Annotated in this window: 108 protein-coding genes, 1 tRNA gene, 2 pseudogenes and 1 riboswitch (2 of these 112 cut by a window edge); of the genes and pseudogenes, 52 read left to right on the forward strand and 59 right to left on the reverse strand. The window is 69.6% G+C overall.

Annotated elements, in window-relative coordinates; all coding sequences use genetic code 11:
- Together Pth03_RS10105 and Pth03_RS10110 are read right to left on the reverse strand one after the other, a co-directional pair.
- On the reverse strand, window positions 1-76 hold the beginning of the coding sequence (locus Pth03_RS10105; RefSeq protein WP_203943898.1) for an ABC transporter permease. The gene continues 659 nt to the left of window position 1, outside the view; only the first 76 of its 735 coding nucleotides appear in the window; its start codon is at window positions 74-76; the stop codon falls past the left edge of the window.
- Window positions 73-801: an ABC transporter ATP-binding protein gene (locus tag Pth03_RS10110; protein WP_203943899.1), complete on the reverse strand. Its 729-nt coding sequence runs from the start codon at window positions 799-801 to the stop codon at window positions 73-75. Before Pth03_RS10110 ends, Pth03_RS10105 begins: the two co-directional genes overlap by 4 nt.
- 79 nt (window positions 802-880) lie before the next feature.
- Between Pth03_RS10110 and Pth03_RS10115 the strand changes: the two genes are divergently transcribed.
- The 7 genes from Pth03_RS10115 to Pth03_RS10145 all read left to right on the forward strand — a co-directional run bounded on the left by Pth03_RS10115 (window position 881) and on the right by Pth03_RS10145 (window position 10384).
- Window positions 881-1333 carry a hypothetical protein gene (locus Pth03_RS10115; RefSeq protein WP_203943900.1) on the forward strand — a complete coding sequence of 151 codons (453 nt, stop codon included), beginning with the start codon at window positions 881-883 and terminating at the stop codon, window positions 1331-1333.
- Between the two features lie 673 nt (window positions 1334-2006).
- Window positions 2007-3872 carry a molecular chaperone DnaK gene (gene dnaK, locus Pth03_RS10120; protein WP_203943901.1) on the forward strand — a complete coding sequence of 622 codons (1866 nt, stop codon included), beginning with the start codon at window positions 2007-2009 and terminating at the stop codon, window positions 3870-3872.
- Window positions 3869-4528 carry a nucleotide exchange factor GrpE gene (gene grpE / locus Pth03_RS10125; RefSeq protein WP_203943902.1) on the forward strand — a complete coding sequence of 220 codons (660 nt, stop codon included), beginning with the start codon at window positions 3869-3871 and terminating at the stop codon, window positions 4526-4528. Before dnaK ends, grpE begins: the two co-directional genes overlap by 4 nt.
- Before the next feature lie 79 nt (window positions 4529-4607).
- Window positions 4608-5786: a molecular chaperone DnaJ gene (gene dnaJ / locus Pth03_RS10130; protein WP_203943903.1), complete on the forward strand. Its 1179-nt coding sequence runs from the start codon at window positions 4608-4610 to the stop codon at window positions 5784-5786.
- A gap of 4 nt (window positions 5787-5790) precedes the next feature.
- Window positions 5791-6138 (forward strand): heat shock protein transcriptional repressor HspR, encoded by a 348-nt coding sequence (locus Pth03_RS10135; protein WP_203943904.1) that lies wholly within the window; start codon window positions 5791-5793, stop codon window positions 6136-6138.
- A gap of 27 nt (window positions 6139-6165) precedes the next feature.
- A complete protein-coding gene (gene clpB, locus Pth03_RS10140) occupies window positions 6166-8751 on the forward strand; it encodes an ATP-dependent chaperone ClpB (protein ID WP_203943905.1) in 2586 nt (861 codons plus the stop codon).
- 97 nt (window positions 8752-8848) lie between these two features.
- A complete protein-coding gene (locus Pth03_RS10145; protein ID WP_203943906.1) occupies window positions 8849-10384 on the forward strand; it encodes a hypothetical protein in 1536 nt (511 codons plus the stop codon).
- 132 nt (window positions 10385-10516) lie between these two features.
- Here the strand turns inward: Pth03_RS10145 and Pth03_RS10150 are convergent, their stop codons facing one another.
- Entirely contained in the window at window positions 10517-11053 is a 537-nt protein-coding gene (locus tag Pth03_RS10150) for a YfgM family protein (protein ID WP_203943907.1), read from the reverse strand.
- A 162-nt stretch (window positions 11054-11215) separates the two neighbouring features.
- On the opposite strand from Pth03_RS10150, the gene Pth03_RS10155 reads away from it, so the two are divergent.
- The gene (locus Pth03_RS10155) at window positions 11216-11656 is read left to right on the forward strand and encodes a hypothetical protein (protein WP_203943908.1); all 441 of its coding nucleotides are present in this window, start codon (window positions 11216-11218) and stop codon (window positions 11654-11656) included.
- Here Pth03_RS10155 and Pth03_RS10160 read toward each other — a convergent pair.
- Together Pth03_RS10160 and Pth03_RS10165 are read right to left on the reverse strand one after the other, a co-directional pair.
- On the reverse strand, window positions 11620-12180 hold the full coding sequence (locus tag Pth03_RS10160) for a TetR/AcrR family transcriptional regulator (RefSeq protein WP_203943909.1): 561 nt from the start codon (window positions 12178-12180) through the stop codon (window positions 11620-11622). The two genes, Pth03_RS10155 and Pth03_RS10160, sit on opposite strands and share 37 nt — an antisense overlap.
- A gap of 225 nt (window positions 12181-12405) precedes the next feature.
- Window positions 12406-13491: a CapA family protein gene (locus Pth03_RS10165; RefSeq protein ID WP_239118896.1), complete on the reverse strand. Its 1086-nt coding sequence runs from the start codon at window positions 13489-13491 to the stop codon at window positions 12406-12408.
- A gap of 115 nt (window positions 13492-13606) precedes the next feature.
- Here Pth03_RS10165 and Pth03_RS10170 point away from each other — a divergent pair, with 115 nt between their 5' ends.
- Together Pth03_RS10170 and Pth03_RS10175 are read left to right on the forward strand one after the other, a co-directional pair.
- Window positions 13607-14101, forward strand: coding sequence for a Fur family transcriptional regulator (locus Pth03_RS10170; RefSeq protein WP_373318521.1), 495 nt, complete (start codon window positions 13607-13609; stop codon window positions 14099-14101).
- Window positions 14098-15546, forward strand: a complete 1449-nt coding sequence (locus Pth03_RS10175; protein ID WP_203943910.1) for a catalase — start codon at window positions 14098-14100, stop codon at window positions 15544-15546. The genes Pth03_RS10170 and Pth03_RS10175 overlap by 4 nt, the downstream gene beginning before the upstream one ends.
- 76 nt (window positions 15547-15622) lie before the next feature.
- On the opposite strand, the gene Pth03_RS10180 is transcribed toward Pth03_RS10175, so the two are convergent.
- On the reverse strand, window positions 15623-15829 hold the full coding sequence (locus Pth03_RS10180) for a DUF397 domain-containing protein (RefSeq protein ID WP_203943911.1): 207 nt from the start codon (window positions 15827-15829) through the stop codon (window positions 15623-15625).
- Between the two features lie 63 nt (window positions 15830-15892).
- Entirely contained in the window at window positions 15893-16750 is an 858-nt protein-coding gene (locus Pth03_RS10185; protein ID WP_203943912.1) for a helix-turn-helix domain-containing protein, read from the reverse strand.
- Between the two features lie 466 nt (window positions 16751-17216).
- Between Pth03_RS10185 and Pth03_RS10190 the strand changes: the two genes are divergently transcribed.
- The 4 genes from Pth03_RS10190 to Pth03_RS10205 all read left to right on the forward strand — a co-directional run bounded on the left by Pth03_RS10190 (window position 17217) and on the right by Pth03_RS10205 (window position 21478).
- Window positions 17217-17423: a hypothetical protein gene (locus Pth03_RS10190; protein ID WP_203943913.1), complete on the forward strand. Its 207-nt coding sequence runs from the start codon at window positions 17217-17219 to the stop codon at window positions 17421-17423.
- A 231-nt stretch (window positions 17424-17654) separates the two neighbouring features.
- Entirely contained in the window at window positions 17655-19823 is a 2169-nt protein-coding gene (locus Pth03_RS10195) for a molybdopterin oxidoreductase family protein (RefSeq protein ID WP_203943914.1), read from the forward strand.
- Window positions 19824-19954: 131 nt separating this feature from the next.
- Window positions 19955-20506, forward strand: coding sequence for an HD domain-containing protein (locus Pth03_RS10200; RefSeq protein ID WP_203944014.1), 552 nt, complete (start codon window positions 19955-19957; stop codon window positions 20504-20506).
- A 60-nt stretch (window positions 20507-20566) separates the two neighbouring features.
- Window positions 20567-21478, forward strand: a complete 912-nt coding sequence (locus Pth03_RS10205) for a Rieske (2Fe-2S) protein (protein ID WP_203943915.1) — start codon at window positions 20567-20569, stop codon at window positions 21476-21478.
- Between the two features lie 40 nt (window positions 21479-21518).
- On the opposite strand, the gene Pth03_RS10210 is transcribed toward Pth03_RS10205, so the two are convergent.
- The 4 genes from Pth03_RS10210 to Pth03_RS10225 form a co-directional block, all read right to left on the reverse strand.
- Window positions 21519-21752, reverse strand: coding sequence for a DUF8836 family protein (locus Pth03_RS10210; RefSeq protein WP_203943916.1), 234 nt, complete (start codon window positions 21750-21752; stop codon window positions 21519-21521).
- A gap of 18 nt (window positions 21753-21770) precedes the next feature.
- Complete coding sequence (locus Pth03_RS10215; RefSeq protein ID WP_203943917.1) at window positions 21771-22517, reverse strand: sulfite exporter TauE/SafE family protein; 747 nt, start codon at window positions 22515-22517, stop codon at window positions 21771-21773.
- 71 nt (window positions 22518-22588) lie between these two features.
- On the reverse strand, window positions 22589-23527 hold the full coding sequence (locus Pth03_RS10220) for an SPFH domain-containing protein (protein WP_203943918.1): 939 nt from the start codon (window positions 23525-23527) through the stop codon (window positions 22589-22591).
- Window positions 23528-23602: 75 nt separating this feature from the next.
- On the reverse strand, window positions 23603-24391 hold the full coding sequence (locus Pth03_RS10225) for an ABC transporter ATP-binding protein (protein WP_203943919.1): 789 nt from the start codon (window positions 24389-24391) through the stop codon (window positions 23603-23605).
- 63 nt (window positions 24392-24454) lie between these two features.
- Here Pth03_RS10225 and Pth03_RS10230 point away from each other — a divergent pair, with 63 nt between their 5' ends.
- Window positions 24455-25180, forward strand: a complete 726-nt coding sequence (locus tag Pth03_RS10230; protein WP_239118897.1) for an Rv1486c family protein — start codon at window positions 24455-24457, stop codon at window positions 25178-25180.
- A gap of 12 nt (window positions 25181-25192) precedes the next feature.
- Here Pth03_RS10230 and Pth03_RS10235 read toward each other — a convergent pair whose 3' ends face one another.
- Both Pth03_RS10235 and Pth03_RS10240 read right to left on the reverse strand, forming a co-directional pair.
- A complete protein-coding gene (locus Pth03_RS10235) occupies window positions 25193-25816 on the reverse strand; it encodes a response regulator (RefSeq protein ID WP_275413069.1) in 624 nt (207 codons plus the stop codon).
- Window positions 25813-26961, reverse strand: coding sequence for a GAF domain-containing sensor histidine kinase (locus Pth03_RS10240; RefSeq protein ID WP_239118898.1), 1149 nt, complete (start codon window positions 26959-26961; stop codon window positions 25813-25815). The genes Pth03_RS10235 and Pth03_RS10240 overlap by 4 nt, the downstream gene beginning before the upstream one ends.
- 124 nt (window positions 26962-27085) lie before the next feature.
- On the opposite strand from Pth03_RS10240, the gene Pth03_RS10245 reads away from it, so the two are divergent.
- On the forward strand, window positions 27086-27769 hold the full coding sequence (locus Pth03_RS10245) for an SDR family NAD(P)-dependent oxidoreductase (protein WP_203943920.1): 684 nt from the start codon (window positions 27086-27088) through the stop codon (window positions 27767-27769).
- Window positions 27766-28812, forward strand: coding sequence for an S-adenosylmethionine:tRNA ribosyltransferase-isomerase (locus tag Pth03_RS10250; protein ID WP_203943921.1), 1047 nt, complete (start codon window positions 27766-27768; stop codon window positions 28810-28812). Before Pth03_RS10245 ends, Pth03_RS10250 begins: the two co-directional genes overlap by 4 nt.
- A 6-nt stretch (window positions 28813-28818) precedes the next feature.
- On the opposite strand, the gene Pth03_RS10255 is transcribed toward Pth03_RS10250, so the two are convergent.
- Window positions 28819-29721, reverse strand: coding sequence for a lysophospholipid acyltransferase family protein (locus Pth03_RS10255; RefSeq protein ID WP_203943922.1), 903 nt, complete (start codon window positions 29719-29721; stop codon window positions 28819-28821).
- Window positions 29718-30434, reverse strand: a complete 717-nt coding sequence (locus Pth03_RS10260; RefSeq protein WP_239118899.1) for a GNAT family N-acetyltransferase — start codon at window positions 30432-30434, stop codon at window positions 29718-29720. Before Pth03_RS10260 ends, Pth03_RS10255 begins: the two co-directional genes overlap by 4 nt.
- Window positions 30435-30577: 143 nt before the next feature.
- Between Pth03_RS10260 and serB the strand changes: the two genes are divergently transcribed.
- The gene (gene serB, locus Pth03_RS10265; protein WP_203943924.1) at window positions 30578-31801 is read left to right on the forward strand and encodes a phosphoserine phosphatase SerB; all 1224 of its coding nucleotides are present in this window, start codon (window positions 30578-30580) and stop codon (window positions 31799-31801) included.
- 12 nt (window positions 31802-31813) lie between these two features.
- Here serB and Pth03_RS10270 read toward each other — a convergent pair whose 3' ends face one another.
- From Pth03_RS10270 to Pth03_RS10290, 5 genes are all read right to left on the reverse strand, one after another.
- Window positions 31814-33952: an FUSC family protein gene (locus tag Pth03_RS10270; RefSeq protein WP_203943925.1), complete on the reverse strand. Its 2139-nt coding sequence runs from the start codon at window positions 33950-33952 to the stop codon at window positions 31814-31816.
- An 88-nt stretch (window positions 33953-34040) separates the two neighbouring features.
- Entirely contained in the window at window positions 34041-34496 is a 456-nt protein-coding gene (locus tag Pth03_RS10275; protein ID WP_239118900.1) for a SixA phosphatase family protein, read from the reverse strand.
- Between the two features lie 210 nt (window positions 34497-34706).
- Entirely contained in the window at window positions 34707-36971 is a 2265-nt protein-coding gene (locus tag Pth03_RS10280; RefSeq protein ID WP_373318522.1) for a sodium-translocating pyrophosphatase, read from the reverse strand.
- 663 nt (window positions 36972-37634) lie between these two features.
- Window positions 37635-38066, reverse strand: a complete 432-nt coding sequence (locus Pth03_RS10285; protein WP_203943927.1) for an ATP-binding protein — start codon at window positions 38064-38066, stop codon at window positions 37635-37637.
- A 15-nt stretch (window positions 38067-38081) separates the two neighbouring features.
- Window positions 38082-38432: an STAS domain-containing protein gene (locus Pth03_RS10290; protein WP_203943928.1), complete on the reverse strand. Its 351-nt coding sequence runs from the start codon at window positions 38430-38432 to the stop codon at window positions 38082-38084.
- Between the two features lie 330 nt (window positions 38433-38762).
- Here Pth03_RS10290 and Pth03_RS10295 point away from each other — a divergent pair, with 330 nt between their 5' ends.
- Complete coding sequence (locus tag Pth03_RS10295; protein ID WP_239118901.1) at window positions 38763-40979, forward strand: DEAD/DEAH box helicase; 2217 nt, start codon at window positions 38763-38765, stop codon at window positions 40977-40979.
- Between the two features lie 15 nt (window positions 40980-40994).
- Here Pth03_RS10295 and Pth03_RS10300 read toward each other — a convergent pair whose 3' ends face one another.
- From Pth03_RS10300 to Pth03_RS10340, 9 genes are all read right to left on the reverse strand, one after another.
- A complete protein-coding gene (locus Pth03_RS10300; RefSeq protein ID WP_203943930.1) occupies window positions 40995-42347 on the reverse strand; it encodes a hypothetical protein in 1353 nt (450 codons plus the stop codon).
- Between the two features lie 180 nt (window positions 42348-42527).
- Window positions 42528-42917: an Rv3654c family TadE-like protein gene (locus Pth03_RS10305; RefSeq protein WP_239118902.1), complete on the reverse strand. Its 390-nt coding sequence runs from the start codon at window positions 42915-42917 to the stop codon at window positions 42528-42530.
- A gap of 59 nt (window positions 42918-42976) precedes the next feature.
- Entirely contained in the window at window positions 42977-43348 is a 372-nt protein-coding gene (locus tag Pth03_RS10310) for a TadE family type IV pilus minor pilin (protein WP_203943932.1), read from the reverse strand.
- Between the two features lie 245 nt (window positions 43349-43593).
- Window positions 43594-43926, reverse strand: a complete 333-nt coding sequence (locus Pth03_RS42355; RefSeq protein ID WP_203943933.1) for a DUF4244 domain-containing protein — start codon at window positions 43924-43926, stop codon at window positions 43594-43596.
- A gap of 262 nt (window positions 43927-44188) precedes the next feature.
- A complete protein-coding gene (locus Pth03_RS10320) occupies window positions 44189-44917 on the reverse strand; it encodes a type II secretion system F family protein (protein WP_239118903.1) in 729 nt (242 codons plus the stop codon).
- On the reverse strand, window positions 44914-45645 hold the full coding sequence (locus tag Pth03_RS10325) for a type II secretion system F family protein (RefSeq protein WP_203943934.1): 732 nt from the start codon (window positions 45643-45645) through the stop codon (window positions 44914-44916). Before Pth03_RS10325 ends, Pth03_RS10320 begins: the two co-directional genes overlap by 4 nt.
- Window positions 45633-46823, reverse strand: a complete 1191-nt coding sequence (locus Pth03_RS10330) for a TadA family conjugal transfer-associated ATPase (RefSeq protein ID WP_239118904.1) — start codon at window positions 46821-46823, stop codon at window positions 45633-45635. The genes Pth03_RS10325 and Pth03_RS10330 overlap by 13 nt, the downstream gene beginning before the upstream one ends.
- Before the next feature lie 16 nt (window positions 46824-46839).
- The gene (ssd, locus tag Pth03_RS10335) at window positions 46840-47874 is read right to left on the reverse strand and encodes a septum site-determining protein Ssd (protein WP_203943935.1); all 1035 of its coding nucleotides are present in this window, start codon (window positions 47872-47874) and stop codon (window positions 46840-46842) included.
- Between the two features lie 888 nt (window positions 47875-48762).
- Window positions 48763-49539, reverse strand: a complete 777-nt coding sequence (locus tag Pth03_RS10340; RefSeq protein ID WP_203943936.1) for a Fic family protein — start codon at window positions 49537-49539, stop codon at window positions 48763-48765.
- Between the two features lie 293 nt (window positions 49540-49832).
- Here Pth03_RS10340 and acs point away from each other — a divergent pair, with 293 nt between their 5' ends.
- The 4 genes from acs to Pth03_RS10360 all read left to right on the forward strand — a co-directional run bounded on the left by acs (window position 49833) and on the right by Pth03_RS10360 (window position 54087).
- Window positions 49833-51809, forward strand: a complete 1977-nt coding sequence (gene acs, locus Pth03_RS10345; protein WP_203943937.1) for an acetate--CoA ligase — start codon at window positions 49833-49835, stop codon at window positions 51807-51809.
- A gap of 234 nt (window positions 51810-52043) precedes the next feature.
- Entirely contained in the window at window positions 52044-52487 is a 444-nt protein-coding gene (locus Pth03_RS10350) for a phage holin family protein (RefSeq protein ID WP_203943938.1), read from the forward strand.
- On the forward strand, window positions 52477-53397 hold the full coding sequence (locus tag Pth03_RS10355) for an alpha/beta fold hydrolase (RefSeq protein ID WP_203943939.1): 921 nt from the start codon (window positions 52477-52479) through the stop codon (window positions 53395-53397). The genes Pth03_RS10350 and Pth03_RS10355 overlap by 11 nt, the downstream gene beginning before the upstream one ends.
- A 198-nt stretch (window positions 53398-53595) precedes the next feature.
- Entirely contained in the window at window positions 53596-54087 is a 492-nt protein-coding gene (locus Pth03_RS10360; RefSeq protein ID WP_203943940.1) for a DUF309 domain-containing protein, read from the forward strand.
- A 166-nt stretch (window positions 54088-54253) separates the two neighbouring features.
- Here Pth03_RS10360 and Pth03_RS10365 read toward each other — a convergent pair whose 3' ends face one another.
- A complete protein-coding gene (locus Pth03_RS10365) occupies window positions 54254-55432 on the reverse strand; it encodes a MarP family serine protease (RefSeq protein WP_203943941.1) in 1179 nt (392 codons plus the stop codon).
- 71 nt (window positions 55433-55503) lie between these two features.
- Between Pth03_RS10365 and Pth03_RS10370 the strand changes: the two genes are divergently transcribed.
- The gene (locus tag Pth03_RS10370) at window positions 55504-56118 is read left to right on the forward strand and encodes a HEAT repeat domain-containing protein (RefSeq protein WP_203943942.1); all 615 of its coding nucleotides are present in this window, start codon (window positions 55504-55506) and stop codon (window positions 56116-56118) included.
- Here Pth03_RS10370 and Pth03_RS10375 read toward each other — a convergent pair.
- Together Pth03_RS10375 and nth are read right to left on the reverse strand one after the other, a co-directional pair.
- On the reverse strand, window positions 56065-56712 hold the full coding sequence (locus Pth03_RS10375) for an NUDIX hydrolase (protein WP_239118922.1): 648 nt from the start codon (window positions 56710-56712) through the stop codon (window positions 56065-56067). The genes Pth03_RS10370 and Pth03_RS10375 overlap by 54 nt on opposite strands.
- A 106-nt stretch (window positions 56713-56818) precedes the next feature.
- A complete protein-coding gene (nth, locus tag Pth03_RS10380; protein WP_203943943.1) occupies window positions 56819-57538 on the reverse strand; it encodes an endonuclease III in 720 nt (239 codons plus the stop codon).
- Between the two features lie 85 nt (window positions 57539-57623).
- Between nth and Pth03_RS10385 the strand changes: the two genes are divergently transcribed.
- Window positions 57624-58304, forward strand: coding sequence for a Crp/Fnr family transcriptional regulator (locus tag Pth03_RS10385; protein ID WP_203943944.1), 681 nt, complete (start codon window positions 57624-57626; stop codon window positions 58302-58304).
- Here Pth03_RS10385 and Pth03_RS10390 read toward each other — a convergent pair.
- From Pth03_RS10390 to Pth03_RS10410, 5 genes are all read right to left on the reverse strand, one after another.
- A complete protein-coding gene (locus Pth03_RS10390) occupies window positions 58301-59092 on the reverse strand; it encodes an MBL fold metallo-hydrolase (protein WP_239118905.1) in 792 nt (263 codons plus the stop codon). The two genes, Pth03_RS10385 and Pth03_RS10390, sit on opposite strands and share 4 nt — an antisense overlap.
- Window positions 59089-59925 carry an NUDIX hydrolase gene (locus Pth03_RS10395; RefSeq protein ID WP_203943945.1) on the reverse strand — a complete coding sequence of 279 codons (837 nt, stop codon included), beginning with the start codon at window positions 59923-59925 and terminating at the stop codon, window positions 59089-59091. The genes Pth03_RS10390 and Pth03_RS10395 overlap by 4 nt, the downstream gene beginning before the upstream one ends.
- Window positions 59926-60439: 514 nt before the next feature.
- Entirely contained in the window at window positions 60440-60904 is a 465-nt protein-coding gene (locus Pth03_RS10400) for a RidA family protein (protein ID WP_203943946.1), read from the reverse strand.
- Window positions 60904-61056 (reverse strand): Sp36 family protein, encoded by a 153-nt coding sequence (gene sp36, locus Pth03_RS10405; RefSeq protein ID WP_203881737.1) that lies wholly within the window; start codon window positions 61054-61056, stop codon window positions 60904-60906. Before sp36 ends, Pth03_RS10400 begins: the two co-directional genes overlap by 1 nt.
- Window positions 61057-61076: 20 nt before the next feature.
- Window positions 61077-61994: a slipin family protein gene (locus Pth03_RS10410; RefSeq protein ID WP_203943947.1), complete on the reverse strand. Its 918-nt coding sequence runs from the start codon at window positions 61992-61994 to the stop codon at window positions 61077-61079.
- Between the two features lie 228 nt (window positions 61995-62222).
- Between Pth03_RS10410 and bagA the strand changes: the two genes are divergently transcribed.
- Both bagA and bagB read left to right on the forward strand, forming a co-directional pair.
- The gene (gene bagA, locus Pth03_RS10415) at window positions 62223-63251 is read left to right on the forward strand and encodes an ATPase BagA (protein WP_239118906.1); all 1029 of its coding nucleotides are present in this window, start codon (window positions 62223-62225) and stop codon (window positions 63249-63251) included.
- A 40-nt stretch (window positions 63252-63291) separates the two neighbouring features.
- Entirely contained in the window at window positions 63292-64452 is a 1161-nt protein-coding gene (gene bagB, locus Pth03_RS10420; RefSeq protein WP_239118907.1) for an ATPase BagB, read from the forward strand.
- 299 nt (window positions 64453-64751) lie between these two features.
- On the opposite strand, the gene Pth03_RS10425 is transcribed toward bagB, so the two are convergent.
- The gene (locus Pth03_RS10425; protein WP_036326687.1) at window positions 64752-65048 is read right to left on the reverse strand and encodes a WhiB family transcriptional regulator; all 297 of its coding nucleotides are present in this window, start codon (window positions 65046-65048) and stop codon (window positions 64752-64754) included.
- Window positions 65049-65306: 258 nt separating this feature from the next.
- Here Pth03_RS10425 and Pth03_RS10430 point away from each other — a divergent pair, with 258 nt between their 5' ends.
- Window positions 65307-67535: a transglycosylase domain-containing protein gene (locus Pth03_RS10430; RefSeq protein ID WP_203943948.1), complete on the forward strand. Its 2229-nt coding sequence runs from the start codon at window positions 65307-65309 to the stop codon at window positions 67533-67535.
- Between the two features lie 116 nt (window positions 67536-67651).
- On the opposite strand, the gene Pth03_RS10435 is transcribed toward Pth03_RS10430, so the two are convergent.
- The gene (locus Pth03_RS10435; RefSeq protein WP_203943949.1) at window positions 67652-68107 is read right to left on the reverse strand and encodes a GatB/YqeY domain-containing protein; all 456 of its coding nucleotides are present in this window, start codon (window positions 68105-68107) and stop codon (window positions 67652-67654) included.
- 80 nt (window positions 68108-68187) lie between these two features.
- On the opposite strand from Pth03_RS10435, the gene Pth03_RS10440 reads away from it, so the two are divergent.
- The 3 genes from Pth03_RS10440 (at window position 68188) to Pth03_RS10450 (ending at window position 71023) form a co-directional block, all read left to right on the forward strand.
- Window positions 68188-69093, forward strand: a complete 906-nt coding sequence (locus Pth03_RS10440) for a metallophosphoesterase (protein WP_203943950.1) — start codon at window positions 68188-68190, stop codon at window positions 69091-69093.
- A 62-nt stretch (window positions 69094-69155) separates the two neighbouring features.
- Window positions 69156-69229, forward strand: a tRNA-Pro gene (locus Pth03_RS10445).
- Window positions 69230-69484: 255 nt separating this feature from the next.
- Entirely contained in the window at window positions 69485-71023 is a 1539-nt protein-coding gene (locus Pth03_RS10450) for an alkaline phosphatase D family protein (RefSeq protein WP_203943951.1), read from the forward strand.
- Between the two features lie 197 nt (window positions 71024-71220).
- On the opposite strand, the pseudogene Pth03_RS42455 reads toward Pth03_RS10450, so the two are convergent.
- Together Pth03_RS42455 and Pth03_RS10455 are read right to left on the reverse strand one after the other, a co-directional pair.
- Window positions 71221-71292, reverse strand: a pseudogene (locus Pth03_RS42455) (hypothetical protein); the annotation flags it as partial.
- Between the two features lie 216 nt (window positions 71293-71508).
- The gene (locus tag Pth03_RS10455) at window positions 71509-72138 is read right to left on the reverse strand and encodes a hypothetical protein (protein ID WP_203943952.1); all 630 of its coding nucleotides are present in this window, start codon (window positions 72136-72138) and stop codon (window positions 71509-71511) included.
- A 190-nt stretch (window positions 72139-72328) separates the two neighbouring features.
- On the opposite strand from Pth03_RS10455, the gene Pth03_RS10460 reads away from it, so the two are divergent.
- From Pth03_RS10460 to Pth03_RS10470, 3 genes and pseudogenes are all read left to right on the forward strand, one after another.
- A complete protein-coding gene (locus Pth03_RS10460) occupies window positions 72329-72625 on the forward strand; it encodes a hypothetical protein (RefSeq protein WP_203943953.1) in 297 nt (98 codons plus the stop codon).
- Window positions 72626-72691: 66 nt separating this feature from the next.
- Window positions 72692-72820: pseudogene (locus tag Pth03_RS42460) on the forward strand (GntR family transcriptional regulator); the annotation flags it as partial.
- Window positions 72821-73493: 673 nt separating this feature from the next.
- Window positions 73494-75149: a phytoene desaturase family protein gene (locus tag Pth03_RS10470; RefSeq protein WP_203943955.1), complete on the forward strand. Its 1656-nt coding sequence runs from the start codon at window positions 73494-73496 to the stop codon at window positions 75147-75149.
- 165 nt (window positions 75150-75314) lie between these two features.
- Here Pth03_RS10470 and Pth03_RS10475 read toward each other — a convergent pair whose 3' ends face one another.
- The 4 genes from Pth03_RS10475 to Pth03_RS10485 all read right to left on the reverse strand — a co-directional run bounded on the left by Pth03_RS10475 (window position 75315) and on the right by Pth03_RS10485 (window position 76460).
- Complete coding sequence (locus Pth03_RS10475; protein ID WP_203943956.1) at window positions 75315-75656, reverse strand: hypothetical protein; 342 nt, start codon at window positions 75654-75656, stop codon at window positions 75315-75317.
- 61 nt (window positions 75657-75717) lie between these two features.
- Window positions 75718-75819 (reverse strand): DUF6221 family protein, encoded by a 102-nt coding sequence (locus Pth03_RS42465; protein WP_373318520.1) that lies wholly within the window; start codon window positions 75817-75819, stop codon window positions 75718-75720.
- Window positions 75816-76091 carry a hypothetical protein gene (locus tag Pth03_RS10480; protein WP_203943957.1) on the reverse strand — a complete coding sequence of 92 codons (276 nt, stop codon included), beginning with the start codon at window positions 76089-76091 and terminating at the stop codon, window positions 75816-75818. The genes Pth03_RS42465 and Pth03_RS10480 overlap by 4 nt, the downstream gene beginning before the upstream one ends.
- Window positions 76092-76220: 129 nt before the next feature.
- Complete coding sequence (locus Pth03_RS10485; protein WP_203943958.1) at window positions 76221-76460, reverse strand: hypothetical protein; 240 nt, start codon at window positions 76458-76460, stop codon at window positions 76221-76223.
- 156 nt (window positions 76461-76616) lie between these two features.
- Between Pth03_RS10485 and Pth03_RS10490 the strand changes: the two genes are divergently transcribed.
- From Pth03_RS10490 to Pth03_RS10500, 3 genes are all read left to right on the forward strand, one after another.
- Window positions 76617-78656 carry a hypothetical protein gene (locus Pth03_RS10490; protein ID WP_203943959.1) on the forward strand — a complete coding sequence of 680 codons (2040 nt, stop codon included), beginning with the start codon at window positions 76617-76619 and terminating at the stop codon, window positions 78654-78656.
- Between the two features lie 90 nt (window positions 78657-78746).
- A complete protein-coding gene (locus Pth03_RS10495) occupies window positions 78747-79076 on the forward strand; it encodes a PadR family transcriptional regulator (RefSeq protein ID WP_203943960.1) in 330 nt (109 codons plus the stop codon).
- Between the two features lie 48 nt (window positions 79077-79124).
- The gene (locus Pth03_RS10500) at window positions 79125-80381 is read left to right on the forward strand and encodes a hypothetical protein (protein WP_203943961.1); all 1257 of its coding nucleotides are present in this window, start codon (window positions 79125-79127) and stop codon (window positions 80379-80381) included.
- A 54-nt stretch (window positions 80382-80435) separates the two neighbouring features.
- Here the strand turns inward: Pth03_RS10500 and Pth03_RS10505 are convergent, their stop codons facing one another.
- Together Pth03_RS10505 and Pth03_RS10510 are read right to left on the reverse strand one after the other, a co-directional pair.
- Complete coding sequence (locus tag Pth03_RS10505) at window positions 80436-81482, reverse strand: DUF4331 family protein (protein WP_203943962.1); 1047 nt, start codon at window positions 81480-81482, stop codon at window positions 80436-80438.
- A gap of 90 nt (window positions 81483-81572) precedes the next feature.
- Entirely contained in the window at window positions 81573-82529 is a 957-nt protein-coding gene (locus tag Pth03_RS10510; protein ID WP_203943963.1) for an alpha/beta hydrolase, read from the reverse strand.
- 209 nt (window positions 82530-82738) lie between these two features.
- Here Pth03_RS10510 and Pth03_RS10515 point away from each other — a divergent pair, with 209 nt between their 5' ends.
- The 6 genes from Pth03_RS10515 (at window position 82739) to Pth03_RS10540 (ending at window position 94966) form a co-directional block, all read left to right on the forward strand.
- Window positions 82739-85441 carry an ATP-binding protein gene (locus Pth03_RS10515; protein ID WP_203943964.1) on the forward strand — a complete coding sequence of 901 codons (2703 nt, stop codon included), beginning with the start codon at window positions 82739-82741 and terminating at the stop codon, window positions 85439-85441.
- 475 nt (window positions 85442-85916) lie between these two features.
- A complete protein-coding gene (locus Pth03_RS10520; RefSeq protein WP_203943965.1) occupies window positions 85917-87908 on the forward strand; it encodes a hypothetical protein in 1992 nt (663 codons plus the stop codon).
- Window positions 87909-88180: 272 nt separating this feature from the next.
- The gene (locus Pth03_RS10525; RefSeq protein ID WP_203943966.1) at window positions 88181-90034 is read left to right on the forward strand and encodes a hypothetical protein; all 1854 of its coding nucleotides are present in this window, start codon (window positions 88181-88183) and stop codon (window positions 90032-90034) included.
- 368 nt (window positions 90035-90402) lie between these two features.
- Window positions 90403-91131 carry a DsbA family protein gene (locus Pth03_RS10530; protein ID WP_203943967.1) on the forward strand — a complete coding sequence of 243 codons (729 nt, stop codon included), beginning with the start codon at window positions 90403-90405 and terminating at the stop codon, window positions 91129-91131.
- 57 nt (window positions 91132-91188) lie between these two features.
- Window positions 91189-91431: riboswitch (cobalamin riboswitch) on the forward strand.
- Between the two features lie 134 nt (window positions 91432-91565).
- Window positions 91566-93944, forward strand: coding sequence for a ribonucleoside-diphosphate reductase subunit alpha (locus Pth03_RS10535; RefSeq protein WP_239118908.1), 2379 nt, complete (start codon window positions 91566-91568; stop codon window positions 93942-93944).
- A gap of 26 nt (window positions 93945-93970) precedes the next feature.
- Complete coding sequence (locus tag Pth03_RS10540; RefSeq protein ID WP_203943968.1) at window positions 93971-94966, forward strand: ribonucleotide-diphosphate reductase subunit beta; 996 nt, start codon at window positions 93971-93973, stop codon at window positions 94964-94966.
- Window positions 94967-95013: 47 nt separating this feature from the next.
- Here Pth03_RS10540 and Pth03_RS10545 read toward each other — a convergent pair whose 3' ends face one another.
- Genes Pth03_RS10545 through Pth03_RS10560 form a run of 4 tightly spaced genes read right to left on the reverse strand, consistent with a single transcriptional unit; the run spans window position 95014 to window position 98357 of the window.
- A complete protein-coding gene (locus Pth03_RS10545; protein ID WP_203943969.1) occupies window positions 95014-95373 on the reverse strand; it encodes an FmdB family zinc ribbon protein in 360 nt (119 codons plus the stop codon).
- Window positions 95374-95382: 9 nt separating this feature from the next.
- A complete protein-coding gene (locus tag Pth03_RS10550; protein ID WP_203943970.1) occupies window positions 95383-96669 on the reverse strand; it encodes a hydroxyacid-oxoacid transhydrogenase in 1287 nt (428 codons plus the stop codon).
- A gap of 10 nt (window positions 96670-96679) precedes the next feature.
- Window positions 96680-97480, reverse strand: coding sequence for an N-acyl homoserine lactonase family protein (locus Pth03_RS10555; protein WP_203943971.1), 801 nt, complete (start codon window positions 97478-97480; stop codon window positions 96680-96682).
- A 49-nt stretch (window positions 97481-97529) separates the two neighbouring features.
- A complete protein-coding gene (locus Pth03_RS10560) occupies window positions 97530-98357 on the reverse strand; it encodes an alpha/beta fold hydrolase (RefSeq protein WP_203943972.1) in 828 nt (275 codons plus the stop codon).
- A 63-nt stretch (window positions 98358-98420) separates the two neighbouring features.
- Here Pth03_RS10560 and Pth03_RS10565 point away from each other — a divergent pair, with 63 nt between their 5' ends.
- Window positions 98421-98858: a MarR family winged helix-turn-helix transcriptional regulator gene (locus tag Pth03_RS10565; protein ID WP_203943973.1), complete on the forward strand. Its 438-nt coding sequence runs from the start codon at window positions 98421-98423 to the stop codon at window positions 98856-98858.
- A 2-nt stretch (window positions 98859-98860) separates the two neighbouring features.
- Here Pth03_RS10565 and Pth03_RS10570 read toward each other — a convergent pair whose 3' ends face one another.
- The gene (locus Pth03_RS10570; protein WP_203943974.1) at window positions 98861-99529 is read right to left on the reverse strand and encodes a DedA family protein; all 669 of its coding nucleotides are present in this window, start codon (window positions 99527-99529) and stop codon (window positions 98861-98863) included.
- Between the two features lie 135 nt (window positions 99530-99664).
- Here Pth03_RS10570 and Pth03_RS10575 point away from each other — a divergent pair, with 135 nt between their 5' ends.
- On the forward strand, window positions 99665-100900 hold the full coding sequence (locus Pth03_RS10575; protein ID WP_203943975.1) for a sensor histidine kinase: 1236 nt from the start codon (window positions 99665-99667) through the stop codon (window positions 100898-100900).
- A complete protein-coding gene (locus Pth03_RS10580; protein ID WP_203943976.1) occupies window positions 100897-101553 on the forward strand; it encodes a response regulator in 657 nt (218 codons plus the stop codon). Before Pth03_RS10575 ends, Pth03_RS10580 begins: the two co-directional genes overlap by 4 nt.
- A 10-nt stretch (window positions 101554-101563) precedes the next feature.
- Here the strand turns inward: Pth03_RS10580 and Pth03_RS10585 are convergent, their stop codons facing one another.
- Complete coding sequence (locus tag Pth03_RS10585) at window positions 101564-102454, reverse strand: sugar phosphate isomerase/epimerase family protein (RefSeq protein ID WP_239118909.1); 891 nt, start codon at window positions 102452-102454, stop codon at window positions 101564-101566.
- Between the two features lie 51 nt (window positions 102455-102505).
- Window positions 102506-103681 (reverse strand): PP2C family protein-serine/threonine phosphatase, encoded by a 1176-nt coding sequence (locus Pth03_RS41355; RefSeq protein WP_239118910.1) that lies wholly within the window; start codon window positions 103679-103681, stop codon window positions 102506-102508.
- A 449-nt stretch (window positions 103682-104130) separates the two neighbouring features.
- Between Pth03_RS41355 and Pth03_RS41360 the strand changes: the two genes are divergently transcribed.
- A complete protein-coding gene (locus Pth03_RS41360) occupies window positions 104131-104751 on the forward strand; it encodes a cyclodeaminase/cyclohydrolase family protein (protein WP_239118911.1) in 621 nt (206 codons plus the stop codon).
- The gene (locus Pth03_RS41365) at window positions 104748-105590 is read left to right on the forward strand and encodes a bifunctional 5,10-methylenetetrahydrofolate dehydrogenase/5,10-methenyltetrahydrofolate cyclohydrolase (RefSeq protein WP_239118912.1); all 843 of its coding nucleotides are present in this window, start codon (window positions 104748-104750) and stop codon (window positions 105588-105590) included. The genes Pth03_RS41360 and Pth03_RS41365 overlap by 4 nt, the downstream gene beginning before the upstream one ends.
- Window positions 105591-105606: 16 nt before the next feature.
- Here Pth03_RS41365 and Pth03_RS10595 read toward each other — a convergent pair whose 3' ends face one another.
- Both Pth03_RS10595 and Pth03_RS10600 read right to left on the reverse strand, forming a co-directional pair.
- A complete protein-coding gene (locus Pth03_RS10595; protein ID WP_203943977.1) occupies window positions 105607-106068 on the reverse strand; it encodes a PPOX class F420-dependent oxidoreductase in 462 nt (153 codons plus the stop codon).
- 34 nt (window positions 106069-106102) lie between these two features.
- Complete coding sequence (locus Pth03_RS10600) at window positions 106103-107014, reverse strand: alpha/beta fold hydrolase (RefSeq protein WP_203943978.1); 912 nt, start codon at window positions 107012-107014, stop codon at window positions 106103-106105.
- Between the two features lie 60 nt (window positions 107015-107074).
- Between Pth03_RS10600 and Pth03_RS10605 the strand changes: the two genes are divergently transcribed.
- From Pth03_RS10605 to Pth03_RS10615, 3 genes are all read left to right on the forward strand, one after another.
- Window positions 107075-107641: a helix-turn-helix domain-containing protein gene (locus tag Pth03_RS10605; protein WP_203943979.1), complete on the forward strand. Its 567-nt coding sequence runs from the start codon at window positions 107075-107077 to the stop codon at window positions 107639-107641.
- Between the two features lie 206 nt (window positions 107642-107847).
- The gene (locus tag Pth03_RS10610; protein ID WP_203943980.1) at window positions 107848-108042 is read left to right on the forward strand and encodes a DUF5999 family protein; all 195 of its coding nucleotides are present in this window, start codon (window positions 107848-107850) and stop codon (window positions 108040-108042) included.
- 164 nt (window positions 108043-108206) lie between these two features.
- Window positions 108207-108587, forward strand: coding sequence for an ATP-binding protein (locus Pth03_RS10615; RefSeq protein WP_373318523.1), 381 nt, complete (start codon window positions 108207-108209; stop codon window positions 108585-108587).
- On the opposite strand, the gene Pth03_RS10620 is transcribed toward Pth03_RS10615, so the two are convergent.
- Window positions 108544-110928, reverse strand: a complete 2385-nt coding sequence (locus Pth03_RS10620) for an ATP-binding protein (protein WP_203943982.1) — start codon at window positions 110926-110928, stop codon at window positions 108544-108546. The two genes, Pth03_RS10615 and Pth03_RS10620, sit on opposite strands and share 44 nt — an antisense overlap.
- Window positions 110929-111040: 112 nt before the next feature.
- On the opposite strand from Pth03_RS10620, the gene Pth03_RS10625 reads away from it, so the two are divergent.
- Window positions 111041-113437, forward strand: coding sequence for an ATP-binding protein (locus Pth03_RS10625; RefSeq protein WP_203943983.1), 2397 nt, complete (start codon window positions 111041-111043; stop codon window positions 113435-113437).
- A gap of 515 nt (window positions 113438-113952) precedes the next feature.
- Here the strand turns inward: Pth03_RS10625 and Pth03_RS10630 are convergent.
- Window positions 113953-114180 carry a hypothetical protein gene (locus Pth03_RS10630; RefSeq protein ID WP_203943984.1) on the reverse strand — a complete coding sequence of 76 codons (228 nt, stop codon included), beginning with the start codon at window positions 114178-114180 and terminating at the stop codon, window positions 113953-113955.
- Window positions 114181-114263: 83 nt separating this feature from the next.
- On the reverse strand, window positions 114264-114334 hold the final stretch of the coding sequence (locus Pth03_RS10635; RefSeq protein ID WP_203943985.1) for a nuclear transport factor 2 family protein. It continues 313 nt past the right edge of the window; the window shows 71 of its 384 coding nt (coding positions 314-384); the start codon falls outside the window, past its right edge — the gene reads right to left on this strand; the stop codon is at window positions 114264-114266.

Below are 114334 nucleotides of genomic sequence, written 5' to 3' on the forward strand. Positions count from 1 at the left end.
GCGCCACCGTGCGGTGGTCATGGCGCAACTGGGTCAGGATCCGCCGCGCCGTCGCCAGCGTGATCGCGAAGTTCATGCCGCCGCCCTCTCCTCGATGAGGCGCAGGAACGCTTCTTCCAGATCCGTCGTCCGGGTGTGCCCGCGCAGTCCTTCCGGGGAGTCGTCGGCGAGGATCTCCCCGTCACGCATCACGATCAGCCGCTCGCACCGCGCGGCCTCGTCCATCACGTGGCTGGAGACGACCAGCGTCACCCCGCGCGCGGCCAGGCTCTGGAAGAGCTGCCACAACTCCTGGCGCAGCACCGGGTCGAGACCCACGGTCGGCTCGTCGAGCACCACCAGTTCGGGGCTTCCGAGCAGCGCGACGGCGAGACTGGCCCGGTTGAGCTGGCCGCCGGACAAGGTTCCGCCCAGCTGGCCGGCCGCGTCCGACAGGCCCACCTCTTCCATGACCCGGTCCACGTCCGACTTCGGCGCGTTCAGCACGGCTGCGAAATAGCGCAGGTTCTCCCGCACGGAGAGGTCGCGGTAGACGGCCGGATTCTGGGTGGAGTAGCCGATTCTGCGGCGCAGGGCGGGGCTGCCGGCCGGCTCGCCGAGCACGGTGACCTGCCCTCCGGACACGATCTGCACGCCGACGATCGCGCGCATGAGGGTTGTCTTGCCGCAACCGCTGGGCCCCAGCAGGCCGGTCACCTGGCCTCTCGGCACCTCGAACGTGAGCCCGTGCAGCACCTCGGCGCCGCCGCGCGTCACCCGCAGCGCCTGTACGGCTATCGCGGGGCTCGATGAATTCATCATGCGTTGAAATTAGAGTCCATGCCGCCGGCCGTCAACCGGGGGGTTGAACTCAGGCGCCCCGCGATCCGTCAATAGGGGCATGGGAAAGCTCTGGCTCGTGGCACTCCTGCTCATGGTGGTGGCCTGTGGCGAGACCACACCGGGCCCATCTGGCTCGTCGGCCCAGCCGAGCCGGCCTGTCAGTGGGCATCCGAGCTCCGGCGGCTCAGCCGAGCCCGGCGCGACGCCGTCCCAGGCGACGCCCGTGGGCAACACGATCGATCCGCACAAGACGAAGTGGCTCAGCGCCGAGCCGACGGACGGCGGAAAGGCCCTTCTGCTCACCTGGTGGTCGGGCGTCGAGCCGTGCACCGCGCTCGACCGCGTCGACGTGTCCGAGAGCGCCGACCAGGTCACCGTCACCATTTGGGAAGGCAAGGACCGCCGTCATCCCGATGCGGTGTGCATCGCCATCGCGATCAAGAAGCAGACGAAGGTGAATCTGTCCACCCCCCTCGGCAACCGCAAAGTGATCGACGGCGCCAAGCACTGATTTCCCTGCCCCGCGTGATTACAGCCTCCGCATGATCACAGCCTCGCGCGTGATCATGACCCCTCCGCGTGATCATGCAGAAGTTCGGGCGCACCTCCGTTGACGTGCTCCTTCATGGTTCGTGATCATGCAGAAGTTCGGACAACCACTCACCGACCTGCGACATCACTGTTCGTGATCATGCACAAGGGCCGAACCGTACGTCCTTGCAACGTGACCCGCTCCTCCAAGAGCCCTGGCGAGACGGCACACGAGCACGGGCCATAGAAGTCCTTCAGGAACGATCAGTAGTGCGCAACGGATCCCGATACGCCCCATTGCATGATCACGATTGGTGTTCTCGCAGCTCAACCCGTGCGCGCCCGAACTTCTGCATGATCACGAATCGTGGACCCCCAGGTCATCGGGCATGCAGCCGAGGTTCTGCATGATCACAAACATGGTTGGTGCACGTCGGCGCCATGAACACGAACTTCTGCATGATCACCCACAAGGCACGCGTGATCGCCCACAACCCTCGGAACCACCCACCGGGGAGATGATCATGGCGAAAGGGGAATGATTGCGGCACCCTGAGGGTTGAGCCCCATAGACTCAAGACGTTTGACAAAGCCCTCAAGGCTCTCCCACTATTGAGTCCGACCAACTCAACTTTGACTACAAGGACGTACTCATGGCACGTGCGGTAGGTATCGACCTGGGGACGACCAACTCCGTCGTCTCGATCCTCGAGGGCGGTGAGCCCGCGGTCATCGCCAATGCGCAGGGTTCGCGGACCACGCCGTCCGTGGTCGCCTTCGCCAAGAACGGCGAGGTCCTCGTTGGCGAGGTCGCCAAGCGTCAGGCGGTGACCAACGTCGACCGGACCATCCGTTCGGTCAAGCGCGAGATGGGCACCGATTGGACCGTCGAGATCGACGGCAAGAAGTTCACCCCGCAGCAGATCAGCGCGTTCGTCCTGCAGAAGCTCAAGCAGGACGCCGAAGCCTACCTCGGCGAGAAGATCACCGACGCGGTGATCACCGTTCCCGCCTACTTCAACGACTCCCAGCGCCAGGCGACCAAGGAAGCCGGCCAGATCGCCGGACTCAACGTCCTGCGCATCATCAACGAGCCCACCTCCGCCGCCCTTGCCTACGGTCTGGACAAGGAGAAGGACCAGACGATCCTGGTCTTCGACCTCGGCGGCGGCACCTTCGACGTGTCCCTGCTGGACGTCGGCCAGGAGGACGGCCACGGCTTCGTCGAGGTCAAGGCGACCAGCGGTGACAACCACCTCGGCGGCGACGACTGGGACCAGCGGATCGTCGACGAGCTGGCGACCCGGTTCAAGAACGCCCACGGCGTCGACCTGGCCAAGGACAAGATGGCCCTGCAGCGGCTGCGCGAGGCCGCGGAGAAGGCCAAGATCGAGCTGTCCAGCCAGACCGAGACCACGGTCAACCTTCCCTACATCACCGCCTCGGCCGAGGGCCCCCTCCACCTCGAGGAGAAGCTGACCCGGTCCGAATTCCAGCGGATCACCTCCGACCTGCTCGAGCGCTGCAAGGGCCCCTTCCACCAGGTCATCAAGGACGCCGGGATCAAGGTCTCCGACATCGTCCACGTGGTGCTCGTCGGCGGTTCGACCCGCATGCCGGCCGTGTCCGAGCTGGTCAAGGAGCTGACCGGTGGCAAGGAGCCCAACAAGGGCGTCAACCCTGACGAGGTCGTGGCGATCGGCGCCGCCCTCCAGGCCGGCGTGCTCAAGGGCGAGGTCAAGGACGTCCTGCTGCTCGACGTCACGCCGCTGAGCCTCGGCATCGAGACCAAGAACGGCGTCTTCACGAAGATCATCGAGCGGAACACCACAATCCCGACCAAGCGGTCGGAGGTCTTCACCACCGCCGAGGACAACCAGCCGTCGGTGCAGATCCAGGTCTACCAGGGCGAGCGCGAGATCGCGGCTTACAACAAGAAGCTGGCGACCTTCGAGCTCACCGGCATCGCCCCGGCTCCGCGCAACGTCCCGCAGATCGAGGTCACCTTCGACATCAACGCCGACGGCATCGTCAAGGTGAGCGCCAAGGACCTCGGCACCGGGAAGGAGCAGTCGATGACGATCACCGGCGGCTCCGCGCTCCAGAAGGACGACATCGAGCGCATGATGCGCGAGGCGGAGACCTACGCGGAAGAGGACAAGCAGCGCCGCGAGGAGGCCGAGGTCCGCAACAACGGCGACGCGCTGGCCTACCAGACGGAGAAGTTCCTCCGCGAGAACGGCGACAAGGTCCCGGCCGACGTCAAGACCGAGGTCGAGGACTCGCTCGCGGAGCTGAAGAAGGCGCTGGAGGGCACCGACACGCCTGCCATCCGCGACGCGTCGGAGAAGCTCGCGACCGTCAGCCAGAAGATGGGCTCGGCCATCTACGCCCAGTCCCAGGACGGCGCGGCGGCCGGCACGGCCACCGCCGGATCCGAGCAGGCCAAGTCCGATGACGACGTCGTCGAGGCGGAGATCATCGACGACGAGCCGAAGCAGGAGGGCGGCAACAAGTGACCCCGCGCGAGAACGGTTCCGAGGAGGAGCCGGTGATCCGCGACAAACGGAAGATCGACCCAGAGACCGGGACGGTCCGCCGGCCCGCCGGTGAGGCGGCCGACGAGGCCGCTCCCGGCGGCGAGGAGACGCCGCAGGCACCGGCCGACAGTTCCACGGCCGGTCTGCTCGCGGAGCGGACGGCCGACCTGCAGCGGCTCCAGGCCGAATACAGCAACTACCGCAAGCGGGTCGAGCGAGACCGGATCGCCGTCAAGGAGCACGCGGTCGCAAGCGTGCTGAGCGAGTTCCTGCCCGTGCTGGACGACATCGGCCGGGCCCGTGACCACGGTGAGCTCACCGGCGGGTTCGCCAAGGTCGGCGAGTCCCTGGAGGCCGCCGTCGGCAAGCTGGGGCTGACGACGTTCGGCGCGAAGGGCGACCCGTTCGACCCGACCGTGCACGAGGCGCTCTTGCACAGCTACTCGGCCGACGTGACCGAGCCCACCTGTATCGAGATCCTCCAGCCCGGTTACCGGATCGGCGAGCGCATTCTGCGCCCGGCGCGTGTCGCCGTCGCGGAGCCCGCGGAGGACGACGAGCCTGTGGTGGTCGCCGATCTCGGCGACTCCGCCGCCGAAGACCGCAGCAGGTCTGACGAATCCGGCGACAACTGAACATTCGGAAGCCTCTCCCGATCATGCAGGATCGGGAGAGGCGACCAGATCTTCCCCTTTCGTACGAAGGAAGCGATAGATGAGCACCAAGGACTACTTGGAGAAGGACTACTACGCCGTCCTTGGTGTGCCCAAGAGCGCGACCGGCGAGGACATCAAGAAGGCCTACCGGAAGCTCGCCAGGAAGTACCACCCGGACGCCAACCAGGGAGACGTGAAGACCGAGGAGAAGTTCAAGGAGGTCTCCGAGGCCTACGACGTCCTGTCCGACACCAAGCGCCGCAAGGAGTACGACGAGGCCCGCACCCTGTTCGGGTCGGGCGTCGGCGGGTTCCCCGGCGCGGGCGGCCAGCGTGGAGGCTTCAACTTCGACCTCGGAGACCTGTTCGGCGGCGCCGGCCAGCAGCAACATGGCGCCGGAGAACGGCTGGGCGACCTGTTCGGCGGCCTGTTCAACCGGGGCGGCGGCAGCGCGACGCGCACGACGCAGCGCCCCCGGCGGGGTCAGGACATCGAGTCGGAGGTCACCCTCTCATTCGGCGAAGCGGTCGACGGCACGACCGTGTCTCTCAGGCTCACCAGTTCATCCGCCTGCACCGCGTGCGGCGGCACCGGCGCGAAGGCCGGCACGACGCCCCGTGTGTGCCCCACCTGCGACGGCACCGGGGCGGCCAGCCGCAACCTGGGCAACTTCGCCTTCTCCGAGCCGTGCCGCGACTGCCGCGGCCGCGGGCTCCTGGTCGACGACCCCTGCCCGGTCTGCGAGGGAAGCGGGCGCGGCAAGAGCACCCGCACCATCCAGGCCCGCATCCCCGCGGGCGTGGGCGATTCCCAGCGCATCCGGCTCAAGGGCAAGGGAGCGCCCGGCGAGAACGGCGGCCCGGCCGGCGACCTCTACGTTCAGGTCCATGTGAAGCCGCACCCGGTCTTCGGGCGCAACGCGGAGAACCTGACGGTGTCCGTGCCGGTCACCTTCCCCGAGGCCGCGCTCGGAGCCGAGATCCAGGTGCCCACGTTGCACGGGATGCCGGTCAAGCTGCGCATCCCGGAAGGCACGCCGAACGGCCGTACGTTCCGCGTCCGTGGCCGTGGGGCCGCCCGCAAGGACGGCACCAAGGGTGACCTCCTCGTCACCGTCCAGGTGACGGTGCCGCAGACCCTCGACGACAAGGCTCGCGCGGCGCTGGAGGAGTTCAGGGACGCGACGGAGGGCACCGACCTCCGTGACGAGCTGATCAAGCAGGCCAGAAGCGAGTGAGCCGATGGATGCCAACTTCTTCAATCTGTCCGACGACACTCCTGTCTACGTGATCTCGGTAGCCGCCCAGCTGTCGGGGCTGCACCCGCAGACCCTGCGGCAGTACGACCGGCTGGGGCTCGTCAGCCCCGGCCGTACGGCGGGGCGCGGGCGGCTCTACTCCACGAGGGACATCGTGCTGTTGCGCGAGGTCCAACGGCTGTCCCAGGAAGATGGCATCAACCTGGCGGGCATCAAGCGCATCCTCGAGCTGGAAACCGAGGCGATGCGCCTGCGCGACGAGGTGGCCCGGCTCCGGGGAGAGCTGACCTTGATGCGGGCTCTGGTCCGCTACGAACTGCCACCTGCCTGATCTTCGAAGCGAGGGCATCAAACACATATGGACTACAAGCTCACTCAGAAGAGCCAGGAGGCCCTGTCCGGGGCGGTCCGCCGGGCATCGGCCGAGGGGAACCCCGAGGTCGCGCCCGTCCACCTTTTCACCACGCTGCTGAACCAGACGGGCGGCACCGCCGTCCCGCTGCTCGAGGCCGTCGGCGCCGACTGGAAGCGCCTGCGCACCCGGGCGGAAGAGCTGCTCGGCAGCCTCCCCAAGGCCCAGGGTTCGACCGTGAGCGCGCCGTCGACGTCACGGCAGCTGCACACCGTGCTGAACACCGCCGCGGCCCGGGCCAAGCGCCTCGAGGACGAGTACGTCTCGACCGAGCATCTGCTCGTCGGGCTGGCGGCCGACGGCGGCCAGGTCGCCGACCTGCTCAAGGCGGAGGGCGCCACCCCCACCGCGCTGCTCGACGTCTTCGAGAAGGTCCGCGGACACGGCCGAGTGACCAGCGAAACCCCTGAAGACACCTACCAGGCGCTGGAGAAGTACGGCGTCGACCTCACCGAGCGGGCCAAGGCCGGCAAACTCGACCCCGTCATCGGCCGCGACACCGAAATCCGGCGAGTGGTCCAGGTGCTGTCGCGCAGGACCAAGAACAACCCCGTGCTGATCGGCGAGCCCGGCGTCGGCAAGACCGCCGTGGTCGAGGGCCTGGCGCAGCGGATCATCGCCGGCGACGTGCCGGAGAGCCTCAAGAACAAGCGCCTGGTCGCGCTCGACCTCGGCGCGATGGTCGCGGGCGCGAAGTATCGCGGCGAGTTCGAAGAGCGCCTCAAGGCCGTACTCAACGAGATCAAGGAGAGCAACGGCCAGATCGTCACCTTCATCGACGAACTGCACACCATGGTCGGCGCAGGTGCGGCCGAGGGCGCCATGGACGCTGGCAACATGCTCAAGCCCATGCTGGCGCGCGGCGAGCTGCGCATGATCGGTGCGACCACCCTCGACGAGTACCGCGAGCGCATCGAGAAGGACCCCGCCCTGGAGCGCCGTTTCCAGCAGGTCTACGTGGGCGAGCCGACGGTCGAGGACACCATCGCGATCCTGCGCGGGCTGAAGGGCCGCTACGAGGCCCACCACCAGGTGCAGATCTCCGACAGCGCCCTGGTCGCCGCGGCGACGTTGTCCGATCGCTACATCACGGCACGCTTCCTCCCCGACAAGGCCATCGACCTGGTGGACGAGTCGATGTCCCGGCTTCGCATGGAGATCGACTCCAGGCCGGTCGAGATCGACGAGCTCCAGCGCAGCGTCGACCGGCTCAAGATGGAGGAGCTGGCCCTCGCCAAGGAGACCGACGAGGCGAGCATCCTGCGCCTGGACAAGCTCCGGGAGGAGCTGGCCAACCGCCAGGAGGACCTCAACGCCCTGGTCGGGCGCTGGGAACGGGAGAAGGCCGGGCTCAACAAGGTCGGCGAGCTGAAGAAGCAGCTCGACGAGGCGCGCAGCGCCGCCGAGCGGGCCCAGCGTGACGGCGACTTCGAAGCCGCCTCCCGCCTGATGTACGGCGACGTGCCCCGGCTGGAGAAGGACCTCGCCGAGGCCACCCGCGTCGCGGAGGAGGCCGAGGCGGAGCCGATGGTCAAGGAAGAGGTCGGCCCCGACGACATCGCCGAGGTCATCTCCTCGTGGACCGGCATCCCCGCGGGACGGCTGCTCGAAGGCGAGACGGCCAAGCTGTTGCGCATGGAAGACGATCTGGGCAAACGCCTCATCGGGCAGCGCCAGGCCGTTCAGGCCGTCTCCGACGCCGTACGGCGGGCCCGCGCGGGCATCGCCGACCCCGACCGGCCCACCGGGTCCTTCCTGTTCCTGGGGCCGACCGGTGTCGGCAAGACCGAGCTCGCCAAGGCCCTCGCGGAGTTCCTCTTCGACGACGAGCGGGCCATGACCCGCATCGACATGAGCGAGTACGGCGAGAAGCACAGCGTGGCCCGTCTGGTCGGCGCGCCTCCCGGCTACGTCGGCTACGAGGAGGGCGGCCAGCTCACCGAGGCCGTGCGCCGCCGGCCGTACACGGTCGTGCTGCTCGACGAGGTGGAGAAGGCCCACCCGGAGGTCTTCGACATCCTGCTCCAGGTGCTCGACGACGGGCGGCTCACCGACGGCCAGGGCCGTACGGTGGACTTCCGCAACACGATCCTGATCCTGACCTCCAACATCGGTTCGCAGTTCCTGGTCGATCCCAACCTCGAGAACGGCGCCAAGCGGGAGGCCGTGCTGGCCGCGGTCCGCGGCGCGTTCAAGCCGGAGTTCCTCAACCGGCTCGACGACGTGATCGTGTTCGACGCGCTCGGCACCGAGGAGCTGTCGCAGATCGTCGATCTGCAGGTGTCGCGGCTCGCGCGGCGGCTGGCCGACCGCCGGCTGAAGCTGACCGTGACCCCTGCCGCTCGCGATTGGCTGGCTTTGACCGGCTACGACCCGTTGTACGGTGCCCGGCCGCTGCGCCGGCTGGTCCAGTCGGCCATCGGGGACCGCCTGGCGAAGGAGCTGCTGTCCGGTGAAATCCGCGACGGCGACGAGGTAATGGTCGAGCTGGACGAAGCAGGGGACACGCTCAGCATTCAGCCTGCTCGGTAAGGTCTTTCCCACCATTGAGGCAAGCCGTCCCCGCACTTTTCCCTCGCTGCTACGTTCGGCGTTCGTCGGATTACCGTAAGCAATCAGGGGGACGTCGATGTCCAGGACATCGCGAAGTATGCGGGGGCGGTGCGTCGTTCTGGCGGCGGTGACCGCCGGGGTGAGCTGGCTCGCGACCGGCCAGGCGACGGCCGAGGGCGGCGTGGCCGCGGACGCCTGCCGGCCGCAGACGACGGGCTCGGCGGCGAGCCTGAACTACCTCACGCCGCCAAGTGGCGTGCTCAGCATCGCCGACACCGCCGGGGCGGCCGCGGGCCGCGGGCTCACCACCCTGCCCGGACGGTCCGCGGCCGGGTCCCCGGGCCGGACCCTTCCCGTGGAGAAGGGCCCCAAGCCCGGCCAGGACGCCAAGCAGACCCGGAACGTCAAGGAGACCCGGGAGGCCCGGAACGCACAGGCGCCCAAGGCCGTCGGCGCCCAAGGGACGACGACCACGCAGAACACGACAACCACGCAGAACGTCAAGGGGGCGCACGGCCCGAAGGCGGCGCAGGACGCCAAGACGGCCCAGGGAACCCAGCCCGCCCAGGGAACCCAGCCCGCCCAGGGAACCCAGGCCGCGCAGGGAACCGTGACGGCCCCGGCGACCCAGGGGGCCGGCAGCGCGAAGCCCGTGCAGGACGCCACGACCACCAAGAACGCCCAGGACGTCAAGGCCGCCTCCGGCGTGAAGAGCGGTCAGGTGGCCAAGGGCGCCCACGCGGACGGCACGATGGTCCCGCAGGCCGCGGCTGACAAGCCCGCCCACCGCGATCACCCGAAGACGCTTCCCGGTGCCGTCTCCAATGCACCGGAGATTCTTCCGGGGGTTCCGGGCGGGAAGGCGAACCCGGCCGGGGCCGCCACGAAGGCCCTGCCTGCGCAGGCCCCTGACGCGGCTCCCGCGATGAACGCCGCTCAGGACATGGCACAGGAGGTGGCCAAGCAGACCACCACCGGCGCCTCCTCCGCGGCCAAGGCCGCCGGCCCTGCGGCGAGGATGTCGATGGTCCCTCTCATGTCCATCGCACCCTCGCGGCCGAAGATGGCGAGCCAGGCGTGTGCGCCGTCGGCCCCGGTGTCCGCTGCCGAGCACCGCCCGAAGGCCGGCGACCACCGGGCGGGCCATGACGGCGCCGACAGCCACAGGGACGCCGGGACGCGCTCGGGCGCCGCGTTCCTCCCCGCCCATCCGCATGGCCGTCCCGAGCACAAGGTGCCGTCTACGGTCGTCCAGCCGGCGGACAAGAGGCACGGTGCACGTGACGACGCGCAGGGACGCCAGGACTCCGCCAAGTCGCACGACGGATCCGGGGCGACCGGCAGGTCCGCGGCCGACGCGGCGCGCAGGCATGACGAGGCTCGCCGGCACGGTCCCAGCAAGCACGGCGAGGCCCAGAGCCCGTCCGAGCAGCGCATCCAGGGGGCGAACTCGCGGACCGGCGTGCTTCACCCCAAGGCGCCCGCCCATCCGCAGGGCTCCTCCCCCGCTTTCCCGGGCGACATCACCGCTCCCGCGCTCGCCAGGACCGCGAACGCGCGTACGGTCGCGACGCTCGCGAGGAACGCGGCGGGAAGCCCGATCCTGCCCTGACCGCAGGGGACGACGCACGTCCCGGCCGGCGATCCGGCCGGGACGAAAGGGGCCGTGGATTACGGCCCCTTTTTCGTTGCCCGCACCCGATCGTCCGTCAGCCCACGGCCGGGGGTGACACGCGATCTGGTGTCAGCGGCTGACGTCGAGCAGCGCGTCGAGGTCGTCCTCGGGCAGACCGAGGTCGACGCGGATGCGATATCGCGTGCGCAGCAGGACTTCTCTCATCGTGCTGCCGTCGGCGCAGGCGAGCACCCCGTCGGTGGCCCATTCGTGGGCGCCGTCCAGATCGCCGTAGGCCACCAGCGTCTCGGCGACGGTGAGCGCCGTGGCCGGGTTCCACGGCCCCGTCTTGATGGCCGCGATGACCTCACGGGCCTCGTCGGCCCGTTCAAGCTCGAAAAGCGTGTCGGCGATGCCCGATCGCGGGTCGATGAGCACCTCGCCGCCGTCGTCGACGGCGCTGCGGAAACGCTCCAGCGCGACGTCCGGCCGGCCCGCCTGACGCCATTCCTCCGCCGCCAGTACGAGGATCGCCGCCCTCGACACCTCACCGGACTCGTAGCCCTGAGCCAGCGCATCGAGCTGGGCGGCGAGGGCACCGTGGTCATCGAGCAGCAGGGCCTGTTCGAGCAGTCGGTCCAGCTGCTCATGCGTCACATGTGCCACAGTGCCGAGGCTACCGACCATTGCCCGACTTTGCAGGGACAACCGCAGGCATTCACGAAGCAACGATTAGTACACGTTCGACCACGAATCGTGTCTCAGTACGGTTGACCGGGCATATTGCCCGCGCTGTGCTAAACGGAGCGGGCGGGGGAGCGACTGGTCATGTCCAAGCGGGTGATTGTGACACTTGCCTCCGCAGCCGTGCTGTCCGCCGTCGTTCCGGGCCTGGCGGGTTATATGGCCTCTCAGTACGAGGCCCTCGCGCAGACCCGCAAGGAACTGGCGCGGCTTCAGACCCAGCTCCGCATGGCCGAGTTGAACGTCGAACCGGCCGCCGCCGTGCCGTGCGGGCCGAACTCGGCCACGCAGAGCACCCGGGAGCTCCAGATGCCGCGGAACACTCACTCACGGCCGTGGCAGAACTCGGGATACATGCAGGATCTGTCGCCCACGATATGGAGCTCGCTCGCCGTCCCGGACATCGATCCCTGGTCGCGTGAGCTGGGACATCACCCTCACCACGGGGCACGGCACGTCGACATCCCCGGGGGCTGGCCGGCGTTCGATCACCCGGCGCCGGGGCGGAGCTGGCGCGAAAGATAACCGTGCACCAGCCCCCGCGCCTCCGCGAGGATCTCCGGAGTGCCGCTGGGGTCGTGCCGGAACGCGAGCTTCAGCACGGCATCCCCCGCCTCCATGGCGACGAGGATGGCACGGTCCACCTCCTCGCTGTCGACCAGGCCGAACTCCTCGAACAACAACGCGCGCAGGCGGCCCATGATCACGGTTCCGCTGTCGGCCACGGCGTCGACCGCGTCGAGGTCGAGGATGTCGCCGAAGTGGAGCGAGCGGAATCCGGGGACGGTGCGATGAAGCTCGACGTACTCGTCGATGATCGCGTCAACCGCCGCCCACCATCCGTCGAAGTCGTCGGTGATGAAGCGGCGGCCGACCCTCGCCACGAACAGCTCGACGTTCCTTCTGGTGAGCGCCTGGCTCAGGGCCCGCTTGTCGGGGAAGAACTGGTAGACCGAACCGATCGCCACCCCGGCCCGCTCGGCGACGCGGGTGGTCGAAAGCGCCTCGTATCCGCCTTCGTCCAGCAACTCCGCGCACGCGTCGAGCATGCGCTCGACCCTGCGGGCGCTCCTGCGCTGCGACGGCCTGCGACGCAGCGGTTCGTCAGGGCGAGGCGAGTGCGACGACGCCCGCCCACCTGAAAAACGTTCCACATCGTGTACGTGCTGGCTGGACACACGACCATCTTGCACGCTGGACGGCGCCCCGGTCAGGCCTTACTCAGCAGTCGTAGGGAAATGCCCGGCAACTCCCCTCCGTCGCATTCCGCACGATCAGGTTCCTTGTCCGGGCGTGGCGTCCAAGCCCGTGCAGCCGCGGAGGTTCTTGTAGCCCGCGAGCGCCTGTTGTCTGGCCGTACCGGTGTCGGGGATGGGGATGCCGCCGTTGATCCGGGCCGGGGTCCACGCGTCCTTGAGGACCTTCCTGCCGTTGATCGTGAGCGTCAGCACGCCCGTCCTGCCGGTTTCCGGCCCCCAGTTGTAGAAGGCGAAGTTGCCCAGGCCGTACTGCACGTAGGCCTGGCCCGCGTATCCGCCGCCGAGCAGCACGTGCGCGTGGCTGCCGACGATGACGTCGGCCCCTGCCTCGGCGAGGTCCGCGGCGAGGCCGCGCTGAACGGCAGTGGGGCAGGTGGCGAGCTCGGTACCCCAGTGGAGGAACACGATCACCGTGTCGGAGTTCTTACGGGCCTGCTGTACGGCTTGGAGCAGGCGGGGCTCGTTCTTGGCCGAGGCGAGGCCGGGTTTGTCGCCCTTCGCCGTCCAGGCGGTGACGAACTCGTCGTCGAGCACCTGGGTGGCGCCGATGATCGACACACGGTTGCCCTTGACCGTGGCCCGATAGGGCCGGTAGGCGGACGCCTCGTCCTTGCCGATGCCGATCACGGGGAACCTGGACTGCTTGATCGAGGCGAGGGTGTCACGCAGGCCGCTTTCCATGTAGTCCATGCCGTGGTTGTTGGCCATGGTGACAACGTCGACGCCGGCGGCCTTGAGCGCCGTGAACGCCGTGGGCGGCGCGCGGAAGGTGAACTGCTTGCCCGGAGCGGGGGTGCCGCCGGTGGTGATGGCCGTCTCCAGGTTGAGCGCCGTCAGGTCGGACCTGCGCAACACGTTCGCGATGGGGCCGAGCGCCGTACTCGGGTTGCTGTCGAGGCGGGTACGCAGCACTCCCTCGAAGTGCACGTCGCCCGCGAAGGAGATCGTGTACGCACGGCGCGCGGGCTTGGAAGGCTTCGGTTTCGCCGCGGGCGCGGTCGCCTTCGTACCCGCAGGTGTAGGGGCGTCTTCACCTTCGGCGGCCGTGCAGGCGGCCACGAACAGGAGGAGGAGAGCGGGGAGGAGGGCTCGGCTTCGCACGTTCCAGAGCATGCCATCTATTGCCGACATAGACGCGATGCAAAGGATTCGTCACGAAAGACTGGGAGAGTTCCTTTACTTGAATCATTCAGGTCTAGTGGCTAGCGTGGTGAGTGTGGGAGACGCCATCCGACTTCGCCAGGCGGGCTTGCGGGTAACCGCTGCCCGGCTGGCCATCCTTCAGACCGTGAGGAACGGTGACCATCTCGACGTGGAATCCATCCACCGCGGGGTGTGCGATCGCGTCGGACAGGTATCCCTGCAAGCCGTCTATGACTCGCTGAACGCGCTCCAGCGCGGCGGGCTGCTCCGCCGCATCGAGCCGGCCGGCAGTCCGACCCGGTACGAGACACGCGTGGGAGACAACCACCACCACCTCGTCTGCCGCGAGTGCGGCAAGGTCACAGACGTCGACTGCGCGGTCGGGCACGCCCCCTGCCTGGAACCCGTCTTCAACGCCGGGTTCCTCGTGGATGAGGCAGACGTCATCTATTGGGGCCTGTGTCCCGACTGCCACGCCGGCGCCGCTGAAGAAGCCGACACGCATACGCGCGTCACGCCCCCCGAGTCCGCATCCCTTGATGAGGAATCCCGGAGGACAACCCCATGACCGACAGGCCGACAACCACCACCGACGCTGGCATTGCCGCGCCCAGCGACGAGTTCTCGCTGTCCGTCGGCCCCAACGGGCCCCTGCTGATGCAGGACCACTACGTCATCCAGAAGATGGCCCAGTTCAACCGGGAACGGGTTCCCGAGCGTGTCGTCCACGCCAAGGGCGGCGGCGCGTACGGCGTGTTGCAGATCACCGAGGACGTCAGCCAGTTCACCAAGGCCGGCCTCTTCCAGAAGGGCAGGGAGACCGAGCTCTTCCTGCGCTTCTCCACGGTGGCGGGCGAACTGGGCAGCGCGGACACGGCGCGCGACCCCCGCGGTTTCGCGATCAAGTTCTACACCGAAGAGGGCAACTACGACCTCGTCGGCAACAACACGCCGGTCTTCTTCATTCGTGACCCCTCGAAGTTCTCCGACTTCATCCACAGCCAGAAGCGGCGCGCGGACAACCACCTGCGTGACAACAACATGCAGTGGGACTTCTGGACGCTGTCGCCGGAGTCGGCGCATCAGGTGACCTTCCTGATGAGCGACCGCGGCACGCCGAAGAGCTGGCGCCACATGCACGGCTTCGGCTCCCACACGTTCCTCTGGTACAACGCGGCCGGCGAGAAGTTCTGGGTGAAGTACCACTTCAAGACCGACCAGGGCATCGAGAACTACACCGCCGCGGAGGCCGAGGCGATCGTCTCGCGGGACGCCGACCACCACATCCGCGACCTGTACAACGCGATCAAGAACGGCGACCACCCGTCCTGGACGGTGAACGTCCAGATCATGCCGTTCGAGGCGGCGGCCGACTACCGCTTCAACCCGTTCGACCTGACCAAGGTGTGGCCACACGGCGACTACCCCGAGATCACGATCGGCAGGTTCGTCCTCAACCGCAACCCGGAGAACTACTTCGCCGAGGTCGAGCAGGCCGCCTTCGAGCCTGCCAACCTGGTGCCCGGCATCGGCGCGTCCCCGGACAAGATGCTCCAGGGCCGCCTGTTCTCCTACCCGGACACCCACCGCTACCGCATCGGGCCCAACTATCTGCAGCTGCCGGTCAACCAGCCGAAGGTGCCCGTCCACAGCTACAACAAGGACGGCGCGATGCGCTACAGCAATTCGAGCGACCCGGTGTACGCGCCGAACAGCGCCGGCGGCCCGGTGGCCGATCCGTCGATCTTCGCGGGCGAGAGCTACCACATCGCCGGCGAAATCATCCGCAGCGCCTACACCAAGCACGCGGAGGACGACGACTTCGTGCAGCCGCGCGCCCTCTGGGAGAACGTGCTGTCCGACACCGACCGGACGCACCTCGTCAGCAACATCGTGGGCCACGCGTCGGCCCCCGAGGTCACCGGCGACATGAAGAAGCGCGTGGTCGACTACTGGACCAGCGTGCACAAGGACCTCGGCCAGGGCGTCGCCCAGGGCCTCGGTCTCGCCTGACCCCCGTTTCCCTGAAAAAGTGTGCGGCTTGCGCCCGTTCTCCTGGGGCACAAGCCGCACGCGCGTTCTCGCGAAATCAGATGTCGAACTCGCCGTCTTTCACGCCGCCGATGAACGCGTCCCATTCGACCGGGGTGAAAACAAGGACGGGACCTTCCTGATTCTTGCTGTCACGGACGCCTACCTGGCCGCCGGGCAGGACGGCTATCTCGACGCACGCACAGTTGTTGGCGCTGCGGGTGCTCTTCCACCAGCCGACACCGGGCAGATCAGTTGAGTTCATGAATTCGGTCTCTCCCCTCGGAGGCGACCCCCGACGGGGATTTTCCGAGGCGGTTCAATATGGCTATCGCCAGCGACTTAGATGTTTTTCCACGCACTTGCGGGAGACCTCGACGTCGAGCGCCTTGGTCTCCAGATAATCGAACGCGACCTCGTAGCGGTACACGATGGTCTCGTCCTCCACCAGGCGTCCGCCGAGCAGTGCCTCCAGATAGACCACATCGTGGAAATCCGGAACCCTGAGATGGCTGAACGCACCGGTGTTGATCGGGTGCTCCGCGTCCAGGGGGAGAACCCTCAACTGCACGTTGGGGAGCATCGAGACTTCCACCAGACGTTCGAGCTGCTCGCGCATCACCTCGTCGTCACCGAAGCGGCGAAGCAGCACCGACTCTTCCAGCACCGCCGAGACCGTGAACGGGCTCCGCGTCGCGAAGACGGCCTCCTGCCGGGCCATACGAACCTCGATCCGGCTCCGGACGCCACCCGGCGCTTCGAGAGTGCTCCGCTGCCCGCTCTCCATCATGGCTCGGACGTACGCCTCGGTCTGGAACAGGCCCGGCACCACCTGGGGTTCCCAGTTGCGGGCACTCACAGCCTCCGCCTCCAGCCCCAGGAAGGTGATGTATTCCTTGGGCAAGGAGTCGCGATACTCCTCCCACCAGCCCTTTCGGGTGGCGTCCCGATGCAGGGCAAGCAGCTCGTGGCGCTGGCTGGAATCTACCACGTAGATCGACAGCAGGGCCTCGATGTCGCCTTCGCGCGGCGAGGTTCGCGCCGTCTCGATCCTGCTGACCTTCGCCGCCGACCACCCCAGGCGCGTCGCCACCTGATCACCGGTCAGGTCGGCACGCTCTCTCAGCCGGCGGAGCTCCTGGCCGAGTCTTCGCCGGCGAACCGTGGGACTGCCGTGGTCGGGCACCCAGGCCGACCTCCTTGGTCACGCCGCGCGGGCACGCGTCTCCTTCGAGGCTACTTCGCGATCATAATGCAAATTGCACCGAGAGATGCACCGCACGTCGAGAAGATCCTTGCAAGTTTCTTTTCGCCAAGTATTGCAGGGTTATCTCTCGTGGGTCACGATCGATACTGGAGAGATTCCCGGAATTTCGGGGAGGCGCCGATGATCACGCGGCGAAACGTCCGGCCGATCTCTTCGCGAATGACATCCGTTTCCGGCGGCGGCTCGACCGTACTCGGATATGGCGACACGGGGGAGGCGTCCGACCACAGAGAATCACCGTCCGCCTAGCGACTGCGCGAAGTCGCCCGCATCATGAATGGCCCGGACGCGGGCCCAGTAAAAGCCGGGCCGAAAGGCTGCCACCTGCCGACCCGGCGAGCAAAAACGAGAACTCCACCTCGAAGCCACCCGAAAAGGAGTCTCCATGCACAACCACGGTATCAAGTGGTTATTAGTAATCAAGACCCACATGAACATGGCGGATCGAGCTCTCTGCGCCGACCAGGACCGGTGGGCCTACCAGTTGCGATGGACGGTGAGCCGCACCGGCTTCGGCGCCCGCCATTACCGCGACCCCCGATTCGACCTCGTCCGCGAACTCGAGGAAGTCGGCCGCGCCTTCACCGCGTGAGGCCGGCCTTCACCGCGTGAGGCCGCACCGCACCCCGATCCAGCGCCGTGTCCCCGCGGACCACACCGGGAACCGGAGGAAGAGGCGCCGGACGGCAATGAGCGCGCCCGGACGCACCGCGGGGGCGTCGGGGCGCGGGGAAGCCCTAGAACTTCGTTCGGTTCTGGGGCTTCCCTCACGCCGGAGGCACCGCAAGGATGGGTCCATCTCCCGGACCCAGGAGGCCGTGACATGAAGACCGCCTACCGGACCTGCCCGCTGTGCGAGGCCGTCTGCGGCCTCACGATCACCCTGGACGACGACGGGCACGTGACCGAGGTCCGCGGCGACGGCGACGATCCCTTCAGCAAGGGGTTCATCTGCCCCAAGGGCGCCTCCCTCGGCAGGCTCGACGAGGACCCCGACCGACTCCGGGCTCCCCTCGTCCGCACCGGCGACCGGTGGCGGGAGGTCTCCTGGCAGGAGGCCTTCGCGGCCGTCGAACAGGGGCTCTCGCGGGTCCCCGGGCCCGGCCGGGCCGTCTATCTCGGCAACCCCAACGCGCACACCATGGCCGGAGCCCTGTACGGCCCGGCGCTCGCCCGCGCGCTCGGCAGCAGAAACGTCTTCTCCGCCAGCACGGCCGACCAGATGCCCAAACACGTGTCGAGCGGGCTGATGTTCGGCGATCCGATGACGATCGCGGTGCCCGACCTCGACCGCACCGACTACCTGCTCATGCTGGGGGCCAACCCGCTGGAGTCGAACGGGTCCCTGTGCACCGCCCCCGACTTCCCCGGCAGGCTCAAGGCGCTGCGCGCCCGCGGAGGCAGGCTCGTCGTGGTCGACCCCCGGCAAACGCGTACGGCCAAGCTGGCCGACGAGCACCTGTTCATCCGGCCAGGGACCGACGCCTACCTGCTCGCGGGCATCGCCCACACGCTCTTCGCCGACGGCCTCGTCACGGTGACCGCTCCCGTGGCCGGGCTGGACGAGGTCGAGCGCGCGGTAGCCGACCTGTCGCCGCTCGCCTCCGCCGAGGTCTGCGGCGTGCCCGCCGACGTGATCGTACGGCTGGCACACGAGCTGGCCGCGGCTCCCACGGCCGCCGTCTACGCCCGCATCGGCACGTGCACGGCGGAGTTCGGCACGCTCGCCCAGTGGCTCGTCGACGTGATCAACACGATCACCGGCAACCTCGACCGCCCCGGTGGAGTGATGTTCCCCCGCCCCGCGACCGAGGGCCCGGCGCGGCGGAAGCCGTACAGGACCGGGCGGTGGCACAGCAGGGTGCGCGGGCTGCCGGAGGCGAACGGCGAGCTGCCCGTGGCGACGCTGGCCGACGAGATCGAGACACCGGGCGAGGGCCAGGTGAGAGCCTTGATCACGGTCGCGGGCAATCCGGTGCTCTCCGCACCGAACGGCCCGCGGCTCGGCCGGGCGCTGCGCGGGCTGGAGTTCATGGTCAGCGTCGATCCCTACCTGAACGAGACCACCCGCCACGCCGACGTGATCCTGCCTCCACCGCGGGTGCTGGAGTCGGGGCACTACGACTTCGCGCTGCTGAATTTCGCCGTGCGGAACTACGCGCGCTACTCTCCGCCCGCACTGCCGCTGGACGGGCGGCCGTCGGAGGCGGAGATCCTCGCCCGCCTGGCCGTGATCGCCTCCGGTCAGGGCGCGGACGCCGATCCCGCTCTGATCGACGAGCTGATCCTCGATGGGATGCTGCGCGCGGCCGTCGCCGACGAGGGAAGTCCTCTCCACGGGCGCGACCCGGCCGAGCTGCGCGCGAGCCTGGAGGGCACGAGCGGCGCGGAGGTCCGGCTGGACGCGATGGTGCGGCTCGGCCCCTACGGCGAGTGGAACGGCGGCGTCCTGTCGCTACCCGAGCTCCTCAGGCATCCGAACGGGCTCGACCTGGGCCCGCTGGAGCCGCGCCTGCCCGGTGTCCTGGCCACCGCCTCGGGGCTGGTGGAGCTCGCGCCGCCCACGATCCTCGACGACCTCGTACGGCTGCGCGCCGGCCTGGGTCGCAGGGCGCCGGAGTTCGTGCTGATCGGCAGGCGGCACCTGCGCTCGAACAACAGCTGGCTGCACAACGTCGGCCCGCTGGTCGGCGGCACCAACCGCTGCACGCTGCAGATCAACCCGGCCGACGCCGCCCGGCTCGGCCTCGGTGACACGGCGGTGGTGCGATCGGCCGCGGGCGAACTCGCCGTACCCGTCGAGCCGACGGACTCGATCATGCCGGGCGTGGTGAGCCTGCCGCACGGCTGGGGTCACGACGGCGGTTTCCAGACCGTCGCGGGCCAGAACGCCGGGGTCAGCGTCAACACGCTCACCGACGAGACCGTGGTGGACCCGCTTTCGGGCAACGCCGTGTTCAACGGAGTGCCTGTGGCCATCACCGCAGGATGACCCGAGTTGTGAGGTCGGGCCAGGGGCGGGCAATCCCCGGAGAAGCGGGCGAGCGGTGATCACAGGGCGTTAGGCTTCCGACCGTGACAATCGCTCTCCATGAACGGCTGCAAGCTCAGATCACCTTCGCCATGGAGATCGACAAGCTCAAGCGCATCATCCGCCGGAACACTCTGATCGACGGATCCCGCCGTGAGAACGACGCCGAGCACTCCTGGCACCTCGCCATGATGGCGATGACCATGGCCGAGCACGCTCCGGAGGGGACCGATCTCGACAAGGTCGTCGCGATGCTGCTCGTGCACGACATCGTGGAGATCGATGCCGGCGACACCTACATCTACAACCGGGTGGCCGTGGAGGAGCAGGCGGCGCGCGAGCAGGCGGCCGCCGATCGGATCTTCGGAATGCTCCCCCCTGACCAGGCCAAACAGCTCAGGGCACTCTGGGACGAGTTCGAGGAGCGGGTGACGCCCGAGGCGCGCTTCGCCAAGGCGCTCGACCGGCTCGCGCCCATCGTGGCCAACCACCACAACGAGGGCGGGTCGTGGGCGCTGAACAAGGTGACCGGGCGGCAGGTGATGGAGAAGGTCCGGATCATCGAGGAGGGCTCGCCCGCCCTGGGGGAATACGCGGCCCGGCTGGTGGCGACCTCGGTGGCACGCGGCCACATCGAACCCTGAGCCTGCCCATGTTCACGCCCGTGACGGGCGGGTACGGGGTCGGTGTTAAGGGGGAGAAAGATGGAGAAGACGACCAGGCCACGACGGACGGGTCTGCTGCCTCGAATTGTCCCATCGCCGAACCTCCTCGAGGGGCTGGAGCGCACCACGACCCTCGACCGGCCCATCGCCGCGCTGGCCAAGGCGGTGCGCCGCAGGTTGGGGCCCAGCAGGCTGCGTGATGTGCTTCACGGCGTGCCTCTCGGCCATCCCCTGCATCCGGCGCTGGCGATGGTGAGCGCGGGATGCTGGATCGCGACAGCCGTACTCGACCTGACCCGGGCGGATCCGCGGGCGTCGCGCACCCTGGTCGCGGCCGGCCTCGGCACGGCGCTTCCCACGGCCACCGCGGGGCTCGCCGACTGGTCGGCGTTGCACCGGGAGCAGCAGCGGGTCGGCTTCGTGCACGCGATCATGAACCTCACGGCGACCGGTTGCTACGGCGGCTCGCTGCTCATGCGCCTGCGCGGGCGCGAACGGGCCGGGCGCGCCCTCGCCTTCGCCGGGCTGGGCGCGGTGTCCGCCGGGGCCTACCTGGGCGGCCACATGGCGTACCGCCAGGCCGCGGGGGCCAACCACGCCGAGTCGGTCAGCCACCTCGTCCCACTCGGCTGGCACGATCTGTGCGCGCTCAAGGACCTGCCCAACGGGCGCCCGGTGCGGCGGCGGCTCGGCTACATCGAACTGTTCGTTCTGCGCCTCGGCGACGGCGTGAGCGTCCTGGCGGACGGCTGCTCCCACCTGGCCGGGCCGCTTCATCAGGGCCGGGTCACCATCGAGAACGGCGAGCCCTGCATCGTGTGCCCCTGGCACAACAGCGTCTTCCGCATCGGAGACGGCTCGGTCGTGCACGGCCCGGCGACCTCGCGTCAGCCCGCCTTCCGGACCCGTTTACGGCACGACGGCGTCGTCCAGGTCAGGCCCGCCGACTGAACCCCACCGGCTGGACCCTGCCGACTGAGCCCGGGGGGCGTCAGACCTCGTCCGGTTTGGGACCGTCCGCCGGATGCTCCACCAAGGCGAGGATTCTCGCGGACATGAACCGCGCGGTGCGGACAGGCGTGCCCGTCCTGGTCACCTCGCTCACCTCGACGATGCCCCGGCCCGTGCTGATCTCGACGCGACGACCCGCCCGCGTCGCCGCTACCTCGTAGGTGCGCGGGGTGCCCCCCGCATCGATGACGATCTCCACCCGGTCGCCCTTCATAAGGGCATAGATACCCTTTTATGCCAGTAGTTTCACTATGGCGGCGACCCCAACGCAGACGATGAACACCCGCAGAACGACGGGCGGCAGTCTGCGCCCCACGCGGGCCCCGAAGAAGCCTCCGGCCGCAGAACCCACCGCCACCATCACCACGACCAGCCAGTCGACGTGCGCCACCGCGATGAACAACACGGCGGCGGTCGAGTTGACCGCGAGGGAGAGCACGTTCTTGGCGGCGTTGATGCGTTGCAGGTGGTCGTCGAGGAAGATCCCGAGCAGGCCGATCAGCACGATCCCCTGCGCGGCGCCGAAATAGCCCCCGTAGACGCCCGCCGCGAGCACCCCGACCCACAACCACAACCCCCCGCTGGGGTGGCCCCGCCGCCCGGTCAGCCACCCGCCGAGCTTCGGCTGGAGGAGCACCAGGACGCAGGCGATCACGATCAGCACGGTCACGATCACCTGGAACGCCTGCTCGGGAAGCCACAGGAGCAGCAGGCCGCCGGTCACCGAGCCGAGCACGGAGGCGCTGCCCAGCCGCAGCAGCCGATGGCGCTGGCCTTGCAGCTCGGCCCTGTAGCCCAGCGCACCGGTGACGCCTCCGGGCACCAGCCCGATGTTGTTGGAGACGTTGGCCACCACGGGCGGAATGCCCACGGCCAGAAGCGTCGGAAAGGTGATCAACGACCCCGATCCCACCACCGCGTTGATCGCACCGGCTGCTATACCGGCCCCGAAAACGGCGGCGGCGTCCAACGGCGTCAAAAGCGCTACTCCCTCGTACGGCTAACGCCAGATGGTAGGCGGCGGGCCGTACGAGATCGCGAGCGCCCCCCTCAGCCGGTGGAACCGTTCTGGTCGGTGCGCGCCTGGTCCTTGGAAGGAGAGAAGAGCCCGCCGAGGTTCTCCAGGACCTTGTTCATCTCAGAGGGGACGATCCACAGCTTGTTGGCGTCGCCCTTGGCGATCTCGGGGAGGGTCTGGAGGTACTGGTAGGCGAGTAACCGCTGGTCGGGTTTGCCCTCGTGAATGGCCTTGAAGACCATCGCGATCGCATCGGCCTGGCCCTTGGCCCGCATCGCCTGCGCCTCGGCGTCCGCCTGGGCCCGCAGCACGACCGCCTCCGCGTCGCCTTTGGCCTTGAGCACCGCGGCCTCGCGCTGGCCCTGGGCGGTGAGGATGGCGGACTGCTTCTGGCCCTCGGCGGCGAGGATGGCGGCACGCTTGTCGCGGTCGGCCCGCATCTGCTTCTCCATCGAGTCCTGGATGGAGGCGGGCGGGTCGATGGCCTTGAGCTCCACCCGGTTGACCCGGATGCCCCACTTGCCGGTGGCCTCGTCGAGCACGCCCCGCAGCTCGTTGTTGATCTCCTCGCGGGAGGTCAGCGTGCGCTCCAGGTCCATTCCGCCGACGACGTTGCGCAGGGTCGTCACGGTGAGCTGCTCGACGGCGACGATGAAGCTCGCGATCTCGTACGTGGCCGCCTTGGGGTCGGTCACCTGGAAGTAGATGACCGTGTCGATCGACACGACCAGGTTGTCGGAGGTGATTACCGGCTGCGGCGGGAACGTGACGACCTGTTCCCGCAGGTCGACCTCCACCTTGATCCGGTCGATGAAGGGGATCACGGCCGTGAGGCCCGCCTGGAGGGTGCGGTGGTAACGGCCGAAACGCTCGACGATGCACGCGGTCGCCTGGGGAACGATCCTGATCGCCCGGGCCAGCACGACTCCGATGAAGACCACGAGGACGACGGCGAGGATGAGCTGGCCCATTCGGCACTCCAGTCTGTGAATCCCTGACTGGAGAATATGCGGTTTCCGCTTTACGTGCGCTTTAAGCGCGCATTGTCAGTACGGCCGGGCGTACCAGCGTCCGTCCATGCTCCGGTCGAGCGCCAGGGGAACCCCGAAGGTGCGCGACAGGTTGTCGGCGGTCATGACGGACTCGATGGGGCCCTGGGCGACCGCGGACCCGTGGCGCAGCAGCATCGCGTGGGTGAATCCGGCGGGGATCTCCTCGACGTGGTGGGTGACCAGCACCATCGAGGGGGCCTTGGAATCACGTGCCAGCCCGCCGAGCCGGCGTACCAGGTCTTCCCTGCCGGCCACGTCGAGCCCCGCGGCAGGCTCGTCGAGAAGCAGTAACTCGGGGTCGGGCATCAGGGCCCTGGCGATCTGCACACGCTTGCGCTCGCCCTCCGACAGGGTCGAGAAGCGCCGGCGGATCAGGTGGGCGCAGCCGAGCTGGTCGATGAGCTCGACCGCGCGGGTGACGTCGTGGGAGTCGTACTCCTCGGTCCACCGGCCGAGGATCGCGTAGGAGGCGGTGAGCACGAGGTCGATGACCTTCTCGTCCGGCGGCACCCGCTCGGCGAGCGCCGCGCTGGCCAGGCCGATCCGGGTGCGCAGTTCGAAGACGTCCACCTGGCCGAGACGCTCGCCGAGGACGTCCACCGAGCCCTCGGTCGGATAGAGCAGGGCGCCCGCCACCTGCAGGAGGGTGGTCTTCCCCGCACCGTTGGGACCGATGATCACCCAGCGTTCGTCTTCGCGCACGCTCCAGTCGATCCCGCGCAGCAGGGCGGCGCCGTCCCTCCGTACGGACACGTCCTGAAACCGAAGCACCTGACCGCCCATGTGGACCCCCTCCCGCGAATGCTCCACCAACTATGACAGGCCCGAACACTTATCGTGGATCGGGTGCGCATCGATTCACCGATCTCCGCCACCCTGGTTTCGTGGGGCAACGCCTGGCTGACCGGCCACGTGGGCCTGGACGAGGCCGTGGACCGCGTCGAGCGGGCGGCGGGCCCCCAGGTGGTGGCAACGGGTGCGGATGAGGTCACTCTCCGCGCCTTTCTCATGGACAAGCGGATCGAGGGTCTCCGCTCCCTCCGACTGGCCCTGCCCGTACCCGGCGACCCTCTGGGGCTGACCGGTCCGCCCGTCTTCAACGGCGCGGCCGTAGACGCCGGCGAGGCGGCGATCGCCGTGCTCGCGGACGCGTGCGTCGGCCTCGTGCCGGCCGACGACCGCAGAGGGTCTTCCTATTCGGGCGTGCGCTGGAGCGCGTACGAGGCGTCGGCAGCCGTTCCCGGCCTTCCTTCGCTGGCCGAGGCCGAGCAGGAGCTGGCCGGCGCGATGCGGTCGGCCACCGAGGCGCTGCTCGGCGTGAGCGGTCCCGCGCAGGGCTTCCCCGCGCTCGATGCCCCGGGCGACACCCTCGCGCCCGGCTACCCCGGACGGGCCCACCGCGTCGGCGCCCTCGCCGCCCGGCTCGCCGCCGCCCTGCGCGTGGCCGACGAGCGCGGCCTGACGTCCGGGCAGCTCGCGGCGCGCAGCGAGGCCCTGCGCGAGCTGGACCGGGCCGTGCGGCGGGCCCGTGTGGCCGCCCATCACGCCATCGTCGAGCCCAGCCGGCCATAGACCTGACGGACGTCAGTCCAGACCGTTCCTGACGGCGAACAGGGCGGCCTGCGTGCGGTCCTGAACGCCGAGCTTCATCAGCACGTTGGACACGTGGGTCTTCACGGTCTTCTCGGCCACGAGCAGCTCACGGGCGATCTCCTTGTTGGACTTGCCCGCGGCGATCAGGCGCAGCACCTCCAGCTCGCGCTCGGTCAGGGCCGTCGCGGCCGGGGGTCCCGCCGGCGGGGCCCCCGTGGTGATCATGGCCTCCGCCGCCTCGGGGGCCAGCAGGACCTGCCCGCCGTGGACCGCGCGGATCGCCTGCACCAGAGCCACGGGGTCGACGTCCTTGTAGAGGAAGCCCGCCGCCCCGGCCCGCATCGCCGGGGCCACGTCGACGGGGTCGCTCACCGACGTCAGGACGATCACTCGTACGGCGAGGCCGCCGAGGCGCCCGAGCGCCCCGAGGCCGTCGAGCACAGGCATCTTGAGGTCGAGCAGCAGCACGTCGGGACACAGCGACTCGGCCATGGCGACCGCCTCGGCGCCGTCGCCCGCCTCTCCCACCACGGTGAGGTCGTCCTGCACGTCCAGGAACGTACGCAGGCCCTGCCGTACGACGGGGTGGTCGTCGGCGATCAGCACGCGGATCACAGCGGCACCTCGAGACGGATCGTCGTGCCCCGGCCGGGCTTCGAGACCACCGTGAGCGAGCCTCCGGCGGTCTCCGCCCTGTCGGTCATGGAGGGCAGGCCCAGACCGTGCACGCCCGCCTCGTCGAAGCCGCAGCCGTCGTCGGCCACCTCGAGCACCAGCCTCCGCGGGTCGTGCCGGAGGGTCACCGCGATCACGGTGGGCTCGGCGTGCCTCAGGGCGTTGTGGATCGCCTCCTGCGCGACCCGCAGCACGGCGACCTCGGTCGAGGGCGGCAGGTCGCCGGGCGGTGGACCGTCGAAGGCGAACGTGACGGAGGCGGGATGCAGGCGGTCGAGCGTGTCGGCGTGCTTGCGCAGGGTCTCGACCAGGCCGTGCCGGTCCAGATCGGCCGGGCGCAGCTCCACGATCACCGCGCGCAGCTCGGCGAGGGCCTCCCCCGCCAGCCGTTCGACGCGTTCGATCTCGGCGGCCGCGCGTTCCGGATCCGACCGCATCAGGGAGGCGGCGGCCCCGGCCGTCAGGCGTAGCGAGAACAGTTTCTGGCTGACCGCGTCGTGGAGCTCGCGGGCCACCCGGGTGCGCTCCTCGACGACCGTCAGCTCGCGGCTCCGCTCGTAGAGCCGGGCGTTGGTGATCGCGATGGCGGCGTGGGCCGCGAACATCGTCAGCAGTTCCTGGTCGGCCTCGGTGAAACCGCCCGGCGTCCTCTTGTTGGACAGGAAGACGATCCCGAGCACCTGGTCGCCGTCGCGGATGGGCACGCCCAGGAAGTCCTTGAGCACCGGGTGGGCCCGCGGCCACCACTCGAACCGGGAGTCCCTGCGGATGTCGGGAAGCCGCACCGGCGCGCCCTCGCGGAGCATCGCGCCGAGCATGCCGTGCTGTCTCGGGGTCGGCCCGATCGCCTCCCACTGCGCGTCGCTGATGCCCTCGGCGACGAACTCGGCGAACGCGCCCTGATCGTCGGGCACGCCCAGGGCGGCGTAACGGGCGTCGAGCAGGCAGGCCGCCGACCGCACGATGACCTGGAGCACCTCGCGGACCGACAGGTGGCGGGTGACGGCCAGCACGGCCGAGCTGACCGCGTGGAGCACCGCGTCCCGGCCGGCAACGTCGTCGATCTCGCTGGTTCCCTCCGGCACGCCTCACACCCTAAGCGCTGGGCCCCGCACGCGCCCTCGGTCGCCGGTCCTAGGGCGAACTGCCCAGGGCGCCGCCCGACCGCAGCCCGATGTGCGGGCCGTGCGCCGTTTCTAGCGTGAGGGCATGAAACAGGCACTCATCACCGGAGCTTCGCGGGGACTCGGGCTGGCCCTGGCCAAGGCCCTCGCCGCCGACGGATGGTCCCTGCTCCTCACCGCAAGGCACGAGGAGGACCTGATGTCGGCCGCCTTCGACCTCGGCGCCGAAGCGGTTGTGGGCGACGTCGCCGACCCCGCCCACGTGGCCAGGCTCGCCCAGGCCGCCCCCGAGCTCGATCTGCTCGTCAACAACGCCGGAGGGCTGGGGCCGGCCCCGCTGCCCGCGCTCGCGCACTACCCGCTGGACGGGCTGCGCGAGTTGTTCGAGACCAACACGATCGCCCCGCTCGCGCTGACCCAGGCGACCCTGCCCGCCCTGCGCAGACGCCGGGGCGCCGTGCTCAACATCTCCTCCGACGCCGCCGTCGAGGCGTACGAGGGCTGGGGAGGGTACGGCGCGGCCAAGGCGGCACTCGACCAGATCTCCCACGTGCTGGCCGCCGAGGAGCCCGAGGTCGCCGTCTGGTGGGTCGACCCCGGCGAGATGAACACCTGCATGCTCGCCGACGCGGTCGGCCCTCAGGAGGCCGCCTCGGCCCCGTCTCCCGACGTCGTGGCCTCAGCGCTCGCCCGCCTCGTCACGCTCCGGCCCGGCAGCGGCCGGTTCACCCGGGACGCGCTCGACGCGGCGACGGGAGCCCTCCGATGAGCACCGAGCTCGCGCACGGCCTGTCCGGCTTCACACTGCCACCCGACGTGTCCAACTTCGTGCTGCCGCACGATCTTGAGGCGCAGGAGCCCCCGGAGGCGCGCGGCCTCGCCCGCGACGAGGTGCGGCTGCTGGTCTCCCACCGCGACACCGGCGAGATCACCCACCACCGATTCACGGAACTGCCGTCCCTCCTGTCCCCCGGCGACCTGCTCGTGGTCAACAACTCGGCCACGATGGCCGCCGCCGTACGGCTGGACCGGCTGGCGGTGCACTTCTCGGGGCGCCTGCCGTCCGGGGAATGGCTGGTCGAGTTGCGGCGCCAGACGGGCGACGGCACGAAGCCGTACACCGGGGGCGCAGCCGGCGAGTGGCTGCCGCTGCCGGGCGGGGCCACGCTCCGGCTGTCCGGACAGCACACGCCCCGGTTGTGGCGGGCCGTCCTCGACCGCGACGTGCCGGCCTACCTGCGCGAGCACGGCGTCCCGATCCGCTACTCCTACGTCGGGCGGGACTGGCCGCTGACGGCCTACCAGACCGTCTTCGGCGTGCGGGACGGCAGCGCCGAGATGCCCAGCGCGGGCCGCCCGTTCACGACCGGCCTGGTCACCGAGCTCGTCTCCCTCGGCGTCACGATCGCGCCCGTCACCCTCCACACGGGCGTGGCCTCCCCTGAAAAGGACGAGCCGCCCTACCCCGAGTGGTTCTCGGTCTCCCGGAGCACGGCGGACCTGGTGCGTCTGACCCGTGAGGCCGGAGGGCGCGTCGTCGCCGTCGGCACGACCGTCGTGCGGGCCCTGGAGACGGCCGCCCTGGGCGGGGACGTCCGCGAGGCCGAAGGCTGGACCTCTCACATCGTCACCCCGGCGGGGGGTGTTCGAGTCGTCGACGGGCTGGTCACCGGGCTGCACGAGCCGCGCTCCAGCCACCTGATGATGTTGTCCGCGATCGCGGGCGAGCCGCTGCTGTCACGCTCCTACGAGGCCGCCCTGGGCGAGCGGTACCTGTGGCACGAGTTCGGAGACACGCACCTGATCATCTGATCCGCCTCAGGCGGCGACCGCCTCCCTGTGCGTCTCGACGACGCCCGCGCGCACCTGCGCCTCGGCGATCCTCGCGAGGGTCTTGCGGGCGTGGCGCGGGTCTCCGCCGCGGGGCACCTGCACCCCGGGGAAGAAGGTGACCTCGGCGACCAGGTCCTTGATGGCGATGACCCGCATGATGGACGCGATCAGCGCGTCGTCGCCGACGTAGCACGGCCCGGTCGACGGCACCTCGCCCTGCCGGAACCGCAGCGCCATCGGCCGGACGGGCACGCCCGCGTCGATGGCCGCCTGGAACACCGCGGGGCGGAACGTCCCCATCTCACGCCCGCACCACGTGGTGCCCTCGGGGAAGGCGACCACGGTGTCCCCGTCGCGCAGGGCGGCGGCGACGGCGTCGATCGCCTCCGGGAGGGCCGACAGGCGGTTCCTGTCGATGAACAGCACGTTCCCGCCCGCCGCCAGGGTGCGGATCACCGGCCACCGGCTGATCTCGATCTTCGACAGCAGCCTGCAGGGCGTGATGGCGGCCATCAGCAGAGGGTCGAGCCAGGAGATGTGGTTGCCGACGAGCAGCGCGCCGCCCTCCCCCTCGGGCACGGCACGCGCCTCCAGCGACCCGCCCACGAACGCGAAGCCCCTGCGGGCCTCGATCCTGATCCCCAGTGCCCTGACCAGCATCCTCGACCAGAGCATGGTGAACCTCGTGCGCTGTGCCGTACCGGCCAGACGGGCCGCGAGGGCCATCGGGACGCCCACGACGACGACGGCCAGCGCGCCCAGGATCCGCGCCGCCCGCCGCAACGGGCCGGCCACCTCGAGAGGCTCGTCCAGGCAATCCTCCGGCGCGCACGGGGAGACCGGGAACCACGGCGAGGTGGTTACGGGGAGGTGGACGATGGTGCTCACAACATGTCTCCCAGGAAGTGCCGCAAGTAGCGGGTGTCGAGGTTGGCCATCGACAGCAGGACGAAGAAGTCCGCGCTGCGGAAATCGGGGTCGTGGGCCGGGGCCCCGCAGATCCAGGAGCCGAGGCGCAGGTAGCCGCGCAGCAGTGCGGGGAGCACGAACCGTTCGGGCAGCGGGGCTCCGGTGTCCTTCCACGGGTTGTGCGGGGTGACGCGATACTCCTCGGGCCCGAAGTCCACCCGGCCGAGCACTCCGCCGGCGACGGCGCCGCCGTCGTCGAGCGAGACCGAGCAGCAGCCGGCCAGCCAGCCGTACCCGCCGCTCACCATGTAGTTGGCGATGCCGGCCCACATGAGGCCCATGACCGCGCCCGCCCGGTGGTCCGGATGCACGCAGGTGCGCCCCACCTCGACGAGGTTGTCCCGGACGCCCGCCAGAGCGCCGAGATCGAACTCGGAGTCGGAGTACAGCCGGTCCGTACGGCCCGGCGGGAGGAGACGGTAGGTGCCCACGACCGTGTCACCCTCGCGGACGAGCAGGTGATCGCAGTACGCGTCGAACCGGTCCACGTCCAGGCCCGACACCGGTGAGTCGAGATGCGCGCCCATCTCCTGGGCGAACACCTCGTACCGCAGTCGCTGGGCGGCTCTGACGTCGGCGGCGCTCTCGGCGAACCCGACGGTGTAACGACCAGTGTCAAGGGAGATCGTCATGGGGGGCGTCCCTTCCTCAAATGTCTCCGCCACCATGACGACATGACGAAATGACCGTGATCCCTCACACCGGCGGCAGTCAGGCGTCCGCATGGTGAACCTCGTGCACGAGCCACGGCCTCCGCCCAGTAACCTCAAACAACGTGAACCAGCGCACGCTCCTGATCACGCTGACCGGTCCGGATCGCCCAGGCGTCACCTCACGGTTGTTCACCGTCCTGGCCGGGTTCCCCGTGACCGTCGCGGACGTGGAGCAGGTCGTCATCCGTGGGCGCCTGACACTCGGCGTCCTGGTCGCCTACGCCGGGGGCCCGCCCACCGGCACCGGCGGCACGATCGGCGGCCTGTGGACGGCCGTCGAGCAGATCGCGTCCGATCTCGACATGGACCTGGAGATCGCGACCGGCACGGCGTCCCAGGAGAAGCGGCGGCGCGGCCGGCTGCACGTCACCGTGCTCGGCGCCCCCCTCCTGCCCGCCGCGATGGCCGGCATCGCGGGCCGGGTCGCGGCCAGCGGCGCCAACATCGACCGCATCGAGCGGTTGTCGAGCTACCCGGTCACGTGCATCGAGATGGCGGTCTCCGGGGCCGACCCGCGGGCCATGCGCGCGGACCTGGCGGCCGAGGCGGCCCTGCAGAAGGTCGACGTGGCCGTGCAGCGCAGCGGTCTGCACCGCAGGGCCAAGCGGCTGGTCGTCATGGACGTCGACTCCACGCTGATCCAGGGCGAGGTCATCGAGCTACTCGCCCGGCACGCCGGTTGCCTCGACGAGGTCGCCCGGGTCACCGAGCAGGCCATGCAGGGCGAGCTCGACTTCGCCGAGTCGCTGACGAGGCGGGTGGCCCTCCTGGAGGGGCTGCCGGACGAGGTCTTCACGAAGGTCGTCAAGGAGGTCGTGCTCACCCCGGGCGCGCGCACGCTCGTACGCACGCTCAAGCGGCTCGACTACCGCTTCGCCATCGTCAGCGGCGGCTTCACCCAGATCACCGATGCCCTGGTCGCCGACCTCGGCATCGACTACTCGGCCGCCAACACCCTGGAGGTGGTGGACGGCAGGCTCACCGGCCGCGTGGTCGGCGAGATCGTCGACCGGCCCGGCAAGGCCCGCGCGCTGGAGCGCTTCGCGGCCGAGTCGGGCATCCCGCTCAGCCAGACGGTGGCGGTCGGCGACGGAGCCAACGACCTCGACATGCTCGCGACCGCCGGGCTCGGCATCGCGTTCAACGCCAAACCCGTCGTACGGCAGGCCGCCGACACCGCGCTCAACGTGCCCTACCTCGACTCGATCCTCTACCTCCTCGGGATCTCCCGCGATGAGGTGGAGGCCGCCGACGCCGAGGACGGCGTCGTCTCCCGCTGGGACTGAGCCCGTCCAGGCTCAGGCCATCACGGCCTCGGGTTCGGGGGTCGCGAACGCGGAGGCGGCGGCGTCGCACAGTTCGAGTGTGTCCGGGCCCAGGGACCGAAGGGCCTGGTCCAGCGCCGTCGTGCGCAGCAGGGCCCGGCGGACCTCCGTACGCGTGTCGCTCGGGTCGGCGTCCAGCTCGGCCAGGCGGCGCTCGGCGAGGCATCCCACCGATGCGGACACCACGGCCAGCTCGCGGTCCACGTCTCCCCTGGGCGCGAACGGCTCCCCCGTCTGTACGGCTTCCGCGGCGTATGTCAGCCGCTTCGCGACCGCGTCGAGCACGTCAGGCACGTGGCCGGTGCCGGCGGGCGCTCGGGCGGCGGGCTCGTGGACGCCGGAATCTGGGACGCCGGGCTCGGGGAGCGCGGGCACGGCCTCCCCCCGCGAGACCGCAGTGAGGGACATGAGGTCGTCACGCACCCGCTGAGCCGCCTCCACGGCCTTCTGGGCGGCGCCGGGCGCGGTGCCACCCGGCTCATGGGCGATGTAGGTCAGCGCCTGGGCCACCGCGTCCGCGGCCAGCTCGGCCTTGGTGATCTTCAGCTCGGCCTTGTCCGCGGGCGTCTTCCCCCGGGTCATCCCGGCCAGCGCGCGGGCCGCCTCGGCATGGGTGGACAACATGTGGGCGACCCGGTCGGCGAGCCGTACGGTCTCCCCGCGGGGCCACAGCAGGCGTGTGCAGGCGATGGCGATGAGCCCGCCGACGATGGTCAGCACGATACGCGACTCCACGACGGCGGTGCCTCCGGGCAGCTGGAAGTCGATCAGCAGCAGGACGCACATGGTCATGAACGTCGACCAGTAGGCCTGATGGACCGACGCCATCCCGAAGGCGAGCGCCGCGGACACCCCGATGAGCAGCACCAGCCACGCCTGGCCGGGCGCGAAGTGCAGGATGCCCGCCGTGACGAGCCCGCCGGCCGTGCTCCCGCCGATCCTCGCCCACATCCGGGCCCGGGTCTCGCCGTAGGTCGGCTGCAACGTCACCAGGACGGCGATGACCAGCCAGTGGGGGTGTGGCGGGTGGAAGACCTCGATGATCGTGGAGGCGAAGGCCGTACCGAGCAGGACGCGCAGCGCGTGCCTGACCCGGGGGTTGTCGAAGGCGAGCGACGAGCGGAAGCCTGGAGGCACCACCGGCCGCACGGGCAGGGCCGGCAGCTCATAACGGGTCGAATGCAACCGGTGGGCGGCCTGCCGGTTGTCCGTGAGAGCACGCCTGATCCGCTCGGCGCAGTGCCCGATCTGCCGCAGGAGCACCAGAACCAGTAGCTCCCGCTCCCCGTGGGGGCGGTCGGCCCGCAACTCGTTCACTCGTGCCTCGAAGGCAGGGAGTGGATCGGGCACAGGCTCTTCGCCGATGAACGAGCGCAAGGCCAGCGCGACCGAGGCGGCCAGCTCGCGGAGCCCGGCCCGCTCCCCGGCGGCCGGGGCCCGTTCACGGAGCGCGTCCGCCAGGCCGTGCAAGGCCACCACCTCGTAGAACACCCGCCGGAGCGTGGAGACCACCTGCTCGCCCGCCCGCGACCGGCGTTGCCACCGGTGGCGGGAGCACATCACCTGGGCGTTGTCCAGCGCGTCGCCCGCCTTGTTCCTGAGGGCCTCCCAGTCGCCGGGGTCGTGCCCGGGATCGGCTCCGGCCTCCACCAGGTCGGCCAGCGCCTCGGCCGCCCGCGACAACGTCACCGCCAGCGGCCGGGTCCGCCGCCACGGCCAGGGCAGGGTGAGGAGCACGGCGGCCAGCAACCCGCCGAGCACCTGGAGACCCGTGTGCTGGGGAGGATCGAGGGGCAGCGGATTGGCCGCGGTGAGCAGCAGGGTGAGCGCGGGCGTGATGCCGATGGGCCGCACCAGCACGCCGAGCCCGCCGAGCGCCGAGGCCGCGGGCACGATCAGCCAGCTCTCACCCGAGACGAAGATGCCGAGCGCGGTCCCCACCGCCAGGGACGCCACGACGCCGAGCATGAACGGCCTGCTCACCCCGGCGGGATCGAGGATGGCCCGGCTGGCCACCAGCCACGCACCGAGCCCGACCGCCGCACCGCCGGACGGGTGTCCCGTGACGACGCCGACGGACAGGGGGATCACCAGCGCGACGGCCCCGGTCAACGCGAATCCAAGCGCGAGGCGCAGATCCGCGGGCCTCAGCGCCCGGACGATGTTCGCGAGCGGTATAGGCAGGTCGGCCCCCGGCGGATCAGGGATGGTGCATGCGAACCAGGCGCCCCGTACCCGGCGCCACGTCTTCCCAGGTCGCCGCCAGCTCGATCACCGCGAACGAGCCCGGGGAGAAACGATCGTCATCCGTACCTGTGAGGCTCACGACGAGCTCGTGGGCACCCGGGTTGTGCCCCACGAGCACGAGCGTCCCGACCTCCGCCTCGGTACGGCGAAGCAGTGCGAGCAACTCGTCGGGGTAGGCCTCGTAGATGTCCCGCTCGAATTCGATGGGCGCGTCGAGGCCGAGCAGCTCGGCCGTACGGCGGGTGCGGACCGAGGGCGAGGAGACGACGAGTTCGGGGCCGAGGGGCCTGATGAGGTCGCCGGCCTCTCGGGCGTTGCGCTCCCCCCGCGCGGTGAGCGGGCGTTCCCGATCGGCCAGGCCGGCGATGTGCTCGGCCTTGGCATGCCTCAGCACGATCAACGTCTTCACGTGGTCACCTTCGACAGCGGGCCCGGGTGCGTCATCCGGCCGCCCACATCGCCAGGCCGACGATCACCGCGAACATCGCCAGCATGGCCAGCAGGACCATCGCCAGCCCTCGGCCTCCAGAGGGTTCGTCCATAAGAGCCCAGTGTATGGAGAGAGGGCCCCCCATGGTCGTGGGGGACCCTCTCGTCACAGATCCGGACGCCGGACGACTCAGCTTCCGACGGGCTGCGGAGCCTGCTTCTCGTGGTCGTTGTCGTCCGCGGCGGGAGCGACGACCGTCCTCCGCTTCGACACGACGACCGCGCCCACGACGACCGCGACGGCGACCACGGTCGCGCCGATGCGGACGGCCGCATTGTCGGCGTAGGTGACGACTGCCGGAGCGATCAGCAGCGCGACCAGGTTCATCACCTTGATCAGCGGGTTGATCGCCGGGCCGGCGGTGTCCTTGAACGGGTCGCCCACCGTGTCACCGATGATCGTCGCCTCGTGGGAGGCGGAACCCTTGCCTCCGTGGTGACCGTCCTCGACCAGCTTCTTGGCGTTGTCCCAGGCGCCGCCGGAGTTGGCCAGGAACACCGCCATCAGCGTGCCGGCCGCGATCGCGCCCGCGAGGTAGGCGCCGAGCGGCGCGTACCCGAAGGCGAAACCGACGGCGATCGGGGTGAGCACGGCGAGCAGGCCGGGCGTGGCCAGCTCACGCAGCGAGTCACGGGTGCAGATGTCGACCACGCGGCCGTATTCGGGCAGCTCCGTGCCTTCCATGATCCCCGGCTTGGTGCGGAACTGCTCGCGGACCTCGAAGACAACCCGCTCGGCCGCCCGTCCGACGGCGCTGATTGCCAGGCCGGAGAACAGGAAGACCACCGCCGCGCCGATGATCAGACCGACGAGGACGTTGGGCGAGTCGATCGACAGGTTGAAGTTCGCAAACGAGCCCAGCGCGTCCTTGACGCCCTGGCCGGCCGTCGCCAACTGCCCCTCGACCGCCGTGCGGAACGAGCCGAACAGCGCGGTCGCGGCCAATACGGCCGTCGCGATCGCGATGCCCTTGGTGATGGCCTTGGTGGTGTTGCCGACCGCGTCGAGGGAGGTGAGCACCCGGGCGCCCTCGCCCTCCACGTCGCCGGACATCTCGGCGATGCCCTGCGCGTTGTCGGAGACCGGCCCGAAGGTGTCCATGGACACGATGACGCCGACGGTGGTCAACAGGCCGGTGCCCGCCAGGGCGACGGCGAACAGGGCCACGGTCACGTTGCCGAAGCCGAGCAGGAACGCCCCGTAGACCGCGCCGCCGATCAGCAGCGCCGAGTAGACCGCGGACTCCAGGCCGACGGAGATGCCGGACAGGATCACGGTGGCCGCGCCGGTGCGCGAGCTCTCGCCGATCTCCCGCACGGGACGGCGGTTGGTCTCGGTGAAGTAGCCCGTGAGGATCTGGATCGCGCTGGCCAGCACGAGGCCGATCAGCACCGCCCCGATGGCGATCAGGCGCGGGTCGGAGCTGAGCCCGGCGATCGCGGGGCTGACCCCGCTCAGCTCGGAGAAGCTCGACGGCAGGTACAGGAACGCCGCGACAGCCACGAGGACGGCCGAGATCGCCGCCGAGATGAAGAAGCCGCGGTTGATCGCCGCCATCCCCGACCGGTCGCCGCTGCGGGGCGCGGTCGTGAAGATGCCGATGATGGCGGTGATGACGCCGATCATCGGGACGATCAGCGGGAAGACCAGGCCCTCGGTGCCGAAGGCGGCCTTGCCGAGGATCAGGCTCGCCACGAGCATGACGGCGTACGACTCGAACAGGTCGGCCGCCATGCCGGCGCAGTCGCCGACGTTGTCGCCCACGTTGTCGGCGATGGTGGCCGCGTTGCGCGGGTCGTCCTCGGGGATGCCCTGCTCGACCTTGCCGACGAGGTCGGCGCCGACGTCGGCCGCCTTGGTGAAGATGCCGCCGCCGACACGCATGAACATAGCGAGCAGCGCGGCGCCGAAGCCAAAGCCCTCGAGCACGCTCGGGGCGTCGCTCTTGTAGACGATCACCACGATCGCGGCTCCGAGGAGGCCGAGACCGACGGTGAACATGCCGGCCACGCCGCCGGTGCGAAACGCGATCCGCATCGCGACCTTCTCACCGGACTCGCGGGCCGCCGCCGCCACGCGCACGTTTCCGCGTACGGCCAGCCACATGCCGATGAATCCGGTCAGCGCGGAGAAAACCGCGCCGATCACGAAGAAGACCGAGCGGCCGACGGCCACCCCGGTCGAATCAGCGGGCAACAGGAACAGCAGGAAAGGAATGATGACGACGAACACAGCCAGGGTGCGGAACTGCCGCGTGAGATATGCGGCTGCGCCCTGTTGTACGGCTCGCGCGATGTTCTGCATGCGCTCGGTGCCCTGACCTGCGGCGAGCACCTCCCGCACCAGGCCGCCCGCAACTGCGAGGGCCAAAAGGGCCACCGCCGCGACAACGATCACAAGTGTGAGATGAGAACCGCTTAGAGCCACCGATGTGCCTTCGTCAGCGGCTAGATAGGCAGACAAATCCGTCCTCCTCGGCCAGACGGGGTTTGGATCCTGCCCGGATGGCGCTGCTGACGGTGTTACTGCCTGGGCCTGCGGCGCACTTCCGGGTGGTTGGCAGTGCCGCTTCCGGTTGCATCCGCAATACCTTGGCCGGTGCCGGGGAGTCTACGCAGCGATGCGACGGATATGAAGGCCCATGCGCACGGTAATTAGGGCTGCGTCCAGTAATGGAACAAGCTTTGCCCCGCTATGTGGTCGTTTTGACCAGCTAAGTAAGGATGTGCGAGAGGAGGGTCGCTGTTGTTACACCACACCCTAAACCAGGATTTCAGTCGACCTCAATAGTCCGCCCCTAATCGCATGCAGCACCATTCACGGGACCGGACACAGAGGGGGTGCTTCGCGAGCCGCCGGGCAGAGGGAATCATGATCATATAGGCCGGGGATTCGGCCCGGCCGATATGCGTCACAGCCCGCCTATTCAGTGGCCGGCGGATTTCGGCGACACGCGTGGCCGCGACGCGAAAGCAGGCAGGGTGGATCACCGTGCATGGCCGGAGCCGACACAGGCAGGCCGATGCCGCCCCTGGGGGTGGGGCATCCGCCTGCCGGTCAGATCGCGGCGATCCCGTTGCCCGCTGCGGGCCAGCTCATGCGGATCCTCATGCCCTTAGGGCCGGGCTGCACTTCGACGTCGTCGGCGAGCCCCGCGATGACCGCCACGCCGAGCTCCGCCATCTCATCGGGGACAGACATGTCATCCATGTCCACGATGTACGGCTTCGGCTCCTCGCTTGGGGCGGAGTCGGTGACGGTGACCTCGAAGCGGCCCGCGTCGTCGCGTAACTCGATGCGGACCGGCTCACCCGGACAGTGAAGGCGGTGCGCCTCCACTGCCCGCGAGCACGCCTCTCCGACGGCGAGGCGAACCTCGTCGAGGATCGCCTCAGCCACCCCGGTGCGCCGGGCGATGGCCGTCGCGACCAGCCGCGCCGTACGCACATGGGCCGGCAACGCGCTGAACGTCAATTCGACGGTGGCCATGTTGCTCCTCGGCCGTCACTTGTCTCGGCCGTGGGCTTCCTTGGCCTCGTCGACCGAGGCGTAGATGCCGAAGACCTTCGTCAGACCGGTGATCCGGAAGATCTTCAGAATGCGCTCCTGCGTGCAGACGAGTTCCAGCGACCCGTCGTGCGCCCGGACCCGCTTGAGCCCGCCGACCAGCACACCAAGGCCGGTCGAGTCGAGGAAGTCCACCTTCTCCATGTTGACGAGCAGGTGGAAGTTGCCCTTGTTGACCAGGTCGATCAGCAGCTCACGCAGCCTGGGCGCGGTGTAGACATCGATCTCACCCTCGACATCGACGATGGTGAGACTGTCTTCGGAATGGTGGTCCAACTTCAGATCCACAGATCCTCCAGCGCCGTACTTGCGTAGGTCTCGATGCGGGTCGTGCATCCTGGTGGCCCCAGGACCATGACCCTAACGCGCGGCATTCAACCACGCTCCGACTCCGTGTCTATACGAAATCACGACTCCGGGCGACTCTCCCCGCAGATGGCAAACTGGAAACCAGTGACTGCGTTTACCTCATCACCGGAGCGAGCGGGCGCCCTCCTCGGCCGCCTGCTCGCCGTATCCGCACGCCAGCGGCGTGTCACCCATGTGGAGCATGTTCCAGCACGTCAGGCAGGTCAAGTCCGCTGGCCCGATTGGGCGGAGCCGCTACTCGTTACGCGCTTGGAGAACAACGGGATCTCCGGCCTGTGGCAGCACCAGTACGAGGCCGCGGAGCACGTCCACCGTGGCCGAAACGTGATCATCGCCACGGGGACCGCCTCGGGGAAATCCCTGGCCTACCTGCTTCCGGCGGTGACGGAGATCTTCTCCGGCGGCACCGTGCTCTATCTCACGCCGACCAAGGCGCTGGCCGCCGACCAGCTCAGGGCCGTACGAGGCCTGCGGCTCGCGCAGGTGCGGCCTGCCACGTTCGACGGCGACACTCCTGCGGATGAGCGGCAGTGGGTCCGCCAGCACGCCAACTACGTGCTGACGAACCCGGACATGCTGCATCGGTCGATCCTGCCGCGGCACGGGTCCTGGTCGTCGTTCTGGCGCCGGTTGCGGCTCGTCGTGGTCGACGAGTGCCACGGGTACCGGGGGGTCTTCGGCTCACACGTGGCGCAGATCCTCCGCCGGCTACGCCGGGTGGCCGCCAAATACGGCTCCCGTCCCGTCTTCCTCCTCGCATCGGCCACCGCCAGCGAGCCCGGATTGGCGGGAATGCGCCTGACGGGCCTTGAGATGGCCGAGGTGACCACGGACGCCTCTCCTCGGGGTTCGACCACCTTCGCCCTATGGGAACCGCCTCTGACCGATCTGCGGGGCGAGGGAGGCGCACCCGTCCGGCGTACGGCGACGGCCGAGACGGCCGACCTCCTGTCGGACCTCGTGGTCGAGAACGTCCGCACTCTGGCGTTCGTGCGCTCCAGACGCGCCGCGGAGACGGTCGCCCTGGCCGCCAGGCGCAACCTCGAGGAGATCGAGTCCGGCGCCTGGCCCGAAGCCGGCTCGGGCGATGGCGAGGCCCTCGATCGCCCGCCTGAAGAAGGCGAAGATCGGCTGGCCGATCGCGTGGCGGCCTACCGGGCCGGTTACCTGGCCGACGACCGGCGCGTGCTGGAGAAGGCGCTGCGCGCGGGGCAGATCACCGGACTGGCGACGACCAACGCCCTGGAGCTCGGCGTGGACGTCTCCGGGCTCGACGCCGTCCTCATCGCCGGGTGGCCGGGCACGCGCGCCTCCCTTTGGCAGCAGGCGGGGCGGGCGGGCCGCGCGGGCCAGGACGCCCTGGCCGTGCTGATCGCGCGTGACGACCCTCTGGACACCTACCTGGTCCACCATCCCGAGGCCTTGTTCGGCCGGCCGGTGGAGGCCATCGTCCTCGACCCGGACAATCCGTACGTGCTCGCGCCGCATCTGTGCGCGGCGGCCTCCGAGATCCCGATCACGGAGGCCGATCTCGAGATCTTCGGGCCGTCCGCCCGGGAGGCGCTGAACGATCTGGTCGCCCGAGGGCTGCTGCGCAAGCGGACGACCGGGTGGTTTTGGACCAGCCGAAATCGGGCCGCCGACCTCGCCGACATCCGCGGCTCGGGCGGGAGCCCGATCCAGGTGGTCGAAGCGAGCACCGGACGCCTTCTCGGCACGGTCGACGAGGCGTCGGCCCACACGACCGTGCACACCGGTGCGGTGTACCTCCACCAGGGTGAGACGTTCGTGGTCGACGCGCTCGAACTCGACGCCGGGGTCGCGCTCGTTTCTGCGGCGGAGCCCGAATATTCGACCTTCGCCCGGGACGTGACGGACATCCGGGTCATGGAGTCGCTGCGTTCCCAGGCGTTCGGCCCCGGCGAGCTGCACTTCGGCTCGGTGGAGGTCACCCGGCAGGTCGTCTCCTACCTCAAACGCCGTCACCATACCGGCGAGATGCTCGGGGAGGACCCCCTCGACCTGCCTCCGCGGACCCTTCGCACCCGCGCCGTCTGGTGGACGCTCCCCCACGAGGCCCTCGCCTCGGTGCTCTCGAACACCGACGGCAAGCCGATCGACCTCGGGGGCGCGGCCCACGCGGCCGAGCACGCCTCGATCGGCCTTCTCCCCCTGTTCGCCACGTGCGACCGATGGGACATCGGCGGCGTGTCGACCGAGCTCCATCCGGACACCGGCCTGCTCACCGTCTTCGTGTACGACGGCCACGACGGCGGCGCCGGGTTCGCCGAGCGCGGTTACGCGAAGGCGGCCGACTGGCTCACCGCCACCCGTGAGGCGATCGCCTCCTGCGAGTGCGAGCGCGGCTGCCCGTCCTGCATCCAGTCGCCCAAATGCGGAAACGGCAACGAGCCCCTCGACAAGGCCGGAGCCCTCCGTCTGCTCGGCGTGCTCCTCGGCTCCTGAGCGCGCCCGGACCGGCTACCGGCGACGGCGGCCGGTGTAGGGATCGTCGTCGTCGGGCGTGCCCGCCGCACCTGTCTGCGCGGACGTCCGGGAACGCTCCGGATCGGGGTCCGGCGAGCCGGCGAGCACGATGGAGGGGCGCCTGGCGATCGTGCTGGCCGTGCCCCTGACGGTCCTTCCCGGAGCAGAGGAGGGTGTGCCCGGGGTAGACCCGGGCGCCGTGGTGGCTTCGAGCTCGGCGGGGCGGCGCGGGCTCGCCGGCGGCAGGGCCGCGACGGCCGCTTTCGCCGTCCCTCCGGATCCGCCGGCCGCCGTCAGAGCCGCGACCGGCGTCAACGCGACGCCGCCATGAGCCTCCCGCCGCTTCATCCAGCCACGTATGCGGGAGCCCAGCAGCACGAGGAGCCCGGCCAGCGCCAGCGCTATGCCGTAGGCGGGCCCGCCGAGGAACGAACCCGACGATTCCTCACCGAGATCGTCCCCAGCCGTCCACTCGGCCGAGCCAGGCGGTGCGACCTCCGGCACGGCCGCGTCGTCATCCGAGATGTCGGGCAACGTCAGTGTGGTCTTCGAACCGTCCGTCGTCAGTCGCGGCAGCGCCTGGGGTGTGGCGCCGCTTCCGGCGGTGGTCGTCGGATCCGCGTGCCGCTCCGAGGGGGACGGACTCGCCGACGTCGCCGAGTGAGTCGGCTGGGGTGCGGCCGGGACGCTCACATAAGCGGCCGCCGAGTCGCCCGAGGTCAACGTGCCGCCAAGCCCGTCCGACCGTACGGCCCGCACGGAGAAGCCGACGCGCTGTGCCGTGGCCTGGGACGGCACCGCGAGACTCGCCTGGCAGGTCGAGCCTGAGCATGCCGTGGCGACCGGGAAGGATCCCGACGCCGCCGGGCTGGAGACCTCGTAGGAGCGCAGGTCGGGTTCGGTGCCCTTGGGCCAGGTGACCACCACGTCCGCACCTTTGAGCCCGGCCTCCACACCCGTGGGGGCGGCGGGAGGCCGACTGAGCGTGAAGGTCGACGTCGTGTAGGTCTTCTTGGTGATCTGTCCGCGCAGCGAAACGGTGAACACCCCGTTGGGGGCCGCACCCGGGTCGAACGACCCGCTGATCGGCTGCTTGAGCAGCCCGCCCTGGGCGATCCTGCGGAGGGACACGGACGGACCTTCGACATAGAGGCCCATGCTCAGCTGCAAGAGCTGGATCTTGGCAGAGACAGTCACCGGCCCGGATGTCGAGATGACCGCGCCGGGCTTCGGCGAGACGATCGTGCCTCCGTCGGCGCTCGCCGACGTGGCGCCGGCCACCAGCACGGACATGGTCGCGAGCGGCACGATCACCGCCGCCGAGGCCAGGCTGCGAAGCGTGATCACGGTCACCCTTCCCGTCGAGAGCCGACCAGAGCGCCCGATCCCGAGGAATCTCGGCGATGATCGGGAGCACCCGGAACCTTATTCCATCGCCCGCTCTTGGACGGAGTGTCCAAGAAGTCGTGATTCTTTCGCGACATAGTCACCCCACGTGTTTCCGGGTTGACTCGGGTCCGGGGTTGTTCATTCGTCCGCGCCGATCGGCCCCGCCCTCGCGACGGCCCGGGCCGTGCGACTGCCGGAAAACGGCAGGGTGAAACGCAGCGAGACCGCGACTTCGGTGATGCCGTCGACGACCGAGCACCGATCGACGCGCGAGCCGTTGGCGGTCGTCACCGCGTGGGCCCGTGCGCACGCTCCCTCGGACGTGGTGAGCGCGTGCGCCGCCGCCGCGAGCGCGGCCAGGTCGGCCGCGGTCTCAGCGCGGAGCCGCGCGGCACGCGCCACCCCGACATCCACGGCGACCACCGCGGCGAGCCAGACGAGCGCCATCATCGCGATCGTCCACACCGTGGCCGAGCCGCTCTGCCCCCGACGACCCGTACGGCAGGCCCGCCCCGGCAGGCCCCCCACGCCGGGACGCCCGATCCGCCTTGGGCTGCTACCGACTGGGCTTGCACGGCCGTCGCCGTTCATGGCAGCACCCCCGGCTCCGTGGAGGAGACGGCGGATGCGCTCACCTTGATCGGCGGCAACATACGGGCCCATCCCGGCTGGACGAGAACCGAGACGTCGACACGGGTGAACTCGGCCCCGGCGACGACCCCGATCTCCGCACCCGCGGGAGCCGACCGGGCGACCGCCACCCGGACGGCGCCGCCGGCCTCGCCCCGCGCCGCGGCCCGGGCACCCGCCCGAGCCGCGTCGACGCACTGGAGATGGATGCCGGCGATCGCCACGGCCCACAACGAGGCCGCCAGAACGAGCACCAGAGCGGGGAGCACCACGGCCGCCTCGGCCGTCACCGATCCGCGGTCCCGGGCCGGCGCAGTGGTGCGCCGCATGAATGAGACCACCGCGCCCGTCACGGACCATGGCCCAATCAGACGCGCACAGTTTCGCGGCACGTCCCGATCTCCTCTCCGTCATGCGGGGCCCGGCGCTCATACGCCCTCCGCCCCCTGGCCGTCTCGGCGAAGGCCCACCGGAGGGCGGCTGAAGGCGCTACCACGCCCCGTGGAAAGCCCCCGACCCCTGGGATCCGAGAGCCTGTGGAAAACCTGTGGATGCCGTGTGGACGGCGGATGGCTCATCCGGCCAGCTTGAGCGCCTTCTGGATCAGGGCGGTGAGCATGGACCGCACCTCGTTGCTCGTGACGATCTTGAAGAGCAGCGCGGCGAATCCGCAGGCGGCGATCGTGCCGACGGCATATTCCGCGGTGGACATGCCGGCCTCGCCCCGCGTGCGCGCGATGACCGTCCACCGCACGACCGCCCTCCGCACTCGGCTGCGCGCCGCGGAGACCGCCTTCGGAAGCCGGCCGAATGAGGGGAATCGCCGGACGGCTCGACGCCCGCCTGATGCCGTGGTCTTCGCCGCCGGCTCTCCGAAGCGGGCGGACTCCGCTCTCCACGTGACCATCGGTCCTCCTGACTCGCCGGGACGGACCCTCCGCCGCGGCCCGACGTCAGGTTGCTCGGTCCGCACGCACCCCCTCCGCCGCCCGGCATCGTCTGTGGACGGGCCCCTCTAGGAGCAGAACCTGTGGATTATCGATAACCCCAGGCAGGAAGGCCTTTTCTCGGGTTTCTCATGGCGCTTGTCCACAGCTGTGGACGGGGATGTCCACAATTCCACCGGCCGCCCGCGGCCTTTCGCTCCCGGGCGAACCGCAGGTGCCATATCAGGGCATGAGGATCTGGGCCGCGAGGCCGGCGATCACCGGGACCACGCCGAGAAGGACGAAGGCGGGCAGGAAACACAGGCCCAGGGGCGCCACGACGTGCACGCCGACCCTGCGGGCGGCGGCCGACGCTTGCGCCCGCGCGGCATGACGCGCGTCGTCGGCCAGCCGGGTCAGAACGTCGGCGACCGGGGCGCCGTTCTGCGCGGCTCTGATCATGGTTCGTGCAAGGGAAGCCAGCGGCGGCTCCCCTGCGAGGACGTCCCATACCTGTTCGGGATCGGCTCCGAGCCGCGTCTGCGCGCCGGCCCAGGCCAGCCGCTCTCCCAGGGGGCCTGCGACGGCCTCAGCGGTCACATCGATCGCCCCGCTCAACGGCTGCCCGGCACGCAGGCAGGCCGCCATGAGATCGACGGCGAAGGGCAGGTCGGCGGTGATGCGCTCGCGCCGGCGGCGGGCGTCGGCGGGTTCCCGGCGGCCGGCCGTCACGAACACGCCGCCTGCGACCACCGCCCCCACCACCACGCCGGGCACACCGCCCACGAACAGGGCGGCGAGCACCCCCGCGGGCGCGGCGACCACGAGCCCGGGCGGGAGCGCGGTGGCGCCGCCGTCGTCCGAAGGGTCACGAGCCGATCCTGAAATGGCGCGGAGCCGGTCGGCCGGTCGCACGGTGACGGGCCACGCCCACACCGCCAGCGCTGCGAGCGCGGCCACGAGCGCGATCACGACGCTCGACCTCGGGCAGGCACACCCTCCGCCCGGGCGGCGAGCGCACGTGTCCACCACACTCCGGCCGCGTCCAGCACAAGTCCTGTGACCAGGCAGGCGAATCCCGCCGGGCCTCCCAGCAGGAAGCCCACCGGGTCCATGCCCAGGCCGGCCGCCATGAGCACCCCCAGCACGGGCAGGCCCGCCAGCATGCGCGCCGTCGCCCTCGGCCCGGCGAGCTGTGCCCCCACGTCCTGCCGGTGGGTCTCCTCCTCACGCAGCGACGCCTCCACCCGCTGCACGAGCGCCACCAGGTCTCCGCCCACGGTCACGCTCACCCGCCAGCATGCGGCGAGCCGTACGAGTCCGTCGCCTCCCCAGGGCGGGGCGGCGCGCAGAAGCGCGGCGGGAACGTCACCGCCGTCCCTGGCGGCTGCCGCCACGGGAAGCAGCGCACCGTCGTCTGACCGGTCCGCGAAGCGCACCGCCATGGCCGCCCGCGCGAGGGCTTCGCCGGGCTGCCTCCCGGCGGCGAGTTCGGCGACGAGACCGTGACAGAGCTCGACGGAGGCGGCACGCCACGCCCTCGCCTTCGCCGCGGGGCGGGGACGCATCGCCGGAACCCGCCAGGTCGGGCGGCGCGGCCGGGACGCGCCGGCCAGCACGGTCAGCCTCGCGGTGGGAGCGTCGGGGCCGGCCAGCACCCAGACGGCGAGGCCTGCCGCGATCATCGCTACCGCGACCACGACGCCTCCGGGCAACTCCGTCTCAATGCCGCGAAGGCCGGGCCCGGGAGGCCGTTCCCGTCCCGGGTGAAGGTCAGGGCGGGGACGGCCGCGATCAGACCCGACGCCTCCCGCTCCAGCATGCAGATCTCCGCGACACGGCGGGGGCCGCCCGGCTCCCTGACGAGGTGGACGACCACGTCGAGCGCGGCGGCGATCTGGCTGTGGACGGCCTCGCGGGACAACCCGGCCGCGCAGGCGAGGGCCTCGAGCCGGGCGGGCACGTCGGCGGCGTTGTTGGCGTGCAAGGTGCCGCAGCCGCCCTCGTGACCGGTGTTCAACGCGGCCAGAAGATCGACCACCTCTGCTCCTCGCACCTCACCCACGACGAGCCTGTCGGGGCGCATGCGCAGGGCCTGCCGTACGAGATCGCGAAGACCCACGCCGCCCGCCCCTTCGAGATTCGGCGGCCGGGCCTCCAGCCTCACCACGTGGGGATGGTCGGGACGCAGCTCGGCGGAGTCTTCGACGAGGAGCAGGCGCTCCCCGGGCCCGGCGAGCGAGAGCATGGCCGACAACAGGGTGGTCTTGCCCGTGCCCGTCCCACCGGTCACCAGGAAGGCGAGCCGCGCGGCCATGAGGGTGCGGAGGACGGCAGCCCCAGGCCCCGCGACGAGATCCTCGATGGCGAAGACGCGGCGGGACGGCAGCCGGAGCGACAGGCAGGTGCCGTCGGGCGCGATGGGAGGCAGCACGGCGTGCAGCCGCACCCCGCCCGCCAGGCGCGCGTCCACGTACGGGCAGGCGTCGTCGAGGCGGCGCCCGGCCGCCGCCGCGAGGCGCTGCGCGAGCCGCCGGACCTCGTCGTCGCCGGCGAAGGTGACCGGCGTGCGGCGCAGCCCCTGCCCGTCGTCGATCCACACCTCGCGCGGTCCGTTGACCAGCACGTCGGTGACTCCCGGTTCGGACAGCAACGTTTCAAGAGGGCCGGCTCCGATGAGCTCGGCCTTGAGGACGCGGGCGATGGCGAGCACCTCGGCGTCTCCGAGCACCGCACGCTCGGCTCGAAGTGCCGCGGCCACCCCTGCCGCGGTGGGCGGGGCTCCGGCCCGCGAGAGTCGTACGCGCACGGCCTCGGCCAGCTCCGCGGAGACGGCCGGTCCGGCGCCGGTCATGTCGTCTGCGCGACGGGCGCTCATACGGCGTCCGCCCAGGTCATGACGCCAGCTTCGACAGCAGATCGGAGCAGAACCGCCCGAGCGGAGCCCTGCCGAGCGGAGGCGGATCGCCCCGGTCGAGCGTCTCGGCGAGACCCCGGACCTCGGGCAGCACGCCGGCGCAGGGCACATCGACGGTCGCGGCGACGACCTCCGGCGAAAGGCTCCCCGAGCGCAGCACCGCCCTGAGGTCACCGGTGTGGCGCCGCAACAGCGCCAGCGACTGGGCCGCCGCCAGCGTCCCCCTGACATCGGCCTGGACCACGACAAGCGTCGCGGTCGCCCGGGAGAGCGCCTCGGACTCGCTGTCGCCGACCGATCGCGGGAGGTCCACGACCACGGGATCACAGCCGCGCCGGGCCGCGTCGAGGACGGCGCGCATGGCCTCCCGGGGAATGCCGGTCGGCTCCCCCCGATGCCATGACAGGACGGTGAGGTCCCCGAACGTCGGAAGCGCGTCCTGGAGGGCGGAATAGCTGACCCTGCCCTCCCTGCCGGCGATGTCGGGCCAGCGGGCTCCCATGGCCTCCTCCTGGCCCAGCACGACGTCGATGCCCCCGCCCAGCGGATCGGCGTCGATCAGAAGCGTGCGCGCGCCTTCGCGGGCGGCCGTGAGCGCCAGGGACGCCGCCAGCACGGTGGCGCCCACGCCTCCCCTGCCGCCGGTGACGCACACGACGGTGCCCGACCTCGTCACAGGGTCGGCGAGCTCCCCGAGTTCTTCCACAAGCAGGCGCTCCGCCTCCGGCAGCTCGAGCACGGTCCGGGCCCCCAAGGACACGCACCGTCGCCACATGTCCGGGTCGTTCACGGCGCGGGTGACGAGCAGCACGTTCTGCCGGGGCGGCGGACCGGTCGCGGCGAGGTCGTCGGCGATCTCCCCGCCGACGATCACGAGCGGGGCGCGGGTCCAGTACGGCCGGGCGTGGGACGCCGTGCCCACAACGTCGATCTCCGTCCCCGCCGCCGCGGCGACGCGCAGGAGGTCGTCGAGAAGGTCCTGATCGTCGGTGATGGCCAAGGGCCGGTGCATCGGGCTCTCCCTGTCGGTCGTCGTCGGGAGAGACCACCTTGCGCGCCGGGGGAGTGCGAGCCGGTCACCGAACCGGGCTCTGTGGACAACGCAAGACCTGTGGAAAAGCGGCGGAGTCGGAACCGAACCGCGCGGAAATGAGGGCGACCCCCGCTTGGGGGGGAAAGCGGGGGTCGCCGACCGGTCCGGCTCTGGGGGGGTAGAGCCGGTCCCGTATTAGAAGAAAGTCTTAAACGCGAGGCCATCGCGCGGCAAGGTGCTCATGCTCGGCCTCCTCGTAATAGCCACACCGTATGCTGCCCGATCGATGCGAGGTTCGTCGAGCATCCTCTCTAATCTGAGTCAGTTTTTTTCACTGAGTCAGTCTTGCGCGTGGACATCAGCAGCCGCTTCGGGTATAGAAACCCGTCACGCTGCGTGAAATCCGTACCGGAACGGCAGAGCGACCCCTGACGCAGAGATCCCTCTTACCGTCATGAGACCACACGAATAGCTGTTTCCGGAAGACCGTGATCGACGGTAAAGGTCTTGGCACTGGGGTTTCCAAGCGAAGGAATCGGACGTAGAAAGGGCTTACGGGCCCATGGGCCCGGGTACGGCCACCGGGCACCCACGCGCGACCAGCCGCGGGAGGCGTGCCGAGACGGGCTAGACCCGATCCGGCAAATTCGAGGTGCACGCTTGGTAACCCGGCGTGACGTACAGGCGACGGCGTTCCATACCAGGGACGCCGTCCGCTTTGTCCGAGTAAATCCTGGTTTATCCGGTCTATTTTCCGCCGGGCCGGCGTTTTCCACAGCCGGTCTCCACGCCGGAGCAAGTCCGGCCTGTTTTCCATGCCGATCAGGTATGGCCGCATCTGAAGGCCTGTGCCGTACGGAACGGCCGTCAGCGCGATAGTGCCTCGCAGACGGCCGTGGTCTCACGGGCTCCCAGCACGACGGCGGATGCGCAGTGCCGCACCCACGCCGCCACCCCTTCTGCCGTACCGCCGAGATAGGCCCGCAGGTTCTCCGCGTACGCGTCGCCGAGATCGGCGTGGCCCACCTCCACCGCCACGAGCGACTTCGGGTCGAGCCCGTGCTCCACCAGGGTGAGCCGCTCCGCCGCCCGAGCCACCACACCGTCGACGACCCCGAACGGACGCAGGACGACGAGCTCCGCGTGCACGATCGCCGCGAGCACCACGGCCGGGGCCGTGGTCGTTCCTGAGACGAGACCCGCCAGCGCGGTCATCCGTACGGAGGCCTCCTCGGCACCGGGAGCCGGACCGAGCCCGAGCGGGTCGGCGGAGGTCGGCGTCGTCCTGGGCCTGCCGGGATCGGCCGAGACGCCCGTCGCGGCCAGGGTATGCAGCCGCGCGAGCACCTGCGGAGGCGCGGACCGCCAGATCTTGCCGAGCCTGCCGAGCTCGGCGGAGGCCCGCAACGCCCCCTGGACGACGGGGTCGGTCACGTCTCCGCGGCGAAGCGGCTCGAGCTCGGCCTCGGCGCCTTCGATCGCGGCGGAGGCGCGGGCGCCGCGCAGGGCGGACTCGGCCGACACCTCGGGGCTGCGGCGGCGCAACACGCGGTGACCGTAGAGGCGGTCGACCGCCTCACGCGCCTCCTGTACGGCCTGCGGAACGCCGGGCAGATCGGCGACGGCGGCCAATGGGTCCTTCACAGGGACCGACCTTACCGGCGGGTAGGCGTCGTTCGGCGAGCCGGTGAAGCCGCTGAGCGCAGGTGGGTACGGCTACTCCCTGGAAGTCCTCACATCGCATTAGATTTCGTGATGAAGCGAGCCGAACGCCGACAAGTGGGTGATCATGCTAATTGGTCCGCAGGCGCCCACGCCCGGGCCGGATTACTTGTACTTTGCGCCGGTGGCCTGGTGAAGTGGGACACGACACACCCGTAGCTTGGCCGAGGCGGCCGAAACGAAAGTGATTCCACAAAGCTGTGAAGGAGTACGGAGTGGCCCCCGAGATCCCCGGCCATGAGACCCAGGAGACGCTGTCCAACCTGCTGAGCGAGACGCGGCGGTTCGCCCCGCCCGCGGACCTGGCGGCAGCGGCGAACGTCACGGCGAGCGCCTATGAGGAAGCCACCCAGGACCGGCTCGCGTTCTGGGAACGCGCGGCCGACCGGCTGTCGTGGAACCAGCGCTGGGAGACCACTCTGGAGTGGAACGCCCCCTTCGCCAAGTGGTTCATCGACGGCAAGCTGAACGTGGCCTACAACTGCGTCGACCGCCATGTGGAAGCCGGCCGGGGCGACAAGGTCGCCTACTACTGGGAAGGTGAGCCCGACGGCGACAGCCGTACGATCACCTACGCCGACCTGCAGGCAGAGGTCTCCAAGGCGGCGAACGCGCTCGAGGAGCTGGGCGTGCGCAAGGGCGACCGGGTCGCCATCTACATGCCGATGATCCCCGAGCTCCCGATCTCGCTGCTCGCGTGCGCGCGCATCGGCGCGATCCACTCGGTGGTGTTCGGCGGGTTCTCCGCCGCCGCGCTGAAGAGCCGGATCGACGACGCCGACGCCAAGCTCGTCATCACCGCCGACGGCGGCTACCGGCGCGGGGCGCCGAGCGCGCTCAAGCCGACGGTCGACGAGGCGGTGGCCGAGTGCCCGGGCGTCGAGCACGTGCTCGTCGTACGGCGCACCGGCCAGGACGTCGCCGCGACCGACAAGGACGTGTGGTGGCACGACATCGTCGAGCGGCAGTCGCCCCAGCACGAGGCCGTGCCGCACGACGCCGAGGACCCGCTGTTCATCCTGTACACCAGCGGCACCACCGGTAAGCCCAAGGGCATCCTGCACACCACCGGCGGCTACCTCACCCAGGCGGCCTGGACGCACCACGCGGTCTTCGACCTCAAGCCGGAGACCGACATCTACTGGTGCACCGCCGACATCGGCTGGGTGACCGGGCACTCCTACATCGTGTACGGCCCGCTCGCCAACGGCGCGACCAGCGTGCTCTACGAGGGCACGCCCGACACGCCCCACCGCGGCCGGTTCTGGGAGATCGTGCAGAAGTACAGCGTGACGATCCTCTACACCGCCCCCACGGCGATCAGGACGTTCATGAAGTGGGGCGATGACATCCCCGCCAAGTACGACATGTCGTCCCTGCGGGTGCTCGGTTCGGTCGGCGAGCCCATCAACCCCGAGGCGTACGTCTGGTACCGCGAGCACATCGGCGGCGACCGCTGCCCGGTGGTCGACACGTGGTGGCAGACCGAGACGGGCGCCATCATGATCAGCCCGCTGCCCGGCGTGAGCGACGCCAAGCCCGGTGCGGCCATGCGGCCGCTCCCCGGAATCGTGGCCGACGTGGTCGACGACCAGGGCGTGTCCGTGCCCGACGGCGGCGGCGGCTTCCTCGTCGTCCGCGAGCCGTGGCCCTCGATGCTCCGGACGATCTGGGGCGACGACCAGCGCTACATCGACACCTACTGGTCGCGCTTCGACGGGATGTACTTCCCCGGCGACGGCGCCAAGCGCGACTCCGACGGCGACCTGTGGCTGCTCGGCCGCGTCGACGACGTGATGCTGGTCTCCGGCCACAACATCTCGACCACCGAGGTCGAGAGCGCGCTGGTCAGCCACCCGAAGGTCGCCGAGGCGGCCGTGGTGGGCGCGACCGACCCCGTGACCGGACAGGCCATCGTGGCGTTCGTCATCCTGCGCGGCACCGCGGAGGAGAGCGACGGGATCGCCGCCGAGCTGCGCGCCCACGTGGCGAAGGAGCTCGGGCCGATCGCCAAGCCGCGCCAGATCATGGTCGTGCCCGAGTTGCCCAAGACCCGGTCCGGCAAGATCATGCGCCGCCTGCTGCGTGACGTGGCGGAGAACCGGTCGCTCGGCGACGTCACCACGCTGACCGACAGCGCGGTCATGAACCTGATCGCCGACAAGCTCCCGACGGCCAAGAGCGAAGACTGAGCCGGATCCACTGAGGGGCGCGGGTGTACGACACCCGCGCCCTTTTCATCTGTTTTCGGAGATTTTCGGTAGCCTTAATGCAGGTATGCCGGAACATCCGATCGAGGCGTACCAGGCGGGGCCGTCCCCCCGGTGCGGCCCCGGGTTCGCGAGGATCAGCGACAACCTGCTTCACGTGCGCGTACGGACGCGAACACGCCATGATGTCTCGTAGTCGCAGATAGGAGATCGCTGATGCCCGAGGACGAATCGCTCGGCGCGCTGGTCGCTCAGGCCAGCCACCACATCTCGACCCTCGTACGCTCGGAGATCGAGCTGGCCAAGGCCGAGCTCAAGTTCGACGCGAAGCGGGTCGGTACCGCCGCCGGGCTGTTCGGCGCAGCCGCGTTCATCGCGCATCTGTGCTTGATCCTCGCCTCGTTCACCCTGGCCTACGGGTTGATCGCCCTGGGAATCTGGACCTGGGCCGCGTTCCTCATCGTCACTGGCGTTTACCTGATCATCGCCGCGTTGCTCACGTTCATCGGATATCGCCGGCTGAAGGGGTTGTCCGGTATGAAGCGCACAACCCGATCGCTGAAGGGCCTCAAGGAGGGTACGGCTCTCTCCGCCGAGCAGACGGCCCCCACCGCAGGGCAGGTGGGCGCGCACCGGGAGTCCGTCAGCGATGCCACGTGACGAGTCGCTGGTCCGGGTCGAGGGCCCCTGGACACACCGCGAGGTGCACGCGGGCGGCAACCGCTTCCACGTCGTGGAGGCCGGCGAGGGCCCGCTGATCTTGCTGCTGCACGGATTCCCCCAGTTCTGGTGGACGTGGCGGCATCAGCTCGTGTCGCTGCCGGCGGCCGGATATCGAGCCGTCGCCGTCGACCTGAAGGGATACGGCGCGAGCGACAAACCCCCGCGGGGCTACGACCTCCCCACGCTCGCCGTCGACGCCGCCGGCCTTGTCCGCGCGCTGGGCGAAACGGGCGCCGTCGTCGTGGGCCACGACTGGGGCGGCCTGATCGGCTGGACGATGAGCGTGCTCGACCCCAAGGTGGTGCGCCGGCTGGTGCCCGTGTCGAGCCCTCATCCGCTGCGGATGCGCACGGCGCTCCTGACGGACTTGTTCGGCCAGATGAAGGCCAGTGCGCACACCCTGGGGTTCCAGCTACCCCTTGTGCCTGAGCGCCGCCTGACGACTGATGGAGCCGCTCTGGTCGGGCGCATGCTCAACGAGTGGTCGGGCCCGGAGTGGCCCGCCGACGACGTCGCCCGGACCTATCAGGATGCGTTTCTCATTCCGGCCGTGGCGCACTCCGCGCTGGAGTATCACCGCTGGTTCGGCCGCTCCCAGTTGAGGCCCGACGGACAGCGGTACGCCCGCCAGATGCGCAAGCAGATCGAGGCGCCCACGTTGCAGTTGCACGGCGCCCTCGACACCTGCGTCCTCCCGCACACCGCCCAGGGGTCGAGCCGTTTCGTCGCCGCGCCGTACCGGTGGAGACAGATCGAAGGGGCCGGGCATTTCCCGCACGAGGAGCAGCCCGCCCAGTTCGACGCCGAGCTGATCGGCTGGCTCACCGATCCCGAACCCGACCGCTGACCCCACCCCGGGGGCGTGATCATGCAGAACTTCGCGGATGTGGCCGGTGACCAGCGCCCACCCCTGGCCGTGATCATGCAGAAGTTCGGTCATTCGGCCCTGACCAGGAAAAACGCGGATCGTGATCATGCAGAACTTCGTGTACGACCATCGTGAGCAGGCACAACATCGTTCGTGATCATGCAATGTGGAGGGACTATGCGTGACCGTGACGAAGCGGGCAGACCCCGCAGTTCCCGCCCTCGCGACGAGTACGGCAGACCGTTGCCCCGCGGCGAGGAAGGGGTGCCACGCATCCCGGACGACTACGCCCCGGATGCAGAGGAGGCCCTGGAAGAGGCCCGCCGCCTCCTCGCCGCCGAGCGCCCCTTCCACGCCCACGAGGTGCTGGAGGCGCGCTGGAAGACCGGCCCGGCCGACGAGCGCGAACTCTGGCAGGGACTCGCCCAGGTTTGTGTTGGTTTGACCCATATCCAGCGAGGTAATCCCGCCGGCGCCGTCGCCCTCCTCACGCGAGGGGCCGCCCGTTTCAGCACGTACGGCTCTCGCCGGCCGTACGGATTGGACCTCCGGGCACTGGCCCGGGCCACCGATCAGATCGTCGTCGAGATCGATTCAGGGGCGGCCGAGGCCCATGAGGCGATCTCCCGTATCGAGAAGCGCCTGCGCGACGTGCATGATCACGATTGACATTTTGCCTGGTGGGGGATTGCCGTCCCGAACATCTGCATGATCACGGGCTGCGTCTTGCCTGGTCAGGGCCCGAATGACCGAACTTCTGCATGATCACGATTCATGTTTTGCCTGGCCAGGGACAGACCAGCCGAACTTCTGCATGATCACGCCAGGGGGGGCGTCAGTCGCATTCCTGGGTGCTGACCCGGGTCGTGGCGGTGCTGCCGTCTTCGGCGTCGGGCTTCACCTCTGAGGCCGTGAGGGCGTATCCCGTCTCGGGTTCGTCCGTGGCGGCCGCAAAGATCACACCATAGACACGGCCATCGGTGCTGAGCAGGGGCCCGCCCGAGTTGCCCGGCTGGACCGTCCCCCGAATCGCGTAGACCTCCCGGTCGACCTTCCTCAGGTTGTAGATGTCGTACGACTCGGCCCGCTGCTTGACGCGGACCCGGGCGGCACGCGGGGTGAACCCGTGGCCCTTGGGATACCCGGCGATGATCGCGTTGTCGCGGCTCGCGGCGTCGTAGTCGAAGCGCAGCGGCGACACCTGGAGGTCGGGCACGTCGAGCACGGCGATGTCGCGTTCGGGGTTGTAGAGCACCACACGGGCGGTGTGGTTCACGCCTGTCGAGTCGGTGACGTGGATGTCCCGGGTGACCCCGGCAACCACATGCGCGTTCGTCATGATCTTGTGCGGGGCGTAGACGAACCCGGTGCCCTCGATGTGCTTACGGCAGGTCGGCGCGGTCCCCTGCACCTTGACGATGGCCTTGCGCGCCCGGGTAAGGCCGGCGCTCCCGCGAAGCACCCCCTCGTCCGGCGGCGGCACGTTCTGGCCACTGATCGACGTGAGCACCTGGGGCCATTCGGAGCCCACGAAGTCGTTCAACGGCCGCCATGCCCGGACACCGCTGGGAATCGCCTCATCGACGGTCTGCCAGACCACTGATCCGTTGATCTGCTCCTTGACCATGGTGATGCTCATCTGAACGAGCAGCGACCCGATCAGCCACGCGAAGAGCAGCACCGACAACCCGCTGGCCACCGAGCCGCCGAAGGCGTCGACCACTCGCGCAGGCTCCCAGGTCACGTGGCTGCGTACGACCGCCCCGATGGTGGAGAAGGCGAACTGGCCCACCACCGCCGCCAGGAACAGGATGACGATGGCGAGGAGCGCCCTCTCGATGTCCCCGCTCACGATCGCCCCGGCGATCGGCGGCGCGACGACCAGCCCGAGGACTGCACCGCCCGCGAACCCGACGAAGCTGAAAGCCCCGATGATGAAGCCCTGCCGATATCCGGATACGGCAAAGGCCACCACGAGGCCGATCAGTATGAGGTCCAGGAGATCACCGCGCACAGTTTCAACGGTAGCCACCCTCGCTCACAATCGTGCAGGCGTCCCGGAGGTCTGCTCGATATCGTGACGTCATGGGGGCATCGGAACCGCCATCCGACGGCGGAAACGGCGAGTCCGGCGAACGAGCAGACGGCCATGTGCCCGGCAGCATCGGCGATCTCATCCGGATGGCGCTCGCCGACCACGACCCGGACGGCACCGCGAGGTGGCAGGCCATCTCCGCGCTCCAGGAACGTGGAGACCTTGAAACGTTCACCGAGGCCAGGCGCCTGTGCGCGAGCTCTTCCGCCGACCGGCGCGTGCTGGGGGCCGACATCCTCGGCGAACTCGGCCGCGACCGGCCCTTCGCCGACAGAAGCCTCCCCGTCCTTCGCCATCTCGCCGTCACCGACGGAGATCCGCGCGTGCTCTACTCGGTTCTGATCGCCTTCGGCCACCTCCGTGACGGCCGCGCCCTGCCGTCCGTGATCGATCTGTCCACGCGTGACGATCCGATGATCCGGTACGGCGCGGCCTACGCCTTGCCCAATGTCATGGGTGACCCGCCCGACTCCGCCGGGATGGCCGCGCTCCGCCGTCTGGCCGCAGACCCCGACGGTGACGTCGCCGACTGGGCCTGTCTGGGTCTGACGCTAGCCGCGGGCGGCAAGATCGACGACTTCGGGCGGCACGTCTTCGACCCGTGACCGGTCCCACGGCTGCTCGAACCCCGCCGCCGCGAGCACGCCGTCCAGCACGCCCGCGGTGAATCCCCACACCAGCAGGCCGCGCACGCGGAACGCCGGATGCGGCATGCCGCCCACCGGGAAGCGCAGCATGAGCCGATTGGCAGGATCGACGAGTTCGGCCACCGGCACCCGTTCCACGGACTCCACCTCGTCGGGTGAGGCGGCGTGCACGGCACACGGGGTGTGCCACCAGCCCAGCACCGGCGTGACCCGGTTGTTGCTGCGCCACACGTACAGCTCAGGCATGGTCCCGACCACCTCGACCCCGGTGGGATCGAGGCCGGTCTCCTCCTCGGCCTCACGCAGGGCCGCCCCGATCGGGCCGTCGTCGCCCGGGTCCACGCCGCCGCCGGGGAAGGCGGGCTGACCGGCGTGCACGCGCCCGTTCGAACTGCGCTGGATGAGCAGGACGTCAGGCCCCTCCGGGCCCTCGCCGAACAGGAGCAGCACCGCCGCGGGCCGGCCGCCTCCGTTCGCGGGCGGCCGCAGGCCCGCCGGCACCCTGGTTCGTACGGCTCCCGCCGCAAGATCGGTCAACCAGCCCGGAACCACGAGCACCTCCGACGAACGCCGCCCGGGGGCACCCGGACCTGAGCGGACCAGCCTGCCGTACAACCACGGGAGCCCGCTGTGCCTTCCCACCCATGCGAATTCGGGATCAGGAAAACGGGCCGGTCTTGACCAATCGGGCGGCTTCCACTGCGTCGATGGGGCCCGTGCCGTACGAGGGGCAGAGCGCGGCGAGCGGGCACGCGCCGCAGGCGGGCTTGCGCGCGTGGCAGATGCGGCGGCCGTGCCAGATCAGGCGGTGGGACAACATCGTCCATTCCGACTTGGGGATGAACTCCCCGACCTCGCGCTCGATCTTCACGGGATCGGTCTCGGTGGTCCAGCCGAACCGGCGGGTCAGCCGCTGGAAGTGGGTGTCCACGGTGATCCCCGGGACGCCGAAGGCGTTGCCGAGCACGACGTTCGCGGTCTTGCGCCCGACCCCGGGCAGCTTGACGAGCTCGGCCAGTTTGCCGGGCACCTCGCCGTCGTACCGCTCGCAGAGCATCTGGGCCATTCCCATGATGCTGTTGGCCTTAGCCCGGAAAAACCCGGTCGACTTGATGATCCCCTCAAGCTCCGCTCGATCGGCGGCAGCGAAGTCCGCGGCTGTCCGATACTTCGCAAAAAGTATCGGAGTAACCATATTTACCCTTTTGTCCGTACACTGCGCCGAGAGGATCGTGGCGACCAGCAGTTCAAGGGGGTTGCCGAAGTCGAGCTCGCAGTGGGCGTCAGGATAGGTTTCGGCCAGGATTCGATTGATCCGCCGGGCACGACGGACCAGCGCGAGCCGCGACTCGACAGCCGACTGGACTTTGCGGGGCACCCCGTAAGCCTATGCGGAAGGCGTGGGTCACAATGGCTAAGCACGGAGCCGACGACCGAGCGCGAACCACAGTAAAGGAGGCACCGTGAGCACCGAAGAAGTACTGAGCAAGGCTCCCCTGTTCTCCGCGCTCGACCCTGAGAGCGCCGCGGCGCTGCGGACCAGCGTCACCGAAGTGGAGCTGCCGAAGGGACGCACTCTCTTCAGCGAGAACGAGACGGGAGACCGGCTCTACGTGGTGCTCGAGGGCAAGATCAAGTTAGCGCGCACCGCGCCCGACGGCCGGGAAAACCTTCTGAGCGTGCTCGGCCCGGGTGAGATGTTCGGTGAGCTCTCCCTCTTCGATCCCCGCCCTCGTACGGCTTCCGCGATCGCGCTGACGGACGTCAGGCTCGCCGGCCTCGGCCACGACGACCTGCGCCCCTGGCTGACCGGCCGCCCCGAGGTGGCCCTTCACCTGCTGCGCGCACTCGCACAGCGGCTTCGCCGTACGAACGACGTGCTGGCCGACCTGGTGTTCACCGACGTACCCGGCCGCGTCGCCAAGCAGCTGCTGGACCTGGCCGACCGATTCGGGAAGAAGACCGACGACGGCATCCGCGTGCATCACGACCTCACCCAGGAGGAACTGGCCCAGCTGGTCGGCGCCTCGCGGGAGACGGTCAACAAGGCGCTGGCCGACTTCGCTCAGCGCGGCTGGCTGCGCATCGAGGCCAAGGCCGTTGTGATCATGGACAGGGAACGCCTCTACAACCGGTCGCGCTAGAGCGACTTGAGGTAGTTGAGCTGGGCCGCGACCGACATCTCCGCGGCGGGCCACAGGGACCTGTCCACGTCGGCGTACACCATCTCGACGATCTCGCGGGCGTCTCTGGCTCCTTGCCGGATGGCCTCGCGGATCTGGTCGAGCCGCTGCCGCCGGTGGGCGATGTAGGCGTCGAGCACGCCGGCCGGGTCCCGCAGCACCGGGCCGTGCCCAGGCAGCAACGCCTCCGCCTCCAGGAGCTCCGCACTCTGCCGTAACTTGTCGAGACTGCGCAGGTAGTCGGCAAGGTCTCCGTCGGGCGCGATGACGGTGGTGCCGCGGCCGAGGATCGTGTCACCCGTGAGCATCGCCCGGTCCTCGGGAAGCCACAGGCACAGGGAGTCGAACGAGTGCCCCGGCGTCCCCACGATTCTGACCTCGAGGTCGCCGGCGGTGACCACGTCGCCGTCACCGAGCCCCTCGTCGCCGAGACGGTGCCGCGGATCAAGTGCCCGGACCGGAGCGCCCACCATCTCGGCGAACCGTGCGGCGCCGCCGCTGTGGTCCTCGTGTCCGTGCGTGAGCAGGATCGCCGCGACTCCGCGGTCTCCGAGATGATCCACCACCCGCTTGAGGTGGGTCTCATCGTCCGGACCGGGATCGACCACCAGCACCGCGTCCGATCGGCCGAGCACCCAGGTGTTCGTCCCGTCCAGGGTCATCGGCGACGGATTGGGGGCGAGAATGCTGGTCGCGCTCTCCGTGCCCGACCCGTCGGGGCTGCCGGCGGGGATACGCAGCCCGCTCACGCGCCGGCTCCGGGAACGCGGTAGTCGATGTCCGGCACGACCAGGACGATATGTCCGTCCACTTCGGCGGCGGACGGCATGAACGTCGTGATCTTCCGGTCTGTCGCGAACACGCGATCGATCCTCTCGAACACCGCCATCTCGGTCAATGTATGAAATGTCGGAGGCATGAGGTTGATCTCCCCGGCTTCGGCCTGCGCGAGCGCGTCGGCCGGCGTCGTCCACACCACCGTGTCCGCCTCGCCTCCGACGTCGCGGGTCCGCTGGCCCTCGGGGAGCGCCGCGATGAAGAACCGGGTGTCGAACCGCCGGGTCTCGATCTCCGGCGTGATCCAGTGGGCCCAGGCCTTCAGCAGGTCCGACCGCAGGACCAGCCCCCGGCGGTCGAGGAAGTCGGCGAAGGACAACGTGCGGGCGATCAGCGCCAGCCGGTCCGCCTCCCAGCCCTCGCCGGTGGTGTCCGCCACGACTGTTTCCGGATCGGGGCCCGCGAGCAGCACGCCCGACTCCTCGAAGGTCTCCCGTACGGCAGCGCAGACCAGAGCACGGGCCATCGGCTTGTCGACGTGGAACCGTTCGGCCCATTCGGCTGGCGTGGGGCCGGCCCATGCGATGGCGTGGTCGGCGTCCCGAGGGTCGACCGAACCCCCGGGAAAGACATAGGCGCCGGCGGCGAACGCCATCGTCGCCTTGCGTTTCAGCAGGTAGACCTCGAGAGGGTCGTCCCGGAGCAGGACCACGGTGGCGGCGTCACGCGCCGGTACGGGAGTGATGCGGCCTGCCAGGATGTCCCTCGCCCGCTGCCCGAGTTCACCCGGCAATGGAATGCCCATCTCCGCCCCTCCCACCAGAACATCCCTCGGTTACCACCCCCAAATGGTATTCACCCCCACCGCTTGGTGGTGATCACGCACAGTCCACGGGGGTCACAGGCCACGCTGGTGATCATGCACGCACCATGCGCGTGATCATGCAGAAGTTCGGCGAAAGCCGCGCCTGCCTGGCCGTACGCAGCGCGTGATCATGCAGAAGTTCGTACGCAACATGCGTGACCTGCGGCGACGAGTTTCGTGATCATGCACTTCGCCAATCACGGGCGCCACCTGCACAAACAAAATTGGTGATCATGCACCGGCGCCACCAGTGCATGATCACCAATGGAGAACCCCCAGCTCAAGACGCCCGACTCCGAATTACTGCATGATCACGAGTTTCGTCGTCGCAGCTCAGCGGCCATAACGTCGAAGTTCTGCATGATCACGCGCAGGGGGGCGCAGGTCGCCGATGCCCATCGCGAACTTCTGCATGATCACGCCCACAGGAAAAGGCATGATCACGCCGACGTGGTCAGGGGTGGAGTTGGGCGATCAGCTCGACTTCTACGGGGGCGTCCAAGGGGAGGACGGCCACGCCTACGGCGCTCCTGGCGTGCTTGCCCGCATCGCCGAAGACCTCTCCCAGCAGCTCGCTCACCCCGTTGACGACCTGGGGCTGACCCGTGAAACCGGGAGCGCTGGCGACGAACCCGACGACCTTGACGATCCTGGCGACCCTCGACAGGTCCCCGGCCACCGACTTCACGGCTGCGATCGCGTTGAGCCCGCACACGCGTGCCAGCTCCTTGGCCTCCTCGGGGGAGACCTCGGCCCCCACCTTGCCTGTGACGGCGAGTTTGCCCTCCACCATCGGCAGCTGGCCCGAGGTGTACACGTGGTCGCCCGTCACGACGGCGGGCACGTAAGCAGCCAAAGGAGCGACGACCTCGGGCAACACGAGCCCGAGGTCGGCGATCCGCTCTTCCGGGGTGGCCATCACTTCGGCCGCTTCATGTAGGCGACGAGCTGCTCGGGGTTGGGGCCCGGGACGATCGAGACGAGCTCCCAGCCGTCTTCACCCCAGTTGTCCAGAATCTGCTTGGTCGCATGCGTCAGCAGCGGCACCGTGACGTATTCCCACTTGGTCATGCGCACAGGCTATCGATGCCTCAGGCGTCGCCGCCGCCGCCCGCGCGATTCGTCCGGGGCGCCTCGATCGTGCGTGCGCCGTCGTCCACATCGGGCAGCTCGGCGGGGGTCTCGGCAGCCGGCAGGTCGTCGGGCGCGCCCTCGACCGGCTCGGTCTCCCGCTTCGCGTCCGGGGCCGGAGCCATCCGGTCGAAGAAGCGCAGCAACTCGACCGGCAGGGGCATGACCAGCGTGCTGTTCTTCTCCGCCGCGACCTCCACCACGGTCTGCAGCATGCGCAGCTGCAGCGCCGCCGGATCGGCGGACATCTGGGCCGCGGCTGCGGCGAGCCGCTTGGACGCCTGGAACTCGCCGTCGGCGGTGATGATGCGGGCACGGCGCTCCCGCTCGGCCTCGGCCTGGCGGGACATCGAGCGCTTCATGCCTTCGGGCAGGGCCACGTCCTTGATCTCGACCCGCTCGATCCTGATCCCCCAGGGGCCTTCGGTCGGCTCGTCGATGACCGACTTGAGCTTGGCGTTCAGCGCGTCCCTGTCGGACAGGAGCTGGTCGAGCTCGGACTGGCCGATGACCGACCGCAGCGAGGTCTGGGCGACCTGGGAGACGGCGAACAGGTAGTTCTGGACGTTGACCACGGCCTTGATGGGGTCGACGACCCGGAAGTACACCACCGCGTCGACGCGGACGGAGACGTTGTCACGGGTGATGCCCTCCTGCGCGGGCACGCCCATCGTGACGATCTGCATGTTGACCTTCTGCATCCGATCGATGATCGGCACGATCAGATGCAGGCCCGGGCCGCGTACCTCCGGTTGGATGCGGCCCAGCCGGAACGTGATCCCCGTCTCAAACTGCTGGACGACGCGGACACCTCGGGCGACCGCGATGACCACGAACAGGCCAATGATCAAAAACAATCCGAACAGCACCGACGCCATGGTCGGCACCTCCCTTTCGGCGCGGTCGGGGGGTGAGCGCCGAGGAGCCAAGTCTTATCAAACAGATCGCTAAGGCGTTCCGCTGGGTTCCCTAGGAAGACGACCGAGATGAATCGGCATGTGACCGTTGGGTAGCCTTCGATTTGTGGGCGATTGCAGGCCGGCCGACCGGCACATTTGCGGCGGGGCCTTCGCACCGATCCCGCGGACACAGCCGGAGGGGGCGACGTGAGCGGGCCGACCGGCGGCAAGAACGCGGCGCGTGACACCGACTGGGAGGGTGTGCGCCTGCATGTCGTGACCGGGAAGGGCGGCACCGGCAAGACCACGGTGGCCGCCGCCCTCGCCCTCGCCCTCGCCGCGGGCAACCGCAAAGTCCTGCTCGTCGAGGTCGAGGGCCGGCAGGGCATCGCCCAGGTCTTCGAACTGCCGCCCCTGCCCTACGAGGAGCGCAAGATCGCCGTGGCGCCCGGCGGCGGGGACGTGTACGCCCTTGCGATGGATCCCGAAGAGGCCATGCTCGACTACCTCGAGATGTTCTACGGCATCAAGCGCATGGGCAAGGCGCTCACCCGCATGGGCGTGATCGACTTCGCGACCACCATCGCCCCCGGTCTGCGCGACGTCCTGGTGACGGGCAAGACCAGTGAAGCCGTACGGCGGCGCGACAAGTCGGGCAAGAGGGTGTACGACGCGATCGTCATGGACGCGCCGCCGACCGGCAGGATCGCCCGCTTCCTCAACGTGACCCAGGAGGTGGCCGGCCTGGCCAGGGTGGGACCGGTGAAGAACCACGCCGACATGGTCCGCGGGGTCGTCGCCTCCCCAGAGACCGCGGTGCACTTCGTGACGCTTCTGGAGGAGATGCCCGTCCAGGAGACTCTGGACGGCATCGCCGAGCTTCGTACGGCCAAGCTCCCCGTGGGCGGCGTCTTCATCAACATGGTCCGTCCCACGGGCCTGCCCGAGGCGGTGCTCGAGGCGGCGTCCGCCAACCGGTTCGACAACTCCGAGCTCGCGCTCGGGCTCAAGGCCGCCGGGCTCGCGGACGGCAAGGCCGACGCCTCCCTGATCGCCGACGCCCTCGCGCAGGAGATCTCCGAGCATGCCTGCCGTACGGAACTGGAACGGCGGGAGCGGGAGACGCTGGAAGGCGCGGGGGTGCCGCTCTACGATCTGCCGTTGCTCGCGGGCGGCGCCGATCTCGCCGGCCTCTACGAGCTCGCGGAGGCCATCCACACCCGGGGCGTGGCATGACGGCCGCGTGCTCGTCCGGCCGCGCGCGAAAGGCTGACCAGTGACCAGGACCGCACCCGCGCTCGACATCGACGCGATCCTCGACGACGAGAGCACGCGCATCATCGTGTGCTGCGGATCCGGAGGTGTCGGCAAGACGACCACGGCCGCCGCGCTCGGTTTGCGTGCCGCGGAACGCGGCCGCTCGGTCGTGGTGCTCACCGTCGACCCTGCCCGCAGGCTCGCCCAGTCGATGGGCCTGACCGAGCTCGACAACACTCCCCGCCGCATTAAGGACGGCGGCTCGCCCGCCGACCCCGACGGCGTGAACGCCGAGAACGGCGGGGCGTTGCACGCGATGATGCTCGACATGAAGCGGACCTTCGATGAAATCATCGAGGCTCACGCCGACCCCCAGCGCGCGCAGCAGATTCTGAGCAACCCGTTCTACCAGTCGTTGTCGTCGAGCTTCTCCGGCACGCAGGAATACATGGCGATGGAGAAACTGGGCCAGTTGCGCCGTTCGGGTGACTGGGACCTCATCGTGGTGGACACGCCTCCGTCGCGATCGGCGCTGGACTTCTTGGACGCACCGGAACGGCTCGGCCGGTTCCTCGACGGGAAGCTGATCCGCATACTCACCGCACCGGCCAAGGCCGGAGGCAGGAGCGCGTTCAAGCTGCTCAACGCGGGATTCGGCATCGTCGCCGGGGTGCTGACGAAGGTGCTCGGCGCGCAGGTGCTCAAGGACATCCAGACGTTCGTGTCGGCACTCGACGCCGTGTTCGGCGGCTTCCGCCAGCGCGCGGAACAGACCTATCGGCTGCTGCAGGCGCCGGGCACGGCCTTCCTCATCGTCGCCGCGCCCGAGCGCGACGCGATGCGTGAGGCCTCCTACTTCGTCGAGCGACTGGCCGAAGACCGCATGCCGCTCGCCGGCGTGGTGGTGAACCGGGTGCACCAGTCACCGGCTCCGGCGTTGTCCGCAGCGCGAAGCCTGGCCGCCGCGGAAGACCTGGAGGCCCGCGGCGACCACGAACTGACGGCCGCCGTGTTGCGTCTGCACGCCGACCGCATGCAACTCGCCGCACGAGAGCAGCGCGAGCAGGAACACTTCACGTCGGCGCACCCCACGGTGCCGCTGGTCCAGGTGCCCGCGATGCCGGAGGACGTGCACGACCTGGTGGGTCTTCGGCAGATCGGGCGGCTGCTCGCGTCGTAGCGCGCACGAACTCTCGTCCTCACGACGGACGTTTGCGACGCGCGCGGAACGCATGACCGTCCTAACGACGGACGATTGCGACGCGCGCGGAACGCATGACCGCGACGTGCTGATGACGTGATGTCGCGCGGACCATGCGGACCGCGCGAGGCGACGGAGGGATGGAGGGGAGGCGCGCTTGCGCCCGCCTATGACATGAACGGCCGGGGGTGACGGCCATGGAGACGAGCTGACCCGACGTTTGTGGCCGGGCCGGAGAGCCGCAGGGTGTGCGGTGGTACCCAACCGGCGGTGAGGACTCAGCCGGCGATGAGCTCGTTTGTGCGTTCGTACTCTTCCTTGGCCGACTCGAGCAGGTCACGCCAGGAGTCGACGTCAGGACGCCGCCTCAGCAATGCTCGGCGTTCTCTCTCGGTCATGCCGCCCCAGACTCCGAACTCGATGCGGTTGTCCAGCGCGTCGGCGAGGCATTCCGTGCGAACAGGGCATCCTCGGCAGATCAGCTTCGCCCGGTTCTGTGCGGCGCCTTGCACGAATAGCGCGTCTGGATCCGCACCTCGGCAGGCGGCACGGGAGGTCCAATCCGTGATCCACATGTTCGACCCCACTCCCCTTAGGTGGTCAGTCGTCACTTCGGCCGACGGGCGCGGGCGTCGAGCCTCCTTGTTGCAGTTGCCGCAGAAGGAGAACCTACGCAAGGAGACAAGCCGACCGACAGTCCCTGAGGGGACCAATTTCTTACATGGTCATGTCAGGCCATGTGGCCGGGAATGACTAGTCATCCCCGCGTAGCGGTAATGCAATCCGGTGCGTTTAGTGCTGATCGTGTTACATCTCCGACGTACGCTTGATCCGTGCAAGCTAAGGGCAAAGCCAAAGCGTCCGCGTTCGGAAATCTGCTGCGGCTCATCGTGGCTGCAGGTGTTGCCGGTGCGCTCGCTGCCGCCGTCGCACTGCCTGCCGTAGGCGGCGCCGGCGTGACGGTCAAGGCCGCGACCGAGGCCCTGCGGCTGGCACCGGAAGACCTGAAGGAACCCCCGCTTCCCGAGAAGACGACGCTGCTCGACGCGAACGGCAAGCCCTTCGCGCAGTTCTACTCGCAGAACCGCGTCTCCGTCTCGCTGGACCAGATCGCGCCCATCATGCAGAAGGCGATCGTGGCCATCGAGGACTTCCGTTTCTACGAGCACGGCGCGCTCGACCTCGAGGGCACGGGCCGCGCGCTCATCAAGAACCTCACCACCGGCGGGGTGACCCAGGGCGGCTCGTCCATCACCCAGCAGTACGTGAAGCAGGTTCTGTACAACACGGCCATCACCGACAAGGAGAAGGCCGCAGCCGTCGCGCCCACGGTCTCGCGCAAGCTCAACGAGATCCGGTACGCGATGGCCATCGAGCAGAAGTACACCAAGGACGAGATCCTCAACCGCTACCTGAACATCGCCTACTACGGCGCCAGCGCGTACGGCATCGAGGCGGCGGCCCAGCGGTTCTTCGGCAAGCACGCCTCCAAGCTCAACCTGACCGAGGCGGCCACGCTGGCGGGAGCCGTACAGGACCCGAACGCGACCGACCCGAACCGGGGCAAGGCGGCCAGCAACCGCCTGCTCGAGCGACGGAACACGGTGCTCGACCGCATGGCCGAGCTGAAGATCATCACGCTGGACGAGGCGAAGAAGGCCAAGGCGAAGAAGCTGGGCTACAAGGACGTGCCGATCCCGGGTGGATGCGAGGAGAGCGCCTACCCGTACTTCTGCCTCTACGTGAGCAACGAGATCAGGAACGACCCGAAGTTCGGGAAGACGCCGAAGGCTCGCGAGGACTTCCTCAACCGCGGCGGCCTGACCATCAGGACCACGCTCAACCCGAGGATGCAGAAGGCCGCAGACAGGGGCATCAAGAAGTACGTCCACACCTCGGACAAGCCGGTGGCCTCGGAGGCGCTCGTCCAACCCGGAACGGGCGAGATCAAGGCCATGGCGTCCAGCCGCAAGTTCGGCGACAGCAAGAGGAGGAACGAGATCTCCTACAACATCGTCGCCGACTCCGACCACGGCGGCGGCACCGGATTCCAGGCCGGTTCGACGTTCAAGGTGTTCACCCTGGTCACCGCCCTCAAGGAGGGCCTGAAGTTCAACGACGGCTTCAGCGTCGGCGGCACGTTCGAGGCCCACGCCTACGCCGACTTCAAGAACTGCAAGGGGCAGGGCGTCGGAGACCCGGGTGTTCAGCAGCACAACTCCGAGGCCGGCGGCGGATTCATGACGCTGCAGACCGGGACCTGGAAGTCGGTGAACACCTTCTTCATGACGCTGGAGCGGAAGGTCGGCCTCTGCGACGTGGTCAGGACCGCCAAGTCGATGGGCATCAAGCGTTCAGACGGCACCAGGCTCCGTGAGGTCCAGACCTTCACCCTCGGCGCCAACGAGATGGACCCGGTGACGGTCGCCGGCGCGTACGCCACGCTCGGCGCCCGCGGCAAGTACTGCAAGCCGATGGCCATCACCAGCGTCATCGACCGGAACGGCAAGGCCACCAACTACAAGCCGACCTGCAAGCAGGCCATCGAGCCGGCCGTCGCCGACGCGGCCAACTACATCCTCGAAGGCGTGTTCACCAAGGGCACGATGTCGGGGGTGGGCGGCATCCCCGGGAGGGACGCGGCCGGCAAGACCGGTACAGGCGACCAGTCCCGCACCGTGTGGTTCGCGGGGTTCACGCCGCAGCTCGCCGGCGCGGTCAGCCTCGGCGACCCGCGCGGGCCGGTGAAGTATCCGCTCAGCGGCGAGACCATGAACGGGGTCCGCTACGGCTCGGTGTTCGGCGCCACCATCCCCGGCCCGATCTGGAAGGCCACCATGATCGAGGCGCTGAAGGGAATCCAGGCGACGTCGTTCGTCAAGCCGGACATGTCGCGGTTCGGCGGGTGTAGCGGCCTATGTGCGCCCAAGAAGCCAGAGAAGGAAAAGGGCGACGGAAACGGCGGCCCCGGCCGTGGCGGACAGGGCGGCCCTGGTGGGCCCGGCACCGGGAACCCTGGCGACCCCGGCAACGGCGGGCCGATCGTGCCGCCCACCCCCTGACCGGGCCCGGCAGACGCTCAGACGCGGAAGCCCTCTCCTGCGCTCGCAGGAGAGGGCTTCCGCGTGTCCGGCACATCCGCCCGGCTGTGCCGTACGGCCTCTTTGCGGGAAGCGGCTCAGCTCGCGAGCCGGTCACGCACGGCCTGGGCGACCCTGCCGCCCTCGGCCCTGCCGGCGACCTTGGGGTTGAGGATCTTCATGACCTGCCCCATGGCCTTGGGACCCGACGCGCCGCTCTCCGCGATCGCCTCGTCGACCAGCGCGCCGAGCTCCTCGTCGGACAGCTGGGCGGGGAGGTACTCCTCCAGGACGGCCTGCTCGTCGAGCTCCGCCTGCGCCTGCTCGGCGCGGCCCGCGTTGGCGAATGCCTCAGAGGCCTCGCGCCGCTTCTTGGCCTCGCGGGTAAGAACCTTCACGACCTCGTCGTCGCTGAGCTCCCGGGCCGACTTGCCCGCGACCTCCTCGACGTTGATCGCGGCCAGGGCCATCCGGATCGTCCGGAGACGCACCTCGTCGCGGGCCTTCATCGAGGTCGAAAGATCGGCCTTCAACTTGTCCTTCAACGCACTCATGAGTCCATCTTGCCGTGTCAGCGCCCTGATTCTCGCCACGTTATGTCGGAGGGACCGCGGCTGTCGGGCATCATGGCTGTGTGAGGAAAGCCGCCGCGATTCCCTTGTCCCTCCTCGGTCTCGGCGCTGCCGGGATCGCCTACGCCTCCGTCGTGGAACGGAACTGGTTCCGTCTTCGACGGTTCGACGTTCCTGTGCTGGCGCCGGGACAGCGCCCGATCAGGATCTTGCAGATATCCGATCTCCACCTCACCCCTGGGCGTACCAGGCTGATCAACTGGGTGCGGTCGCTCGCCTCGCTCAAGCCCGACCTCGTGGTCAACACCGGCGACACACTCGGCCACCCCGACGCGATCGGGCCGTACATGAGGGCCGTCGAGCCCCTGCTGGACCGGCCCGGCCTGTTCGTCTACGGGTCCAACGATCTCTACGCTCCGCGGCCCAAGAACCCCGCCCGCTACCTGTGGCGGACGTCCAAGGGGGACACGCCGCGGCAGACCATCCCCAACCTCCCCTGGGTGGAGCTGGGGGCGGCCATGACCGAGGCCGGCTGGCTCGACATGAACAACGCCACGGCCCGGCTCAAGATCGCCGATCTCGACGTCCACGTCGGCGGCATCCACGACTCGCACATCGACCGTGATCGATACGACGAGATCGCCGGTACGGCTCCCGCGGACGCGGACCTGCGGCTGGGCGTCATGCACTCGCCCGAGCCGAGGAACATGACCCGGTTCGCCCAGGACGGATATCAACTGCTGCTCGCCGGCCACACGCACGGCGGCCAGCTCTGCATCCCGTTCTACGGGGCCCTCGTGACCAACTGCGGGATCGACAGGGCGCGGGTCAAGGGTCTGAGCAGGCACGAGAGCTCCTGGCTGCACGTGTCCGCAGGCCTCGGGACCTCGCCGTACGCGCCGGCTCGGTTCTCCTGCCCGCCGGAGGCCACATTGTTGACCTTGGTCGCCCGCCGCCCTGCACGCTGACGCACAAGCACGCACAAAGTCCGCTAGACTTGCCGAGGCGCAGGGGCAATCGACCTGCGCACCGGGGTGTAGCGCAGCTTGGCAGCGCGCTTCGTTCGGGACGAAGAGGCCGTGGGTTCAAATCCCGCCACCCCGACCCAGAAGTACCAGCTGAGAGGCCGGTTCCGATCATCGGAACCGGCCTTCTGCGTCTCACCAGGCCATGAGGGCGGATCGCCGTATCCCCCCGCCTCCTGAAAAGCGGCAAACGCGGCTGTCGCTCGGGGAACTCGGTTCACGGGCAGCTGTGCCATGAGGAATTCGTCGAGCGACCACACGAGGTTCGGCTGATATTCGTCGGCCCCGCGTACTCGTAGCTAGCCCTCTCCCTATGCCAGAAAGCGGGTCGAACATGCCCGAACTCAGTCGCAGGACATTCCTCGTCAACGCCAGAGGTGCCGCGATCGCAGCCGGCGGTCTGGCCGTCGGCGCCGGCGCCCTGCGGCAGGCGACCCCGGCCTCCGCCGCCGCCACCACGTTCCCCTCCACCCCCTTCACCGTCGGCGTCGCCTCCGGTGACGCGCTGCCGGGCGCCGTCGTGATCTGGACGCGTCTGACCACCCAGCCGACCGAGCCAGGTCTGGGCATGGACGGCCAGGGCCCGATCCCGGTCGAGTGGACGGTCGCCGAAACGCCTGAGGCCCTCGACACCCGTCCGCATGCGACCGGTGTCTTCGTCGCCGAGCCGCAGCACGCCTGGTCCGTGCACGTCGACGTCACCGGCCTGCATCCGGACACCACCTACCACTACCGGTTCCGCGCCGGCGACTGGGTCAGCCCGGTCGGCCGCACCCGCACCACCCCGGTGCCCTCGGCCGACGTCCCGGTCCGCTTCGCGATCCTGAGCTGCCAGAACATGGCCAAGCCCGGGAGCGGGATCTTCTACTTCAACGGCATCGCCGACCTCGCCACCCGCGACGACATCGACTTCGTGGCGTACCTCGGCGACTACATCTACGACTTCGGCCGGCCGGGCCACCTGCCGCCCCGGCAGATCCAGTCGCTGTCGGACTACCGGATCCGGTACGGGCAGTACAAGTCGCGGCTGGCGCTGATGGACATGCACGCCCGGTTCCCCGTCTACACCGTGCCCGACGACCACGAGTTCTGGAACGACGTGCAGGGCCGCGCCCCCGGCATGACTCCCGCGGAGAAGGCCCAGCTCGCCACAGCGTTGCAGGCGTACTGGGAGAACATGCCGCTGCGCGGCGGCCCGCCGGTGCTGGACGCCGCGTCCGGGCTGATGCAGCTGACGCTCCACCGGCGCGTCAAGTGGGGCTCGAACCTCGATCTGCTGCTCACCGACGGGCGGCAGTACCGGGCCCCGGGCACGATCCTCGGGCGGGAACAACTGGACTGGCTGCTCGACATGGTCGCCGGTTCGCACGCCACCTGGACGGCCATCGGATCCGGCCAGCCGCTTTCGTGGTTCCCGAACTCGGGCGGCGGCTGGTCCGGCTTCGACGCTGACCGCAGCGCGCTGACGGACGCCCTGGCCAAGCGGCTGGCGGCCCGCCGGCACCGCGCTTTCAATCCCGTGGTGCTGAGCGGCGACACCCACCGCGGGATCGTCACGCACGTGCGGCAGCGGCGCAACGCGACGACCGCGCTCGTCGCCACCGAATTCGTCGGCCCCCCGGTGAGCAGCAACAGCGCCACCGACTACGACAAGAACGCCGACACCGGCGCCTACCGCGCCTCCTACGCCTACGCCCAAAACGGCGAGCTGAACGCCTACCGCGGCTACCTCGACTGCGCGCTCACCTCCTCGGCCTGGACGTCGACGTATGTGCTCGGCAACCAGGTGGACCGGCCGAACGGCACCGTGAGCGCGACCGACCGCTGGCAGCTGGACAACGGCGCCGAGGTCGGATCGGTGCGCCGACTCTGACACCGTGCGGACGTGCCCCGCTCCCGACGGGAGCAGGGCACGTCAGGCCGGCGGGCCGGTCATCACCGACCGCCCGGCGGCGAGTGAGTTGCCCACGGCCTGCCGCGCGGCCTCGTGTTCGGGGTCGTTGTAGGCGACTTCAGCCACCACACGTATAGGAGTTCGGGGAGCTGGTGGTACTGGCCAGGCTCCCGCACCGCGTCGACGGCTGCGCGGTACTGGTCCAGGAAAAGCGGCCGATACTTCTCCGGCAGGCTCGCCAGGATCACCTCGGGATCGTAGCGAGGATCGTGTATCGGCTAAGCGCTCATAGGGCCGAGCGTACCCCCCCGGCCCCGCAGGCTCCCGATCCTTCTGCCGTGGGAGAGCTTGGGAGAATTCTGAGAGAAACGATCTTGAGCGGCTGCTGACGGATAGACCCAGCAGAACGAGTGCACTGCACGGTCAGCGGCACGCCCAGTCCCCAGTCGGGCTGGGAGGGACGATCAGGGCCAGTACGGCTGCACCCGGTGCGCAGCGGCGGCGATGGCCGCGCCGTCGACCGTGGTGAAGGTCAGCGGCACATCCCAGGCGGGCCACTCCACCGCAAACTCGAAGGGCTCGGCCGGCGGCAGCGGCCAGAGCCACATGGTCCAGCCGAACCGGAACCTCCGATCGCTGCCGCCTCCGCCCCCGCCCTCGGCCTCCGTGAGGATCGGCCCGTCCGGTTGAGGCGGCGGCCACTCCCAGAAGTATGGCCTGCTGTCCACCGTCGTCGCCTTGGTGCCGTCGTGGAAACGGACCCCAAACCGGAGGACCTCTGCCGACAGCGGCTCCCCACGGCGGATCGGATGATGGACCCGTCCGGACACCGTGTCCTGCCTACGCCACCAACTCTCCTCGTCCATCTCGGTGGTACGGCGGGCCGCGAGCTGGACGTACAGCTTGACCCCTTCCGAGAACGCCATCGCGCTGGACAGCGCGACGGCGATCGCGTCACTCTGGAACAGCATCTTCTCGATGGGGACGACGCCGCCCAGCATGTCGTCGGGAGGTCCGAACCATGGCGGGGGCACAATCTCCGGCTCCGGCTCCGACTCCATGTCGCGTCGCGGTGGGGTTTCGAAGAACTCCATGCGATCAAGCATGTCGGCCCAAACCCACGTGTTACAAGGCTTTCGTAATCGCGTGTACCTGGTAGCAGCTTCGTTTAACGGCAGGCCGGATGTGGTCGCGGATGGTATCGAGCTCACGGACCGCGCCGTGGTGTTGGGCATGGCAATAAGTGTCGATGTGCTGGCGCGTAGCTGGGCGGCCTGCTGATGGGTGCACTCACCGATCTCACGTGCGCCAACCGAGGCGGCGGCAGCCACCATCCCCGGCGTCAAGTCGGTCAAGGAGTCCAGAGACGCGGCCGGTCGCAAGGGCGTCGCAGCGGCCCTGGACATCAAGGAAGAGGGCATCCGGGAGGAATACATCTTCGATCCGAAGACCTACCAGTTCCTCGGCGAGCGGTCGGTCGTGGTCGACGCCACCAAGGCCAAGGCCCCGGTGGGAAGCGTGCTGACCTCGACCGCGCAGCTCAAGGTCAGCATCGCCGACAGCGCGCCACCGGTGAACTGAGCTCCTGCCTAAGGCCATGAGGGCGGATCGCCGTACCTCCCCGCCCCCGCTGCCGCCGAGTCACGGCTTATGCAGATCCACGAGGTCGGCCGAGACACGGTCCGGAAGGCCATCGCGATCCTTCGCGAAGAGGGTCTGGTGATCGCGATCCAGGGGCGCGGTACTTTCGTGAAGCCCAAGGACAAAACCGAGTAAATTCGGCCGCTGAAACCGCAGGTCAGCACCCCGATTTTGGGTGACTAACTGAGTGGCAACCGCCGCGAACACCGGCTAACAGCGGCGATCACCGAGCGCTCACCCGCGCAGGTGAGAGCCAGCATCAACGCCGATGGCGACGTCCCCCGGCTTCCTTCGGGACGAAGAGGCCGTGGGTTCAAATCCCGCCACCCCGACTCGGAAGTTACAGGTCAAGGGCCTGATCACTGGAGACAGCGATCAGGCCCTTGATCGTTAGGTCAGCGCGATGCGATCGCCACGAGCGCCCGATCCTGAGTCAAGTCGGGCAATGGTCGCGATAAATGTTATATGTGACAATATAGGCGGAAAGATTGACAAACTCGCAGCAATCGGGTGTTCAGCCGTGCACCAGCCCTGCGGCAGCTCAGGCTTCAGGCGCCACGGCGAACGCTTGACTTCCGTCATTTAAACGACAAACGTGCGAGTCAGGGTGCGCAGGATATGCAGCATCCGCCAGCAGCCGATGTTTCCGCCGTTCCAGATGCGGGACTGCCACAAGCCTGCCGACACAGCGACCACAGCTCGCTACGGCGATCCCAGGTGGGATTGGCCGAGATCGTCCTGTGACCCTGGCTCGCGTCCCCCGTGCGGCCGACAGCCGCAGGCACCGGATATGGGAAGGAAGGGAACCATGCTCAAGGACAGCGTGCCCGATGCAAGCGACGCGATCGTCATCGGTTCCGGGATCAACGGTCTGGTCGCTGCGGCGGAGCTCGCCAAGGCCGGGTGGTCGGTCGTGCTGGTCGAGCGGAACCGGTATATCGGCGGGTTCATCGCCACCGAAGAGCGCACCCTGCCCGGCTATCTGCATGACACCTACTCCTCTTGGCATCCGCTGTTCGTCTCCGGTCCGGCCTACGCGACGCTCGGTGGGCTGCTGCATGAACACGGACTGGAGTACCGCAACACCGACGACTGGGTCTCGGCTAGCGTGGCCAACGATGGCCGGGTCACGCTCGTGCACCGCGATCCGGCACGCACCGTCGCGGGTTTCGCTCACGAGTCCGACCAGGCCGCCTACCTGGCCGCTCTGCACCGGTTGGAGCAGAACATCGGGCCGATCGGCGGGCTGATGGGAAGCGAACTCCGCTCGCCGGCGCTACTGCGGCACATCGCGGGGCTCCTGCGCACCGGCGGGCTCGCCGGGGCGGAGCGGTGGTTGCGCGCCGTTGCCGCCACCGGCCGGGGGTACACGCGGGCGGAGTTCCACGGCGATGAGGTGGACCATCTCTTCGCTCCGTGGTTGCTGCACGCGGGGCTGTCCCCAGACCATGCCTCAGGCGGGCTGATGATCCCGCTGTTCGCCGCCACCCTGCACGGGTTCGGACTCCCGGTGGTCGCCGGAGGGGCGAGCCGGTTCGTGGACGCTTTCAGGTCATTGCTGGACTCGCTCGGCGTACAAGTGGTGACGGGCTTCAACGTGGAGCGCATCCTCATCGAGCAGGGCCGCGCCGCCGGGGTGATGTCGGAAGATCGCACGATCCGGGCCCGCCGTGCTGTACTCGCCTCCGTGTCACCCATCGCGCTGTACCGTGACCTCCTTCCGGAGGGGGCGGTGAACCCACAGCTGCGCGAGGAGGCGGCGCGCTTCAGGTACGGCCGGGCGGCGATGCAGGTCCATGTGGCGCTGTCTCAGCCCATCGGCTGGCGGGACGAACGCCTGAACAGGGTGCCGCTCGTTCATGTGTCCGACGGCTCGAGCAGCATCGGAATCGCCTGCGCGGAGGCGGAGGCCGGGCTGCTACCCCGGCGGCCCACCGTGGTCGTCGGGCAGCAGTACGTCATTGATCCCGGCAGGGTGCCCGCCGGGGCCGCCGCACTGTGGCTGCAACTGCAGGAGGTGCCGTTCGCGCCGCGCGGTGACTCGGCAGGCGAGCTGGACGCCACCCAGGGATGGACCTTGGAACTGGCCCGTGGATTCGCCGGAAGGATTCTCGATCAGATCGCCCGGCACGCCCCTGACTTGCACGACAAGGTTCTCGCCATCGACGTCATCACACCTGTCCAGCTCGCCGCCTACAACCCGAACGCGGTCGACGGCGACCCGTACGGCGGTTCCAGCGAGCTCGACCAGAGCTACTTGTGGCGTCCGCTGCCCTCATCCGGGCGGCACGCGACCGCGGTCCATGGTCTGTGGCACATCGGGGCTTCGACCCACCCCGGGGCGGGGCTCGGCGCCGGATCCGGCCATATGGTCGCCACGGCGCTTACAGCTCCGCGGAAGTTTTCCCGTCATGTCCCAGCGAGGGAGAAGTGGCCCCTGCGTCCCCTGGGTGGTAACAGGTGAGGCGGTCAGAGGTCATTTCCAGGGCGCCCCGAAGCGGGTTCGCGGCAGCTACCGACGGCCCGTAGCGGCATTCGAGATCGACGTTCCGATGCTCACCGAGTGGTGTCGCCTGCCGTACCGAGATCCTGACCTGGCGCGGCTCGCCCCGGAGCGGCCAAAGACGCCCTAAAGCCAAGGGACGCCTACTCCCCCGATCCACAGCACACCCAACGTGCAGGAGAACCACCCAGCGAACGCGGCCACCGTACCGGTGACCATCGCCGAGCGCACCCGACTCCCAGTCATGATGGCCAACGCCACCAGCGATCCAGGCAGACTGGCGAGCAGGAGCAGCACACCAACAATCACGGCGAATATGAAAATGTCTGTTCTGGACGTCCTCCAGCACTCCAGCGTTTTAGCAGCACACGACTGGAACGGTTCAGGCTGGTCATCCACCCCTACCAACAGAAATAGAACGACGACTGCCATCGCCACCGCAAAAGCTCCCGCGTACCAGGCGGCCATGACTCTCAGCCCTCGACGCACCGGGACAGGTCCCGTCGCTCTATCCTGCCGAACCCGTGCATCATCCATGGCGGGTCATCAACCAGTTGCCCCCGCGGACCGCTCGCGCCAGTCGCTCGTCCTCATCAAGGCGGGCGCTGAGGAACCCCACAAAATCGGTCATGACACGTCCGCCCCGGCTGCCAACTCCAGCCCGGCAGCGGTGAGGAAGTCTTCCAGGCTGATCACGCCCTTGTCGGTGCCGTCGTTCCACTCTCGGAGCATGCTCGCCGGGTTCGCGCCCCAACTATCGACATCCTGATCGGGTTGGCGCTCGACGCTGCCGACGCCATGGCGATAACGAAGGTAGAGGTACTGGCCATCGGTGGTCCATGCGTCCCACTGGGACGGGTAGCCGGAGCAGGTCTGGACGACCTTGGCGAGCCGCTTGGTCATATGCACCATTGTGTCCTCTGTGGTTGTGCATCGTTGTGGAAGGGCGGACTGGGGGAAGACGCCCCAGCCGGATCGGCGACGGCGCGTGCGACAGATTGCGTAAATCGATATCGGCCTTCGAATGCGAATTCACTGATGGTTCTCATTGGAATTCGTTTCGTCGCCGCTTGCGATGCCGTCCACGTCAGGCGCGCAATCTTCACCGTCTCGCGCGACCTCCTCAGCGGCGATCGCCCTTCGGAGTTCGTCGAATGCGGTGACAACGGGAACGCAGGCGCGAATCAAGTGCGCGATCGCTCGTGGCAGGCAGGCGGCGGACACCACGACGAGACTGACATTGCTGAGAAACGTGAGGACACCGGCCGACATCTTGCCTCCAAAGCGCGGCAGAACTGGCTACCGCCATTGACGGAGCCAGGCGTGCCGGCCGTCCAGCGAACTTCCGCCCATATGGGGTGTCGCCGCAGGTGAGTGGCTTGTTCCGGATATCTGGACCGGATCCGGACCAGGGGCGAAAATGCGGGAGTGGAAGACATCGAAGGCGTCGGTGCTCGTGCCATATTCGGAGCGCGGTTGGCCGAGTTGGTCGATCTCGCGAATCTGCCACTGGATCGAATCGCCGCGCGCGCCAGCACGCGGAGGTCGCCTCGCGCCACCTGGAAGGTCGACGCGAAACGGATCAGCGACTGGAAACACGGTCGCCATCTGCCGCGATCGGACGCCGCTTTCATGGCGGTGATCGACATTCTCATCGAACACGCGGACAGGAACAGCCTGTTCTCCGAGGTCAGTCCTTTTCTCTTTTCGAAGGAGGCGTGGCGGGAGCGCTTGCGGGTGGCGCGAGCGGCGCCGGCGCCTGCTTCCATTCCAGAGGAGGATACCGACGGTCCGCCCGCCACGGATTTGAAGGTGTTGGTGGTGAACGCGCGGTACGAAGGCGACGTCGAAGACTCTCTGATCGAGACGGCGCAATATCTTTCCTCCCTGGTGACGATGTCCACAGGGAAGAGGCTCTTCGCCGCCGTTCCTTATGCCTTACGGAGCGCCGGCGACCTCGTCGAGGCGATCGACGAACATCGGCCGCAGATCGTGCACGTCGTCGGCGCTCGTCACGCACACTGGTCGCTCTTTGACGAGGAAGACGAGCCGCCACTGGCGGTGGACACGCTGCCGAGCATCCTGGGCACGCGACACCCCGTCCTACGGTTGATCGTGCTCGACACCATGCACACGCCCGACGACCTCGCGAGGGCCACAGAAGCCGCGGGATATGCCGTCAGCGTCGCCGAACACGGGTATGCGGAGACACGGGAACTGCTCGCCTCGCTCTATCGCTCGCTCTGCTTCGGCCTGCAGGTGCCGGCCGCGTTCACCGCGGCCAAGAAGTCTCTCAGTCCGCGCGGGGCGGAGAACTCGGCCGGTGTCGTGTTGCACGTCGGCCTGCACGCGATCGACCGCGTCCTGGTGAACACGGACGACTCGCACGGCACGGCCGATGCCATCGCTGTGCGGATCGAGGCCTATGCCACGCAGGCGGTCGGGAACGGCCTCGGCATCGGATATGAGGCCGACGAACGGGAGTCGGAAGTCATCGTCCGAGCCGTCGTGCCGTCGCTTCGATCCCAGGAAGACGGCGGCCTGATCGAGCCGGAGGACTACTGGTACTCGCCGTGGACGAACACGATGGCGTACCCCACTCTCGACATCAAAGTCACGAACAACACCGCCAAGAGCGTCCTCTTTCACAAAGCCGTTTTCGAGGTGGCGTCATCCAGAATCGACCGGCGCCCGGCGCTTGCCGTCTCGCGACGCGACGCGAGCAACATGAGTTTCGTGATCGACAATTTCGGCTGGGGCGCTCCGATGAACGGGTCCCTGGTGTTCGACATCGTCCCTGACGAGATGGACGAGATCGAGCCTCGCTTCCGCGTCGCGCTGACAGGGCCTGATGTCGACGTGAGCGACCACTTCCGGCAGGCAGGTGTGGACGTGGAGAGGCTCTCGCATCTTCTGCACTGGGGCAGCCGCAGCGGCGAATGGTACGGCCTGCCGAAGCACGGTCCATATGGCCGCCGCCCGAAAGACGTCCGGCCGCGTCTCAGCAAGGGCGAGAAAAGGTTCTTCGAAGACCAGAAGGTTCTTCATGAAGACGAGCTGAACGAGCTCCTCCGTGAAGCGGTCGGCCCTTTCCGGTCGGGGTACGGGCATCTGAAAGGCATCCTGGAATACGACCGTTTCGAACTGGACGGGTCACTCCGGCGGATGAGGAACCCCATTCACGTGCCGATCCGCGTTGGGGGTTTCGGCCCAGGGGCGCCTGTCCTTCCGACTCACTCATACGCCGTGGAACTCCTGCCGGAAGGGGATGAGTACTCCGTCTCCGTGCCGATATCCCAGGGAGTGAAGGCCGCGGAGTTCGATCGTTTCCTCATTCAGGTCGGCTGCCCCAAGTCCTCGGTTCATCGACTGTCGGTCACCCTGCATCACGGCAACGGCACGATCACCACCGTGCCCGTCTGTCTTGAGCTCTTCCATCCCCGCGAAACAGCGGTGTGGGCGCCCTGACGGCAGTGGCCGTCCTGGCCGCTGTGGCAACAGTCGCGCCCACAGGGGAAGGGGCTTGCCGATAACTCTATCTAGGTAGATATTGGAGTCATGGCACGTGCACGACGTCCCTCCCCGCAGACCGCAGCCGTCCTCACCGCCCTCGCCGAGACAGGCGCGGGCTGGAGTCACGGCTACGACCTGTGCCGTGCCCTCGGCCTGAAGGCAGGCACGGTCTACCCGATCCTCATCCGCCTCTTCGAGCGCGGGCTGGTGGAGACCTCCTGGGAGACCGACCCGCCGCGCGGCCGGCCTGCCCGGCACCTGTACCGGCTCACCACCGCTGGCGCCGAACTCGCGCGCGCCGTCGCCGTGCCGTCGCCTGCCGGCGACGCCGCACCCGCCCCAGGCGCGGCCCGGCTCGCGCCCAGGACCACCTGACCCGCGACCGCTCGACCCCCGGCCCGCCCTGCCGTTCGGAGGCCCTCGATGCTCGACTTCCTCCTCTTCCTGGGGGTACTCACGCCCGCGCCCCTACTCGCGATCGTGGTGCTCGCAGCCCGGATGCGTGGCGCCGTACGCCGGGGCGGTGCGGGGACTCTCGCCGTCCGCACCCGCGCAGCGTTGCAAGGCGGCACCCGACGGCCCGTGTGGCCGGTACTGATCGGCGTCGCCGCCGGTGCGGCGCTGCTCACCTTCGGCCTGGGGCGCGCGTACCTGGCCACGGTCACGAACGGCCCGCGCTGGGGCTTCGACGTGGTGCTGCTGTCCATCGTGCTCGGACTGCTCGCGGCGGCGGGGTGCGGCGGGCTCGCCGGCCTGGCCGCCGCCGCGGTGGCCCGCGCCCGCGGATTCGGAGCCGGAACCGTCGCCGGGCTGCTCGCCCTCGTCACCATCGCCGCAGGCACCGCGTCCGTGCACCTGCCGTTGCGCGCCGCCTACTTGGCGGCGCCCGGCGATTTTCCCGTCGTCGTGAACCTCGCCGGCGGCGACCTGCTCATACCGTTCGAGGTGTTCCTCGCCGCGCTGATCTGGGCCCTGCCGTGGCCCGTCCTCGGAGCCGCGCTCGGCGCCCGCGCCGAGACGGCGGGCCGCCGGCACGCCGTACGCGACGTCTGGCAACTCCTGCTCGACCTGGCCACCGCCGACCTGCCCGAGAACCGGTCCGCGTGGGGTGCCGCGCTGCGGTCCGAGCTCGCGGCGATCGACCCGCCGGCCGAGCGCCGCAGGTTCGCCTTCGGAGGGGCGTGGGCCGCGCTTCGGACCGGGCGGCCGCACGGCGCGTGGATACAGGCGGCCGGGGTGGCACTCCTCGTGGCGGGCGGGTCCTTCGCCGCCTCGCGCTGGTCGCTCGCGCATGACCGGGGCGGCATCCTCGGCTTCTGGGTCCCCGCCCCGAGCGCACTGCTGCTCACCGTCGCGCTCGCCACCGCCTGGCGCGACCGATCCTTCGGGTCGGGGCTGCGCGCCGGAGCTCTGGGTGGGATCGCGGCCCTGGTGGCAGTGATCGCCGTCGGCATTCCCGAGGCCGTGTTCTGGATGCGCGAGCGGGCCGGTTACCTGAGCACCGGCGACGCCGTCCCGCCGACGTGGCAGGCGGCGGTCCTCGACGTGCTGCGTCCGGAGTTCATCGTCGTCATGATCATCTTCTGGGCCATGGGTGCGGTCGGAGGCGCGGCACTCGGCGCGGGCCTCGGACGCCGGCGCGCCGGCACACCCGATGACCTCCCCGCGTCCGCCCGCTGACGCCGATCTCGCCCATGTGCGCGGAAAGATCGTCGTTACCGCCACATTGCGTGGTCAGGCGGCCGGAGGGACGTACGGGAACCGCGTGATCGGCTTGGCGGTGACGGAGTCCCTGGTCAGGCCGATGGTGAACGCGGTGTTGGTGGCGAGAGAGAACATGACGTCCGGAGCGTTGTCGGTGAGGGATCGTCCGTTCAGCTCGTTGTAGCCGTACGTCGCCGAGGTGCCGACCGTGTAGGGCAGCACGTCGGGAAGAAGCTTCGCGGCGACGGCCTCGCCGTACGCCTGCGGGTCCTGGGCGGTGCCGTAGGCGGCGACGACCGCGGCCACCCTGTCGGTGACGATCGCGCCGTAGTTGACGGTGTCGTCGGCGGGCCGGGTGGCGTTGAGCCGGTTGCCGAGTTCCTCGTCGTACTGCGTGAGCAGCGGGTGGATCATCGGGTGCCCGGCCCGGTTGATCTGGCGCCAGCCGCCGGCATCGGTGGCCAGGTTGGCCACGGCCCACACGCCGATCCGCCTGTCGGCTCCGGCCGCGGAGAGCAACTGGTCGTCCGGTACTTCGAGGACGATGGAATACACGGTTTGCCCGGCGAACAGGTTCTTCGCCTCGGCCGGGGTCCACGATGACAGGTCGGCCCGGGTGCCGTCGGTGAGCGCGTGGCCTATCGCGTGGAGCACGTCGGGCTCGATCCAGAAGGGGTCGCCGGCCTTGCCGGCCCACAGCCGCAGCCCGTCCTCTGTGGTGACGGTCTCGCCGGTCACACCATGGGCGATCACCGCGCCCTCGGCATCATGGTCGGTCGCTTCCGCGCCGGTCAGACGGTGCAACCGCAGCGTCTGGGAGCCGTCAGCGCCCATCTCGCCGAAGGTGAACCGGTAGCCGAGGTCCTCGACCGCGTCCCCATTTGTGTCGATCTTGAACTCGTACCGCGCCTCCGGGTGGCAGCCCGCAGGGACCTGGTGGCCGGTGACCTCGGTGGCGATGGAGTGGTTGACGTTCATCACGAACACCGTGGCCTGCTCCCCGCGGAACACGTACAGATCGCTGATGTCCAGCCGAACGTCCTTGCGCGCGTTGGGAGAGTCGAGATGGTGCGACATTTCTGTTCCCTCATACATGTGAGACGGAGCCGCGGGCGTAGCGGCTTCGCGATTTTCAATGAGCCGCCCACGGCGGCGACATGGGAGTCGTCAGGCGTCGACGCGCAGCGCCTCGCGGAGCACGCCGACCGCCTGCGTGATCGCGGCCCTCGCGGCGTTCGTGTTGTGCAGCGCGTTCAGCATGACGAAGTCGTGGATGATGCCCTCGTACCGGACGGCGATCACGGGCACACCGGCCTCGCGCAGCTTGGCCGCGTAGGCTTCGCCCTCGTCGCGCAGAACGTCGGCCTCCCCGGTGATCACGAGGGCGGGCGGAAGTCCCTCGAGGTCGCCCACGGTGGCTCGCAGCGGCGACGCCGTGATCTCGGCGCGCTGGGCGGGGTCGGTCGTGTACTGATCCCAGAACCACTGCATGACGTCCCGACGCAGGAAGTAGCCCTCGGCGAACTGCTTGTAGGACTCGGTGTCGAAGTTGGCGTCCGTCACGGGATAGAACAGCACCTGCTGGACGAATTCGACCCCGCCGCGCTGCTTGGCCAGCAGCGTCACGGCGGCGGTCATGCCACCGCCGACGGAGTCTCCGGCGACGGCGATGCGGCTCGTGTCGAGGTCGTGCTCCGCCCCGCTCTCGGCGATCCACCGGGCGACGGCGAAGGACTCCTCGATCGCGGTCGGATACTTCGCCTCGGGCGACAGGCTGTAGTTCGGGAAGACCACCGCCGCGCACGTGCCCACGGCGAGGTCGCGGATGAGCCGGTCATGGGTGTGCGCGTTGCCGAAGACCCAGCCGGCGCCGTGAATGTAGAGGATCACCGGCAGCGGGCCGGTGCTGCCCTGCGGGCGAAGGATCCGCACCGAGACCTCGCCCGACGGGCCGCCGGGAATGACGGTGTCGACGATGTCCACCGCCGGCTTGGCGATCTCGCTCGACTGCACTTGGTCGACGGCCCTCCGGCCCTCGACGGGGCCCAGGTCGGACAGGTACGGCGGGGCGGCGGTCGCCTCAACGAAAGCCTGGGCGGCGGGCTCCAGTACGGGTTTGGTCATGACTGTCCTTCTTTCCGATAGTTCGCGACGAGGTTAGACAGCCATCCCTGTGCGGTGCATGCGTCGGACGACTGACAGTGGCAGCGCCCGCATGGCCGTACGACTTAACGCCTATACGTACCCTGAAAGGGACGCAGGCCTCATCTACGCTTGGGCGCCTTGGAAAGGGGCAGCCGACAGATCGGCGTGCATGCGAGGGGAATGTGGTCATGCTTTTCGGGCGTGAACACGAGATGAAGGTGATCGAAGAGCTTCTCGATCAGGTCGGTGATCGCGGGAGCGCACTGCTCCTGCGCGGCGAGCCGGGGATCGGCAAGTCGGCTCTGCTGGGGGCCGCCGCGTGCCAGGCGGGGGCGCGCGGAACGACTGTGCTGAGCGCGGCGGGGGTTCAGAGCGAGACGCACCTGCCGTTCGCCGGTCTGCACCAGTTGTTGTGGCCGATGCTGGACTCGGTGGACGAGCTGCCCGCCCCGCAGCGCGAGGCCTTGCTGAGCGCCTTCGGGGTGGCCGAGACCGGCCCGCCGGAGTTCTTCCTGATCGCGCTGGCCGCGCTCAACCTGCTCGGAGAGGCGGCGGCTCGGCGGCCGCTGCTGGTGACGATCGACGACGTGCAGTGGCTGGACATCCCCACCATGGACGTGCTGGGGTTCGTCGCCCGGAGGGTGGCATCGGAGCCCGTCGTGCTCCTGATGGCGCTGCTCGACCCGTACGCCACCCGGCCGGCCGTCTGCGGGCTGCCGGAGATGTGCCTGACCGGCCTGGACCAGGCCGCATCCGAGGCCCTGCTGGACGCGCGGCCGACGCGGCTGTCGCCCGGGCTGCGCCGGCGGGTGCTGGCCGAAGCGGCGGGCAATCCCCTCGCCCTGGCCGAACTCCCGCTGACGGCGGACGAGGAGCCGCTCGCGGCGAATGCGAAGCTCCTGCCGCTCACGGTCCGGCTCGAACGGGCGTTCGCCCAACGTGCCACCGATCTGCCCGCCGTCACGCAGACGCTGCTTCTGGTCGCCGCCGCCGACGACGGGGGGAAGCCGGCCGACGTGCTGGCCGCCACCGCCGCCGTCACCGGAATGCCCGCGACCGCCTCGGCCCTGGACCCCGCCGTACGCGCCGGGCTGGTGGAGGCCGGCCCGCTGGCCGTACGGTTCCGCCACCCGCTCATACGGTCGGCGATCTACCAGATGGCCGGGCCGGGGCAACGGCTGGCGGCGCATGCCGCGCTGGCCGAAACGCACGCCGCGGACCCCGATCGCCGGGCATGGCATCGGGCGGCGGCGAGCGGCCGTCAGGACGAGCGGGTGGCCGCCGAACTGGAGGCCGTGGCGGACCGGGCGCGGGCGCGCGGCGCGATCAGCGTGGCGGTGGAGGCGCTGCACCGGTCCGGGGAGCTCAGCGAGGATCCCGCGCTCCGCGGCGAGCGCCTGCTCCGCGCCGCGGAGTTGGCCTTCGAGCTGGGCGGCCGCGACCTCGCAGGTGAGCTGCTCGGACATGTCCAGCCCGGCGATCTCGGACTGGTGGAACGGGCCCGTCTCACCTGGCTCCACGAGATGCTCGAAGAGGGTCCGAGCGAAGGGGCTCCCCGGTCGCGGCGGCTGGTCGAGCTGGCCGCACGCTGCGAGGCGGAAGGCGCCGGGTCTCTGGCGCTGAACTTCGTCCGCGCGGCGGCTCTGCGCTGCTGGTGGTCCGATCCCGGCCCGAAGACGCGCCTGGGCGTCGTCGCCGCGGCCGAAAGGCTGCACGTGGACGGCGATGATCCCGAGCTCCTCATGATCCTGGCCTCGGCGTCCCCCGTGGAACGCGGGGCGACGGTCATCGAACGGCTGTCCAAGCTCCACGCCGACGCGGACCCCATGGCCACCCGGCTCCTCGGCATGGCCTCCACCTTCGTCGGCGCCTTCGACCTGGCGACCGGGTTCCTCACGACGGCGATCGCCGGGCTGCGCGCCCAGGGCAGGCTCGGCCTGCTCGCCCAGACACTCGTCTCGCATGCGTACGTGTCGGTCCGGCAGACGGACTGGACGGCGGCGATGTGCGCCGCAGAGGAGGCCGAGCGGCTGGCCCGCGAGACCGGCCAGCCGCGCTGGGCGGCGGCGGCACGGGTCACCATGGCGTTGCTGTCCGGGCTGCGCGGCGAGTGGGACGCCGCCGGATCCTTCGCCGCGGAGGCCGAACGGGTGCTCGTCCCCATGGCGAGCAGCGCCGACCTGGCGTTGCTGCAGATGGCCCGCGGCGTGACCGCGCTGTGCGCCGGGCAGCACGCCGAGGCGTACGGCCACCTGCGGCGGATGTTCCGGGTCGGCGACCCGGCCTACCACCCCGTCATCCGCTGGTGGGCGGTCGACGATTTCGCCGAAGCCGCCGCCGGCGCCGGCCACGCCGAGGAGGCGAGGGCGGCGTTGGCGGAGCTGGAAAAGGCGGCGGCCCTGACCCCGTCGCCTCTCCTTCACGTGGGTCTGCGCCACGCTCATGCGGTGCTCGCCGACAGCGACACGCTCTACCAGGCCGCCCTCGACGCCGACCTGTCCCGCTGGCCGATGGCCCGGGGCCGCCTGCTGCTCGCCTACGGCGCGTGGTTGCGCCGGCGGCGGCGCGTCGTCGAGTCGCGCGTGCCGTTGCGCGCGGCCCGGGAGGTGTTCGACGCGCTCGGCATGCCGCCTTGGGCTGAACGGGCCCGCCAGGAGCTGCGCGCCTCCGGCGAGGCCGCCGACCGCCGTGACCCGGCGGCCTCCGACCGGCTCAGCGCACAGGAGCTCCAGATCGCCCGGCTGGCCGCGGACGGGCTCTCCAACCGGGAGATCGGCCAGCAGCTCTATTTGTCACACCGCACGGTCGGCACCCACCTCTACCGGATCTTCCCCAAGCTCGGCATCACCTCGCGCGCCCAGCTCCGCGAGGCACTCGACGGCCAGCCCTGACCGCACACCGTCAGTCCGCCATGAGCCGGTCGCCGGGCAGGAGTTTCCGTATGTGCGTGGCCGGCTTCGCCGAAAAGGCATTCGCTCAGCACCATCTCGACGCACGCGACGGAAAATCGCGAGAGGAACGGCCTCCAGTCGTTTCGCAGCGGGCCGCCCGGATCGAACCGGTAAATCACCCGAGGGTCGGCGAGCAGGGGCGATTCGACCGGCACGGCCTCCGCGACCACCGCCTGATTCTCGCAGCCGTCCGACGGGCGCCACTCCTCGGCAAAACGGCGTAAGAACGCCCAGGCCTTGTCTTTGTCCTGAACTCCGGCCGCGAGTTCAGCGGAGAGATCGCACCGGGAAATCCTACGAGATGGTCACCATTTGATGTATCAACCGGCCATCTCCGTTTTTGTCGCTGGCGTGTCCTAGTATGCAATCTCCCGTGCCTTGATCTTCAGGCCGGTCTCAACGCGGGGAGTTCTATTTGTCACGCAAGCGCACTTTCACGGCCGCGACCACGCTCGCGGCCTTACTCGGCTCGGCCGCACTGATCACAGGTACGGCGGGGGCCGCGGCAGCCGACTCCAGCAAGGTCCTGCCGCTGAGCTCGTTCGGCGACATGGTCGTGGACGGCCTCCACAAGAAGATCTTCGTCAGCGACCCGTACAGCGGAAAGGTCGTCGCCACCGACTACGCGGGCACCGTCCTGGGCACCGTGACCGGCCTTCCCAAGGTCCACGGCCTCGCATTGTCCGCGGACTCGGGGCAGCTCTACGCCGCCGTGCCCGGCGACCACGCCATCGTGTCCGTCGACACCGGAACCGTCACCCCGACCGCCCGGTACGCGACGGGCGACGCCACCAGCCCGGAACACCTCGCCCTCGCGGGCGGCAAGGTCTGGTTCGGGTACGGCGAGGGCGAGGCGGGCGACCTCGGTTCCCTCGACCTGTCGGGCACCGAGCCCGTGGTCGTTCTGGGGCAGGACGGCGACAGCGGCTGGCGCGCCGCCCCGGTGCTCGCCGCCACGCCGGGCGCGCCCGGCGTCCTGGCCGCCGGCGACCCGTTCAACTCGTCGAACACGCTCGCCGTCTACGACGTCACGAGCGGTACGGCGACCCGTACGGCACTCGCCCACCCGGGGTATGAGCGGATCGCGGACCTCGCGCTCACCCCCGACGCCGGCCGTCTCATCACGGCCGGCCTGGGGGACACGCATCGCGTCTGGCAGACGTCGGACCTCACCGCGGAGAGCCCGTACCCCACCGAGTTCTTCCCCAACGCGGTCGCCGTCGCGTCCGACGGCACCGTCGCGGCGGGCAGCGACACTCCGTACGACCCCGACGTGTACGTCTTCACGGCCGGTTCCACAAGCGCCGTCCGCCTCTACGACTTCCCCGACACGAGCCCCTCGATCAGCGGCGCGGACAGCCTGGAGGCCGAAGGCCTGGCCTGGGAGCCGGACGGAGGACGCCTGTTCGCGGTGTCCCGGAACTACGAAGGCGTGCACTCGCTGCGGGTGCTCACCGAGCCCACCATGTCGGTGCCCACCCTGACGGTCACCGCGCCCGCGACGGCCACCCGCGCCAAGCCGCTCACCGTCAAGGGCACGCTCACCGCGACCCTTCCGCTTCCGGCGGGGACGCCGCTGGCCGTCACCCGTACCGACGCGGAGTCCCCGGCGGGCAGGTCCCTCGGGACGAAGACCCTCGGCGCGAACGGCGCGTTCTCGTTCACCGACACCCCGCCGGCGGGAGGCAAGGTCACCTACAAGGTGTCCTACGCGGGTGACGCCACCCACACCCCGGCCTCCGCCTCCGCCTCGGTCACCGTGTCCCGCGCGACCCCCGCCCTCACGCTGAACCGCAACGGCAGCGTGTACGCCTACGGCACGGACGTGTCGTTCACCGCGCACCTCGGCACGACGTACAAGAACCGGACCGTCGAGATCTGGGCCGACCCGTACGGCTCGGACCGGCCGAAGAAGCTGGTGAAAAAGGGCACGGTCAACTCCAAGGGCAACCTGTCGGTCACCCTGGACATGACGCGCGACACCTCCGTCACCGCCGTCTTCTCCGGCGACTCCCGCTACGCGCCGAAGTCGGTGAAGTCGACCGCGTACGCCCGGGTGAGGATCTCCACGTCGGTCTCCCGGCATTACAAGACCGGGAAGATCGGCTCCACGGCGTACTACTACTTCCACAAGAGGACGTCGCCGCGGTTCACCACGACGATGTCCTACTACAAGGGCCGCTCCCAGCGGTTCCAGGTGCAGGTGTACGTCGGCGGCAGGTGGTACGACGCCGCCTGGGAGTACTTCCGGCTGAGCACCAGCGGCAGGTCCACCGTCACCCTCGGGGCGCCGGGCGCATCCGGCATCCGCGCCCGCGTGCGCTCGTCGTACATCAACGAGTCCTCCGGCGACAACGTCAACAGCACGACCCACGGGGCCTGGAAGTACATCTACTTCTCGAACTAGCCCGTCATCGTGCGTGAGGGCCCGGATCGCTCAGCGGTCCGGGCCCCCGGCATTCGCCGGCGCACGTGTCGCCGATCCGTCCAGTTATCAGGCCGTCGGCGTCGTCGAAATAATTTTGTTGTCGAAATGTCAGGGCTTGTCGGTAATCTCTAGATCGTTCCGGCGCGTCCAACTGTACGGAATGCGGCGAGAGTGCCTGCCACCCCCGTATTCACAGCGCGAGCCGAACCCCTGCTTGCCTGCTTCATGCCTTTCTGGAGGAATCCATCCCCGTGAGAAGCACCACCACCCTCTCTGCGGTGCTCTCGGCGGCTCTGTCCGCCTCCCTGCTCGTCGGGCCCGCGGCCCACGCGGACGACGAGCCCACGCCGTCGATCACGGCGACCCCCTCGGAGACCGCTCCGTCCACCGGCCCGACGACCACCCCGAGCCCCACGCCGGCAGAGACTCCGACGGACAGCCCGGCTCCCGAGCCCACCCCGACACCGTCGGACACCCCGACACCCACTGACACCCCGACGCCGACCGACACCCCGACGCCCAGTGAGACCCCGACCGCCCCCGAGAGCCCGACGCCGACGCCGACGCCGACGCACGAGGGTGACGCGGTTGCACCCACCGTCACCAAGGTGGGCATGGTCGGCGGGGACAGCGGCATCCTGGAGGTCGCGGCTTCGTCCGACTCCGACATCACCACGGTGAGCGCGACCCTCACCGCCACGGACGGCACCACCACCGTGGAAACATTGCAGCTGTTCTCCGGCACCGCCAAGGACGGCGTCTGGCAGTCGGCGCGGCTCAAGGATCTTCCGTACGGCGACTACACCCTGAGTGTCACCGTCACGGACACCGACGGCGACGAGACCACCGCGCAAGCGGCCACCGACGTCGTCTTCCGACGCATGACCCGGGTCAAGCAGCAGGCGGTCACCCCCGCGACGCTCGACTTCCAGCATTCGCAGGTGCTCGCGACCGGCACGCTTGTCGCCTTCGATCCGCGGACCGGGGACGAGACACCGCTCGCAGGCACGGAGGTGCGGCTGACCGTCGGGAACTACGTGGTCTCCAAGCTGACGGCTTCCGATGGAAGCTACCGGATCAGCATGGCGGCGCAGGCCAGTACACCGGGCGAGCCTGTGGCCATACAGGTCGAGGCCTACGACCCCAACGCCCTCGGCCTGATCACCATCTATTCAGCCGCGATCCCATCTCGGCTGTACGAGACGCGCGTCAGGCTGGACAAGACGGCGCAGCGGTTCAACTACGGGACAAAACTCGTCGTGAGCGGCATCGTCGAATATCTCGACGGCGCAACGTGGAAGCCTGCTCCCGGAGTTCTGGTGAGCATCGACTACGACTACGCCAATGCCAGGTCAGGCTCCGACGGCCGTTTTACTCTCACCTATCCCTTCATCCTCAACAACGACGGCACCTGGCACATAACCGTCACGCCGAGCGAACAGCTCAACCCGTTCCTCGTCTCGTCTCAGGCCACCTTCACCGTCGACGTCGTCAACAAGGTCACCGTAAGCCTGTCCAGCAGCGGGCTGGACGAGTTCTCCGACTTGCGGTTCCGGGGCCAGATGTCCAGCAGCAGCAGCGTCCTGCCCGCCACTCGGAAGATCTACGTGCAGCAGTCGAGCAACGGCAGCAGCGGCTGGAAGAACCTGGGGTACTTCACCGTAGGCAAGAGCGGTGCGTTCGACATCACCGGGTGGGTGCAGCACCCCAAGGGCTACTGGCGGCTGTACTTCCCCGCCCAGACCGACTACCAGGCGGCCTACAGCAAGACGGTCCACTACTCGCGCATCGAGACCCGGATCGTCAGCTTCAACGCCGCCCCTGAGCCGATCCGCAAGGGGAGCTACGCGACCGTCAAGGGCACGATGCAGACGCTGTCGGGCAGCAAGTTCGTCGGCAAGTCCAAGACCCGGGTGTACATCTACCACCGGGCCAAGGGCGCCAAGACCTACAAGTACCTCGGCTACACCACCACCAACACCAAGGGCCAGTTCAGCAAGAAGTTCAAGGCAAACAAGGACGGCTACTGGGCGGCCGCCTGGTTCACCCCCAACTCCAGGTACGTCAACGCCTACAGCCTCGACGACTACGTCGACGTCCGCTGACCTCAGCTAAACGCGATCATCTCGGGCCGGCACCTCTCAGGTGCCGGCCCGTGCCGTTTCCTCCAAGCTCCGAAGATCCGCTCGTACCGGGCGTATGCCGTAAGTGATCAGGGGATTCCGGCGCACTTACGGCGACCGAAGGCCCTCCCCTATAGGCTCCACAGCGATGTGCCTGTGAGCAGTGATGGAGGACATGCACCCCCGAGGACGGCCCGGGTTCCGTCGCGGCCTCAGACCCCTGAAGCCGGGCGCCTGTTCATCTCAAGGGCCCCAATGCCCATGCCGCACCCTAAATCTCCGCAAACCGGCCATATTGTCATAAATCACTGCAATATCGTCAAAGTGTGGTTTAGAGGACTTGGAGCATCATGAGTAAGGCGGCGGCCCGGCAGTCGGCCCGTGAACGACTGCGGCAGGAGCAGATCCAGCAGGCGCAGAAGGAGAGGCGACGCCGGATCGTGGTGTTCACGACGATCGGCCTGGTGGTGATCATCGCCATCGTGGTCGGCCTGCTCGTCCAGGCGAACAGGACCAAGCCGACCACCTACTCGGGCGCACTGGCCCCGGTCAGCGTGCAGCAGGACGGCACGGTCGTCATGGCCCGGCCCGGGGTGACCAAGCCGGTGCTGGACGTCTACGAGGACTTCCAGTGCCCGATCTGCAAGGAGTTCGAGCACATCAACGCCGCCCAGATCAAGCAGTTCGCCGCCGAGGGCAAGATCAAGGTCGTCTACCACCCGATCGCCTTCGTCAACCCCCAGGGATCGTTGCGGGCGGCCGCCGCGGCGCAGTGCGTGCCCGGCAACTCGTGGATGGCCTTCCACGACGAGTTGTTCGCCAAGCAGCCGGACGAGAAGGTGGCGCTGACGATCGACGACCTGAAGAAGTTCGCGGCCGACGCGAAGATCACCGACCCGGCCGTTCTGTCCTGCATGGAGGCCCAGGGCAACGCCGCCCAAGTGCAGCAACGCACGCAGACGGCCTTGAATACGATCCAGGGCACACCCACACTCATGCTCGACGGCAAGCAGCTCAGCAACGACCAGGCCCTCACCTCGACCGGCCTGCGTGACGCGCTGGACGCGGCGACCAAGTAGCTCACCGATCACACCCAACACGACATGTTGGGTGTGACTTTCTCCGAGCCCCTATATATGGTGTCTCCTGCAGCTGGTTCGGTCGCCCATCCAGGGCGGCCGAGGCAAGAGGGAATCCGGTGCGGCGGCGGCTCGCGAGCCCGCCAATTCCGGAACTGCCCCGCAGCGGTGATTGGGAACGACCACTGTCAGATGCACTGGACCCGCCGAGGCGGTCCGGGAAGCGACAGTCAGTAGGCACCACGGCTCGTGCCGTACCCGCCCATGAGTCCGAAGACCTGCCAGCGCGCCGCGCACGATCAGCGTGCGCGGCTGGTCCGAGGCCGCGCGGGACGGCCGACGGCTCCGGCGCGCGTGATTTCGCCTCTTCGCCGCCGCTGCCTCCTGCGCGCCTACCGGGCCCCACCGGTTTGAGGGTCGCGAGGGGAGTAGGTGTGACGGTCATCGATGACGTCCAGACGGGGGTCGATTCCGGCCAGTCCCGGCGGGTTCAGATGCACGTGCGCAAGCGCAACGGTGCGAGTGAGCCCGTCGATGTGAACAAGATCGTCCGCGCTGTGGAGCGCTGGGCCGGCGACCTGGCCGACGTCGACCCGTTGCGGGTCGCGACGAAGACGATCAGCGGCTTGTACGACGGGGCGACCACCGACGAGCTCGACCGGCTGTCGATCCAGACGGCCGCCGAGATGATCGGCGAGGAGCCCCAATATTCGCGGCTGGCCGCCCGCCTGCTGTCGGGATACATCGAGAAGGAGGTGCGCGGCCAGGGCATCGCCTCCTTCAGCCAGGCGATCCGGCTCGGCCACGCGCAGGGCCTGATCGGCGACGCCACCGCCGATTTCGTGGCGGCCAACGCCCGCAAGCTCGACGACGCCGTCGACGTGCGCGGCGATCTGCGGTTCGAATACTTCGGCCTGCGCACGGTCTACGACCGCTACCTGCTGCGGCATCCGATCAGCCGGCTGGTGGTGGAGACCCCGCAATACTGGCTGCTGCGGGTGGCCTGCGGCCTGTCGCACACCCCGGCGGAGGCGATCGAGTTCTACCGGCTGTTGTCGTCGCTGGCCTACCTCCCGAGCTCGCCGACGTTGTTCAACTCCGGCACGCGGCACACCCAGATGTCCTCGTGCTACCTGGTCGACTCCCCGCGGGACGAGCTGGGCTCGATCTACGAGCGGTACGCGCAGGTGGCGCAGCTGTCGAAGTTCGCCGGCGGCATCGGCATCTCCTGGTCGCGGGTGCGCTCGCGCGGAGCCCTGATCCGCGGCACGAACGGCCAGTCCAACGGCATCGTGCCGTTCCTGAGGACGCTCGACTCGTCGGTCGCCGCGGTCAACCAGGGCGGAAGGCGCAAGGGTGCGGCCTGCGTCTACCTGGAGCCCTGGCATCCGGACATCGAGGAGTTCCTGGAGCTGCGCGACAACACGGGCGAGGACGCCCGGCGCACCCACAACCTCAACCTGGCCAACTGGATCCCCGACGAGTTCATGCGCCGGGTCGAGGCCGACGGGGTGTGGTCGCTGTTCGATCCGGACGAGGTGCCCGAGCTGCCCGACCTGTGGGGCGAGGAGTTCGACGCGGTCTACCGTACGGCCGAGCAGGAGGGCCGGTACGTCCGCCAGGTCAACGCACGCGACCTGTACGGCAAGATGATGCGCACGCTGGCGCAGACCGGCAACGGGTGGATGACCTTCAAGGACGCCTCCAACCGGCTGTGCAACCAGACCGCCGTGCCGGGCAACGTGGTGCACCTGTCCAACCTGTGCACGGAGATCATCGAGGTGTCGAGCGACGCCGAGACGGCCGTGTGCAACCTCGGCTCGGTCAACCTGGCGGCGCACACGACCGCCGACGGCGTCGACTGGGAGCGGCTGCGCGCGACGGTCCGCACCGCCGTGACGTTCCTCGACCGGGTGATCGACATCAACTACTACCCGAGCGAGCAGGCGGCGGCGAGCAACCCCCGCTGGCGCCCGGTCGGGCTGGGCGTGATGGGCCTGCAGGACGTCTTCTTCACGCTGCGCCTGCCGTTCGACTCGGCGGCGGCCAAGGAGCTGTCCACCCGCATCGCGGAGGAGGTCTACCTGACCGCGCTGGAGACCTCAGCCGGCCTGGCGGAGCGGTTCGGCCCGCACCCCGCCTACGAGCAGACCCGGGCGGCCCGGGGCGAGCTCCAGCCCGACCTGTGGGGGACCGTCGGCGAGCAGGCCGAGCGCTGGGCGGCGCTGCGGGAGCGGATCTCGGCGCACGGGCTGCGCAACTCCCTGCTGATCGCGATCGCGCCGACCGCCACGATCGCGTCGATCGCCGGATGCTACGAGTGCATCGAGCCCCAGGTGTCCAACCTGTTCAAGCGCGAGACGCTCAGCGGCGAGTTCCTCCAGATCAACACCGCGCTGGTGGGCGAGCTGAAGTCCCGGGGGTTGTGGACCCAGGAGATCAGGGACGCCATCAAGCGGGCGGAGGGCTCGGTGCAGGGCATCGAGGCGCTGCCCGCCGAGGTGCGCGAGCTGTTCCGCACCGCGTGGGAACTACCGCAGCGGTCGCTGATCGACCTGGCCGCGGCACGTGCGCCGTACGTCGACCAGAGCCAGTCGCTCAACCTGTTCATGAGCGCGCCGAGCATCGGAAAGCTCAGCTCGATGTACCTCCACGCCTGGAAGTCGGGCCTGAAGTCGACCTACTACCTGCGGTCGCGGCCCGCGACCCGCATCCAGCAGGCGACGGTCGCGGTCTCCCGGCCGGCGGTGCCGATGGAGGAGGCCATCGCGTGCTCCCTGGAGAACCCGGAGTCCTGCGAGGCCTGCCAGTGACCGCCGCCGATCCCAAGGAGAGCCCGATGTTGCTCGACCCTGGCATGGACCTGACCCTGCGGCCCATGCGTTATCCGCACTTCTTCGAGCGGTTCCGCGATGCGATCAAGAACACGTGGACGGTCGAAGAGGTCGATCTGCACTCCGATCTCAAGGACCTGGCCCGGCTCTCCCCCGCCGAACGGCACCTGGTCAGCCGGCTGGTCGCGTTCTTCGCCACCGGCGACACGATCGTGGCCAACAACCTCGTGCTCAACCTCTACCAGCACGTGAACTCCCCCGAGGGGCGGCTGTACCTGTCGCGCCAGCTGTTCGAGGAGGCGGTGCACGTCCAGTTCTATCTGAACCTGCTGGACACCTACGTGCCCGACGAGGGCGAGCGCTTCGCCGCCTTCGCCGCGATCGAGAACATCCCCTCGATCCGGCGCAAGGCCGAGTTCTGCTTCCGCTGGATCGACTCCGTCTTCAACCTGCGCGAGCTGCGCACTCGTGAGGACCGGCGGGCGTTCCTGCTCAACCTGATCTGCTTCGCGGCCTGCATCGAGGGCCTGTTCTTCTACGGCGCCTTCGCGTACGTGTACTTCCTGCGTTCGCGAGGTCTGCTCAACGGCCTGGCCTCCGGCACCAACTGGGTCTTCCGCGACGAGTCGATGCACATGGCGTTCGCCTTCGACGTGGTCGACACCGTACGCCGGGAGGAGCCGGACCTGTTCGACGACGAGATGCGGCGGCAGGTGCGCGAGATGCTGGCCGAGGCGGTCGAGTGCGAGGCGCAGTTCGCCGAGGACCTGCTCGGCCAGGGCGTGCCCGGGTTGTCGCTGGCGGACATGCGCTCCTATCTGGAGCATGTGGCCGACCGGCGGCTCGCCCAGCTCGACATCGAGCCGCTCTACGGGTCGAAGAACCCTTTCGCCTTCATGGAGCTCCAGGATGTGCAGGAGTTGTCGAACTTCTTCGAGCGGCGGGTGTCGGCCTACCAGGTCGGGGTGACCGGCACGGTGTCCTTCGACGACGACTTCTGACCGTTCCGGCCGGGCCGGGGGCGCACGACCTCCGGCCCGGCCGGACTTCAGCAGTCGCCGGCGCGCAGCGGCGAACGCTCGTAGCGGCCTTCGTGGGCGAGGACCGGCCGCCGGTCACCTGCCAGCTCAGGGTGGCGTTCCTCCAGGCTGCGGCGGGCCTCGGCGGTCCGCCGCAGAGCGGCCACGTATTCACGGTCGCCGCCGTAGGTGCCGCGCCAGGTCTGCGGCATCATCTCGGCGGGCGGGGGCAAGGCCGCCCGCGCCGCCGCGCCGCCTCCGATGCCGAACGTGCTCGGCACCTTGCGGGTGACCGCGCCGCACTCAGGGCAGCGGGGCAGGGGCGCGGTGAAAGACTGCACGACCTCGAAACGGTGTCCGCTCTCGCAGCGCAGGTCGTAGATGGCCATGGCTTCACCTCACCAGAGCGTGATCGACCGGGTCAGGATGCCGGCGACGTCGTCTTCCGTGACGGGCCGCGGAGAGGTCGCGAGCAGGCGCTGCTGCATCATCGCGCCCTCTGCCAGCGCGGGCACGTCGTCTTTCGTGTAGCCCACGCCGCCGATGCCGTCGGGGATGCCGACGTCCCGCATGAGGGCCGTCAGCACGCCGGGCAGGAACTCGGCGAGGTCGGCGGGCCTGTCCGCCGACGGGTCGAGCAGTTCGGCCGCGCGCAGGTGCCGCTGCGGGGCGGCCTCGAAGGTGAACCGGAACGCCTCGGGCGCGGTGAGCGCGACGGCCATGCCGTGCGGCACCATCGGCTCGTCGCCGGGGTAGCCGTCCGGGTGGAAGTCCCTGACCCGCCCGGCTATCGGATAGGCGTTGGCGTGGGGGATGTGCACGCCCGCGTTGCCGAACCCGAGCCCGGCGAAGGTCGCCGCCAGCGCCATCTCGCCGCGTGCCCGCGCGTCGTCGCCCTGCCGTACGGCCTGGCGGAAGGAGCACGACAGCAGCCGGAGCGCCTGCTCGGACCACATGTCGGCCACCGGGTTGGACCCGCAGTACGGCACCCGCTCCTCGGGCCGCTTGCGCTCGTACGACGTGTACGGCCGGGCCGTGTAGCTCTCCAGGGCATGGCAGAGGATGTCCATCCCGGCGGCGGCGGTCACGGCCGCAGGCTGGGTGAGGGTGAGATCGGGGTCAACGACGGCGAGCACCGGACGCAGGCGCACATGGCTGATGCCGGTCTTGACCTTCTGCTCCAGCACGTCGAGCACGCAGATGGTGGTGCTCTCCGAGCCGGTGCCCGTGGTGGTGGGCACCGCGACCAGCGGCTTGAGCGGGTGTGACGGGGCCCGGCCGCCTCCGACGGGGGCGTTGACGTAGTCCATCAGCTCGCCGGGGTTGGTCGTGAGCAGGTTGACCGCCTTGGCGGTGTCGATGCTGGATCCGCCGCCGACGGCGACGAAGGCGTCCCAGGGGCCGGTCGCGCGGGCGTGCTCGACGGCGGCGATCAGGCTCTCGTCCGTCGGCTCGACGTGAGTGCCGTCGTAGACGTGGGCCTCCATGCCGTAACCGGCGAGCTGCTCGGCGATGCGGGCGGGTGCGCCTGTGGCCGCCACGCGGGGGTCGGTGACGACGAGGACGCGGCGGGCCCCGTACCGGCTCAGGTCGAAGCCGATCTCGGCTGAGGCGCCGGGGCCGAACTTCAGGGCGGGCGCGCCGTAGGTGAAGACGGATTCGGGGTCGGCGGGTGCGGTGTGCATGGGCGGCCTCTCAGCTGTAGTGACCGTGCGGAGCGGTGCGCATCGAACGCAGCTGGTCGGTGTCATGCCCGAAGATCACCTGGGCCTGCGATCGTTCCGCGATCGAGCGGATCTTCTCAACGGAGGCGTACCACGCGCCCAGGTCGTCGACGATGGTGGCGGGCACGGAGGGCGGGCCGTAGGAGTCGCCCATGTAGACGGCGTCGGACGTGAAGATCATCGTGCCGGACTCGGGAAGGTCGACGCGCATGGCCATGGTGCCGGGGGTGTGCCCGGGAGCCTCGATGAGGGTGACACCGGGCAGGATCTCGGTGTCGCCGGACACGGTTTCGAAGTCGAGGCCCTCGTAGTCGGCCTTGAGGTGCGCCCCCTTGAACGCGCCCTCGTAGCCGAAGGCGAACTCCTTCTCCTTGTCGTTGACGACGAGGCGCGCGCCGGTGCCGGCGAAGGTCCTGACGTTGCCCGCGTGGTCGAAGTGGAGATGCGAGAGCACCACGTAGTCGAGGCTCTCGGGGCTGACGCCGAGCCGTCCGAGGTTGGCGTCGAGGTACTGCTCGTCCGAGACCTGGTCGTACGGGAAGTATTCCTGCAGGCCGGTGGGCGCCCAGCGGGTCTCCCAGTCACGCGGGCAGCTCGTGTCCCACAGGAGGGTCCCTTCCTCCGTCTCGACGAGGACGGCATGGGTCGCGCAGCGATACCACTCGACCGGCTTGGTCCGCTGGGATCGTGGTCGCAGGGATCGGCCCGGCTTGAGCAGCAGCCAGGTCAGGTCGCAGCTCATTGCTCCGCAGTCGAGGATGTGCAGTTTCATCACGATTCCTCCTGCTTCATCGGCGGTTTTGCCTCGCTTTTCCGGTCTATCAGCTGGTTCTGCCCTCTGCCATCAGGGCACGCACCCGGGTCGCGTACGCCCGAGGGTGGGTCAGGTTGCCGTTGTGCCCTCCGGGGAACTCATCGACGGCCACGCCGAGCAGGGCCGCCAGCTCCCGCGCGCATCGATGGTCGAAGACCTCGGGCGGGGTGGTGCGGCCCACCGCGGGAATGACGCGGGTGGCCGAGCCGGCCAGCCCGGCGAGCGGCGGCGTGTCCCGGGCGAAGGCGGCGACGTCGTTGTCGATGAAGAACCCGAAGTTCGCCGTCCTGCGGGCGTCCATCGGGTGAGAGGTGATGCCGGGTTCGGTCTCCTGGCCCTCCGGATCGATGCCGAGCGTGCGCGCGATCTCGGTGACGGCCGCACGCAGGCCCTCCTTGCGGTAGACCTCTCGCACCGCCAGGAGCTCGCGCTCGTGACGGCCGCGCAGGGCGCCGGGCAGCAGAGCGGGGGCGACCGGCTCATGGGCGATCAGCGTGTGCAGCAGCCCGGGGTGGGTGGCCGCCACGTGCAGGCCCAGCACGGCGCCGATGCTGCACCCGAGCATGCCCGCCGGCCGGTCGGACACCTCGGTCAGCAGGCGGCGGACGTCGTCGGCGTGGTCGGCCACGCTCGCGCCCGCGCCGGGGTCGTCGAGCGTGCTGCGCGACAGGCCGCGGCGGTCGTAGGTCACCACCGTGTGATCCGCCGCCAGGTGAGCGACCAGGTCGGCGGTGCGCCCGGCGTCGCCCTCGCCGCTCTGGGAGATCAGCAACACCGGCCCGCTCCCGTGGATCTCGTAGTAGAGCCGTGCACCCGCCACGCGGAGGTAACCCATGATCTTCTCCTTCTCGGAAATTACATCAGAAATGATGCATCACTTCTGATGTATCATGGACGCATGAACGGTGTCGAGCTCTTCCTCCTCGGCCGGACCCTCATGAAGATCGGGGAAGAGGCCATGCCGGTCGAGGGCCTCGCGCCACAGACCACGAGCGTGCGAACGGTCCTGGTCGTGGTGAGCGACCTGCGCGAACATCCGGAGACGTCGGTCGGCGACATCGCCGGCCGGACCGGCCTGCCTCAGAGCGCCGTCTCCGGCGCGGTCGCCCGGCTCCGCGAGGCGGGCTCGATCGTCACCGGGCCCGACCCGCGTGACCGCCGCCGCACGCTGATCCGCGCGGCACCCGAGGTCTCCGCCCGGCTCGCCGAGGTGCGTTCCTCGTCCATCGCCGGGGCGCTCGCCTCGGCGGCCCATACAGACGACCCGGCGGAGATCGCCGAACTCGTCGCGATGCTGGAGACGCTCGCCCGGCGGTTGTCCCCCCGAACCGGGTGACCTCAGTCTTCGCGGGATGCCGCCCACCCGGTGTGTGACGTCTCAAGAACCTCACCGTCCGGCGCCTGACGACGGGCGGCACGCCCGCGCAGGTGCCGGACGGTCTCGATGACGACCGTGACACCGATCGCGATGCCGAGGCCGAGCAACAGGCCCTTCATCGGGTCGTGCTCGAAGGCCATGCCGCCGACGAAGCCGATCAAGGTCGAATACGCGGCCCACGAAACGGTGGCGATCGCGTCGAACAACGTGAACCTCCGCAGCGGATATCCGCCGGCGCCCGCCGTCAGCGTCGCCGCCGTCCGGCCGCCAGGCACATAACGCGCGACCACCAGGAGCAGCCCGCCGCGCTCCGCGAGCGTCCGCTCGGCCCAGTCGGCGGCGGCCCGCCCGCGCGTGCCCGGCCGCAGCCGCCCGAGCACCCTGCGCCCGGCCGTACGGCCGGCCAAATAGGAGACGTGATCTCCGGCGAACGCGCCGAGCGCCGCGACGGCGATCACGGCCGCCAGGTCGGGGCCGCCGGTCGCGGCGAACACCCCGGCCGTGATGACCGCGGTCTCGCTCGGCACCGCGGGGAAGAACGCATCGACCAGCGCGACGGCGAAGAGCAGGAGATAGACCCAGGGGGAGGCCATGACCTGCCGCAGCAGGTCGAGGATCGCATCGGTCACGATGATCGACGCTACGGAGCACGGCCGCCCCGCCGCCGCGTACGAACGTCGCCTCCCGCCCCTCACCTTCGGCAGGGTCGGGGCTGGTCCTCACGGAGGAGGGCGGTCCTCCTCCCGGCTTGTAGCGTCGAGGGCATGACGCGGTGGATCCGGAGGCGGAGCGCCCAGGAGGTCTTCGCGGACTTCCTGCTCTGGACCGTGGTGTGCCTGCCCATGGTGTTCCTGCCCGGCGACCCCTACGACTGGGAACCGCTCAGCGGCGACGACCTTGTCGCCGTCGCGCTCGCGGGCGTGTCCGTCGTGACGTTCGCGGTGCTGATCAGCAGGGCCGCGCCCCTCGCGTCGATGCTGGTCGTCCTGGTCATGGGGCCATGGCAGGCGACGAAGGCACTGGCCACCGTGCACCTGTGGCCGCTCGACACCCTTGTGCGCGTGGGACCGCTCAACGGGTTCACGATCGCCATCGTGGCCTTCAGCTATCTTGCCGGGCGGCGGATGGCCCGGCCCCGCACGGTGCTCGGGGTCTTCGGGGCGATCTTCGCGATCGGCGGGCTCCTCACGCTCATCTCGACGAACGGTCCCGCGCCGAAGGAGACGGTCTGGGTGCCGATCCTCACCGGGGTGCTCATCACGAGCGTCCTGCCGTGGATGGCCGGGCTGTACGTGCGCCAGCGCCAGGACCAGCGGGAACGCGAACGCCGTATGGTCGCCGCGCAGGCCCGGCTCCGCGAGCGTGCCCGCATCGCCCAGGACATGCACGACTCGCTCGGCCACGAGCTCGCCCTGATCGCGCTGCGCGCCGGAGCGCTGGAGATGGCCCCCGACCTCGCCGAATGCCATCGGGCCGCGGCGAGCGAGCTGCGCCAGGCGGCGGGCGCCACGACGGCGCGGCTCCGCCAGGTGATCGGCGTCCTCGCGGACGACGGTGGGCCCACGGACGACGGCGGGCGGGCGCCGCTCGCGCCCCACGGTGAGGACATCGCGGCACTGGTCGAGCGAGCGAGGTCGTCGGGCATGACCGTCGAACTGGCCGGCGACCCCTCCCTCGCGGCCGACGACGACTGGGAGGGGTCGCTCGTCCGCAACGCCGCCTACCGCGTCGTGCAGGAGGCCATCACCAACGCCGCGCGGCACGCCCCCGGGGCTCCCGTGTCCGTACGCGTCGATCGCACCCCCGGCACGGTCACCGTCTCGGTGTCCAACCCGGCTCCCGCGGGCGCCATCGGTGACGGCACCGGCCTGGTCGGGCTGCGCGAGCGTGTACGGCTGGCCGGGGGCGCCTTTAACGCCGGGCCGAGGGGCGGCAGGTTCGAGGCCGTCGCCCGCCTGCCGTACGAGCCGGGGGACGAGAAGCGGAGGGAACCTGCGTGATCAAGGTGGTGCTGGCCGACGACGAGGCCATGATCAGGGCAGGGGTGCGGGCCATCCTGTCCACCGATCCGGAGATCCAGGTGGTCGCGGAGGCGCGAGACGGACATGAGGCCGTCGAGCTGACGCTTTCGTGCCGCCCCGACGTGGTGCTGCTCGACATCCGCATGCCGCGGCTGGACGGGCTGGCCGCGGCGGCGGAGATCCGCCGCATCGCACCGGACACGGGGGTGGTGATGCTGACGACCTTCGGGGAGGACGAGTACATCACGCGGGCCCTCGGCGACGGCGCCGGCGGGTTCCTCCTCAAGTCGGGCGACCCCCGTGAGCTGCTGGCCGGGGTGCGCGCGGTGGCGGGCGGGGCCGCCTACCTGTCGCCCGAGGTCGCCCACCGCGTGATCAGCCAGCTCGACGGGGGGCGGATGCGCCGCGCCGCCGAGGCGCGGGCGCGGGCCGGCGGCCTGACCCCGCGTGAGCGTGACGTGCTCGCGCTGCTCGGCGCGGGGCTGTCCAACGCCCAGATCGGCACGCGGCTGCATCTGGTGGAGGGCACCGTCAAGACCTACGTCAGCGCCATCCTGGCCCGGCTCGGCGTCGGCAACCGGGTCCAGGCCGCGATCATCGCCTACGAGGCGGGGCTCGTGGACGGCGACTGATCCAGCGAGATCAGAAGCCGTGACGTCGCAGGAACCGCCGGTTGGCGCGCTGGTCCGCGCGGATCGCGGCCAGGTCCTGACCGTGCGCGGGGGCGTCCTGCTCGACGACGACCCACCCCTCATATCCGCTCTCGTGGAGTGCGGCGGCGAAGGCGGCGAGGTCCACCTCCCCCTGCCCGAGCGCGGGGAAACAGCCCCTGGCCACGGCCGCAGACAGGTCGCCGTCCCCGGCGAGTGCGGCCCTGCTGGCGTCCTTGACGTGCACCTGACGCACCCGCCCCGCCCAGGAGGCGAGCGCGGCCACCGGGTCGCCCCCGGCGAGCCAGAGGTGGCCCGTGTCCAGGCAGACCCCCACGTCGGTCAGCTCCAGCAGCCGCTCGACCTCGGCGGGGGTCTCCACATCGGTGCCCAGGTGGAAGTGGAAGGCGGGCTCCAGACCGGCCTCGCGGCACATGTCGGCCGCGATCTGCACGCGGGCCGCGAACCCGGGCCAGGCGGCGTCCGGCATGCCGGGCACTCCCGCCGCGGGCCGGGCGAACCTTCCGGGATGGGGCGGGCACGCCAGCGTCGGCCGCGGGGCGAAGCGGGCGTCGTCCACAGGCATCCGGGCGAACACGTCCAGCGCCGCACGCAACCCCGCGAGATCCTCCTCGAAGCCGGCGCGGTCGCCGTACCGCAGGTCGATCCAGCCGCCCGCGAGACCCAGCCCGGCCCGCACGAGCTCGTGCGGAAGGAAGAGCCCGATCGGCCCGGAGTCGATCCCGTCGTATCCGGACGCGGCCACCTCGGCGAGCAGCTCGCCTGGGGCGATCACGTCGGCGTCGGCCCGGTAGATCCCGAAATTGACCGGCGCGTTCGCCACCCGCGTCGCCGCGGCCTTCACGGTCTTCAGGGCCTGCACAGAACCTCACCGCCTCCACTCGGGGAACTCCGCTCGGGGATCACCGACGATTCACGGGCCCCAGACGTAACCGGTCACGCGTACGACCCGGGCCACGACGACCGTCACGTCGTCCTTGGGGCCGTTACGGTAGGCCAGCCTCAGCAACACTTCCGCGCACACGTGCGGCGCGGCGTGGAAATTACGCCCGACGACGGCCTGGATCTCCGGGAACGACAACACCTCGGTCAGGCCGTTGGAGGCGAGCACCACCAGAGCGCCCGGCCGTACGGGCGTGCTTTCCACGTCGCCGGTCACGTGGTCGCCCGCTCCGACGGCGCGCACGATCGGGTCCGCGCCGACCGACTGGGGAGTGGTCAGCATCTCACCCTCGCCGGGCGAGGGGAACAGGTAGACGCTCCCGCTGCCGATGTGCGCGCAGACGAGGGCCCAGGATGTCAGCGGGCCGGCCACCTCGGCGAGGACGACGACGTCGAGGGCGGCCGCCATCCCTCTCAGCTCGGGGACTTCGACGCCCTTGTCGCGCAACACCGCGTTGGCGAATTCCAGGCTGTCGCGCAGCGACTCGTCCGGCCCCGGCGCCGCGGACGCCGCCTGATCGGCCACCACCGCCCCGAGCGCCAGGGCCGCCGCCCATCGGCTCTCGGCGCCCCAGGCGACCCCGTCGGCCAGGGCGATCAGCTTTTCCTGGATGAGGTAGGCGTCGGCGTTCTCCCCCAGGTTCCCCGCGTTCGTACGGCCGGCCGCGTCGAACTTCACCAGGGACACCGGGCGCGGAGCGTCGTCCTCCTGCTGCTCGTCCTCCTGCTGCACATCCGAGACAGGTACGGCCCGCCGCCCGGCCGGATCGTGGTCACGCCGAGGACCGCCGTCGCCCCCGCCGTCGTCGGCGCCGTCTGGGGCCTCCCGGGGGGCGGCCACGAGCGGCGCGAGCGGCGTGCCCGGCCAGTCGTCGGCATCCGTCACGTCGGCCGGGTCACCGTCCACGTCACTTTCCGGCGTGGCCGGGGCCGTACCGCCCGCAGGAATGTCGGCCTCCACGGCCGCAGGCTGCTGCGTTGTGGCGGGCCCGCCGGCGGAGGCCGGCGCGGCGGCGCCGTCCGGCAGGCTGCGCCGCTCCGCTCCGCGCACGTACTGGACGCCCCTGTTCTGGCTGACGGCGAACGCGAGGATCGCGGAGATCACGAGCCCCGCCACGACGGCCGAGGCCGCAAGCGTGACAATCACTCAGCGCGCTCCAGGGGTGTCGCGGACGATATCGGTGCCTCTCTTCCCTCCATGCTCGGGCGCGGCCGGGCTCCCACCGGGACATACCAGCGGGGGTGCGACCCAGAAACGCCCGAAACACCCGAAGTGGCAGCATTGTGATCGTAAAGAGCTGTCATGGGAAGACCCGGCGTCGATCTCCACCGGTGATCAGCCCGGCCGATCTCGTCTCGCCGGACGGAACCCGCACCGCCATCCCCTCTCCGCGCCTCACGCCGCGACAGGCGGTTCCGCGTGCTCACGCCGACCGGGCAGTAAGGATGACGCTTCGGATGCGGGGGAGGTTGACGGTGAGCGGCCGGGTCCGTGCCCGGGCGGAACGGCGGTTCATGGGAGTATTTCCGGGCGTCCCGCCGCCGCATGGCCCGTGGCAGAACCCGTTGTGAGAACCGACCGGAGGACGAGCGCCCATGCGCGACGAGAAGATCAGCGACTTCTTGCACCGGCTGGCCGATCGTGTGCCCGCGCCGGGTGGAGGCGCCTCCGCGGCGTTGCACGCCGCCCAGGCGGCGGCCCTGCTGGGCATGGTCGCCCGCTACAGCACGGGCGCCGCATACGCGGCCCACGAGCGCGACATCGCGACGATCATCGCCGAGACGGACACGCTGCGTGCGGCCGCCCTGCGCCTGGCCGAGGACGACGCGGCGGCGTTCACCGCGGTCACCGACGCCTACAAGCTGCCCAAGGACACCGACGAGGCGAAGGCGGCCCGGTCTGCCGCCATCGCGGAGGCCCTGGTGGGCGCGGCCAGACCCCCGGCCGAGGTGATCGCCGTGGCCCAGGCCGCCATCGGGTTCGCCGAACGGCTGCTGCCGATCGGCAACCGCAACGTCGTCACCGACGTGGCGGCGGCGGCCGAGGCCGCCAGAGCCGCGGCCACCACCGCCCGGGTCAACATCGAGATCAATCTGGGCGGCGTCAGGGACGACGCCTTCCGCGCCGAACTGACCGCCGAGGCCGCCAAGGTCGACGACCTCGCGGCGCGGGCCGAGCAGGTCACCGCCGCCGTCCGCGCGGAGATCGCCAAGTGACCGCCGCCGTCCTGTCCGGCAGAGAACTGGCCGCCGCCGTCCGCGCGGCGACCGCCGACGAGGCCGCGGCGCTCACGGCGGCGGGCACCCCGCCCCGGCTGGCCGTCGTCGTGGCCACCGCCGACGAGTCCAGCGCCTGGTACGTGCGCTCGATCGCGAGGGCCGCGGAGAAGGCCGGCATCGTCTGCGACATCGTCGATCTCGGCCCCGGCGCGACGGCCGAGGAGATCCGGGTACGGCTCGGCGAGCTGAGCGCGGACGACACCGTTCACGGCATCATCATGCAGACGCCCCTGCCGGCCGGGGTCAACGCCCAGGAGACGGCTCTGGCCATCGCGGTCGCGAAGGACGTCGACGGGGCCAACCCGGTCTCCCTGGGTCGCCTGGCGGCCGGGCTGCCCGCGTTCGCCCCGGCCACCGCCGAGGCCGTCGTCCGGATCCTGGAGCATCATGAGGTGCCTCTGACCGGCCGCCACGTCGCCGTCGTGGGCCGGTCGACCGTGGTCGGCAAGCCGGTGGCGCACCTGCTGCTGGACAGGAACGCCACGGTCACCGTCTGCCACTCCCGCACCGCGGACCTGGCTGCCGTCACCTCGGCCGCCGACGTTGTCGTCGCGGCGGCCGGCAGGGCGGGGCTGATCACCGCCGAGCACGTCGCTCCCGGGGCCGTCGTGATCGACGTGGGCACCAACCCCACCCCTGACGGCGGGCTGGTCGGCGACGTCGACGCCGTCACCGTCGCGGACAAGGCAGGGGCGCTGACCCCGGTGCCTGGCGGGGTGGGCCCGGTGACGACCGCGCTGCTGCTCCAGCACACCGTGCGGGCGGCCGCCCGCTGACGGCCCGGGTCTGAGGTCAGGCGAGGCGGGCGGGGAAGCCTCCGGTCGCGACCGGGCCCCAGCGGGTGGGGGTGACGCGCAGCAGCGACTTGTCCTGCCGCTTCATGGCCTCACGGTATTCGTCCCAGTCGGGATGCTCTCCTGAGATGCAGCGGTAGTAGTCCACGAGGGGTTCGAGCGCCTCGGGCATGTCGAGCACCTCGGCGGTGCCGTCCACCTGCACCCACGGGCCGCCGAAGTCGTCCGAGAGCACGATGACGCTGACCTGCTCGTCCCGGCGGGCGTTGTGGGTCTTTGCCCGCTCGGGATAGGTCGAGACCACGATCCTGCCCTCGTCGTCGACGCCGCAGGTCACGGGCGACGCCTGCGGCCGTCCGTCGCGGCGGGTGGTGATGACGATCGCCTGGTGCCGTACGCGCACGAAATCGAGCAACTGCTCACGGGTGACGGTGTCCGCCGTCGCGATCTTTGGGCTCATATGGGCAACTCTAGGCCGCCCGCGGAAGCCCTATTCAGAGGGCCGGGTGCCATCGGGCGAGCAGGTCGGTGATCGCCTGGAGCACGGCGTCCTGGCGCTCCTCGTGGATCCAGCCGTGGCCGGCGTCGTCGAGGACGCGGTGCTCTCCGCGGGGCACCGACGCGGCCAGCCGAGCGTGCAGGTCGACCTTGGCGGCGTTGATCTCCCGGGCGGTCTCCTCCGACCACAGGTGCACCTGGGTGGAGTCGACGGCCCCCGCGGTGAGCACGATCATCGGCACGTCGGGCAGGCCGGGCCCATGCCGGAGCTCGTCGGCGACCACGTCGTAGAGGTTCTTGTCCTCCTGCCAGCCCGCCTGCCACGCGGTCAGGTGGTGTTCGATCAGCGGCCCGCGCACCGCGTCCGGCCATTTGGCGAAATGCCGGGTGAGAGGTCCGCGCGAGGCCTCGATCTGCTCCTCGGTCGCCTCCGGCAGGTCACCCTGCTTCATCTGCGCGAGTTTGTCCTTCACGTGCTGGGGGGCGAGGGCGTGCATGTCCTCGTGGAAGGGGTCGAGCAGGAGCAGGCCGGCGACCTCGCCCGGAAAACGCGCCGCGAGGCTGCGGGCGTAGACCGCGCCCAGCGAGTGGCCGACGAGCAGGTAGGGCGCGGGGACACCGGCGGCGTGCAGCAGATCGTGCAGCTCGCCGGAGACCTCGGCGGCGACGCGGGGCAGCTGCGCCGGCCCGCTCCAGCCGGTGCCCGCGCGGTCGTAGATCACGCTGGTGGTCAGCTCGGCGGTGCGGTCATGGATGTTCAGGTAGTCGAGGCCGACCAGGCCGGCCCCAGGCAGGAACACCACCGCGGGGCTTCCGGTGCCGGACCGGTGCAGCGCCAGCCGCCGCCCTCCGACGTCGTACAGGCGTCCGAGGGGAGGCGCGGCGGCTTCGGACGATCGATGTGACATGCGGTCGGCTCCTATCGTTCTCAATTTTGAGAAAGGTATCAGGCGTGAGATCGTTCGTCCATGGACGCCGTGGACCTTCTCCTCCACCCGGTACGGCTGCGCATCGTGCACGCCATGTCCGGCGGGCGGGCGCTCACCACCGCGGAACTGTGCGCCCTCCTTCCCGACGTCTCGAAGGCCACGGTCTACCGGCATGTCGGCCTGCTGGCCGACGGCGGCCTCCTCGACGTGGACGGCGAGCAACGGGTGCGCGGGGCGGTCGAGCGCCGCTACCGGCTCAACCGGCCCCGCACCGTGATCGACGCGGCCACGGCGGCCGCCGTGCCTGCGGAGGAGCACCGCCGCGTCTTCGCCGTCGCCATGGCGACGCTGCTCGCCGAGTTCAACGCCTACCTCGACCGCGAGCAGGCCGACCCGGCCGCCGACCTCGTGGGATATCGCCAGCACGCGCTCTGGCTCAGCCCGGACGAACGCGCCGAGATGATCCGCGACCTCCGCGAGGTGATCGTGGCCAGGATGGGCAACGAGCCCGCGCCAGGCCGCATACGGCACCTGCTCAGCCCGATTCTCTTCCCCGCCGAGGAGCCGCCCCGGCCGCATAGGCAAGCCACGCCAAAAGACGATTAATTGCCGGGAACGTGACCAACCATGGGGGTGGCGCGGCGGCGGATCTACCTTCGACGGGGCTTGCTGGCATACCCGCTACCTACGTAGGGCGGAATGGGTACCGATACGGGGGTTTTCCCCGTGCTCCGTCAACGCTCGGCACGAGATGCTGAAAACGTCGTCAAGAAAGTCCCATCTATCCTCACCGAGGACCAAGGGAACGAATCATGTGCAAGCACCAGCCTCCGTGCCCACCCGCCACCGCCTCCGACCGCGAGGCGGCACACATGGTCGCCTTCCACCCGGAGCAGGGGTGGGGCCTCCTTTGCAACGGCGTGGTGCTCTTCGACGACACAGGAGAGCTCCTGCCGGACGGAAGCAGCATCCCGGCCCACCGCGGCAACGTGGGGTGGGCGGCATGACCTGGACGGCGACGTCCGGCCACGCCGTGTCGAACCGCCCGTCATGGCGTGTCGGGGTATCCATGTCATTCACCCCCATCCGCGAAGAACGCCGCCAGGCCGCCACAGAGCGGGCCACCCGACGACGGCATCACGTGATCATGGTTGAAGGACCTGAGGTGGAAATGTCCTCCTGGCCGCTGGCGGCCGACGCCCGTTCCGTGGCCAGAGCCCGGCGACTCACCCGCGACCGGCTGACCAAGTGGGGCATGCACGAGATGAGCGACGTGGCCGAACTGCTGGTCAGCGAACTGGTCACCAACGCCCTGTGCCACGCGCGCGGCCCGGTCGGGCTGACCCTGTCCACCATGGACGGGTTGCTGCGCTGCGAGGTCGAAGACGCCGGAACGGTCGTCCCCCACGTATACGAAGCGACGGACGACGACGAGGGCGGCCGGGGTCTCGGCCTCCTTGACATGCTGGCCTGCTGCTGGGGCGGCGCGCGCACGTCCACCGGCAAGGTCATGTGGTTCGAGCTGCCGGCGTGCTCCCCTGCCGCTCACTGAGCCATGCGGCGATCTGCGCCCGCGAGTTGAAGCCCAGCTTGTTCAATATGTGCTCGATATGACCCTCGGCGGTGCGCTGCGAGATGATCAGCGTTCCCGCGATCTCCTTGTTGCTCAGCCCCTGCGCCACCAGACCGGCGATCTCGGTCTCCCTCCGGGTGAGCGGGGCCAGGCGGCCGGTTCGTTCCACCGGCTTCGCGCTTGACGACTCCTCCTGCAGGGCATAGGTGATCGCCTCGCCGTACGGCAGGCCCGCGCCCTCCCTGGCCGCCGACCGGTAGCCCTGCTCGCCCAGGGCCTCTTGGGCACGAGACACGCACTCGTCATGAAAAATCGTGAACTGCCCGAATCCTGACAGCGGTACCCCGACGACCCTCCAGACGCCGTCGGCGATCCCCAGAATGCGGGCCGCCCGGTCGTGCCGCTTCTCCTGCACGGCGATCCAGGCCAGCACCTCCAGGCACATCCCCAGGCCGGGCGCGTCGCCGAGCGCGTCGTCGAAGCGCAGGGCGTCCTTCTCCAGGGCCGTCGCACGACGGGATTCGCCCTGCCGCCAGAGCCCGATGCCGAGAGCAGTCATCGCATAGGCCCGGTGCCAGCCCTCCTTATGCGCGTCGCACACCGCCATGGCCTGTTCGGCGAACGTAACCGCCGGCAGCGCCTCTCCTACCAGGGAGTACGCCAGGGAGAGCTGGATCAACGCGAGCGCGAGACCCGCGGGATCGCCGGAACAGCGCTGGCGCTCCGCGGCCTCCTGGTGGAGCTTGATCGCCGTGTCCGCGTCGCCGCGGCATACGGCGACCATGCCCTGGTAGAGAATGACGTAGGCGAGCGTTTCCTCCGAGCCGAGTTCCTCGGCCAGCCTGCCCGCCTCTTCGAGCAGCGCGGCCGCCGCGGCGCTGTCCGTCTGGACGATCGTGACCCAGGCGGCCGCGCACAGGGCCCTGGCGCGGGTCTCACCCTGCTCTCCCTCACATGCGGCGGGTTCGAGGGCGAGCCCCTCCTCCAGCCAGCGGCGGCCCTCTCCGAGGTAGTAGCCCTTGATCCAGTGGTAGAGCAGGTCGGTGGTCATCGCGAGGCCCTTGGCGTACTCGCAGGGCTCGGAGAAGAAGAACTCCAGCGCGGTGCGCAGGTTGGCCTGCTCGTCGGACAGCCGGGCGAACCAGGTGACCTGGGTGGGGCCGAAGAGCTCGGCCCTCGCGTCGGCCGCCACGCTCCGGTAGTACTCGCCGTGCCGCCTCCTCATGGCGCGCTCCTGGCTGGAGGCCGCCAGCCGCTCCTTGCCGTACTGCCGGATGGTCTCCAGCAGCCGGTAGCGCACGGCTCCGCGTTGCTCCTCCCTGACCAGGATCGACTTGTCGACCAGCCCGGTCACCAGGTCGAGCACGTCCGTCGCGGCGATGCCGTCCCCCGAGCAGACCTCCTCGGCCGCCTCCAGGTCGAGGCCGCCGGTGAACACCGACACCCGCTGCCACAGGAGCCGCTCCTGCCCGGTGCACAGCTCGTAGCTCCAGTCCATCAGCGCGCGCAGGGTCCGCTGACGCGGGAAGGCCGCCCGCGACCCCGAGGTGAGCAGGCGGAACCGGTCGTCGAGCCGGTCGAGCACCTGCTCGACCGACAACGCGCGCAGGCGGACGGCGGCGAGTTCGATCGCGAGGGGCAGGCCGTCGAGCCTGCGGCAGACGGCCTCGACGGCCTCCTGGTTGGCCGCCGTCACCTCGAAGCCCTGGACGACGGCCGCGGCGCGCTCGGCGAACAGCCGGATGGCGTCGGACTCGACGGGCGGCTCCCCCGACATCAACGAGATCGCCGAACCCGCCGACAGGTCGCGGACGGGCAGCGGGGCGACGTTGAGCACCTGCTCACTCACGATGCCGAGCGCCTGTCTGCTGGTCGCGAGGATCGTCAACTGAGGCAGGGCGTGCACCAGCGCGTCGGCGAGCTCGGCGCATTCCCTCAGCAGGTGCTCGCAGTTGTCCAGCACGATCAGCGCCTGCCGGTCGGCCAAGTGATCTACCAGCAGGTCGAGTGCGGGGACGTGGGTCAGGTCACAGATCTCCAGGCTCTCCACGACGGCCTGGGCGAGCAGCTCGGGGTTGTCCAGAGGGGCGAGTTCCACCAGCCAGATGCCGTCGGGGAACTGCCGTCGCGCGTCGGCGGCCACGCGCAGCGCCAGCCGGGTCTTGCCAACCCCGCCCACGCCCGTCAAGGTCACGACGCGGGCACTGGACAACAGTCGTTTGGCCTCGGCCGCCTCGTGCCGGCGCCCCACGAAGCTCGTCACCTCGGCGGGCAGACCGGACGGCCGCCGCGTCGAAGCCCCCGACAGCACCGCGGTCATGCCACCCCCGCCCACCCCGATTCCTGCTGTTCCATATTCAGGGTACATTTCTGTCCCAAACCACTGCGATCTGGTTTGACCAGGGACTTTTCCCCGCTTAGCGTGAAAAATCATGGCCGGTACGGCGTTCGCGCGGCAGGTCGGCAACCTTCCCGCCGATGTGACGAGTTTTGTGGGCCGCAGGCAGGAGCTGGCCGAGATCAGGCGCCTGCTGTCCGTTTCGCGTCTGGTCACGCTGACCGGGGTGGGCGGGGTCGGCAAGACCCGGCTGGCCCTGCGAGCGGCGTCCGACCAGCATCGCGCGTTCGACGCCGTCTGGCTGGTCGATCTCAGCGTGCTCGACGACCCCTCGCTGGTGGCCCCCGCCATCGCGGAGACGGTGGGGCTGCGCGACCAGACGACCGAATCTCCGATGCGGGCGTTGTCGGCCTTCCTCGCCGCCCGCCGTACCCTCCTCGTGCTGGACAACTGCGAGCACGTGCTCGACGCCACCGCCGAGCTCGCCGACTGCCTGCTGCGGGCCGCACCCGAGCTGCGGATCCTTGCGACCAGCCGACGATCGCTCGGCATCACGGGCGAGCGCACCATGCCGGTCGCCCCGCTCCCCGTGCCCGGGCCGAACGGTCGGCGCACCCTCAAATCACTCGAACGTTATGACGCGGTGACGCTCTTCGCCGACCGCGCCGCGGCCGTCCTGCCCGGCTTCACCCTCGACGAGGACAACGGCGAGGCCGTGGCCGCCTTGTGCCGCCGCCTCGACGGCATCCCCCTCGCGATCGAGCTCGCCGCCGTACGCCTGCGCACGTTGTCGGTGGGCGGGCTCGTCGAACGGCTCTCCGACCGTTATCGCTGGCTCACCGGCGGGAGCCGTACGGCGCCGCCGCGCCAGCGCACCCTCCAGGCGCTGATCGACTGGAGCTTCCAGCTGCTGCCTGCCTGCGAGCGCGCCCTGTGGACGCGCATGGCGATCTTCCCCGGTCATTTCGACCTGGACGCGGTGGAAGCCGTGTGCTCGGGCGGCGACGTCGGGCGAGACGACGTGCTCGACCTGGTCGACGCCCTGGTCGACGCGTCGATGGTGCTCCGCGAGGAGCACGATGGCGCGGTGCGCTACCGCGTGCTGGAGACGCTGCGCGAATTCGCCCTGGCCCGGCTGGGCGGGGTGGATTCCGAGGAATGCGGGATGCTGGCCCGGCGCCACCGGGACTGGTACGGCACGCTCGTCCGCCAGGCCGCAGGCGACTGGTTCGGCCCCCGGCAGGTCGCGTGGTTCTTCCGGCTGCGACTGGAGGAGGCCAACCTCATGGCTGCCCTGGAGTCATGCCTGCGGGAGCCGGGCGAGGCGGAGACCGGGTTGCGCCTTGCCTTCGACCTCTACCGCACCCACTGGCTGCCGGCGTCGCTCTTCATCCAGGGCCGCCAGTGGCTCACCCGCATGCTGGAGGCCGCGCCGCGACCCTCGGCCGTACGGGCGCAGGTGCTATGTGCCGCGGCGTCGATGGCGTTCGCCCAGAGCGACGCCGCCACCGGCGAACCCCTGCTTCGGGAGGCCACGAATCTGGCCCGCGAGCTGGGCGATCCGGCGAGCGGCGCCCTGGCCTGCATGGTCGCGGGAAAGGCGGCCCGCGACGCCGGCGAGTTCGATCGGGCGGCCCCCCTGCTGGAAGAGGCGGCCGAGCGGCTCACCGCCTGCGGCGACCTGTCGGGCCTGGCCAGCGCGCTGCTCGCCCTCGCGGACACGAGCAGCTGCCTGGGAGACGACGAACGCGCGGAAGGACTGTTCAAGCGCGGCCTCGACCTGTCGGCGGCGCACGAAGAGAGCTGGTGCCGCGCGTGGACGTTGACGATCTTCGCCGTGCACCTGTGGGGGCGAGTCCGCGACGCGGAGGCGCTCGCCGCCGCCCGGGAGAGCCTGCCGCTGGCCAGGGCCTTCGACGGCGGGGCCGTCGGCGGGGCTGCCGGCCGGGAGGCGTCCGACGGCAGGTTGAGCCTGGCGACCTCGATCGAGGTCATCGCATGGATCCTCACCGGGCAGGGCCAGCACGTGCGGGCCGCCCGCCTGCTCGGGGCCGCGGAGGCCATCGCCGGGGAGGCCGGCGTCTCCACCGCCCGCATGGGCCGCTACGCCGAACACCACGAGCAGTGCGCATCCGCCCTCCAGGAGGCGCTGGGCGGCAAGGGCTTCGCCCGCGCGACACACCACGGCGGAAGGCTGAGCGTGGACCAGGCCGTCGCGGAGGCCCTGGGTGACGAGCCGGCCCGTGAGGAAGCCGGGGAGGCCGCGTCCGACACCTCGCCCCTCACCGCACGGGAGCTGGAGATCGCCGAGCTGATCGCGCAGGGGCTGAGCAACAAGGAGATCGCCGCCGCCCTCGTGGTGGCCCAGCGCACCGCCGAAGGCCATGTGGAGCACATCTTGGCCAAGCTGGGTTACACGTCACGCGCCCAGATAGCAGCCTGGATGACCGCCCGCAAATCCACCCCGGCTCCCCCACCTCCCCGAGCGTGATCCCGGGGCTGTGATCCCTGGGTGTGGCCGTGATCATGGATGTGAACCCTGGCCGTGATCATGCAGAAGTTCGGCGATGTGGGCGGCGAGCTGCGCCAACCCGTGTAGTGATCATGCAGAAGTTCGTACGCGTGCCCGCCGACCTGGGAAAACACGAAGCGTGATCATGCAGAAGTTCGGGCACGTGCGGCCCGACCTGCGAATACGCCTTTCGTGATCATGCAGAAGTTCGCCTTCGTACGTTCCGACCTGCACGACCACAAATGGTGATCATGCACCGGGCGCCGATATGCCGACAACGCCAGCCGAGGCGACACCGCCGCACCGCTGCGTGCATGATCACGATGGGCGTTTCCCCTGGCAGGGACCCTTCCCACCGAGTTTCTGCATGATCACGAACCACATCGGCGCAGGTCAGCGTGGGCGCTCCCGAACTTCTGCATGATCACGGCAAGTAGTCAGGAAGGCCGTGCATGCAAAGACTTCTGCATGATCACAACCAAGGGGGCGGCCAGTCAGGCTGAACCGAGTTGCTGCTGCAGGTGCTGCCTCCTGGCCTCCAAGGTTTCGATCACCGACTCCTGCTGCTCCGCGTTGGTCAGCACGGTCGCCAGCTCGGCGGCGTCCGTGGGAGCGTCCCAGCGCTCGCCGATCTCCCTGCGCATCGCGGCGACGTCCGCGCGCAGCCTGGCCAGCTCGGTGTCCACTTCCTCCAACTGCCGCCTGATCTCCGACTCGTCCATGTCACACCTGCTTCATGTCGGTCCCGGCCCGCCGATTCGGACCATCCACCCGCCTATTCCGCGACAGCGGGCGATTAATCAGCTCAGCCGAGCTCCACGTGGCCTTCTGCGACGTGCCAGTAGTCGCGTGTCTCGACGGCCGAGCCTGACGGGT

The organism is Planotetraspora thailandica (assembly GCF_016863335.1).
GTDB lineage: Bacteria > Actinomycetota > Actinomycetes > Streptosporangiales > Streptosporangiaceae > Planotetraspora > Planotetraspora thailandica.

Excerpts from the sequence above, each read along its gene's own strand:
- Pth03_RS10110 (WP_203943899.1), bottom strand. The coding sequence starts at position 801 with ATGATGAATTCATCGAGCCCCGCGATAGCCGTACAGGCGCTGCGGGTG.
- Pth03_RS10115 (WP_203943900.1), top strand. The coding sequence starts at position 881 with ATGGGAAAGCTCTGGCTCGTGGCACTCCTGCTCATGGTGGTGGCCTGT.
- dnaK (WP_203943901.1), top strand. The coding sequence starts at position 2,007 with ATGGCACGTGCGGTAGGTATCGACCTGGGGACGACCAACTCCGTCGTC.
- dnaJ (WP_203943903.1), top strand. The coding sequence starts at position 4,608 with ATGAGCACCAAGGACTACTTGGAGAAGGACTACTACGCCGTCCTTGGT.
- Pth03_RS10135 (WP_203943904.1), top strand. The coding sequence starts at position 5,791 with ATGGATGCCAACTTCTTCAATCTGTCCGACGACACTCCTGTCTACGTG.
- clpB (WP_203943905.1), top strand. The coding sequence starts at position 6,166 with ATGGACTACAAGCTCACTCAGAAGAGCCAGGAGGCCCTGTCCGGGGCG.
- Pth03_RS10145 (WP_203943906.1), top strand. The coding sequence starts at position 8,849 with ATGTCCAGGACATCGCGAAGTATGCGGGGGCGGTGCGTCGTTCTGGCG.
- Pth03_RS10155 (WP_203943908.1), top strand. The coding sequence starts at position 11,216 with ATGTCCAAGCGGGTGATTGTGACACTTGCCTCCGCAGCCGTGCTGTCC.
- Pth03_RS10160 (WP_203943909.1), bottom strand. The coding sequence starts at position 12,180 with ATGCTCGACGCGTGCGCGGAGTTGCTGGACGAAGGCGGATACGAGGCG.
- Pth03_RS10175 (WP_203943910.1), top strand. The coding sequence starts at position 14,098 with ATGACCGACAGGCCGACAACCACCACCGACGCTGGCATTGCCGCGCCC.
- Pth03_RS10180 (WP_203943911.1), bottom strand. The coding sequence starts at position 15,829 with ATGAACTCAACTGATCTGCCCGGTGTCGGCTGGTGGAAGAGCACCCGC.
- Pth03_RS10190 (WP_203943913.1), top strand. The coding sequence starts at position 17,217 with ATGCACAACCACGGTATCAAGTGGTTATTAGTAATCAAGACCCACATG.
- Pth03_RS10195 (WP_203943914.1), top strand. The coding sequence starts at position 17,655 with ATGAAGACCGCCTACCGGACCTGCCCGCTGTGCGAGGCCGTCTGCGGC.
- Pth03_RS10200 (WP_203944014.1), top strand. The coding sequence starts at position 19,955 with ATGGAGATCGACAAGCTCAAGCGCATCATCCGCCGGAACACTCTGATC.
- Pth03_RS10205 (WP_203943915.1), top strand. The coding sequence starts at position 20,567 with ATGGAGAAGACGACCAGGCCACGACGGACGGGTCTGCTGCCTCGAATT.
- Pth03_RS10210 (WP_203943916.1), bottom strand. The coding sequence starts at position 21,752 with ATGAAGGGCGACCGGGTGGAGATCGTCATCGATGCGGGGGGCACCCCG.
- Pth03_RS10220 (WP_203943918.1), bottom strand. The coding sequence starts at position 23,527 with ATGGGCCAGCTCATCCTCGCCGTCGTCCTCGTGGTCTTCATCGGAGTC.
- Pth03_RS10225 (WP_203943919.1), bottom strand. The coding sequence starts at position 24,391 with ATGGGCGGTCAGGTGCTTCGGTTTCAGGACGTGTCCGTACGGAGGGAC.
- Pth03_RS10245 (WP_203943920.1), top strand. The coding sequence starts at position 27,086 with ATGAAACAGGCACTCATCACCGGAGCTTCGCGGGGACTCGGGCTGGCC.
- Pth03_RS10250 (WP_203943921.1), top strand. The coding sequence starts at position 27,766 with ATGAGCACCGAGCTCGCGCACGGCCTGTCCGGCTTCACACTGCCACCC.
- Pth03_RS10260 (WP_239118899.1), bottom strand. The coding sequence starts at position 30,434 with ATGACGATCTCCCTTGACACTGGTCGTTACACCGTCGGGTTCGCCGAG.
- Pth03_RS10285 (WP_203943927.1), bottom strand. The coding sequence starts at position 38,066 with ATGGCCACCGTCGAATTGACGTTCAGCGCGTTGCCGGCCCATGTGCGT.
- Pth03_RS10310 (WP_203943932.1), bottom strand. The coding sequence starts at position 43,348 with ATGCGGCGCACCACTGCGCCGGCCCGGGACCGCGGATCGGTGACGGCC.
- Pth03_RS42355 (WP_203943933.1), bottom strand. The coding sequence starts at position 43,926 with ATGGTCACGTGGAGAGCGGAGTCCGCCCGCTTCGGAGAGCCGGCGGCG.
- Pth03_RS10330 (WP_239118904.1), bottom strand. The coding sequence starts at position 46,823 with ATGAGCGCCCGTCGCGCAGACGACATGACCGGCGCCGGACCGGCCGTC.
- ssd (WP_203943935.1), bottom strand. The coding sequence starts at position 47,874 with ATGCACCGGCCCTTGGCCATCACCGACGATCAGGACCTTCTCGACGAC.
- Pth03_RS10350 (WP_203943938.1), top strand. The coding sequence starts at position 52,044 with ATGCCCGAGGACGAATCGCTCGGCGCGCTGGTCGCTCAGGCCAGCCAC.
- Pth03_RS10355 (WP_203943939.1), top strand. The coding sequence starts at position 52,477 with ATGCCACGTGACGAGTCGCTGGTCCGGGTCGAGGGCCCCTGGACACAC.
- Pth03_RS10360 (WP_203943940.1), top strand. The coding sequence starts at position 53,596 with ATGCGTGACCGTGACGAAGCGGGCAGACCCCGCAGTTCCCGCCCTCGC.
- Pth03_RS10370 (WP_203943942.1), top strand. The coding sequence starts at position 55,504 with ATGGGGGCATCGGAACCGCCATCCGACGGCGGAAACGGCGAGTCCGGC.
- Pth03_RS10395 (WP_203943945.1), bottom strand. The coding sequence starts at position 59,925 with ATGGGCATTCCATTGCCGGGTGAACTCGGGCAGCGGGCGAGGGACATC.
- Pth03_RS10400 (WP_203943946.1), bottom strand. The coding sequence starts at position 60,904 with ATGGCCACCCCGGAAGAGCGGATCGCCGACCTCGGGCTCGTGTTGCCC.
- sp36 (WP_203881737.1), bottom strand. The coding sequence starts at position 61,056 with ATGACCAAGTGGGAATACGTCACGGTGCCGCTGCTGACGCATGCGACC.
- Pth03_RS10410 (WP_203943947.1), bottom strand. The coding sequence starts at position 61,994 with ATGGCGTCGGTGCTGTTCGGATTGTTTTTGATCATTGGCCTGTTCGTG.
- Pth03_RS10425 (WP_036326687.1), bottom strand. The coding sequence starts at position 65,048 with ATGTGGATCACGGATTGGACCTCCCGTGCCGCCTGCCGAGGTGCGGAT.
- Pth03_RS10435 (WP_203943949.1), bottom strand. The coding sequence starts at position 68,107 with ATGAGTGCGTTGAAGGACAAGTTGAAGGCCGATCTTTCGACCTCGATG.
- Pth03_RS10450 (WP_203943951.1), top strand. The coding sequence starts at position 69,485 with ATGCCCGAACTCAGTCGCAGGACATTCCTCGTCAACGCCAGAGGTGCC.
- Pth03_RS10455 (WP_203943952.1), bottom strand. The coding sequence starts at position 72,138 with ATGGAGTTCTTCGAAACCCCACCGCGACGCGACATGGAGTCGGAGCCG.
- Pth03_RS10470 (WP_203943955.1), top strand. The coding sequence starts at position 73,494 with ATGCTCAAGGACAGCGTGCCCGATGCAAGCGACGCGATCGTCATCGGT.
- Pth03_RS10475 (WP_203943956.1), bottom strand. The coding sequence starts at position 75,656 with ATGGCCGCCTGGTACGCGGGAGCTTTTGCGGTGGCGATGGCAGTCGTC.
- Pth03_RS42465 (WP_373318520.1), bottom strand. The coding sequence starts at position 75,819 with ATGACCGATTTTGTGGGGTTCCTCAGCGCCCGCCTTGATGAGGACGAG.
- Pth03_RS10480 (WP_203943957.1), bottom strand. The coding sequence starts at position 76,091 with ATGACCAAGCGGCTCGCCAAGGTCGTCCAGACCTGCTCCGGCTACCCG.
- Pth03_RS10485 (WP_203943958.1), bottom strand. The coding sequence starts at position 76,460 with ATGTCGGCCGGTGTCCTCACGTTTCTCAGCAATGTCAGTCTCGTCGTG.
- Pth03_RS10495 (WP_203943960.1), top strand. The coding sequence starts at position 78,747 with ATGGCACGTGCACGACGTCCCTCCCCGCAGACCGCAGCCGTCCTCACC.
- Pth03_RS10500 (WP_203943961.1), top strand. The coding sequence starts at position 79,125 with ATGCTCGACTTCCTCCTCTTCCTGGGGGTACTCACGCCCGCGCCCCTA.
- Pth03_RS10505 (WP_203943962.1), bottom strand. The coding sequence starts at position 81,482 with ATGTCGCACCATCTCGACTCTCCCAACGCGCGCAAGGACGTTCGGCTG.
- Pth03_RS10510 (WP_203943963.1), bottom strand. The coding sequence starts at position 82,529 with ATGACCAAACCCGTACTGGAGCCCGCCGCCCAGGCTTTCGTTGAGGCG.
- Pth03_RS10515 (WP_203943964.1), top strand. The coding sequence starts at position 82,739 with ATGCTTTTCGGGCGTGAACACGAGATGAAGGTGATCGAAGAGCTTCTC.
- Pth03_RS10530 (WP_203943967.1), top strand. The coding sequence starts at position 90,403 with ATGAGTAAGGCGGCGGCCCGGCAGTCGGCCCGTGAACGACTGCGGCAG.
- Pth03_RS10540 (WP_203943968.1), top strand. The coding sequence starts at position 93,971 with ATGTTGCTCGACCCTGGCATGGACCTGACCCTGCGGCCCATGCGTTAT.
- Pth03_RS10545 (WP_203943969.1), bottom strand. The coding sequence starts at position 95,373 with ATGGCCATCTACGACCTGCGCTGCGAGAGCGGACACCGTTTCGAGGTC.
- Pth03_RS10550 (WP_203943970.1), bottom strand. The coding sequence starts at position 96,669 with ATGCACACCGCACCCGCCGACCCCGAATCCGTCTTCACCTACGGCGCG.
- Pth03_RS10555 (WP_203943971.1), bottom strand. The coding sequence starts at position 97,480 with ATGAAACTGCACATCCTCGACTGCGGAGCAATGAGCTGCGACCTGACC.
- Pth03_RS10560 (WP_203943972.1), bottom strand. The coding sequence starts at position 98,357 with ATGGGTTACCTCCGCGTGGCGGGTGCACGGCTCTACTACGAGATCCAC.
- Pth03_RS10565 (WP_203943973.1), top strand. The coding sequence starts at position 98,421 with ATGAACGGTGTCGAGCTCTTCCTCCTCGGCCGGACCCTCATGAAGATC.
- Pth03_RS10575 (WP_203943975.1), top strand. The coding sequence starts at position 99,665 with ATGACGCGGTGGATCCGGAGGCGGAGCGCCCAGGAGGTCTTCGCGGAC.
- Pth03_RS41360 (WP_239118911.1), top strand. The coding sequence starts at position 104,131 with ATGCGCGACGAGAAGATCAGCGACTTCTTGCACCGGCTGGCCGATCGT.
- Pth03_RS10595 (WP_203943977.1), bottom strand. The coding sequence starts at position 106,068 with ATGAGCCCAAAGATCGCGACGGCGGACACCGTCACCCGTGAGCAGTTG.
- Pth03_RS10600 (WP_203943978.1), bottom strand. The coding sequence starts at position 107,014 with ATGTCACATCGATCGTCCGAAGCCGCCGCGCCTCCCCTCGGACGCCTG.
- Pth03_RS10605 (WP_203943979.1), top strand. The coding sequence starts at position 107,075 with ATGGACGCCGTGGACCTTCTCCTCCACCCGGTACGGCTGCGCATCGTG.
- Pth03_RS10610 (WP_203943980.1), top strand. The coding sequence starts at position 107,848 with ATGTGCAAGCACCAGCCTCCGTGCCCACCCGCCACCGCCTCCGACCGC.
- Pth03_RS10615 (WP_373318523.1), top strand. The coding sequence starts at position 108,207 with ATGTCCTCCTGGCCGCTGGCGGCCGACGCCCGTTCCGTGGCCAGAGCC.
- Pth03_RS10620 (WP_203943982.1), bottom strand. The coding sequence starts at position 110,928 with ATGACCGCGGTGCTGTCGGGGGCTTCGACGCGGCGGCCGTCCGGTCTG.
- Pth03_RS10625 (WP_203943983.1), top strand. The coding sequence starts at position 111,041 with ATGGCCGGTACGGCGTTCGCGCGGCAGGTCGGCAACCTTCCCGCCGAT.
- Pth03_RS10630 (WP_203943984.1), bottom strand. The coding sequence starts at position 114,180 with ATGGACGAGTCGGAGATCAGGCGGCAGTTGGAGGAAGTGGACACCGAG.